This is a genomic window from Acidiferrimicrobium sp. IK (assembly GCF_025499425.1).
Classification (GTDB): domain Bacteria; phylum Actinomycetota; class Acidimicrobiia; order Acidimicrobiales; family Palsa-688; genus Acidiferrimicrobium.
Genome location: NZ_JAIMCB010000014.1, coordinates 1 through 112896 on the forward strand (window position 1 = coordinate 1; position 112896 = coordinate 112896).

Annotated in this window: 112 protein-coding genes, 2 tRNA genes and 3 pseudogenes (1 of these 117 only partly in view); 48 read left to right on the plus strand and 69 right to left on the minus strand. The window is 70.2% G+C overall.

What is annotated here, in order from left to right; all coding sequences use genetic code 11:
• Window positions 1-393: 393 nt before the first annotated feature.
• Window positions 394-897 (minus strand): hypothetical protein, encoded by a 504-nt coding sequence (locus tag K6U06_RS19450; RefSeq protein WP_262323635.1) that lies wholly within the window; start codon window positions 895-897, stop codon window positions 394-396.
• 590 nt (window positions 898-1487) lie between these two features.
• Here K6U06_RS19450 and K6U06_RS19455 point away from each other — a divergent pair.
• Together K6U06_RS19455 and K6U06_RS19460 are read left to right on the plus strand one after the other, a co-directional pair.
• Window positions 1488-2042: a hypothetical protein gene (locus K6U06_RS19455; RefSeq protein WP_262323636.1), complete on the plus strand. Its 555-nt coding sequence runs from the start codon at window positions 1488-1490 to the stop codon at window positions 2040-2042.
• A 404-nt stretch (window positions 2043-2446) separates the two neighbouring features.
• Window positions 2447-2902: a helix-turn-helix domain-containing protein gene (locus tag K6U06_RS19460; protein WP_262323637.1), complete on the plus strand. Its 456-nt coding sequence runs from the start codon at window positions 2447-2449 to the stop codon at window positions 2900-2902.
• 417 nt (window positions 2903-3319) lie between these two features.
• On the opposite strand, the gene K6U06_RS19465 is transcribed toward K6U06_RS19460, so the two are convergent.
• The gene (locus K6U06_RS19465) at window positions 3320-3445 is read right to left on the minus strand and encodes a hypothetical protein (protein WP_262323638.1); all 126 of its coding nucleotides are present in this window, start codon (window positions 3443-3445) and stop codon (window positions 3320-3322) included.
• Window positions 3446-3491: 46 nt separating this feature from the next.
• On the opposite strand from K6U06_RS19465, the pseudogene K6U06_RS24835 reads away from it, so the two are divergent.
• A pseudogene (locus K6U06_RS24835) lies at window positions 3492-3896 on the plus strand (tyrosine-type recombinase/integrase); the annotation flags it as partial.
• 240 nt (window positions 3897-4136) lie between these two features.
• Here the strand turns inward: K6U06_RS24835 and K6U06_RS19470 are convergent.
• The 5 genes from K6U06_RS19470 to K6U06_RS19490 form a co-directional block, all read right to left on the minus strand.
• Window positions 4137-4207, minus strand: a tRNA-Gly gene (locus K6U06_RS19470).
• 144 nt (window positions 4208-4351) lie between these two features.
• Entirely contained in the window at window positions 4352-5557 is a 1206-nt protein-coding gene (locus K6U06_RS19475; RefSeq protein ID WP_262323639.1) for a DUF2399 domain-containing protein, read from the minus strand.
• 20 nt (window positions 5558-5577) lie between these two features.
• Window positions 5578-6687: a TIGR02678 family protein gene (locus K6U06_RS19480; protein ID WP_262323640.1), complete on the minus strand. Its 1110-nt coding sequence runs from the start codon at window positions 6685-6687 to the stop codon at window positions 5578-5580.
• On the minus strand, window positions 6684-8285 hold the full coding sequence (locus K6U06_RS19485) for a TIGR02677 family protein (protein WP_262323641.1): 1602 nt from the start codon (window positions 8283-8285) through the stop codon (window positions 6684-6686). Before K6U06_RS19485 ends, K6U06_RS19480 begins: the two co-directional genes overlap by 4 nt.
• Window positions 8279-12370 carry a TIGR02680 family protein gene (locus K6U06_RS19490; RefSeq protein WP_262323642.1) on the minus strand — a complete coding sequence of 1364 codons (4092 nt, stop codon included), beginning with the start codon at window positions 12368-12370 and terminating at the stop codon, window positions 8279-8281. The genes K6U06_RS19485 and K6U06_RS19490 overlap by 7 nt, the downstream gene beginning before the upstream one ends.
• Before the next feature lie 85 nt (window positions 12371-12455).
• On the opposite strand from K6U06_RS19490, the gene K6U06_RS19495 reads away from it, so the two are divergent.
• Complete coding sequence (locus K6U06_RS19495; protein WP_262323643.1) at window positions 12456-12914, plus strand: pyridoxamine 5'-phosphate oxidase family protein; 459 nt, start codon at window positions 12456-12458, stop codon at window positions 12912-12914.
• 44 nt (window positions 12915-12958) lie between these two features.
• Here the strand turns inward: K6U06_RS19495 and K6U06_RS19500 are convergent, their stop codons facing one another.
• On the minus strand, window positions 12959-14047 hold the full coding sequence (locus K6U06_RS19500; RefSeq protein WP_262323644.1) for an alpha/beta hydrolase: 1089 nt from the start codon (window positions 14045-14047) through the stop codon (window positions 12959-12961).
• Window positions 14048-14198: 151 nt separating this feature from the next.
• Here K6U06_RS19500 and K6U06_RS19505 point away from each other — a divergent pair, with 151 nt between their 5' ends.
• The gene (locus K6U06_RS19505; protein ID WP_262323645.1) at window positions 14199-14699 is read left to right on the plus strand and encodes a DinB family protein; all 501 of its coding nucleotides are present in this window, start codon (window positions 14199-14201) and stop codon (window positions 14697-14699) included.
• 45 nt (window positions 14700-14744) lie between these two features.
• Here the strand turns inward: K6U06_RS19505 and K6U06_RS19510 are convergent, their stop codons facing one another.
• From K6U06_RS19510 to K6U06_RS19540, 7 genes are all read right to left on the minus strand, one after another.
• Entirely contained in the window at window positions 14745-15143 is a 399-nt protein-coding gene (locus K6U06_RS19510) for a PPOX class F420-dependent oxidoreductase (RefSeq protein WP_262323646.1), read from the minus strand.
• Entirely contained in the window at window positions 15140-16393 is a 1254-nt protein-coding gene (locus tag K6U06_RS19515) for a vWA domain-containing protein (RefSeq protein WP_262323647.1), read from the minus strand. The genes K6U06_RS19510 and K6U06_RS19515 overlap by 4 nt, the downstream gene beginning before the upstream one ends.
• Complete coding sequence (locus tag K6U06_RS19520) at window positions 16390-17262, minus strand: AAA family ATPase (RefSeq protein ID WP_410051104.1); 873 nt, start codon at window positions 17260-17262, stop codon at window positions 16390-16392. Before K6U06_RS19520 ends, K6U06_RS19515 begins: the two co-directional genes overlap by 4 nt.
• Before the next feature lie 119 nt (window positions 17263-17381).
• Window positions 17382-18287 (minus strand): XdhC family protein, encoded by a 906-nt coding sequence (locus tag K6U06_RS19525; RefSeq protein WP_262323649.1) that lies wholly within the window; start codon window positions 18285-18287, stop codon window positions 17382-17384.
• An 8-nt stretch (window positions 18288-18295) separates the two neighbouring features.
• Entirely contained in the window at window positions 18296-20719 is a 2424-nt protein-coding gene (locus K6U06_RS19530; protein ID WP_262323650.1) for an aerobic carbon-monoxide dehydrogenase large subunit, read from the minus strand.
• On the minus strand, window positions 20716-21210 hold the full coding sequence (locus K6U06_RS19535; protein WP_262323651.1) for a (2Fe-2S)-binding protein: 495 nt from the start codon (window positions 21208-21210) through the stop codon (window positions 20716-20718). The genes K6U06_RS19530 and K6U06_RS19535 overlap by 4 nt, the downstream gene beginning before the upstream one ends.
• Window positions 21210-22085, minus strand: a complete 876-nt coding sequence (locus tag K6U06_RS19540; protein WP_262323753.1) for an FAD binding domain-containing protein — start codon at window positions 22083-22085, stop codon at window positions 21210-21212. The genes K6U06_RS19535 and K6U06_RS19540 overlap by 1 nt, the downstream gene beginning before the upstream one ends.
• Before the next feature lie 129 nt (window positions 22086-22214).
• Here K6U06_RS19540 and K6U06_RS19545 point away from each other — a divergent pair, with 129 nt between their 5' ends.
• Both K6U06_RS19545 and K6U06_RS19550 read left to right on the plus strand, forming a co-directional pair.
• A complete protein-coding gene (locus tag K6U06_RS19545) occupies window positions 22215-23180 on the plus strand; it encodes a LysR family transcriptional regulator (protein ID WP_262323652.1) in 966 nt (321 codons plus the stop codon).
• A 128-nt stretch (window positions 23181-23308) separates the two neighbouring features.
• Window positions 23309-24625 carry a sensor domain-containing diguanylate cyclase gene (locus tag K6U06_RS19550; protein WP_262323653.1) on the plus strand — a complete coding sequence of 439 codons (1317 nt, stop codon included), beginning with the start codon at window positions 23309-23311 and terminating at the stop codon, window positions 24623-24625.
• 1 nt (window position 24626) lies between these two features.
• Here the strand turns inward: K6U06_RS19550 and K6U06_RS19555 are convergent, their stop codons facing one another.
• Window positions 24627-25829, minus strand: coding sequence for an MFS transporter (locus tag K6U06_RS19555; RefSeq protein WP_262323654.1), 1203 nt, complete (start codon window positions 25827-25829; stop codon window positions 24627-24629).
• A 46-nt stretch (window positions 25830-25875) separates the two neighbouring features.
• On the opposite strand from K6U06_RS19555, the gene K6U06_RS19560 reads away from it, so the two are divergent.
• On the plus strand, window positions 25876-27048 hold the full coding sequence (locus K6U06_RS19560) for an ROK family transcriptional regulator (protein ID WP_262323655.1): 1173 nt from the start codon (window positions 25876-25878) through the stop codon (window positions 27046-27048).
• Between the two features lie 69 nt (window positions 27049-27117).
• On the opposite strand, the gene K6U06_RS19565 is transcribed toward K6U06_RS19560, so the two are convergent.
• Window positions 27118-28338 (minus strand): C40 family peptidase, encoded by a 1221-nt coding sequence (locus tag K6U06_RS19565; protein ID WP_262323656.1) that lies wholly within the window; start codon window positions 28336-28338, stop codon window positions 27118-27120.
• Between the two features lie 463 nt (window positions 28339-28801).
• Between K6U06_RS19565 and K6U06_RS19570 the strand changes: the two genes are divergently transcribed.
• Both K6U06_RS19570 and K6U06_RS19575 read left to right on the plus strand, forming a co-directional pair.
• Window positions 28802-29620, plus strand: coding sequence for a hypothetical protein (locus K6U06_RS19570; RefSeq protein ID WP_262323657.1), 819 nt, complete (start codon window positions 28802-28804; stop codon window positions 29618-29620).
• 49 nt (window positions 29621-29669) lie between these two features.
• Window positions 29670-31190 carry an asparagine synthetase B family protein gene (locus tag K6U06_RS19575; RefSeq protein ID WP_262323658.1) on the plus strand — a complete coding sequence of 507 codons (1521 nt, stop codon included), beginning with the start codon at window positions 29670-29672 and terminating at the stop codon, window positions 31188-31190.
• Between the two features lie 25 nt (window positions 31191-31215).
• Here K6U06_RS19575 and K6U06_RS19580 read toward each other — a convergent pair whose 3' ends face one another.
• Window positions 31216-32211 (minus strand): helix-turn-helix transcriptional regulator, encoded by a 996-nt coding sequence (locus K6U06_RS19580; RefSeq protein WP_262323659.1) that lies wholly within the window; start codon window positions 32209-32211, stop codon window positions 31216-31218.
• A 127-nt stretch (window positions 32212-32338) separates the two neighbouring features.
• Here K6U06_RS19580 and K6U06_RS19585 point away from each other — a divergent pair, with 127 nt between their 5' ends.
• From K6U06_RS19585 to dcd, 3 genes are all read left to right on the plus strand, one after another.
• Window positions 32339-33856 (plus strand): MFS transporter, encoded by a 1518-nt coding sequence (locus K6U06_RS19585; protein ID WP_410051105.1) that lies wholly within the window; start codon window positions 32339-32341, stop codon window positions 33854-33856.
• A 406-nt stretch (window positions 33857-34262) separates the two neighbouring features.
• The gene (locus tag K6U06_RS19590; protein WP_262323661.1) at window positions 34263-35990 is read left to right on the plus strand and encodes a N,N-dimethylformamidase beta subunit family domain-containing protein; all 1728 of its coding nucleotides are present in this window, start codon (window positions 34263-34265) and stop codon (window positions 35988-35990) included.
• 220 nt (window positions 35991-36210) lie between these two features.
• The gene (gene dcd / locus K6U06_RS19595) at window positions 36211-36786 is read left to right on the plus strand and encodes a dCTP deaminase (protein WP_262323662.1); all 576 of its coding nucleotides are present in this window, start codon (window positions 36211-36213) and stop codon (window positions 36784-36786) included.
• Between the two features lie 17 nt (window positions 36787-36803).
• Here the strand turns inward: dcd and K6U06_RS19600 are convergent, their stop codons facing one another.
• Both K6U06_RS19600 and K6U06_RS19605 read right to left on the minus strand, forming a co-directional pair.
• On the minus strand, window positions 36804-37334 hold the full coding sequence (locus tag K6U06_RS19600) for an HD domain-containing protein (protein WP_262323663.1): 531 nt from the start codon (window positions 37332-37334) through the stop codon (window positions 36804-36806).
• A gap of 137 nt (window positions 37335-37471) precedes the next feature.
• Complete coding sequence (locus tag K6U06_RS19605) at window positions 37472-38269, minus strand: slipin family protein (RefSeq protein WP_262323664.1); 798 nt, start codon at window positions 38267-38269, stop codon at window positions 37472-37474.
• Window positions 38270-38760: 491 nt separating this feature from the next.
• Here K6U06_RS19605 and K6U06_RS19610 point away from each other — a divergent pair, with 491 nt between their 5' ends.
• Window positions 38761-39135 carry an ATP-binding protein gene (locus K6U06_RS19610; protein ID WP_262323665.1) on the plus strand — a complete coding sequence of 125 codons (375 nt, stop codon included), beginning with the start codon at window positions 38761-38763 and terminating at the stop codon, window positions 39133-39135.
• Between the two features lie 24 nt (window positions 39136-39159).
• On the opposite strand, the gene K6U06_RS19615 is transcribed toward K6U06_RS19610, so the two are convergent.
• The gene (locus K6U06_RS19615) at window positions 39160-40524 is read right to left on the minus strand and encodes a pyridoxal phosphate-dependent decarboxylase family protein (protein WP_410051106.1); all 1365 of its coding nucleotides are present in this window, start codon (window positions 40522-40524) and stop codon (window positions 39160-39162) included.
• 138 nt (window positions 40525-40662) lie between these two features.
• Between K6U06_RS19615 and K6U06_RS19620 the strand changes: the two genes are divergently transcribed.
• The 4 genes from K6U06_RS19620 to K6U06_RS19635 all read left to right on the plus strand — a co-directional run bounded on the left by K6U06_RS19620 (window position 40663) and on the right by K6U06_RS19635 (window position 44839).
• The gene (locus K6U06_RS19620) at window positions 40663-40854 is read left to right on the plus strand and encodes a type II toxin-antitoxin system HicB family antitoxin (protein ID WP_262323667.1); all 192 of its coding nucleotides are present in this window, start codon (window positions 40663-40665) and stop codon (window positions 40852-40854) included.
• A complete protein-coding gene (locus K6U06_RS19625; protein ID WP_262323668.1) occupies window positions 40851-42461 on the plus strand; it encodes a DNA-methyltransferase in 1611 nt (536 codons plus the stop codon). Before K6U06_RS19620 ends, K6U06_RS19625 begins: the two co-directional genes overlap by 4 nt.
• Window positions 42451-43515, plus strand: coding sequence for a hypothetical protein (locus K6U06_RS19630; protein ID WP_262323669.1), 1065 nt, complete (start codon window positions 42451-42453; stop codon window positions 43513-43515). The genes K6U06_RS19625 and K6U06_RS19630 overlap by 11 nt, the downstream gene beginning before the upstream one ends.
• Before the next feature lie 73 nt (window positions 43516-43588).
• Window positions 43589-44839 carry a DUF2786 domain-containing protein gene (locus K6U06_RS19635; RefSeq protein WP_262323670.1) on the plus strand — a complete coding sequence of 417 codons (1251 nt, stop codon included), beginning with the start codon at window positions 43589-43591 and terminating at the stop codon, window positions 44837-44839.
• A 67-nt stretch (window positions 44840-44906) separates the two neighbouring features.
• Here K6U06_RS19635 and K6U06_RS19640 read toward each other — a convergent pair whose 3' ends face one another.
• The 3 genes from K6U06_RS19640 to K6U06_RS19650 all read right to left on the minus strand — a co-directional run bounded on the left by K6U06_RS19640 (window position 44907) and on the right by K6U06_RS19650 (window position 47615).
• Window positions 44907-45269, minus strand: a complete 363-nt coding sequence (locus K6U06_RS19640; RefSeq protein ID WP_262323671.1) for an RNA-binding S4 domain-containing protein — start codon at window positions 45267-45269, stop codon at window positions 44907-44909.
• 77 nt (window positions 45270-45346) lie between these two features.
• Window positions 45347-46972, minus strand: a complete 1626-nt coding sequence (locus tag K6U06_RS19645) for an AMP-binding protein (RefSeq protein WP_262323672.1) — start codon at window positions 46970-46972, stop codon at window positions 45347-45349.
• Window positions 46973-46982: 10 nt separating this feature from the next.
• On the minus strand, window positions 46983-47615 hold the full coding sequence (locus tag K6U06_RS19650; protein ID WP_262323673.1) for an ArsR/SmtB family transcription factor: 633 nt from the start codon (window positions 47613-47615) through the stop codon (window positions 46983-46985).
• A gap of 54 nt (window positions 47616-47669) precedes the next feature.
• Between K6U06_RS19650 and K6U06_RS19655 the strand changes: the two genes are divergently transcribed.
• A complete protein-coding gene (locus tag K6U06_RS19655) occupies window positions 47670-49121 on the plus strand; it encodes an MFS transporter (protein ID WP_262323674.1) in 1452 nt (483 codons plus the stop codon).
• 40 nt (window positions 49122-49161) lie between these two features.
• On the opposite strand, the gene K6U06_RS19660 is transcribed toward K6U06_RS19655, so the two are convergent.
• Together K6U06_RS19660 and K6U06_RS19665 are read right to left on the minus strand one after the other, a co-directional pair.
• Complete coding sequence (locus K6U06_RS19660; RefSeq protein WP_262323675.1) at window positions 49162-50154, minus strand: N-acetylmuramoyl-L-alanine amidase; 993 nt, start codon at window positions 50152-50154, stop codon at window positions 49162-49164.
• Between the two features lie 163 nt (window positions 50155-50317).
• Entirely contained in the window at window positions 50318-51793 is a 1476-nt protein-coding gene (locus K6U06_RS19665) for a PQQ-binding-like beta-propeller repeat protein (RefSeq protein WP_262323676.1), read from the minus strand.
• 105 nt (window positions 51794-51898) lie between these two features.
• On the opposite strand from K6U06_RS19665, the gene K6U06_RS19670 reads away from it, so the two are divergent.
• From K6U06_RS19670 to K6U06_RS19685, 4 genes are all read left to right on the plus strand, one after another.
• Window positions 51899-54679, plus strand: coding sequence for a DUF4157 domain-containing protein (locus K6U06_RS19670; protein ID WP_262323677.1), 2781 nt, complete (start codon window positions 51899-51901; stop codon window positions 54677-54679).
• Window positions 54676-55203, plus strand: coding sequence for a YbjN domain-containing protein (locus K6U06_RS19675; RefSeq protein ID WP_262323678.1), 528 nt, complete (start codon window positions 54676-54678; stop codon window positions 55201-55203). The genes K6U06_RS19670 and K6U06_RS19675 overlap by 4 nt, the downstream gene beginning before the upstream one ends.
• Before the next feature lie 46 nt (window positions 55204-55249).
• The gene (locus tag K6U06_RS19680; protein ID WP_262323679.1) at window positions 55250-55894 is read left to right on the plus strand and encodes an NAD(P)/FAD-dependent oxidoreductase; all 645 of its coding nucleotides are present in this window, start codon (window positions 55250-55252) and stop codon (window positions 55892-55894) included.
• 92 nt (window positions 55895-55986) lie between these two features.
• Window positions 55987-57303, plus strand: a complete 1317-nt coding sequence (locus K6U06_RS19685; RefSeq protein ID WP_262323680.1) for a metallophosphoesterase family protein — start codon at window positions 55987-55989, stop codon at window positions 57301-57303.
• A 25-nt stretch (window positions 57304-57328) separates the two neighbouring features.
• Here the strand turns inward: K6U06_RS19685 and K6U06_RS19690 are convergent, their stop codons facing one another.
• The gene (locus K6U06_RS19690; RefSeq protein WP_262323681.1) at window positions 57329-57976 is read right to left on the minus strand and encodes a TetR/AcrR family transcriptional regulator; all 648 of its coding nucleotides are present in this window, start codon (window positions 57974-57976) and stop codon (window positions 57329-57331) included.
• A gap of 112 nt (window positions 57977-58088) precedes the next feature.
• Between K6U06_RS19690 and K6U06_RS19695 the strand changes: the two genes are divergently transcribed.
• A complete protein-coding gene (locus K6U06_RS19695) occupies window positions 58089-59114 on the plus strand; it encodes an aldo/keto reductase (protein ID WP_262323682.1) in 1026 nt (341 codons plus the stop codon).
• 181 nt (window positions 59115-59295) lie between these two features.
• Here the strand turns inward: K6U06_RS19695 and K6U06_RS19700 are convergent, their stop codons facing one another.
• Entirely contained in the window at window positions 59296-59964 is a 669-nt protein-coding gene (locus tag K6U06_RS19700) for a TetR/AcrR family transcriptional regulator (protein ID WP_262323683.1), read from the minus strand.
• A 138-nt stretch (window positions 59965-60102) separates the two neighbouring features.
• Here K6U06_RS19700 and K6U06_RS19705 point away from each other — a divergent pair, with 138 nt between their 5' ends.
• From K6U06_RS19705 to K6U06_RS19725, 5 genes are all read left to right on the plus strand, one after another.
• A complete protein-coding gene (locus K6U06_RS19705) occupies window positions 60103-61320 on the plus strand; it encodes an oxygenase MpaB family protein (RefSeq protein ID WP_262323684.1) in 1218 nt (405 codons plus the stop codon).
• Between the two features lie 544 nt (window positions 61321-61864).
• Window positions 61865-62005, plus strand: coding sequence for a hypothetical protein (locus K6U06_RS19710; protein WP_262323685.1), 141 nt, complete (start codon window positions 61865-61867; stop codon window positions 62003-62005).
• On the plus strand, window positions 62002-62157 hold the full coding sequence (locus K6U06_RS19715) for a hypothetical protein (RefSeq protein WP_262323686.1): 156 nt from the start codon (window positions 62002-62004) through the stop codon (window positions 62155-62157). Before K6U06_RS19710 ends, K6U06_RS19715 begins: the two co-directional genes overlap by 4 nt.
• On the plus strand, window positions 62154-63131 hold the full coding sequence (locus K6U06_RS19720) for a site-specific integrase (RefSeq protein WP_262323687.1): 978 nt from the start codon (window positions 62154-62156) through the stop codon (window positions 63129-63131). Before K6U06_RS19715 ends, K6U06_RS19720 begins: the two co-directional genes overlap by 4 nt.
• Window positions 63128-63331 (plus strand): hypothetical protein, encoded by a 204-nt coding sequence (locus tag K6U06_RS19725; RefSeq protein WP_262323688.1) that lies wholly within the window; start codon window positions 63128-63130, stop codon window positions 63329-63331. The genes K6U06_RS19720 and K6U06_RS19725 overlap by 4 nt, the downstream gene beginning before the upstream one ends.
• 649 nt (window positions 63332-63980) lie before the next feature.
• On the opposite strand, the gene K6U06_RS19730 is transcribed toward K6U06_RS19725, so the two are convergent.
• From K6U06_RS19730 to K6U06_RS19795, 14 genes are all read right to left on the minus strand, one after another.
• The gene (locus K6U06_RS19730; RefSeq protein ID WP_262323689.1) at window positions 63981-64721 is read right to left on the minus strand and encodes a hypothetical protein; all 741 of its coding nucleotides are present in this window, start codon (window positions 64719-64721) and stop codon (window positions 63981-63983) included.
• A 58-nt stretch (window positions 64722-64779) separates the two neighbouring features.
• Window positions 64780-65109, minus strand: coding sequence for a hypothetical protein (locus K6U06_RS19735; RefSeq protein ID WP_262323690.1), 330 nt, complete (start codon window positions 65107-65109; stop codon window positions 64780-64782).
• Between the two features lie 210 nt (window positions 65110-65319).
• The gene (locus tag K6U06_RS19740; protein ID WP_262323691.1) at window positions 65320-66228 is read right to left on the minus strand and encodes a hypothetical protein; all 909 of its coding nucleotides are present in this window, start codon (window positions 66226-66228) and stop codon (window positions 65320-65322) included.
• Window positions 66229-66519 (minus strand): hypothetical protein, encoded by a 291-nt coding sequence (locus K6U06_RS19745; protein WP_262323692.1) that lies wholly within the window; start codon window positions 66517-66519, stop codon window positions 66229-66231.
• Window positions 66520-66714: 195 nt separating this feature from the next.
• Window positions 66715-67188: a hypothetical protein gene (locus tag K6U06_RS19750; RefSeq protein WP_262323693.1), complete on the minus strand. Its 474-nt coding sequence runs from the start codon at window positions 67186-67188 to the stop codon at window positions 66715-66717.
• Between the two features lie 33 nt (window positions 67189-67221).
• Window positions 67222-67992: a hypothetical protein gene (locus K6U06_RS19755; RefSeq protein WP_262323694.1), complete on the minus strand. Its 771-nt coding sequence runs from the start codon at window positions 67990-67992 to the stop codon at window positions 67222-67224.
• Between the two features lie 198 nt (window positions 67993-68190).
• The gene (locus K6U06_RS19760; protein ID WP_262323695.1) at window positions 68191-68622 is read right to left on the minus strand and encodes a hypothetical protein; all 432 of its coding nucleotides are present in this window, start codon (window positions 68620-68622) and stop codon (window positions 68191-68193) included.
• Window positions 68619-68825 (minus strand): hypothetical protein, encoded by a 207-nt coding sequence (locus K6U06_RS19765; protein WP_262323696.1) that lies wholly within the window; start codon window positions 68823-68825, stop codon window positions 68619-68621. Before K6U06_RS19765 ends, K6U06_RS19760 begins: the two co-directional genes overlap by 4 nt.
• Window positions 68825-69193 carry a helix-turn-helix domain-containing protein gene (locus K6U06_RS19770; protein WP_262323697.1) on the minus strand — a complete coding sequence of 123 codons (369 nt, stop codon included), beginning with the start codon at window positions 69191-69193 and terminating at the stop codon, window positions 68825-68827. The genes K6U06_RS19765 and K6U06_RS19770 overlap by 1 nt, the downstream gene beginning before the upstream one ends.
• A gap of 128 nt (window positions 69194-69321) precedes the next feature.
• On the minus strand, window positions 69322-70701 hold the full coding sequence (locus K6U06_RS19775; protein ID WP_262323698.1) for a phage/plasmid primase, P4 family: 1380 nt from the start codon (window positions 70699-70701) through the stop codon (window positions 69322-69324).
• Complete coding sequence (locus K6U06_RS19780) at window positions 70698-71300, minus strand: hypothetical protein (RefSeq protein ID WP_262323699.1); 603 nt, start codon at window positions 71298-71300, stop codon at window positions 70698-70700. The genes K6U06_RS19775 and K6U06_RS19780 overlap by 4 nt, the downstream gene beginning before the upstream one ends.
• Window positions 71297-71563 (minus strand): hypothetical protein, encoded by a 267-nt coding sequence (locus K6U06_RS19785; RefSeq protein WP_262323700.1) that lies wholly within the window; start codon window positions 71561-71563, stop codon window positions 71297-71299. Before K6U06_RS19785 ends, K6U06_RS19780 begins: the two co-directional genes overlap by 4 nt.
• Window positions 71564-71668: 105 nt before the next feature.
• Entirely contained in the window at window positions 71669-72067 is a 399-nt protein-coding gene (locus K6U06_RS19790; RefSeq protein ID WP_262323701.1) for a hypothetical protein, read from the minus strand.
• A gap of 128 nt (window positions 72068-72195) precedes the next feature.
• Entirely contained in the window at window positions 72196-73131 is a 936-nt protein-coding gene (locus K6U06_RS19795; RefSeq protein ID WP_262323754.1) for a tyrosine-type recombinase/integrase, read from the minus strand.
• An 88-nt stretch (window positions 73132-73219) separates the two neighbouring features.
• Between K6U06_RS19795 and K6U06_RS19800 the strand changes: the two genes are divergently transcribed.
• A tRNA-Ala gene (locus tag K6U06_RS19800) sits at window positions 73220-73293 on the plus strand.
• 88 nt (window positions 73294-73381) lie between these two features.
• On the opposite strand, the gene K6U06_RS19805 is transcribed toward K6U06_RS19800, so the two are convergent.
• Window positions 73382-73972, minus strand: coding sequence for a tyrosine-type recombinase/integrase (locus K6U06_RS19805; RefSeq protein ID WP_262323702.1), 591 nt, complete (start codon window positions 73970-73972; stop codon window positions 73382-73384).
• A gap of 471 nt (window positions 73973-74443) precedes the next feature.
• On the opposite strand from K6U06_RS19805, the gene K6U06_RS19810 reads away from it, so the two are divergent.
• Window positions 74444-74713, plus strand: coding sequence for a type II toxin-antitoxin system Phd/YefM family antitoxin (locus K6U06_RS19810; RefSeq protein ID WP_262323703.1), 270 nt, complete (start codon window positions 74444-74446; stop codon window positions 74711-74713).
• Between the two features lie 31 nt (window positions 74714-74744).
• Complete coding sequence (locus K6U06_RS19815) at window positions 74745-74993, plus strand: type II toxin-antitoxin system RelE family toxin (RefSeq protein ID WP_262323704.1); 249 nt, start codon at window positions 74745-74747, stop codon at window positions 74991-74993.
• Window positions 74994-75250: 257 nt separating this feature from the next.
• On the opposite strand, the gene K6U06_RS19820 is transcribed toward K6U06_RS19815, so the two are convergent.
• Entirely contained in the window at window positions 75251-75478 is a 228-nt protein-coding gene (locus K6U06_RS19820; RefSeq protein ID WP_262323705.1) for a hypothetical protein, read from the minus strand.
• A gap of 84 nt (window positions 75479-75562) precedes the next feature.
• Here K6U06_RS19820 and K6U06_RS19825 point away from each other — a divergent pair, with 84 nt between their 5' ends.
• The gene (locus K6U06_RS19825) at window positions 75563-75907 is read left to right on the plus strand and encodes a GNAT family N-acetyltransferase (protein ID WP_410051107.1); all 345 of its coding nucleotides are present in this window, start codon (window positions 75563-75565) and stop codon (window positions 75905-75907) included.
• Between the two features lie 664 nt (window positions 75908-76571).
• On the opposite strand, the gene K6U06_RS19830 is transcribed toward K6U06_RS19825, so the two are convergent.
• Window positions 76572-77462: a LysR family transcriptional regulator gene (locus K6U06_RS19830; protein WP_262323706.1), complete on the minus strand. Its 891-nt coding sequence runs from the start codon at window positions 77460-77462 to the stop codon at window positions 76572-76574.
• Window positions 77463-77537: 75 nt separating this feature from the next.
• Between K6U06_RS19830 and K6U06_RS19835 the strand changes: the two genes are divergently transcribed.
• A complete protein-coding gene (locus K6U06_RS19835) occupies window positions 77538-78866 on the plus strand; it encodes an MFS transporter (protein ID WP_262323707.1) in 1329 nt (442 codons plus the stop codon).
• A 127-nt stretch (window positions 78867-78993) separates the two neighbouring features.
• On the opposite strand, the gene K6U06_RS19840 is transcribed toward K6U06_RS19835, so the two are convergent.
• Window positions 78994-79119, minus strand: coding sequence for a hypothetical protein (locus K6U06_RS19840; protein WP_262323708.1), 126 nt, complete (start codon window positions 79117-79119; stop codon window positions 78994-78996).
• Between the two features lie 207 nt (window positions 79120-79326).
• Here K6U06_RS19840 and K6U06_RS19845 point away from each other — a divergent pair, with 207 nt between their 5' ends.
• A complete protein-coding gene (locus K6U06_RS19845; RefSeq protein ID WP_262323709.1) occupies window positions 79327-79617 on the plus strand; it encodes a transposase in 291 nt (96 codons plus the stop codon).
• Between the two features lie 51 nt (window positions 79618-79668).
• Window positions 79669-80409: a hypothetical protein gene (locus tag K6U06_RS19850; RefSeq protein WP_262323710.1), complete on the plus strand. Its 741-nt coding sequence runs from the start codon at window positions 79669-79671 to the stop codon at window positions 80407-80409.
• A gap of 29 nt (window positions 80410-80438) precedes the next feature.
• Here K6U06_RS19850 and K6U06_RS19855 read toward each other — a convergent pair whose 3' ends face one another.
• From K6U06_RS19855 to K6U06_RS19870, 4 genes are all read right to left on the minus strand, one after another.
• Window positions 80439-81107 (minus strand): ABC transporter ATP-binding protein, encoded by a 669-nt coding sequence (locus K6U06_RS19855; protein WP_262323711.1) that lies wholly within the window; start codon window positions 81105-81107, stop codon window positions 80439-80441.
• A gap of 107 nt (window positions 81108-81214) precedes the next feature.
• Window positions 81215-83986: an ABC transporter permease subunit gene (locus K6U06_RS19860; protein ID WP_262323712.1), complete on the minus strand. Its 2772-nt coding sequence runs from the start codon at window positions 83984-83986 to the stop codon at window positions 81215-81217.
• Window positions 83987-84005: 19 nt separating this feature from the next.
• Entirely contained in the window at window positions 84006-85277 is a 1272-nt protein-coding gene (locus tag K6U06_RS19865; RefSeq protein WP_262323713.1) for an ABC transporter substrate-binding protein, read from the minus strand.
• Between the two features lie 264 nt (window positions 85278-85541).
• Window positions 85542-86267 (minus strand): Phenylacetic acid catabolic protein, encoded by a 726-nt coding sequence (locus tag K6U06_RS19870; protein ID WP_262323714.1) that lies wholly within the window; start codon window positions 86265-86267, stop codon window positions 85542-85544.
• 110 nt (window positions 86268-86377) lie between these two features.
• On the opposite strand from K6U06_RS19870, the gene K6U06_RS19875 reads away from it, so the two are divergent.
• A complete protein-coding gene (locus K6U06_RS19875; RefSeq protein ID WP_262323715.1) occupies window positions 86378-87337 on the plus strand; it encodes an alpha/beta hydrolase in 960 nt (319 codons plus the stop codon).
• Window positions 87338-87462: 125 nt separating this feature from the next.
• A complete protein-coding gene (locus tag K6U06_RS19880; RefSeq protein WP_262323716.1) occupies window positions 87463-88638 on the plus strand; it encodes an amidohydrolase family protein in 1176 nt (391 codons plus the stop codon).
• Window positions 88639-88694: 56 nt separating this feature from the next.
• Here K6U06_RS19880 and K6U06_RS19885 read toward each other — a convergent pair whose 3' ends face one another.
• The 18 genes from K6U06_RS19885 to K6U06_RS19970 form a co-directional block, all read right to left on the minus strand.
• Window positions 88695-89882: a cytochrome P450 gene (locus K6U06_RS19885; protein WP_262323717.1), complete on the minus strand. Its 1188-nt coding sequence runs from the start codon at window positions 89880-89882 to the stop codon at window positions 88695-88697.
• Window positions 89879-90328 carry a nuclear transport factor 2 family protein gene (locus tag K6U06_RS19890; RefSeq protein ID WP_262323718.1) on the minus strand — a complete coding sequence of 150 codons (450 nt, stop codon included), beginning with the start codon at window positions 90326-90328 and terminating at the stop codon, window positions 89879-89881. The genes K6U06_RS19885 and K6U06_RS19890 overlap by 4 nt, the downstream gene beginning before the upstream one ends.
• A gap of 18 nt (window positions 90329-90346) precedes the next feature.
• Window positions 90347-91153, minus strand: coding sequence for an SDR family NAD(P)-dependent oxidoreductase (locus K6U06_RS19895; protein ID WP_262323719.1), 807 nt, complete (start codon window positions 91151-91153; stop codon window positions 90347-90349).
• A 5-nt stretch (window positions 91154-91158) separates the two neighbouring features.
• Window positions 91159-92052 carry a TIGR03619 family F420-dependent LLM class oxidoreductase gene (locus K6U06_RS19900; RefSeq protein ID WP_262323720.1) on the minus strand — a complete coding sequence of 298 codons (894 nt, stop codon included), beginning with the start codon at window positions 92050-92052 and terminating at the stop codon, window positions 91159-91161.
• Between the two features lie 3 nt (window positions 92053-92055).
• Window positions 92056-92310 carry a hypothetical protein gene (locus K6U06_RS19905; RefSeq protein ID WP_262323721.1) on the minus strand — a complete coding sequence of 85 codons (255 nt, stop codon included), beginning with the start codon at window positions 92308-92310 and terminating at the stop codon, window positions 92056-92058.
• Window positions 92311-92433: 123 nt separating this feature from the next.
• Complete coding sequence (locus K6U06_RS19910; RefSeq protein ID WP_262323722.1) at window positions 92434-93459, minus strand: phosphotransferase family protein; 1026 nt, start codon at window positions 93457-93459, stop codon at window positions 92434-92436.
• Window positions 93456-94475 (minus strand): TIGR03857 family LLM class F420-dependent oxidoreductase, encoded by a 1020-nt coding sequence (locus tag K6U06_RS19915; RefSeq protein ID WP_262323723.1) that lies wholly within the window; start codon window positions 94473-94475, stop codon window positions 93456-93458. The genes K6U06_RS19910 and K6U06_RS19915 overlap by 4 nt, the downstream gene beginning before the upstream one ends.
• 20 nt (window positions 94476-94495) lie before the next feature.
• Complete coding sequence (locus K6U06_RS19920; RefSeq protein ID WP_262323724.1) at window positions 94496-95290, minus strand: enoyl-CoA hydratase/isomerase family protein; 795 nt, start codon at window positions 95288-95290, stop codon at window positions 94496-94498.
• Window positions 95290-95637, minus strand: a complete 348-nt coding sequence (locus K6U06_RS19925) for a MaoC/PaaZ C-terminal domain-containing protein (protein ID WP_262323725.1) — start codon at window positions 95635-95637, stop codon at window positions 95290-95292. Before K6U06_RS19925 ends, K6U06_RS19920 begins: the two co-directional genes overlap by 1 nt.
• Window positions 95634-96023, minus strand: coding sequence for a MaoC family dehydratase N-terminal domain-containing protein (locus K6U06_RS19930; protein WP_262323726.1), 390 nt, complete (start codon window positions 96021-96023; stop codon window positions 95634-95636). The genes K6U06_RS19925 and K6U06_RS19930 overlap by 4 nt, the downstream gene beginning before the upstream one ends.
• Before the next feature lie 40 nt (window positions 96024-96063).
• Entirely contained in the window at window positions 96064-97281 is a 1218-nt protein-coding gene (locus tag K6U06_RS19935; protein WP_262323727.1) for a CaiB/BaiF CoA transferase family protein, read from the minus strand.
• A 24-nt stretch (window positions 97282-97305) separates the two neighbouring features.
• Window positions 97306-98541, minus strand: a complete 1236-nt coding sequence (locus tag K6U06_RS19940; RefSeq protein WP_410051108.1) for an acetyl-CoA C-acetyltransferase — start codon at window positions 98539-98541, stop codon at window positions 97306-97308.
• A gap of 84 nt (window positions 98542-98625) precedes the next feature.
• A complete protein-coding gene (locus tag K6U06_RS19945; protein ID WP_262323728.1) occupies window positions 98626-99249 on the minus strand; it encodes a TetR/AcrR family transcriptional regulator in 624 nt (207 codons plus the stop codon).
• 90 nt (window positions 99250-99339) lie between these two features.
• Window positions 99340-100914: a long-chain-fatty-acid--CoA ligase gene (locus tag K6U06_RS19950; protein WP_262323729.1), complete on the minus strand. Its 1575-nt coding sequence runs from the start codon at window positions 100912-100914 to the stop codon at window positions 99340-99342.
• Window positions 100911-101150, minus strand: coding sequence for a hypothetical protein (locus tag K6U06_RS19955; RefSeq protein WP_262323730.1), 240 nt, complete (start codon window positions 101148-101150; stop codon window positions 100911-100913). Before K6U06_RS19955 ends, K6U06_RS19950 begins: the two co-directional genes overlap by 4 nt.
• Window positions 101147-102511, minus strand: a complete 1365-nt coding sequence (locus K6U06_RS19960; protein WP_262323731.1) for a phenylacetate--CoA ligase family protein — start codon at window positions 102509-102511, stop codon at window positions 101147-101149. The genes K6U06_RS19955 and K6U06_RS19960 overlap by 4 nt, the downstream gene beginning before the upstream one ends.
• A 126-nt stretch (window positions 102512-102637) precedes the next feature.
• The gene (locus K6U06_RS19965; protein ID WP_262323732.1) at window positions 102638-103810 is read right to left on the minus strand and encodes a thiolase family protein; all 1173 of its coding nucleotides are present in this window, start codon (window positions 103808-103810) and stop codon (window positions 102638-102640) included.
• Window positions 103807-104196 (minus strand): Zn-ribbon domain-containing OB-fold protein, encoded by a 390-nt coding sequence (locus tag K6U06_RS19970; protein WP_262323733.1) that lies wholly within the window; start codon window positions 104194-104196, stop codon window positions 103807-103809. The genes K6U06_RS19965 and K6U06_RS19970 overlap by 4 nt, the downstream gene beginning before the upstream one ends.
• A gap of 136 nt (window positions 104197-104332) precedes the next feature.
• On the opposite strand from K6U06_RS19970, the gene K6U06_RS19975 reads away from it, so the two are divergent.
• The 4 genes and pseudogenes from K6U06_RS19975 to K6U06_RS19985 all read left to right on the plus strand — a co-directional run bounded on the left by K6U06_RS19975 (window position 104333) and on the right by K6U06_RS19985 (window position 107010).
• Window positions 104333-104848 carry a MaoC family dehydratase gene (locus tag K6U06_RS19975; protein WP_262323734.1) on the plus strand — a complete coding sequence of 172 codons (516 nt, stop codon included), beginning with the start codon at window positions 104333-104335 and terminating at the stop codon, window positions 104846-104848.
• Window positions 104845-105078 (plus strand): annotated as a pseudogene (locus K6U06_RS24840) (GntR family transcriptional regulator); the annotation flags it as partial. The gene K6U06_RS19975 and the pseudogene K6U06_RS24840, both read left to right, overlap by 4 nt.
• A gap of 169 nt (window positions 105079-105247) precedes the next feature.
• Window positions 105248-105595, plus strand: a complete 348-nt coding sequence (locus K6U06_RS19980; protein ID WP_262323735.1) for a hypothetical protein — start codon at window positions 105248-105250, stop codon at window positions 105593-105595.
• A 188-nt stretch (window positions 105596-105783) separates the two neighbouring features.
• Entirely contained in the window at window positions 105784-107010 is a 1227-nt protein-coding gene (locus K6U06_RS19985) for an alpha-hydroxy acid oxidase (RefSeq protein ID WP_262323736.1), read from the plus strand.
• A gap of 35 nt (window positions 107011-107045) precedes the next feature.
• On the opposite strand, the gene K6U06_RS19990 is transcribed toward K6U06_RS19985, so the two are convergent.
• Window positions 107046-108035 carry a YihY/virulence factor BrkB family protein gene (locus tag K6U06_RS19990; RefSeq protein WP_262323737.1) on the minus strand — a complete coding sequence of 330 codons (990 nt, stop codon included), beginning with the start codon at window positions 108033-108035 and terminating at the stop codon, window positions 107046-107048.
• A 168-nt stretch (window positions 108036-108203) separates the two neighbouring features.
• Here K6U06_RS19990 and K6U06_RS19995 point away from each other — a divergent pair, with 168 nt between their 5' ends.
• The 6 genes and pseudogenes from K6U06_RS19995 to K6U06_RS20020 form a co-directional block, all read left to right on the plus strand.
• On the plus strand, window positions 108204-109523 hold the full coding sequence (locus K6U06_RS19995) for an AI-2E family transporter (RefSeq protein WP_262323738.1): 1320 nt from the start codon (window positions 108204-108206) through the stop codon (window positions 109521-109523).
• A 115-nt stretch (window positions 109524-109638) separates the two neighbouring features.
• Window positions 109639-109992, plus strand: coding sequence for a DUF4286 family protein (locus K6U06_RS20000; protein WP_262323739.1), 354 nt, complete (start codon window positions 109639-109641; stop codon window positions 109990-109992).
• Between the two features lie 41 nt (window positions 109993-110033).
• On the plus strand, window positions 110034-110855 hold the full coding sequence (locus tag K6U06_RS20005) for a mycofactocin-coupled SDR family oxidoreductase (RefSeq protein WP_262323740.1): 822 nt from the start codon (window positions 110034-110036) through the stop codon (window positions 110853-110855).
• Between the two features lie 376 nt (window positions 110856-111231).
• Window positions 111232-111771 (plus strand): annotated as a pseudogene (locus K6U06_RS20010) (acyl-CoA dehydrogenase family protein); the annotation flags it as partial.
• Window positions 111768-112394, plus strand: coding sequence for a TetR family transcriptional regulator (locus K6U06_RS20015; RefSeq protein WP_262323742.1), 627 nt, complete (start codon window positions 111768-111770; stop codon window positions 112392-112394). The pseudogene K6U06_RS20010 and the gene K6U06_RS20015, both read left to right, overlap by 4 nt.
• A gap of 57 nt (window positions 112395-112451) precedes the next feature.
• Window positions 112452-112896, plus strand: partial view of a thiolase C-terminal domain-containing protein gene (locus tag K6U06_RS20020; protein WP_262323743.1) — the 5' portion only. It continues 692 nt past the right edge of the window; only the first 445 of its 1137 coding nucleotides appear in the window; the start codon lies at window positions 112452-112454; its stop codon lies off the right edge, out of view.

Sequence of the window (112896 nt, forward strand, 5' to 3'; positions counted from 1 at the left end):
GCCACCGCCGCCTCCAACACGGCGAGGCGATCGGCGGCGTCCACCCCACCAGCCTGCCCGGCGTCGCGCGCTCCGTGGTGGACCCTCACTCACCGCGCGACCAACACCTCGCTAAACAAGTACGCTCGGCCTTCGTATCCGACGCGAATCTGCTCATCCAGACGCCGAGCCAACCGCGCTCCCGCAGGCCTTCCTCACCCAGCAGTGCCATGAGCGTCCGAGGGTAGCGGCGGCACTTGCTTCGAAGTCGCCCGGCAACGTACTCAAAGAGCTCCGTGTAGGCGTTGCGCGCTTCCTCCGCCTGCCCATAGTGCGGCTGGAAGCCCCTATGTACCGTGCCGTTTCGGACCTGGTAGAGCTTCTCCCAGTACCTGCCGAGCGGCGTGGACGGCACTATAGCGTCCCACTGACCCCCAAGTTTGTTCTTCCATAATGTCTTGACCAGCGGCGCAAAGGCGGGTTCGTTAGCGAGTTCCTCGTCGATTTCTCGCTTTGTGCGCCCTCGTCGACCAAGAGCATGCGATAGGTGTCAAAGAGGAGGGCCTCTGCAGCCGTTTGTAGTCCCACGATTGCACTCGGGGCGTCACCCGTCCGCTGCAGAGTGTCATCAACTCGGCCCAGCCAGAGCAATGCACGAATGAAGGGCGCGTCGTTCTGCACTCGCCTCAGACCATCCTTGAACTGCGCTTCGGTGAATGGAGCCTTGCTCAGCATCTTCTGCCTCAAATGGAAATCCGGAAACATCATCATGTCGGTGACATGATGCCACTTGCGATCGTGGAGAGTGATCGCCCCGATTACGATGCCGGGCTTAAAGTCCTGAGCGACGACCGTACGCAGACGGAAGTCCTGCGTCGCGACCATCACGGCCTGAAGGAAAAGACTGAAGAAGCTCAAACAACGGTGAAACGTATAACCTTTTGTCTGCAGGACCCTCGCCTTGGGCAATGGCCCCCTGCGTCTCTAGCGTGACCCACTGCTCATATTCGGCGAGTTTGTTCTCGGCGAAGCGCTCCGCGGGCCCCTCCGAAGCGTCGTGGTTATAATATCGCTTAAGAGTGGGGGCCGCCCCAAGAGGCCGCATTGGGATGCCAGCGGTCCTATTGGTGAAGACTCGAATATTGATTGTGGGGTGAGGGCCGAAGACCTTGGTTGCCGCTGGGTCAACGAACGCATGGGGGAAGGTGACGGTGTGCCCGAGGTGGTCCGGTATGCCGAGCAGGAAGGGAATGCGACCAGTGAATGTTGCGACATACGGGCCGCTGATGCCATCGAACGGGTCGTCGGTCTCGATCTCGGGGGGATCTAGCTCCACAGGCTGCCACGCTAGAGGCCTTCCCGATCGCCCGCGATGTCGCAGACACACACCAATCCCCACGGCCTAGTCCAAGGCCTGCCTTCGAACTGGACGATCCGCCCGACGGTTCGTCCGCTAAGCGGAGGGAATCGCTGGTCACCTGCCTGTCGGTCGGCTTGACTTCCTGGCCGTGGACGACGACTACCGAGACCGGCTCGCCGGCAAGCTAGCCCCAGAGACCGTCCGCCGTTCCCTCGTGCAGGCCGGTGCCATCCTCACCGGCTATGAGCTGGTCAGATCGTCGATCATGGACGGCGTACGCGGCTTCTTCACCCTCGGGCTACGCCCCGCCCCCGACTCTGGGTACGAGACCCATGTCCTCGCCCTCGCCCCCGGTAAACCGTTCCAGGCGTCAGTGGCCTGGCTTGTCAGTATGGACGCATTGCACCCGGAGCATGTCCAGGCCTTGGAGAAAATCCGGGCGCACCGCCATAAGATCGCACACGAGCTGGCCAACCTCCTAGTCAACCTCGACGCCGAAGTCGACACGTGCGTCCTTTCAGACCTCCGCGATGTCATGGCTGCCCTGGACCGGTTCTGGATCGGCATCGACGTGCAGACCAACCCGGACTTCGATGGCGTCGACGTCGAACTCGACGGAGCGCAGACCGGCGCCGGGATCCTGTTCGACTACCTCCTCGGTCTCGCTGACACCGAGAGCACCGACGACCCTCTCAGCGGCTAGATGCGTTCGGGCCGCCCCCAGCGGATCCCGTCGAGGGGCCAGCCATGTCGAGCGTGCGCGCCGAATCCTTGACAAGGTCCCGGTGGGGGCGCCGGCGCGCAGAACGACGCCGCTGGAGGGCCGGAAGTGGCCATCAGCGGACGACCGAACCGGCGATCTGTTGTGGTTCGGAGCTCTCGAACAGCCTGCCCGCCAGGGATAGTTGCGGAGGATGGTGTGGCTGACGGTCGGGAACGAACGGCCACCAAGGATCCTGGTGTGAGCCCCAGCGTGCTGAGCGCCGCCGGTCGTCCTGTTGGGGCTCGAGCTACGTCCCGTGGCTGGGAGAAGGCGGCGGATGTTGCATATCGCCAGTTCGTTTCCCCATATGCCCTCGTCCACCAGTTGAGACGGAGGCAAGACCCATGATGTCCACCCGCATCGTTGTCGTTCACGGCCCGGTCACCCCGGAGCTGGCGCTCACACTGGAGAGTGCCGGGCTCACGGTGGTGGCGGCCGGTGCGGACACGACCATCTACGGCAGCCCGCAGGAGCCGCCCACGACACCAGCCCCATCCGAGGCGCCCGCGGTTGCACCGGCGCTGCTCACCGTCCCCGAGGCCGCCGCCCGGTTGGGTGTCGGCCGCTCGAGCGTCTACCGGCTGATCGACAGTGGCGAGCTCGAGGTGGTACACGTCGGCCGGTCGGTCCGGGTCCCCGCAGGAGCGATCGACGACCTGGTGGAACGGCTCCGGCGCCGCCCCGGCCGTCGGGCCGGCGACCGGGGCGGTGCCGGTCGCGACGCGGTCGTAGGATCGGGCAGCGAGGAGCCGTCATCGCCGGTCGCTCCTCCGGCGCTCCAGCTCTCCGAGCACGTCTGACAGGCGGACGCAGCACATGGCTCACGTTCAGAAACGGTTGACCCCCAGCGGCGAGGCCCGCTACGACGTCCGCTGGCGGGTGGGAGGAGCGCAGCGCAAGCGCAGCTTCCTTCGTGCTCGGGACGCCGACGCGTTCCGACGTCGGATCGAGGCCGAAGAGGACGCCGGCCCGCTGCTCGACCCGCAGCGGGGCAACATCACCATCGTCGAGTACGCCCCCGCCTGGCTGGCCATGCGACGCAAGCCCGACGGCCAGCCGCTGGCGCCCAGGACCGTCGAGTTCTACCGGGACATGATGAACCGCCACATCCTGCCGAGGCTCGGGACCCGCACGCTGTCGTCGCTGCGGATCGAGGACGTGCGCCGCTGGCATGCAGCGGTCACCGACCAGGCCGGCGCCATCACCGCGGCCAAGGCCTACCGGCTGCTGCGGGTGATCCTCAACACCGCGGTGGAGGACGAGCGCATCGCTTCCAACCCGTGCAAGATCCGCGGGGCCGGCGTGGAGCGCAGCCCGGAACGGCCCTTCGTCGACGCCGACATCGTGCTGCGCCTCGCCGGGGCGATCGAGGAGCGCTACAGCGCCCTCGTGCTGCTCTCCGGGTTCGGTGGTCTCCGCCTCGGCGAGCTTCTCGGCCTCCAGCGCTGCGACATCGACATCGAACACCACCAGGTCCGGGTGGTCCGCCAAACCGTGGAACTCAAGAAAGGGGCGCGGGTCACCACCGCACCCAAGACCGACGCCGGCCGGCGGATCGTCCACCTCCCGACCATGGTCACCGCCGCCCTGGTCGAGCACCTCTCCCGCTACGTTGACGCCGACGCCACCGCCCCGGTATTCACCGGACCCCTGTCGGAAGGACTCCGCCGGGCCACCCTCTACAAGGCCTGGCACCTCGCCCGGGCCGAGGTCGGCGTCCCGGACCTCCACCTCCACGACCTGCGCCACGCCGCCGGCACCCTCGCCGCCCAGCAAGGCGCCAGCGTCCGGGAACTGATGGCCCGGCTCGGCCACGCATCCCCGGCCGCAGCGCAGCGCTATCAGCACGCCGCAGTGCGTCGAGATGCCGTGATTGCCGCCGCACTCGACGAAGTTCTATTGGCCGCAACTCGCCTAGAAGGCGGACCGGACCTCCCGCTGCTGCGCCATCTGTGCGCCATCGACGTCCGAGAAATACCCCTACCCGCACCCGGTATCAATCCAGAAACCACCCTTGACCAGGAGGTTTCCGAGAGCGAGCGACGGGAATCGAACCCGCGTTCTCAGCTTGGGAAGCTGATGTTCTGCCTCTGAACTACGCTCGCAGCAGGTCGACAGACTAGCCGAGGTGCCGCCGCTGCGCAGGTAGGTGGGCCGTGACCGTCCCGGCAGCGGTGATCCCGCCGGCGCCGGTGGACCCGTGAACCGCTCGATCGCCGGCGACCGCCCGGGCGCCGGCGCGTTGCGTTTCAGCCCTCGCGGACCGGCGAGCCAGTTTCGCCGAGGAGCTGGTCGAGCAGCCGCTCCTCGTGCACGACCTTCCGCTCCCGGTCGAAGGTCTCCTGCAAAGCCGCGTCCCACGGGGTGGGTGGAGCCCGGTGGGTGTCAGTAGGGAGGTCGGCGACGCCGGACGCCGCGTCGAGCGCGGCCAGGTAGTCGATGGCGTCCATCCGCCACGGAACCAGCCCCATCCGGTGCATCCGGGCGCAGATCCGCAGCCCCGATGCGTCGAAGTCGCCGTGATAGCGGAGGCGGGCCCCGGCAGCGAGCAGCTGCTCGAGCAAGACGACAGCGGTGGTTGAAGGGTTGCCGTTCAGCGCCACGACCGGGTGTGGCGTGCCGCGCTGCGCCGCGGCCTCGACCACGCGGGGGTTCTCCACCACGAGGACGTCGGTGCCAGCTGCGAGGGCCACCGGGTGCGACCGGAGCGCCATCTGCGTCAGGTGGAGCGGGATTCGCAGTTCGAGCGCGGTGGCCACCAAGGGCGCCAACGGCGACTCGGTGCTCAGGCGCAGCCCGAAGGTGAGGACCGGGGCCGAGACGAGGTCCAGCTCGACACCCGCCGCCTCCCACGCCCGCCGGCCGATCTGGTCGTGGCGGACCTCGAGGGCCTTGGTGACCGCAGCCTCCTCCCGGGTGCCCCAGTCCAGGGCGTGGGCGGACGCGAGGACCGTGGCGGCCAGGTCGACCCGGCTGCGGGCGTCACCCAGCTCGACAGCCGAGAGCACGGCCCGGACCCTCCTGATGAACCCGACGGCCTGCTCCGTGTCGAGGCCGGCGAGGGTGCCGGCGCGCACCACCGAATCGATCCACTCGCCAGCCCACGGCTCGGGCCACCCGGCCACTTCGTAGCGGGCGGCGCTGCGGGCCTCGGCCATCCGCCGGCGGGCCTCCCGCCTGCGGGCCGGCTCTTTCGACACCGCGCACCCCACCCCGGCGAGGACGGCCTCGAGGTCGTCGCCGGCGCCCAAGGCCCGCAGTCTGGCCTCCAGTAGCGCCAGGTCGACGGTGGCGCCGACCTCGGCGCCAGTCAGGCCCTTCAGCAGGAACCGTCCCTGGGAGGTGAGGGCCGGCACCCGAAGCCGACCCCGGTGGTCCAACCCGGTCCGCTCGAGACGATCCTTCACAGCGCGCCAGAACCCTGCCAGCGCCGGGTCGGCCAACGACCCCTCCACTGGCGCTCGGGATCCGCCGGTCACAGCAGCGTGTCCTGCGCCGCCGCCGGTGCGAAGCGGGCGGCGGCCGGCAGGAGGCGCACGCCAGGCGGGTTGTCCCGGTGCTCGGCGAGGCGCATGCCGACCAGCAGATCGACGGCCCGACGTGCCAAGCGGTCCGGGGCACCCACCAGGTCCTTGGCCCAGTGCCGGGCGTGGGTGCCGGCCAGACGCCCGATCACCGCGTCGATCTCTGCCGGATCCCACCACCCCCCGGCTCGGGCGCGCATGACCGCAATGAGCAGCAGCGCTGCGTGCCCTTCGGTGCCGCCGGCCGGGAACCGCGTGTCGGCCAGGTCGCCGCTCGGGTCGATGGCGGCGACCCCCTCGGCCCGAGCTTCGAGCAAGAGCCCGAACGTCTCCTCCAGGTAGCGGGCCTCGTCGCCGAGGCGGCGGCGCAGCTCGCTCCACTCGGCCTCGGTGAGGTCGTCGCGGTAGAGGACCGGTTCTTCTACCAACCGTGCCCGCAACCACTGCCTGGTGGCACCACGCCGGTCGGCGGCGGCCAGCAGCGACGCCGCGTCGGGAGCGGAGAGGGCTGGCAGGGCCAGCGAAGCGATCCGGTCCGGGCGCAGGCGCAAAACGGCGTCCGCTCCTTCGTCCCTGGCGTAGGCGTCGACGTGGTCGTGCAGCTCCACCGCCAGGCCGTGGTCGATCATCCAGCGCAGCGCGGTGACGAGGGCACGCCGCCCGCTCAGGTCGGAGGGCAGCTCGACGCCGGCGTCCACCGCGGAGGAGCGGATGGCGTCGACCAGGTCCCGCAGGCTGATGACCGCCGGGCCGGCGACGGTGGTGGCCAGCACCAGGACCAGCACCGCCAGCTCCAGCTGGTAGAGGGCGCGGCCGCTGGCAGTCCGCAACGGCCGGGCACTTGCCACGCCGCTCTTGTACAGACGGGCGGTGTCCGCGTCCACGTCCAGGCGGTAGCCGAGTCTTTGGGTGAAGGCCCGGTCCAGCTCCGCCTCGTGGCGGCGGATGAGGGCAAAGCTGGCCGGGTCGTGTTCTCGGCAGGTGAGTGGGGCGGCTAGCAGCACGCGGGCGGCGCTGCGGCGTTCGGTTGCCGCCTGCGGGTCGCTGTCGGGCCTGTTCATGGCACCGGCACCGGCACCGGCACGCGCCGCTCCAGAGCGACGTCGAGATCGAGGAGGGTGAGTGTCCCCTCCGGCGAGGTGAGGCGGGTCGTGGCACCGGCGCGCCGCTGCAGCGTGCAGGCCAGCGACCCCTCCTCGATCGTGGCGCCGGCCGCGCCGCGGGGCATCCGGGTGAGCGCGCTGCCCACCAGGTGCTGCAGTCGGTTGAGGGCGGCGGTGCTGATCCGGCAGCCGTCGAGGGGGCGCGCAGCGAGGAGCTCGAGGTCGAGGCGCAACCCGGCCTCGCGCTCCTTTCTCCTCCGCTGCTCCACCTCGCGGCGGGCGCCGGAGCGGTCGGGTAGCGGCGTCGGCGCGCCGCGCGCCGCGGTGTCGCCCCGTTCCCGGAGCGACACCGCCACTTCGGCCTCGGGCGCGTCCCACCATGAGGTGCTCGACGCCACCGGGTCCGCGGCGTCGGACGCCGTCACCCCGAGATGGTTGGCGGCGTAAAGACCGAACCCGGCGTTGATGAGGCGGTTGACGTCCTCCGACGAGCCCGCCTCCGACACCATCCGGGCCAGGCGTAACAGGTCAGCGCGCCGAGATGACGCGCCCGACCCGACCCGCGACAGGCGGGTGAGGTTCATGGTCAGCGTGCGCACTGCGGCCACCGCGTCGGAGCGCAGCCGGTCGATGCGGGCCGGTCGGAGGCGTTCACCCACGAACCAGCCGGCGAGGTGCTGCCAATCCTCGGCCCGGGTCCCGGGGCGCTGCGCGACGTTCACCGCACCGGTCATGCCGGCCGCCTCCACCCGCCCGGCGAGGCCCCGGTTGACGCGCTCCAAGATGGCGGGCAGCGCCGGTTGGACGGCCGCGATCGCCGCCGCGACCGGACGGGTGATCCGCTCGATCTCCTCGAGCCGCTCGGTCACGTAGTCGACGAGCACCCTGGCGAAGAACCCGAGCTCCTCGGGGCTCAAGTCGTAGCGGGTCTGCCACTGGTTGATCGCGGCGAAGAACTGCGTGATCTCAGAAGTGAAGGCCTCATGGGGGTCGAACACGGCCCCGACCAGGTCAGCCAGGCGCTGGGCGTCGGCGGTCGAGGCGTCGACGGCGTGCAGGGCCCGCAGAGCGTCGAGAAGCTGGCGCAAGCGTCCGGTCGAGACGTCTCGGACCACGTCGACGCGGCCGAGCACCCCTTCGACGACCTCGTGGACCTCCTGGCCGGCGGAGGTGATCAGGTAGCGGTTCCGGCGCCGGTAGTAGTCGGCGAGACTGCTCGGAGTGCCTGTCGCCGACGACACCGTCAGGTTGCCCCACCGTCGGAGGCTCTCGAGGCGTTCGGCGGCGGTCCCGGTGTCGATCTCCTCGCCGGCTGAAGCCAGGACCGCGGCCACCTCTTCGGGACTGAACTCCGAGAAGAACGTCCCGGCGAACACGGCCATGATCCGGCGGTAGTCGCGCCACTCGTCGGCGGTGACGTAGCGGAACAGACGCCGGCCGGCGTCGGGATCGGGTCCAGCCGGACCCCCTATGCCCTCACCCTCACCCTCACCCTCACCCTCACCCTCACCCTCGGCCCCTCCGTCGGCGCCGGGCGGCCGGTGGCCGCTCAACACGGGGTCAGTCCGGCGTTGCGCTCCCAGCGGGAGTGCTCGAGGACGATGACGCCGAGCCCCGCGTCGCGGATGACCTCGGTGATGGCCAGTTCGGGGATCGTGGCGTGGGTCCCCCACAGCCGTTCACTGGTAGCGATGAAGTCCAAGTCGAGCTCCACGAGCAGGCCGAACAGCTTGGGATGATTGTCCTCGGACACCTTGGCGAACGCGTCGTCCAGGAGCAGGAAGCGGGGCGCCTCGGGGGCCACCTCGGCGAGCGAGTCGCACGACGCGGCCACCGCCGCGAACAGCGGCAGATAGCAGACGATCTTCTTCTCCCCCTCCGACAGCGCGCTGCGCCGGGTGAGCCGCTCCACGGGGCGTCCTGGCCGGCGGAGCATGACGGTGATGTCGAACCAGTTGCGGTAGTCGAGGACGTCGCCGACCAGGTCACGGTAGGGGGCCTCGGGCCGGTCCCGGCGGGCGGCGTCTAGGCGGGCGGACAAGGCGGCGCGCAGCCGCTGGTCCTCGCCGGCGGTTCGCAGATCCGGCGGTCTCGACAGGAGGTCGATGGTGGTCGTCAGTTCGCCGTCGAGGTCGTCCTTGCGGCGCCAGCGCAGCGACACGCCGATGCCGTGCGCGGTCGTGATGGCGTCCAGGCGGGCGTTCATCCGGGCCACCAGGTCCCCGGCGGCGTGGAGCTTCTCGGCCACCTCCCGGGCGACGAGACCCTGCAGGAGGTTGCGGAGGGCGGCGTCCTGCTCGCTGGAGAGGAGGCTGGTGAGGTCACCCAGTTGGGTGGTCACCACCCGGGCGGCCTGCACGAGGGGCAGCTGGGCGGCGGGCCCGGTGACGTCGATGGTCAGGGGGAGCCGCTCGTCGGGTTGGCGATCCTCGGCGTCCCATCCGGCGCTGAGGGCGTCACGTCGCTGCCGCAGCGACTGGCGAACGCTGTCGGCGGTCACACCCGGCCGCCGCGGCGCCGGGACGGCGCCCTCGATCCGCTGCACCAGAGTGCGCAACCCCACCGGGGTCTCCTCCACCGGTTGGCGAAGGACCTCGGGCTCGTCGGTGGCCGCGTCGAGCACACCGGGGACGGCCAGCGCCGCCCGAACACCTGGCAGGGCGGCGGCGCAGGCGTGGCTGGCCGAATCTGCCGCCCGGCGGCGCTCGTCGGCCCGGGCGACCGCCGCGGCGTGGCGCGCCGCGGCATCGGTGACAGCCTGACGGGCCGCCTCCAAGTCCGTCGCGACCGCCAAGGCGTCGGCCCGGCAGGATTGCAACGCTTGCAGGACCTCGGCGTAGGCCGTCCCGATGCTGTCCTCCAGCGTTGCCAGGCGGGCCGCCATCGGGTCGAGCTGACCCCGGCTCGCGGCGAGGTGAGCGGCCGCCTCCCGTTGCGCTGCCGACGCCGCCCGGACCCGCTCGCCGGCCCGGGCGGCGTCGGCCTCCGCTCGGACCCACACGGTCAGGCGGGCGTCGACGTCACCGCAGAGCCCCTCCACCCCCTGCAGGTCGGCGGCTACCTGCCGGAGGCCCTCCTCAGCCGGAGGGAGGCCCAGGTTGGCTGCCACCCGGCGGGCCTTGTCGACGGCCTCGGCGTGCAGGCTGTCGGCCAGCTGCAGGGCCTGGTTGCGCGCCTCGAGCATCCCTCTCGCAGCCTGGGCTGCGGCCTCGGCGATCTCCACGGCGACGACGGCCCGCGCGACGTCGTCGCCGGCGGGGATGCGGGCCCGCAAGGCGATGGCGTCCTCGAGGGCGCGACGGCTTACGGTCAGCGCGGCGTCGGTCGCCTCGAGCGCCTGGCGGGCGGCGGCGACCACCGAGCGCGCCTCGGCCCGCTGCCGCTCGAGCGCCGCCCGTCTGGCGCTGCTGCCGATGTGCTCGGCGCGTTCCTTGCGGTGACGCCCCTGCAGGCGACCCACCCTGAACCGCCCGTCGACGGTGACGACGGTGTCCGCGCCCCCGCCGACCGGGTCAGCGCCGTCGCCTCCGTCGCTGCCTTCACCGGCGTTGAGCCTGCCGTCGAGAAGGTTGCCGTCGCCCGAGATGCTCTCGAGGAGGCGGCGTACCGCTTCGCCGTCGGGGCTGCCGTCCAGCTCGGCGTCGACCGCCAGCCACTGCGAAAGGGGGTGGGCGACGGCCGGACCGGCCGTGACCAGGAGGCTCCCGTCCGCGCTCTGGAGGTGACCGCCAGCAGCCAACTCGGCGCCGAGCAGCCCGGCGGCCTCCATGGCCGCCTCCAGCCCGGCGCGTCGCTCGGCGTCGACGCCGTCCCGGAAGTCAATGGCCTCGGCCAGGACGGTGCCACGATCGGCACGCTGCCAGTCCTGCCCGGGCGGCGTCGGGAGCGTCGCGGCCTCCAGGGCAGCGAGGCGGGACTCGGCCTGCGACACCTCGTCGGCCGCGGCGGAGCGAGCGGCGTCGAGACCGGCGATGCCTCGCCGGTGATGGTCGATGGTCCCGGCGATGGCGTCGCCGAGAGCAGCGAGGACCGGGCCACGACCGCCGGCCAACTCATGCGGCAAGCCGGGGATGCCGCCCGGGCCGCCCGGAGGGGCCGCGTCGCCTGGGTCCAGGCCGACCTCATGGCGGTGCCGGTCGTGGTCGGCGGCCCATGCGATCAGGGCGTATCGCCACTCTCCGGTGGCGGCAGCCAGCCGGACGCGGGCCTCGGTGTGAGCGTCGCGCCTGGCGGCGTCGTCGCTGCGGGCGGCCTCCAGGTCGGACGCGGCGCGCTGCACCTGCCGCTCGACGCCGTCCACCCGGCCGAGTTCGGTGCGCACCTCGTCGAGATCACCCCTGCGGTGGTTGACCGCGGCGCGCAGGTGCGCAAGCCCGTTGCGGACCACCGCGCTGGCACGGGCGGGCGCGTCGTCGGGGCCGGGCACGTCGGCGGGGCCGGCGGCGGCCGGGATGTCTGGAACGTCGGCGGACAGGCCGGCGTGGACCACCGCCGCCGACAGCTCGCCCATCCGGCCGAGCAGCTCGCGGTGGTCCTCGGTGGCCCGGCGCCGGCCGCGGTCCAGCTCGGCAGCGGCCGCGTCCGACACGGCGCGGCGATCCTGGTGCTGGGCGGCGGCGCGCTCCACCGCCGCCTGGAGCGTGGCCACGTGTGCCCGCAGGTCCTCCAGCGCTCGGCCTTCGGCGTACGCGGGCGACGCCTCCAGCGCCTCGATCTCCGTTCGAACGCGGCGCTCCCCTGCGACCAGCTCCTCCACCCGCTGGCGTCCGGCGGTCTCCTCCCCCGCCGCGGCCGCGGCCTCGGCGTCAGCCCGGGTCGACTCCCGCTTGGCCCGCGCTTCCGCGGCCGCCAGCTCGGCAGCTTCTGCGGCGCGCCTGCGCAGATCACCCCGGATGTACTCGGTGTACATCTCGAGCAACGAGTCGAGGGCGGCTGCGGTGCGGGTCAGCTCGGCGACGTTGCGCCGGTGCTCCTCGAGCTCGTCGAGCGGTTGCGCGGCATCCTGGAGGGCCTGCTCCGACAGTGGGGGTAGGGCGTCGTGGAGGTGGCCGGGCAGCTCGACGTCGATCCGGTCGCCGACCCGGGGGCTGCGCACGATGTGCAGGAGCCGGATGTGCTGCTCCAGGTCGGCGCCGCCGTAAAGCCGGTTTCGCAGCTCGCTGCGGTAGAGGCTGCGTTGGTCGTGGCGGTATACCGGGTCGGCCCCGAGCTCGGCGCGCAGGCTCTCCATGCTCAGCGGGGTGCGGCCCTCGACCAGGTGCAGGTCAACGCCGGGGCGGCGCGAGGTGACAAACCACCACGTCGTGACCGTGTCACTGGCGCGGTTGGCTTTGATCCCGCAGCCGAAGCTCAGGTGCTCGCCGTCCTTGTCGACCTCCAGCCACAAGTAGCCGATGGGCTGCGCGTCCTCACGGCCGGCCAGCATCCAGGACTTGAGGACCGCGGTCTGCTCGCCGGCGGCGTCGATGCGCCTGGTGTCGCCGTCGAGGAGGAACGGCAGCAGCATGTTCATCGCCGTCGACTTCCCCGACCCGTTGACTCCCCGGAGGAGGAGACGCCCGCCGGCGAAGTGCAGGATCTCGTCGTCGTACTGGTAGACGTTGAGGATCCCGCCCCGGTTGAGCATCCAGCGCCCTGCCATGTCCCGAGCCTAGAGACCGGCGCCGGGCACCAGCACGCTCTGCCGTCCCCTTGCGCGCCGGTGCCGGACCGGTAACCGTGGAACGATGGCCTCCTGGCTCGAGATCGAAGACGATGTCCCCGAGTTCGCGGCCCGGATCCGGGCCCGCTTCGACGCCGGCACCAACAAGACCATCGCCACCCTCCGGCGGGACGGTTCGCCCCGCATCAGCGCCACCGAGTTGGAGTTCCGCGACGGCGAGGCCACGCTCGGCATGAGTGGCGGGTCGGTGAAGCTGCTCGACGTGCGGCGCGACCCGCGGGTCGCCATCCACTGCCCGACCCTCGAGCCTCCCGGCGAGCCCGGCACCTGGGAGGGCGACGCCAAGCTGGCTGGTCGTCTGGTCGAGACGAGCCCGCCGAGCGAGAACCCCTATCCGGGGGCCGGCTACTTCCGTCTCGACATCACCGAGGCCACCTTGACCTACGTCGGCGCGCCCGCCGACCATCTGGTCATCGAGTCGTGGGACGAGGAGGCCGGGTGGCGCACGCGAACCCGGCGGTAGAGGCCGCCGGCCATCCCGCCGGATGGGCGTGAACGCCCGGCGGTTCAGAGGCTGTCGGCGAAGCCCTTGACGTCCCGGACGCTGGCGGCGTGGGTCTCGGGGAGGGCCTTGGCGAAGATCAGGTCCCCGGCGTGGCAGGTGCCGTTGACGGTCCGGGCGGTGACCGCCACCCCGGCCGCGGCCAGCCGGCGGTAATAGGCCAGGCCCTCGTCGCGCAGCGGGTCGAGCTCGTTGACCGAGATCACGTGCGGCGGCATGCCCCGAAGGTCGTCCAAGCTCGCGGCGTAGGGCCAGCACTCCGGGTCGTTGGCATGGACCCCGTCGGGGTCGTAGGCCCGGGCCATGAGGGCCATGATCCCGCAGCCGATGAAGTAGCCGTCGTTCTCCCGCAGCGACGGCAGCTCGGCGGGCGGGGCCGCCCACATCCCCGAAATGTACGGGCACTGGGCGTACACGCCGTCGATGGCGTCGAGCCATCCCTCCCGTCGAGCCCGGTGGGTGACCGCCAGGGTCAGGTTCCCGCCGCCGGACTCCCCCGCCACCAGCAGCTTGCCGATGCCCAGCTCGTCGCGGTGGGCGTGGACCCAGCGAACGCCGGCGGCGCAGTCGTCGAGGCCGGCGGGGAACGGGTGGGGACCGAGCTTGCCACCGGCGTTGCGGAACTCCACCCCGACCACCACCATCCCGGTCGCCGCCAGCTCGTCGCGCAGGCGGGTGTAGGTGGCGTCGGCCGCGGTCAGGATGGTCATGCCGCCGCCGTGGAGGTGCACCACGCCGGGAATCCGGCGGCCGCCGGCGGCGGGGCGGTGGATGAAGAGGGTGATCTCCTGGCCGCCGGTGCCGGCGATGACCCGCGTCTCGCTGGTAACGCCCTCAGCCGGCGGCAGACCTTCGAGGAGCGCGGCGAACGCCGCGTCGTTGCCGTCCTCGGCCATGAACGTCAGCTGCAGGATCTGCTCCAAGGGCGCGTCGGGACCGAAGGGCAGCGGCGGCGCCAGCCGGTCGATGCCGAGCGGCCTCATCGCCGCCACCATCCTGGGGTCGGCCCGGGGGTCGGTGCCGAGCGACATGGCTGGGTCACCGAGGCGGCCGGGCGGCACGATCCGGCCGGCGGGCGCGGGCTGCTCCGACATGGTTCCTCCTCAACCGGCCACAGGCGCGACCATGGTTGTAGGGCTACCGCCCTGGTGTGTGTTCGTCAAGCATCCTCGGCACCTCGCGCCGGGCGCGTCTGCCGGTGACGCCAGCGGCCGTAAAGGCCCGTGGTCCCTGCCACACTGCAGCATGCGCTCCGACCCGAACCCGCAGGGCGGGGAGCTCGAGCTCCTCACCGCCTACCTCGAATATCAGCGGGCCACGGTCCTCGCCAAGGCCGCTGTCGGGGACCTCACCGGCCAGCAGCCGCCTTCCACCCTCACGCTGGCCGGGCTGCTGCACCACCTGGCGCTGGTGGAGGAGAGCTGGATGGAGGTGCGCTTCGCCGGCGTGGCGGAACGCCAGCCGTGGGCCGGGGTCGACTTCGACGCCGACCCGGAATGGGAGTTTCACACCGCCGCCGGCATGGACCCCGAGGAGCTGCGGGAGCGTTACCGCCAGGCGTGCCGGCACAGCGACGAGGTCATCGCCCGGGCGGCGGGTCCCGAGCAGCTGTCGGTGCAGCCGCTGCGCGACGGGCGGCGGTTCTCGTTGCGGTGGGTGCTCCTGCACCTCATCGAGGAGACCGCCCGCCACGCCGGCCACGCCGATCTGCTGCGGGAGGCCACCGACGGGTCGACCGGCGAGTAGCCGCCGGGGTTATCGGCCTCGTCCGGGTTTTGCTGCCGGGGTGGCTCAGCCGGCGCTCATGTCGACGGCGTTGACCCGCACCGGGTCGAGGGTGACCACGACCCGGGACGTCCCCGGCCGGTCGTAGGCGCGGACGTCGGCCGAGTACTTCTCGCCGACCTTGCTGGCGAACGCGTAGTCGGTGTCCGCTTCGATGCGGGCGTCGCCGCGTACCTCGAGGTAACGGAACGGGTTGGCCAGGTCGAGGATGAAGACCGTCATCGCCGGGTTGGCGTGGAGGTTCTTGGTCTTCTGGCGGTCCTCGTTGAGCGAGATCCGGATGGTGTCGCCCTCGGCGAGGAACCACACGGCGGACAGTTGAGGCCGCCCGTCGGTGCCGACGGTGGCCAGGGTGGCGACCATCGACTGCAGGAGGTCCTGGTGGGATTCGGGTATCGAGGTCATGGCCGGACCCTACCCTCGACGGTCTCCGAAGAAGCGATGGCGTCGAGCACCTCGTCGAACGCGACGAGGGAGTGCCCGCTCACGAACACGTCGACGTGGGGCAGGGCCGCGACCATGCCACCGGTGAGCGGCGCGTAGCCAGGTGCGGCCTTGCGGGGGTTGACCCAGATCACCCGGTGGGCCAGGCGGCGCAGCCTTGTCATCTCCTCCTGCAGGACCCTCGGGTCGCCGGTGTCCCACCCGTCGGAGAGCACCACGATCACCGCCCCCCGGGCCATGCCCCGCCGGCCGTAGTTGTCGTTGAACGCCTTGACCGCATCGCCGATTCGGGTCCCCCCGGACCAGTCCGGGGCGGCCCGCCCGGCCCGCTCGAGGGCGGTCGCCGGCAGGGCGCCGCGCAGGCTCCTGGTCAGCCGGGTCAGGCGAGTGGCGAACACGAACGCCTCGGCCCGGGCGCCGTCCACCCCGCCCATCAGCAGCTGGAGGTAGGCCCGGGCGTAGGGCTCCATGGACCCGGAGATGTCGCAGAGCAGCACCAGGCGGCGGGGGCGGTTCCGGCGCCGCCGGCGGACCGCCACCAGCGGTTCGCCGCCGGTGCGCCGGGAGCGACGCAGCGTGGCTCGCAGGTCGAGCCGGCGCCCGTTGGCGGAGCGGTAGTAGCGGCGGCTGGACCGGGGCGCGGCGACCCATCCCATCCGCCCGGCCAGGGCCCGCAAGCGGGCCAGCTCGTCGGGGGTCAGGGACGCAAAGTCCTTGCTGCGCAAGCGTTCCTCGCCGCTCAGCACCGCAGTGACGGTCTCTTGTTCCTCCAACGGGTCTTCGCGGCCGGGGGCGCCGTCCAAGTCGCCGAGCAGCGACGGGCGCGGCGCGGGGGCGTCGACGCTGCGGGCCCGGCTGCCCGGCTCGCGGGGGCGGGTCTCCCCGGGCGTGCCGGTCGGGGCGGGCGGGGCATCTCCCCGGTAGTCGGCAGGGTCGACCAGTCCGCCGAAGACCTGGGCGAACACCCGGTCGAAGACCGCCAGGTGGGCCTGCTCGCCCACCAGCGTGACCCGCGCCGTCCAGTACAGCTCGGAGGTGGTGGCCGGTTCGGCGAGGGTCATGGCGGCCGCCAGCCGGCCGGAGCGCTCCGGTGTGACCGGCACGCCGGCTGCGTGCAGGAGCCATCCCAGGCGGGCCGCGACCTCTGCCAGGTCCGGGCCCAGGTCCTGGCCCTGACTCTGGTTCGGGGCGGGGGTGGGGGCGGGGGTCACCGGGGCCCGGCCAGCCAGGTCATCCCCTTCTCCTCGATCGCCTCGATGTCCTCCCGGTATTTGAGAACCGACCCGAGGGTCGCCGCCGCCGCGGTCTCGTCGAGGGCCCGGGCACCGAGCAGGTCGAGGGCCAGTACCCAGTTGATCGCCTCGGCCACGCCGGGCGGCTTTTGCACGTCGAGGGTCCGAAGCCGGCGCACCGCGGCGGCCACCTGGTGGGCCAGCGGCTCGGCCGCGCCCGGCACCCGCCGGCGGATGATCGCGGTGGTCCGCTCCAGGTCCGGGTAGTCGATCCAGTGGTACAGGCAGCGGCGCTTGAGGGCGTCGTGGAGGTCCCGGGTCCGGTTGGAGGTCAGCACCACTATCGGGGGGTGCGCGGCGCGGAGGGTCCCCAGCTCGGGGATGGTGACGCTTCCCTCCGCCAGCAGCTCGAAGAGGAACGCTTCGAACTCGTCGTCGGCCCGGTCGATCTCGTCGATGAGCAGCACCGCCGGGCGGGGTCCGGGGTGGTCCACGGCGCGCAGGAGCGGCCGGCCGATCAGGTAGTCCCTCGTGAACAGGTCGGTCTCGGCCAGGCGGGAGCCGGCCGCCTCGGCGGCCCGGATGGCCAGCAGCTGGCGGGGGAAGTTCCACTCGTAGAGCGCCTCGGCGGCGTCGATCCCCTCGTAGCACTGGAGCCGGATGAGCGGGGTGTCGACGACGCCGGCCAGCGCCTTGGCCGCCTCGGTCTTGCCGACGCCGGCCTCCCCCTCCAGCAGCAGCGGCTGGGGCAGCCGGGCCGCGCAGAACAAGGCGGTGGCCAGCCCGTCGTCGGCCAGGTAGCCGGCGTCGTCCAGGGCGGCGCGCAGGGCGATCGGGGAGCCGACCAACGCGGATAAGGAGTCGGGCCCGGCGCCCGGCGCGCCCGCCTGGACGGAGGGCGGGTCGGAGCCAACCGGCGGGTCGGAGCCAACCGGCAGGTCGGGGCGGACCGACGGGTCGGTTGCGCTCACCGCCCGGCGGGGGCCGGCCAGGCGTCGGGGTCGGCCAGGAACGCCTTCTGGCAGCCCGTCCCGCAGAACCACACCGTCCGCATAGCGCCCTCCGCGGTTGGCACCTCGCTGTGGAGGCTGGAACCGGCGGCCACCACGGTCATCCCGCACACCGGGTCGATCTCGGTGGCGACCGCCGGCATCGGCGGCCCCGGCCGGGGCTGGCGGGGCCGGGAGGCGACGATCTCGGCCAGGATCGACAGGGCCACCTCCTCCGCGGTCCCGGCGCCGATGTTGAGCCCTGCGGGGGTGCGGACCGCGGCCCGCATCTCGTCGGGGACCGGGAGGCCGGCGACGACCGCCGGGCCCCGGGTCCGGCTGGCGACCAGGCCGACGTAGGGCACTTTGGCCTCGAGGGCGGCGACCAGCGCCTCCTCCTCGTCCCGGCCGTGGGAGGCCACGACCAGCGCGGCGGCGTCGGGCTCGATCCGACCGTCGTAGCGGCCGACGGCGTAGCCGAGCGGCCGGCCGAGGGCGAACAGGGCCCGAGCGGTCGGGGCGTCTCCCACCACGTGGACCAGCGGCGGCGGGACCAGCGGCTCGAGGAACACCTCGATGGTGCCGCCCGACAGGCACGGGTTGTGCACCACCCGCTTGCCGGGCTGGTCCGGCTCGGGCTGGGGGGTGATCCGCAGCAGGACCGTCTCGCCGGAGGGCAGCACGTCGAGGGACTGCTGGCGGACGGTGGCCTCCGCGCAGCTCCCCCCGACGAAACCCTCCATGGCCCCGTCGGCGAGGACGATGGCCTCGTCGCCGGGCTTGGCCGACGTCGGCGCCTCGGCCCACACCACCCGGGCGTGCACGAACGGCACCCGGGAGGCCCGCAGCTGAGCGGAGCGGCCGGAGAGGTCCTGACGGATCATGACCGCTCCTACTCGATGGCCAGGTCGGGCCGCAGGTTGCGGCCCTGCAACGCCCGCCAGGTCATCGCCGGGGTGAACGGCATGTCGGCCTGGCGGACCTGGATGGCGTCGAGGACCGCGTTGACCACCGCCGGCGGGGAGCCGACGGTGGCCGACTCGCCGACCCCCTTGACGCCGATCGGGTGGTGCGGCGACGGGGTGACGGTCTCGCCCAACTCCCAGCTGGGGCACTCCATCGACGTGGGGAGCAGGTAGTCCATGAACGACCCGCCCAGGTTGTTGCCGTCGGAGTCGAAGGCGATGACCTCCATGAGGGCCATGCCCACCCCGTCGGCCAAGCCGCCGTGGACCTGCCCCTCGACGATCATCGGGTTTATCCGAGGACCGCAGTCGTCGACGGCGATGAACCGCCGGACCTTGACCACGCCGGTCTGCGGGTCGACGTCGACCACGCATATGTATGCGCCGAACGGATACGTCAGGTTGGGCGGGTTGTAGACGACCGACGCGTCGAGGTGACCCTCCACGCCTTCGGGCAGCTCGAGGGAGCTGTGGGCGGCCATGGCGATCTCGGCGATGGTCTTGCCCTGAGACGGGTCGCCCTTGACGAACCACCGGCCGTGCTCCCATTCGAGGTCGTCGACGGAGCATTCGAGGGCCGCGGCGGCGATGATCCGGGCCTTGTCCTTTATCCGCTGCGCGGCCACCGCGGCGGCCGCGCCCGACACCGGCGTCGAGCGCGACCCGTAGGTGCCGAGCCCGAAGGGGGTGTTGTCGGTGTCGCCGTGGATGACCTCGATGTCCTCGGGCGGCAGTCCGATCACGTGCGAGACGATCTGGGCGAAGGTCGTCTCGTGCCCCTGCCCCTGGGTCTGCACGCTCAGGCGCAGCTGGGCCTTCCCGGTGGGATGGATCCGCAGCTCGCAACCGTCGGCCATCCCGAGGCCCAGGATGTCCATGTGCTTGCGGGGCCCCGCGCCGACTCCTTCGGTGAAGAAAGAGAGCCCGATGCCCATGAGCGGCGCGGCCGGGTCGGCGTCCGGCCCGGCTGCGGCTGCTCGCCGTTCGGCCTGCTCGCGCCTCAACTCGTCGTACCCGGCGATGCGCATGGCCTCCTTCAAGGCCCGCGGGTAGTCACCGGAGTCGTACTCCCACCCCGTCGGGGAGGTGTAGGGGAACTGCTCCGGTCGCAGCAGGTTCTTCATCCGCAGCTCGGCGGGGTCCATCTTCAGCTCGTCGGCCAGGCAGGTGACCATCCGCTCGACCAGGTAGACGGCTTCGGTGATCCGGAACGAGCAGGCGTAGGCCACGCCGCCGAGCGCCTTGTTGGTGTACACGGCGGTGACCTTGCAGTGCGCCGCGGGGTAGTCGTAGGAGCCGGTGAAGATATGGAAGAAGCCGGCCGGGAACTTGGTGGGCTGCGCCACCCCGTTGAAGGCGCCGTGGTCGGCGAGCACGTCGACGCGCAAGGCAAGGATCTTGCCTTCTCTGGTCGCGGCGATCTCGCCGTGCATGTGGTAGTCCCGGGCGAAGGACGTCGACATGAGGTTCTCGCTGCGGTCCTCGACCCACTTCACCGGTGCGCCGGTGACGATCGAGCCGACGATGGACAGCACGTAGCCGGGGTAGATGCCGACCTTGTTGCCGAACCCGCCGCCGATGTCGGGGGAGATCACCTGGATCTTCTGTTCCGGCAGCCCGGCCACCAGGGCGTAGATGGTCCGGTGGGCGTGCGGGGCCTGGGTCGTGGTCCAGATCGTCAGCTTCCCGGTCACTTTGTCCATGTGGGCGACCGACCCGCAGGTTTCCATCGGCGCGGGATGAACCCGGGGGTAGATCATGTCCTCGGCCACCACCACCTCGGCGTTGGCGAAGACCTCGTCGCAGGCCGCCTGGTCGCCGGCCTCCCAGTCGTAGATCTTGTTGTCGGTGCGTCCCTCCAGGTCGTCGCGGATGATCGGGGCGTCAGGGTCGAGCGCGTGGCGGGCGTCGACGACCGCAGGGAGCGGTTCGTACTCGACTTCGATCAGTTCGAGGGCGTCGCGGGCTGCGTACTCGTCCTCGGCCACGACGTAGGCGACCTCCTGGCCCTGGAAGCGGACCTTGTCGGTGGCCAGCACCGACACGACGTCACCGGAGAGGGTCGGCATCCACGCCAGGTTGAGGGTCTCGAGGGTCTTGCCGGTGATGACCGCCTTGACCTTCGGGTGGGCCTCCGCGGCGCTGGTGTCAATCGACACGATCCGGGCGTGGGCGTAGCTGCTGCGGAGGATGGCGCTGTGGAGCATGCCGTGGAGGTTGACGTCGTCGACGTAGTGGCCCTGGCCGCGGACGAAGCGGGCGTCCTCCTTGCGCAGCATTCGCCCGAAGCCGAGCGGGTTGCCCGCCGCGCTCGTCGAAACGTCGGGGATCGGTGCCTCGGTCGCGGTCATACACCCGCCCCTTCCTGGTCGGCGGCGCGGGCCGCGGCTTCATGGGTGGCCGCCCAGCGCACGGCCCGGATGATGTTCTCGTAGCCGGTGCAGCGGCACAGGTTGCCGGATATGGCCTCCCTGATGGTCGCCTCGTCGGGGTCGGGGTCCCGGTCGAGCAGGGCCCGGGCGGTCATCATCATCCCCGGGGTGCAAAACCCGCATTGCAGGCCGTGCTCCTCGACGAACCCTTGCTGGACCGGATCCAAGTCGGTGCCCTCCAGGCCCTCGACGGTGCGCACTTCGTGCCCGTCGGCCATGCCCGCCAGCGTCGTGCAGCTCTTCACCGGCACGCCGTCGAGCCACACGGTGCACGCCCCGCAGTTTGAGGTGTCGCACCCCCAGTGGGTGCCGGTCAAGCCGAGCTCGTTTCGCAGGTAGTGGACCAGTAGCAGCCGGGCCTCGATGTCGGCGCCGGTCTCCGCGCCGTTGACGGTGACATTGACGTGCATCAGCTGGCTTCTCCTCTGGCACGGGCGATCGATTGGGTCAGCGCCCGTCCGGCGAGCACCTCAACGAGGTGGCGTTTGTAGTCCTCCGGGCCGCGCTGATCCGCCGAGGGATGGCATGACCGGGCGCAGGTGGCGGCCGCCGCAGCTACCGCCTCGGGTGTGGCCGGGCTGCCCCGCAGCTGGTCCTCGGCGGCCACGCACGCGAAGTGCTCGGCGCCGACCGCGGTGATCCCGATGCCGACGTCGCTGATGGTGTCCCCGTCGATCTGGACGAACGCGCCGACCGCGGCGATCGACCAGTCACCGGCGCGCCGCTCGACCTTCTGGTAGGCGCTGCCGGTCCGGGGCCGGATCGGGACCCTCACCTCGAGGAGGATCTCCGCGGGACCGACGGCGGTCTCGTACGGGCCGCGGTGGAAGTCCCGCAGGTCGACCGACCGGGTGCCCGACGCGGCGCGGATCACCGCCCGGCCGCGGAGGGCGGAGAACACCGCGGAGAGGTCCTCGGACGGGTCGGCCTGGCACAACGAGCCGCCGACGGTGCCCCGGTTGCGCACCAACGGGTCGGCGATCACCCGCTCCGCCTCGGCGAAGATCCGGTAGTGCTCCGCCAGGAGCGGCGAGTCGAGCACCGCGGCGTGGCGGGTCATTGCCCCGAGCGCGATCTCGTCGCCGTCGACGCGGATGTAGTCCAAGTCGCTCAGGCCGTTGATGTCGATCAGCGTCTCGGGCCGGGCCAGGCGCAGCTTCATCATCGGCAGCAGGCTGTGCCCGCCGGCCACGAGCCGGGCGTCGGCGCCGTGGCGGGTCAGGAGGGCGATGGCCTCATCGACGCTGGTCGCCCGTTCGTACTCGAACGGCGCCGGTACCTGCATGGCGCGCACCCCCTGGTCTCCCCCGCCGCGGCTGCGGCACCGGCCATCCTGCGCCCGCCTCCGGCCGCCGTCAACGGTGCCCTAAGCAATCACTTATCCTGCCGCTGCCCGTCGTGCTACACCCGTACCGTGACCCTGACGCAGCTAGAGGCGTTCGTCCTGGTCGCCCGGCTGGGATCGGTGAAGGCCGCGGCTCAGGCCCTCGGGGTCAGCGAGCCTGCGGTGTCGGGAGCGCTCGCCGCACTCCGCCAGCAGCTCGGCGACCCGCTCATCACCAAGACCCCGTCGGGGATGTCGCTGAGCGCCGGCGGCGAACGCTTCGTCGGGATCGCCTCGCAGATCGTCGGGTTGGCCGCCGAGGGCGAGTCGGTCATCCGCCAGGCGCAGGGGGCGCCGGCCAGGCTGCGGGTGGCGGCCACCTCCACGGTCGCGGAGTTCGTGGTCCCGCCGCTGCTGGCCGCCTTCGCGGCCCGCACCACCAACATCGAGACCACCCTCGGCGTGTCCGAGTCGGCGGAGATGGCCGCCCTGCTCCACGAGCGGCTGGCCGACGTGTGCTTCGGGCCCCGACTGAGCGGCGAAGCAGCCGCCGGCCTGACCTCCGAGGCGATGATGCGCTACGGGCTGATCGTGGTGGCCTCCCCCGCCCACCACCTGGCCCACGAGGCGGGGATCCGATGGCAGGCCCTGGCCCGGGAGGACTGGCTGGTCGCGCCGGCGGGGATGGATCCCTCCAGCGAGGTCGGGATGCTCATGGCCCACCTGCACGTGCCGGCCGAGCGGGTGCGGGTGTTCCCCAACCAGGCCGCGGCGTGGGCCGCCGCCGAGCAGGGTGCCGGGGTGGCGCCGGCCATCACCCATCTGGTCAGCCGGGACCTGGACCGGGGCGTCTTGTGCCGCCTCGACGTGGCCTCGACGCCGGTGCAGCTCCTCTGGTACGTCAGCACCCTGACCGTCGAGCGCCGCCCGCCGGCGGTCGCCGCGCTGATGCGGTTCCTGGCCACCCCCGAGGCCATGCAGAGCATGCACCGAAGCGACGGTGCGGTCCCTGCCAGCCGGTTCCGCCCGCCGGTGTACGTGACGCTTTGGAGTTAGCGGGTACCCGCACGTGCGGCCCCGCCTCTCCCCGGCGGGCGGGCCGCTAGCACCCTCCCCCGGTTGGCGTCGCGACGCCTCTACATCATGAGCTTTAGGTTTCTGCGCGCTTTGCCGATACTTCGTCTATGACGAGCGGTCTGGCATCCCGAGCCGATCGTGGCCGCGCCCTGCGGCGGGTGACCAGGAAGGGTCAGGCTCAGGCCCGCCACCCGAGCGCCCGGCCGGTCCCCCAGCGGCTGACCTCCGACCTGACGATCGTGCAGCACGACCGCATGTCGGCCTACATCGTCGCCGTCGTCGTCGCGGCGGTCTCGTTCCTAGCCCTGGACACCGGCTTCAGCCTCGGCCAGCCGCTGTTCGGGCGAAGCCCCTACGAGTTCGCCCTGCTCGCCGGCTGCTTGGTCCTGGCTCAGCTGCAGATGAGCTTCCGCCGGGTGGCAGGCCAGCGTGACATCCAGGTCAGCCCGGACGGGACGTTCATGCTGGCGCTTCTCTTGTGCGCCACCCCCCTGGCGGCGGTGGTGGCGTCGGCGGTGATTTTCGGGGGTGGCGACGTCGTGCGCGGCTACGCCCGGCACAAGGCGGTGGTCAACACCGGGCAGCTGGTCGTGTCCCTGTCGCTAGCCAGCGTGGTGCTGCACCTCGCCGGACTCGGTCTGGGCGGCGGCCGGCCCCTCTCCTTTTGGTGGCTGGCGGCTTTCGCGGTCGCCGCGAGCGTGTCGGCGGCGAGCAACTTCCTCCTGACCGCCGTCGCTGTGTCGATCACCGCGCACACCTCGGCTTTGCGGGTGTTCAAGGAAATCGCCGGCGGGCAGCTCCACCACGAGACCCTCCTCGCCAGCCTGGCCCCGATCATCGTCGCGGCCGGCGACCGCAGCCTCTGGCTGATCGGCCTCATGCCCGTCGCCACCTGGGCGGTCGGGCGCAGCTCGTCGCTGGCCCACGCCCAGGGGCACGACGCCACCCACGACCAGCTGACCAAGCTCCCCAACCGCCGGTACTGCGACAACCAGCTCACCTCGGCCGTCGAGGCCCACGAGCGGGTGGCGGTGCTGGTCCTCGACCTGGATGGGTTCAAGGCGATCAACGACCGCTACGGCCACCAGGCCGGCGACCAGGTGCTCATCGAGGTGGCCGCACGGCTGCGCTCGGCGTGCCGGGCCAGCGACACCGTGGCCAGAACCGGCGGAGACGAGTTCACCCTTCTCGCCACCCCCAACGCGACCGTCGAGATGGCCGAGCATCTGGCCCGCCGTTGCCTGGAAGCCCTCGGCGGACTGGCCGTCGGCAACCTGCGGGTCGGTGCCAGCATCGGCATCGCGGTCACCCCCGACCACGCCCGGAGCACCACCGCCTTGCTGCGCTGCGCCGACAAGGCGATGTACGAGGCCAAGCGCGACCGGCGAGGGATCGTCGTCTACCGCAGCCCGACCCGGGTGTGAGTCACCCGGCCGGCGCCGGCCACCGCAGCGCCACCACCGCCCCGGCGGCCAAGGCGAGCAGTGCGCCGAGCCCCGGCAGCACGGCGAGGTGGCCGCCGGCCACCAGCGCCGCGCCGACCAAGGCGCCGCCGCCGATCCCGATCTGGAACGCCACCACGTACAGCGCCGACGCGGCGTCGGCGGCGTGTGGCGCGACGCGCAGCACGGCGGTCTGAAGCGCCACCGGGAACGCGGTGAACGCCGCCCCCCACACCCCGACCGCGACGACGGTGACCACCACCGACCCGCGGGCCACCAGCGCCAGCGCCCCCATCGCCACCACCAGGCCACCCACGCACAGCGCCGCCGCCTGGCGGGGGGACCGGTCGACTCGGGGGCCGACGACGCCGATGCCGGCCACGCCCGCCGCGCCGTACACGAACAGCACCGCCGACACGGCGAACCCGGCCAGGCCGGCGTCTCGCCGGATCAGGCTGGTGATGTAGGTGTAGGCCCCGAAGTGCCCGATCACCGCCAGCGCGGTGATCGCGCACAGCGCCGCCAGGCCGCGGTCTTGAAGCAGGCCTTTCACCGCCCGCAGGCCCTGCCTTGCGCCCACCGCAGGCAGGGAGGGCATGGTCACCCACAACGCGCCGGCCGACACCGCGGCCACTGCTCCCATCGCGGCCATGGCGACGCGCCAACCCGCCGCCTGGCCTATCGCGCTGGCGATCGGTATGCCGGCCACCAGAGCCAGGGAGTTGCCGACGAACACCATCGCGGTCGCCCTCCCCGCCCGGCCCGGCGGCGCCAACCTGGCCGCCACCGGCGCCAGCATCGACCAGAACACCCCGTGCGCAAGGGCGCACACCACCCTGGCGGCGAGCACGCCGGCGTAGTTGGGGGCGACCGCCATAACCAGCTGCGAGACCGCCAGCAAGGAGACGGCGCCGACCACGACGTGGCGACGGTCCCGGCGGTCCATCCACGCAGTGACGGGGACCGCGGCCAGGCCGGCGACCCCGGCGTACACCGTGACCAATAGGCCGATCGCGCTGACGCTGGAATGCAGGCCGCCGCTCATCTGCCCGAGCAGGCCGACCGGCAACCCTTCCGCGGTCACGTAGACGAACGCCGCGCTGGCGAGGGCCGCGACGGCCAAGCCGTGCCGGCGGGAGCGGCCCGACCCCCCGCCAGACGCACGCTCGGCCATGCGGAGGTTCACCCCCACAGCATATACTCGGAGTACGAGGAAAAGGGAGGGAGGTGGCGTGGAGCGAGCAGCGACCCGGAGCCCGGCGCTGTCGGCGCTGCTCGCTGCGGTGCACGCCAGCCCGGGAATCACCCGGGCCGACGCCGCGGCCGAGCTGGGCATGGCCAGCGGATACGCGACCGAGACGGTGGCCCGGCTGGTCGGGCTCCGCCTTTTGGAGGAGCGGGCCGCGGCGCCGACCGGGCGGCGGGGCCGGCCGACCACCGCCCTCCACCCCCACCCCGACGGCCCGCTGGTGGCGGCCGCCGCGATCAGTCACGACAGCTGGCGGGTCGCTGTCGTCGAGCTGGGCGGCGGCGTCGTCCGCTCCGGCGCCGGGGCTCACAGCGGCGACCAGGAGGAGGTGGTGCGGGCCGTCGCCGCGAGCTTCGACCGGGCGTGGCGGCGCTACGGGACCCGCATCCGGGCCTTCGCCGCTGCGGTGCCCGGCACGGTTAACCGCAACCGATTGGTCCACGCCCCCAACCTGGACTGGCGGGACCTCGACCTGGTCGCGCTGCGACCGGGGCGGGCGTCAAGCGTCGCGCTGCTCGGCGGCAACGACGCAACCTTCGCCGGCCTCGCCGAGCAGCGGTGCGGTGCCGCCGTGGGCACGTCGACCGCGGTTCACCTGTACTTGGACTGCGGCGTCGGAGGTGTGCTCGTCGACAGCGGCCGGGCGGTGCTGGGCACCGCCGGCGCCGCCGGCGAGTTCGGGCACCTCCCGTTCGGGTCGTCTTCGCGCCGGTGCGGGTGCGGCGCGCTCGGGTGCTGGAACACCGTGCTGGACGGGGCGGCCATCGCCCGCATGGTCGGTCAGCCGGCGCCGAGGAACGCGGTGGCGTTCGCCGCCGAGGTCCTGGAAGCGGCAGCGGCTGGCAAGCCGGTGGAGCTTCGCGCCGCTCGAGCCCTCGGCCGGTCGCTCGGGCGGGGCGCCGCCGGCCTGGTCAACGCCCTCGACCCGGAGCTGGTCACCGTCGGCGGGCTGGGGCCGGCGCTCCTCGCCGTGGCCGGCCGCCAGGTCGAGGCCGCCTACCGCCGGGGGCTGATGGCGTTCCGGGCCACCGGCGCCCCTCCGATCGTCCCGGCTCGTTTCGGGGCGGACGGGCCGCTGACCGGTGCTGCCGAGGAGGGCTTCGCTCGGGTCCTCACCGGGCCCGGCATCGACGAGTGGGCCGCCCTCGGGGGTTGACCCGAACCCGCCGCCGGGGGTCAGCTGGGGCCGGGCAGCGCCGGTATCGGCCAGGGCCGGGCGGCGGTGTCAGCCGGGGCGGCCGACGCCCATGACCGGGCCGAACCAGGAGAACTGCTCTACCCGCACCGCGGCGCCGACGTGGGGCGAGTCGACCATCAATCCGCCTCCCAGGTAGATCCCGACGTGGCTGATGTCGGGGTAGAAGAAGAGGAGATCACCCGGCTGCGCTGCGGCCAGGGGCACCTTGGGTAGCACCGCCAGCTGCTGCGCCGTGGTCCGCGGCAGGGCCACGCCGGCGTTGCCGTAGGCGTAGCTGGTGAGGCCGGAGCAGTCGAAGGCTCCCGGCCCGGCGGCACCGACCGCGTACGGCTTGCCGACCTGCGACAAGGCGATGGCCACCGCCTTGGCGGCCGCAGCCTTCTGGACCGCTCCTGCCGCGTACGTCGATGGGACCGGAAGCCGGTCGGCCAGTGCCCCCGCCGACCCGGGGGTGAACTGCCAGATGGCCCCGTCGGCCAGTGCGACCCGGTACCCGCCGGTCGCGGCCGAGACCGAGACCGCAGGCGCGCTGGCCCGCCCCGCCAGCGACCCGAGGAACGGGGCGTCGCCGAAATCGAAGACCCCTCCGTCGGACGCCACCAGCCAGTAGCCACGCCCCGTCGGCGACGGCGTCATCCCCACGATCGGCTGACTGAGGCGCACGCTGCCGGTCGACCCGAAGAAGCTGGCGTCACCGAAATCGAAGATCCCCCCGTCTGACGCCACCAGCCAATAGCCACGCCCCGTCGGTGTCGGTGCCATCCCCACGATCGGCTGGTTCAGGCGCACGTTCCCGGTCGACCCGAAAAACCCGGCGTCACCGAAATCGAAGATCCCCCCGTCTGACGCCACCAGCCAGTAGCCACGCCCCGTCGGTGTCGGTGCCATCCCCACGATCGGACGGTTCAGGCGAACGTTGCCGAGCGAGCCGAGGTAAGGGGCGCTCCTCGGGAAGATCCCGCCGTCGCTGGCCACCTCCCAGGCGCCTTGGCCGGGCGCCGACGCCCATCCCACCACCGGCGCGTTGAGCGCCGGCAGCGACGGGTAGGCGCCGGCGGTGGTGAAAAGGGCGCCGTCCGGTTCGACGACCCCGGCGGGCGCTGGCGCGCTCGGCGCTTGGGCGCCGGCCGCGACTGCGGTCGCCGGTGCGGCAGTGGAGGCTCCGGCCGCGGCAGCCGTCCCGGACCCGGTGAGGATCCCGGCGCTGACCACCACGCCGGCGCCGGCTAATCGACCGGCGCCGGCCAATCGCCGGGCAAGTGTCGATCGCAGGGCCTTCGGGGTTCGGGCGCCAGCGCGCCGACGAGCCCGTCGACGCAGCGAGCGCGGGGCGGGAGGGGCGGGCACAGCGCGGGTGAGCAGGGCAGCGGCGTAAGCGTCGTTCACGGGGTCTCCGTCTTCCGGTGCGTCAGGCGCACCGTTTTTCGGCGCAGCCTCCGCAGTAGTACGGCCAACCCGCCGGGTTGGCCCGACGACCAGTGAAGCTGCTGTTTGCGATCGCGGCAAGGGGGGTATAAGCGGCGCCCGGCGGCCGGCCGGGCCGCGCAGGCCTCTGACCTGCGGGTTGGTTCAGTTCCGGTTCAGCGAAGAACATTTCGCGCTCGGGTGCTGTGTCCCGCTTTGTCCGGTCGCGCTGCGTGCCGGGTCGACCGCTGAGTTACGTCGGAGGGTCGGCGGTGACGGGGAGACCGGCGGTACAGTTCGAGCGGAGATGGTCGACGTTGACGCCTTCTATCGCCAGCAGCTGACCGACGCCGACCGGCGCCTGCTGGGGGACGCGGCCGGGCCCCGAAGCGCGCTCGGCGCCGCCCTGGCCTCCGAGGCGGCTGAAACCGCGGTCTTCGGAGCCGACGGCAGCGGCCTGCGGGTAGGGGTCTCCCCGTTCCTGACCTTCGCGGTCGCGGTCCATCGCACCGCGGCGACGCTGGCCCAGGCCACGTTCGTGGAGGAGCGGTGGGCGCCTCGGGTCCGGATCCCAGTGTTCGACGTCAGCGGTCTGCGAGCCCTGCTCGACGACCCGCTGCGCCGATACACCCTCGTCGAGCTGCTGGCCTCCTACACCCGGGTGGTGAGCGGCGTCGCCTGGGTCCGCTCCGGTCGGGGTTGGCAGCGGCGCCGTTACAGCGAGCTGGACGCGGTGCGCCTGGCTGGGATGCTCGAGGTAGTGACCCCCGCGGAGCGTCCGGGCGTGTACCGCCGGTTGGGTGACCTGGCGCTGTTCACCACGGGCGTGTTCCCCGACTCGCCGCCGGCGATCGGCGGCGCGGGGAAGGGCCGGCTGCTGCGGCTGTCGGGCCTGGGCGGAGCCGCCGGCGACCTGACGGGCAGCGCGTTGCTGGAACTGCTCGGCGCCAGGTGGTACCAGCTGGCGGCCGACGCCGCCCGGAGGGCCGGCACTCCGCTGACCTTCAGCCTCGAGGTGGTGGCCGACCTGGCGGAGCACTTCGCCGACGCCCGCAGGATCTTGAACGTCGTGACCGACCGGTACCTGTTCCCGCTGCGCCAGCAGTGGTTCGGGAGTTCGCAGTAGGTTCCCTTCGCCCGGCGCGCCACCCGGTCGCAGGAGGGGGAGATAGCCGATGTGTGGCCTGGCCGCCGCGTTACCGAGCAATGACGGGTTCGTGCAGTACGCGCTGGCCCAGCAGCAGGCCCGGGGGCCCGACCAGCGGTCGGCGCTGAGCCTGGGCTTTTGCAGCCTGGGCGTCAACCGGCTGGCCATCAGCGGCCTGGTCGGCGGCGACCAGCCGCTCGTGTCGGCGGACGGCTCGGTGGTGGTGGTGTTCAACGGGGCGATCTACAACGCGGCGGCGCTGGCCCAGAAGTTCGGCATCGAGGTGAAGAGCAGCAACGACGGGGAGATCCTCCCGTTCCTATACCAGCGTTTCGGCCTGGACTTCGCCAACCACCTGGAGGGGATGTTCGCCATCTGCATCGCCGACCTGGCCGCCCAGGAGCTGGTCTTGGCGGTGGACCAGGTCGGCATCAAACCGCTGTACTCCTGCGCGGTCGGCTCCGGCCGGTACGCGGCCAGCACCATCTCGGCGTTCCCGCCGGAGCTGCGTTCCAAGGTGGCCCGGATGCCGCCGGGAACGGTATGGAGCTCCTCGGGGCGGATGCAGCGGATCGTGCACCTCTCCTATCGCGACGCCCCCCTCGGGGAGCTGCTGGCTTCGTCGGTCGCCGAGCAGATCCCGGTCGAGGTGCCGTGGGGGTGCATGTTGAGCGGAGGGGTCGACAGCTCGCTCATCGCGGCGCTGGCCTCTCAGTCAGCGCCGGGAGTGGCGACCTTCACGTGCGGCACCGAGGACGGCACCGACCTGCTCGCGGCCAGGGAGGTGGCATCGCTGCTGGGCACCACCCACCACGAGGTGATCGTCAACGACCACGAGCTGGCCTCCCTGGTCGACGTGGCGGTGGAGTGCACCGCCTCCCCGGAGGTGTGGATCGTGATGACCGCGGTGAGCACCTACCTGACCGCCCGGAGGGCCCGTGAGGAGGGGATCAAGGTCCTCTTGTCGGGCGAAGGAGCCGACGAGCTCTTCGCCGGCTACGCGGATCTCGAGGAGGTGCCGGCCGCGTTCCTCAACGGGACGCTTATGCAGCACCAGGCCAACCTCGGTGTCGCCGACTGCCTGAGGCTGGACCGCTCCACCATGGCCGCGTCGATCGAGGCCAGGGTGCCGTTCCTCTCCACGTCGGTCATGCGCCACGCCCGCGCCCTGCCACCCGACGACAAGATCAGAACCCGCGGCTCGGCGGTCACCAGGAAGTACGCGCTCCGCCAGGTCGCCCGCACGCTGCTCCCAGAGCACATCGCCGGGCGGGTCAAGTCCGAGTTCGCGCTCGGGTCAGGGGTCAGCGACGCCCTGCGCCGGCTCGCGGGGGCGATGTTCTCGGTGCAGGAGGTGGCGACGCTGCGGGCCGCGTTCCCCTCCTGGCCGATCGAGGACGCCCTCTCGGCGTGGTTCTTCTCGCGTTGGCTGGCGATCTTCGGGGTTTCGATCGGCACCGAGTGGGGGTCGCTGCTACGCCGGGGCCTGGTCCGCCAGCCCGTGTCGCCCTACGGGCCCTACGTGGCCGACGCGGCCGCCTACGGGTGAGCCGCCCCGGCCCCGACCGGAGGGCTCAGGAGCGCAGCTCGACGAGACGGCGTAGCCGCTGCTCGGTCTCGGCGTCCGCCGGCGTGTAGGTCACCAGGCGGGTTCCCACCCGGGGACCGGCCCAAAGGTTGGTGAAGTCGAGGCGCAGCAGGCCGACGTCGGGGTTGAGGAGCAACTTGACCCGGTTTTCGACCTGGTGGACGTCGCGCTGCGCCCACATCTGCGCGAACTCCGGCGACTCGTCGCTCAGCCGGCGGACCAGCGCCTTCCACGCCGGCTCGGCGACGTGGTCCGCCATCGATCCGCGCAACTGACCGACGCAGCGGGCGACCGCGTCGTCCCAGTCGACGATGGCGCGCCGCCATTCCGGATAGGTCAGGCTGAGCAGGAGGGTGTTGCGGTCCTCATAGGGCACCCGATCCAAATCGCCACACAACACGGCGTAGGGCCGGTTGTAGGCGAGGATGTCGAAGCGCCCGTTGAGCACGCACGCCGGCAGCGGGACCAGCTGCCTCAGCATGATCTCGATCGCCGGAGTCACCCCGGTGCACTCCCTGTCGGGCCCGGACTCCGTCGATCCGGCCAGCGCGAAGAGGTGGCGGCGCTCGTGAGGGTCGAACTGCAGCGTCCGGCAGATCGCGCTCAGTACCTCGCCGGACACCCGGATGTCGCGGCCCTGCTCCAGCCACGTGTACCAGGTGACCCCTACGCCGGCCAGGGCGGCCACCTCTTCGCGCCGCAGGCCGGGGGTGCGCCGCCGGCCGCTCCTGGACAGGCCAACCTGGTCGGGGGCGATCCGCTCCCGCCTGCTGCGGAGGAACGCGCCCAGCTCCCGGCGGCGCAGGGCGTCGGGATCGACCAGCGGACCGTCGCCGGGCGCTGCCGGCTCAGCGGCATCGCCGGACGCTGCCGGCTCAGGGGCATCGCCGGAGGCGCCCGGAGCGGGAGCATCTCCGGGCGCGCCCGATCCCGGGGCGTCGAAGCGCGTGTCGTCGAGGACGGAGTTGGCGCCGATGGCCACGAGTACAGCCTCCTGCGAAGGGTCTAGTACCAGGATGCCATGGTTAGAGCCTGGCTACCAGGTGTTGCCAATACCTGGATAACCAGGCTCCTGGTACCGGTCTAGGTCGAGGTTCAAAGTGATGAACATGTCGCTGCGCACCCCCACCACCACCCCGCTCGCAGCCGGGCACGCCGACCCCGACGCACCCCCGGCCCTTTCTCCACTCGGACTTGTCACCTTGCTCGTCGGCACCTTCCTGCCGATGACCGACTTCTTCATCGTCAACGTCGCCCTGCCCACCATCGACCACGACCTGCACGCCTCGCCCGGGATGCTCCAGCTGGTGGTCGCCGGCTACGGCGTGGCCTACGCGGTGCTGCTGGTCGTCGGCGGCCGCCTGGGTGACGCCATCGGCCGGCGCCGGCTGTTCATCGCCGGCATGGCCGGCTTCACCCTCACGTCGCTGGCCTGCGGGCTGGCACCGTCGATCGGGCTCCTCGTAGCCGGGCGGGCCCTGCAGGGCGCGGCGTCCGCGATGATGCTGCCCCAGGTGCTATCCAGCATCCAGGCCACCACCTCCGGCAAGGGGCGGGCCCGGGCCCTCGGCTTCTACGGGGCCACCGGCGGCCTGGCCGCGGTGGCCGGCCAGCTCCTCGGCGGCGTCTTGGTGTCCGCCGACATCGCCGGCACCGGATGGCGACCGATCTTCCTCGTCAACGTCCCCGTAGGCGTGGTCGGCATGGTGCTGGCCGGCAGGGTTATCCCCGAGACCCGCAGCTCGGCGCCGGCACCCGTCGACCGGTCCGGCACCGCCTTCCTCGGCGCCACGCTGCTGGCGCTGCTCGTCCCCCTGACCGAGGGCCGGTCGCTCGGCTGGCCGGCGTGGACCGTCGCCCTGCTGGTCGTGGCGCCGTTCCTCGCCGCCGGCTTCGTGCGAGCCGAGCGGCGCCTCGAGAGGCGCGGCGGCGCGCCCCTGGTGCCGATGTCGGTGCTGGCGGTTCCGAGCATGCGCAGGGGGCTGCTGCTCGGGTTGCCGTTCTTCGCCGGTTTCGGAGGGTTCATGTTCGTCTACGCCCTCACCCTCCAAGTCGGCGCTCACTTCAGCGCCCTGCGCACCGGGATGACGCTGGTGCCGATGGCCCTCGGGTTCCTCGCCGCCTCGCTGGCCATGCCGTGGCTGGTCGCCCGCTTCGGGCGCACCCAGCTGACCATCGGCGCCGCCATCCAGTTCTGCGGTCTCGGCGGCCTGGCCTGGGCCCTGACCGCCGGCTGGCCGCACCCGGCCATGTGGAGCCTTTGCATCCCGTCCCTGGCGTGCGGGGTGGGGCAGGGCATGATCATGCCCCCCTTGTTCCGGATCGTGCTGTCGGAGGTCCCGCCCGCGCTGGCCGGCGTCGGCAGCGGCGTCCTCACGACCATGCAGCAGACCGCGCTCGGTCTCGGCGTGGCCACCATCGGCAGCCTGTACCTGAGCGCCTCGGCGCATGGCGGCCGCTCGTCGCTGCACGCCTCGGTCCTGGTGCTGGTCATCCTCACGGCCGTCGCGGTCGTCGTCGGGGCTGCGTCGCAGGCGTTGCCGCGAGAGGTGCCGGCATCCTCCGGCGCGGGAGCGGCCTCCGCGGACGAGCCCCTCGAGCTGGCCGCTCTGGAGGCCGGGGTGTAGGTCGGGTGTAGGTCGCCGGCCGGCGAACTTCGCCGGTGGGCGGCGCCTCGGCGAGGGGGCCGGCCGGGGGCCGGCGGGGGACGTGGCGGACCCGATGGAACCCGCGACACACCTCGCGTGCGGGGCGGGGGTGTGTCGCGGCGAACCCGTCCGATATCGGCCTTTCCCGCGACATACCCCCCTCTTTTGGGCGGGGTCTGTCGCGGCTTTCTCTGCCGGCGCCGCGGCAGCGGGCGACAGCCGACCGCGGCAGCAGGCGACAGCCGACCGCTGCACCCCGGCGCCGGCACCGAGTGCGCCCCACCATCGCCGGGAGAAAGGTATCGTCCACGCCGATATTGCGATGCCTCCTCGAGAGGCCGGACACGGCGGGCGCGACAGCCGCAAGGCGGACAAGGACAAGGCAATGGGTAGCCAAGAGCCGGTGCTCACACGCCAGGGCCGGCGCAAGGAGCGAGCCCGCCGCCGTCACCGTCGCGTCGTCGCCGCGTTGGTCGCGGTCGCTGCGATCACGGTGGGCGCCGCGGTCGGCTTCGGGGCCCTTTCGTCCTCGGACCACCGGCGGGCGAACGGGCCGTCCCACGCGGCAGGCGCCAAGACCGGCAACAGCGCCTCGCAGGCCACCGACGCCCCGCAGTTGACCGCGACGTCACTCGGACCGTTCGGCGTCGAATCGGCGGCGATCGCGGCGGAGAACCAGCGTCCGGGGACGACGGCCTGGCAGATCTCCGCCGACGCCGCGGCGCACGGCACCATCGACGGCTTCACCGACCGCAACTACGTAGCCGACGGGGAGTCATTCGGGCTGTACGTGTCGACAACCGCTGCCAAGTTCCATGTCGTCGCCTACCGGATGGGTTGGTACGGCGGTGCGGGTGGACGGCAGGTATGGGCGTCGGGTGAACTGCCGGGCGTCGCCCAGCCCAAATGCCCCGTCATCAAGTCGACCAACACCGTTGAATGCGACAACTGGTCCAAGGCGCTCACCGTGGACGTCGACCAGGCGTGGCCGCCAGGCGACTACCTCCTGAAGCTGGTCGGCTCCGACAACGAGCAGGCCTACGTGCCAATGACGGTCTGGCAGCCGGCCAGCCACGCCGCCTACCTGGTGGTCAACCGGAGCACGACCGAGCAGGGGTGGGACACCTACGGCGGCTACGACTTCTACCAAGGCCTCGGGCCCTGCCTGCTCGACACCAGCTCCTACCCGCCGTGCAACCGGGCCCGGGTGGTCTCCCTCGACCGTCCCTACGTCGCGGGGCACGGCTCGTCGGACTTCCTCGACAACGAGTACCCGCTCATTCGATGGATGGAGAAGCACGGCCTCGACGCCACCTACGCCACCAACATCACCCTGGACGAGCACCCTGCTTTCGCCGCACAGCACCGGGCATGGCTGTCGCTCGACCACGACGAGACCTGGACCTACCACGAGCTGCAGGCAGCCAAGTCCGCCGCGGCGGCGGGGACCAACGTGGTGTTCTTCAGCGGGGCGGCCATCGTCCGCCACGCCCGGCTGCAGGCGTCCCCTCTCGGCCCAGACCGGGAGATCGTCGACTACCGCAACAACAGCGAGGACCCCGCGGCGTCGAAGGGCGACCCCAACCAGGTGACTGGCAACTCGTGGGACGAGGGACAGACCGCGTTCACCGGGGAGATGTACTCGGGGCTGGTGCCTCCCGACAAGCCTCCGGTCCCGATGGTGATCACCGATGCCTCCTCCTGGCTGTTCCAAGGGACGGGACTGGCGAACGGCGCGAACATCCCAGCGGCGGTCGGGTCGGACATCGACCACATCAACCCTTCGGTCGCCGTGCCCGCCGACCTCCAGGTGCTCGCCCACTCCCCCATCCCTCCGGGGGAGGGCTACACCAGCTCCAGGACCTGGAACGGATACAACTACTCCGACTTCACGTACTACACCGAACCGGGGAGCAAGGCCGGGATCATCGACACCGGCGACACGACATTCATTACCGAGCTGCTGCCTTGCCCCCCCGGGACCGCCTCGTGCCCGGCCCCGGTCCTGACCACCATGGTCGCCAACATCATGAGGCTGGTCGGGCAGGGCCCGGCCGGCGCGGTGCAACCGTCGGCGCCCAACTGGAAGTCGATCGTCCCCTACGGGTCCTGACCGCCGAGTGAGGGACCCCCGTTGGCTCAACCCCTGCTCGCGACCCCCGACCTGGCCGGCGGGTAGGTGCCTCACCACCGGCGCCATCGTCCGCGTCGACGGCGGCCTGCCGATCGGCCAGTAGCACCGCCGGCTGCTCGAGGGGTCGGGAGGGACGTTCGCGGATTTACAGGGGCGCCCTGCTGCAGCGGGGGCGGGGCGCCCACTACGGTGCCGGGACGTGATTCTGTCCGACCGCACGATCCGCGAGCAGCTGGCCGCCGGACGCATCGTGATCGACCCTCTCGACCCGGCCGACATCCAGCCGTCGTCGGTCGACCTCCGCTTGGACCGCTACTTCCGGGTGTTCCGCAACCACACGATGCGGGTCATCGACGTCAAGCAGGACCAGGAGGAGCTCACCGAGCTGGTCGAGATCGGCAACGAGGACGCGTTCGTCCTGCACCCAGGCGAGTTCGTCCTCGGGTCGACCGCGGAGCGGGTGTCCCTCCCCGACGACCTGGTCGCCCGGCTCGAGGGTAAGAGCAGCCTGGGCCGGCTGGGGTTGTTGATCCACTCCACCGCCGGGTTCGTCGACGCCGGTTGGGACGGGTACCTCACCTTGGAGCTGTCCAACGTCGCCAACCTCCCGATCACTTTGTACCCGGGCATGAAGATCGGCCAGATCAGCTTCCTGGCGATGACCACCCCTGCTGACGTCCCCTACGGCTCGGCCGCGGTGGGCTCCAAGTACCAGGGGCAGCGGGGACCGACCCCGAGCCGCTACTTCATCAACTTCAAGCCCAAGCCCGAGTAGGACGGCCGCCGGCGCCTCTAGGGGGCGATGATCCCGTCGTCGACGGCCAGGGCGACGAGGGCTCTCGCTGCGGCGTGCAGCGCCGGGCTGCCCGGCTCGATCCGGGGGATGACGAGCTCCTCCACGCGCCGGGCGGTGACCCCGTTGGTCCGCCACGCCTCGCCGCCCGACGCCGCGTTGAGCAAAAGGGGCTGGATCCGGTCGAGAGCGAGCGCGAAGCGGGCGTCGGCGCTCTCGCCGGCCTCGAACTCTTCCCACAGACCCCGCAACCAGCCGCCTTGGTCGGCGGGCAGCACCCCGAAAACCCGTTCGGCCGCAGCGTCCTCCAGCGCCCTCGCTGACTCCCGGGCCGCAGCGTCGTAGAGGTAGGCGTCCCCGGCGTCGATCTCGACTAGGTCATGCACGAGCAGCATCGTGGCCACCCGCAGCACATCGACGGGCTCGGCTGCGTGCTCTGCGAGCAGCAGCGCCATGAGCGCGACGTGCCACTGGTGCTCGGCGTCGGTCTCGCGACGGCTGCCGTCGGTGATCAGGTTGCGCCGCAGCACCCTGCTTGACCCGGTCGATCTCGACGACGAAGTCGAGCTGGGCGGCCAGGCGGGCCTCCAGGTCGGCGCCGGCCAGCGGGTCACGCCGGGACGGGACGGTCGCCGGCTGGTGGATCCCCGGCTGTTCGGTGGCCGGGTCAGTCACGCGGGCGGAACATGCTCAGCAGCTCGACGGGGATCGGGAAGATCAACGTCGAGTTCTTCTCCGCCGCCACCTCGGTGAGGGTCTGAAGGGTGCGCAGCTGGAGGGCGCCGGGGCTGGCGGTCAGCTTGTCGGCGGCTTCGGCCAGCTCGCTCGACGCCTGCAGCTCGCCGGTGGCGGCGATCACCTTGGCCCGCCGCTCCCGCTCGGCCTCCGCCTGGCGGGCCATGGCCCGCAGCAGCTCCGGCGGCAGGTTGATGTCGCGGACCTCGACCTGGCGGACCTCGACCCCCCACTCCGTAGTGCTCTTGGCGATCGTGGCCCGCAGCTCGTCGTTGACGTCCTCGCGGTGGGCCAGGAGGCTGTCGAGCTCGTAGCGGCCGATGATCGAACGCAGACTGGTCATGGCCACCCGCTGGCTGGCGAAGCGGAAGTTGTCTACCCCGATGACGGCGCGGGTGGGCTCCACCACCTGGAAGTAGACGACGGCGTCCACCGCGATGGTCACGTTGTCCTGGGTGATGACGGCCTGCGAGGGGATGTCGACCACCTCCACCCGGAGGTTGACCTTGGTCACCCGGTCGACGAAGGGGATCCGCACCACCAGGCCCGGCCCGCGGGGTTCGTGCATGACCCGCCCGAAGCGGAACAGCACCGCCCGCTGGTACTCGGTCACCACTATGAGCACCGACCGCAGCGTCAGGAGGGCGATCAGCACCACTGCGATGACCACCACCGCGACGATCGCGCCCGCCCCCGACCCCGCGGCCAGCATGTGTGCAGAGGCGCCCATACCTGGAGTATCCCGCGTCCCCGACCCCTGCGCACGGCCCTCTTCACCGAGAAGGCCCGGCAGCGGGGCTAGCAGGCCTGTCAAACCAAGTTGTGACCCTTTCGCCGGATGCCTCCGGTCGGTACCGTTGTGCCGCACCACGGACCACTCATCGCGCAGAAGGCCGTGACACAGCATGAAAATCGGAGATGAGACTGGCTTTCTTCTCATCTCTGTCCCGCTACGTGGCAGTGTCGACCTAACGGCGATATGGTTGGCCGCCTGGAGTGGGAACCCGCCACCTACTCCAGGTAGAGCGGGTCCGAGATCCGCCGCTCGGTCCGCTCCGCCGATGGCGCCCTCCGGGGCGCCATCGGTGTTTCCGGTCGCGAGGTGCTGCAGCCGACGGCAGTCGACGGCCGGCCGGCATCCGCACGGCCGCCAGGAGGACCCGCTCCCGGACCACGGCGGGGAGTAAGCGCGGCGGGGAGTGAGCGCGGCGGTCAAAGGGTATGAGCGCTCCCGAGATGCACGAACGGCGCGAATTCGACGGTGACTCGCGCAGCGTCGCCGCGGCCCGCCGGTTCGTGACCGACGTGCTCACCCGCTGGCACACCCCGCTCGGCGACACCGCGCTGATGGTGTCCGAGCTGGCGACCAACGCGGTGCTCCACGCCGGCAGCCCGTTCGTGATCGACGTCCACTGCAGCGACGCTGGAGTGCTGAGGGTGGAGGTGTCCGACACCGATCCCACCCCTCCGGTCCCGGAGCTGGGTCTGGCCAACGAGTCGGTCCGGGGCCGAGGCCTGCTGCTGGTCACCGCGTTGGCCAGGCAGTGGGGGTACCACATGACCAGCCACGGCAAGACCGTCTGGTTCGAGGTCTGAGCCTCCCTCGGGCCTGAGACCCGGTCATGCCATGGTGGCGAGGATCTCGGCGACGATCTCGTCGCTCGTGTCGGGGTGGAGGAACGCGAACCGAGCGATGGTCTCACCCTCCCACTTGCTCGGCGTCACGAACCCGATCTGGCCCGCCAGCAGCTCCGAGGACCACCGGTCGTAGTCCTCTGCGCTCCAGCCGAGCCGACGGAACATCACCACCGACAGCTCCGGGGGTCGGACCAGTTCGAGGTGAGGGGTGGCCTCGATGGTCGCGGCCGCCCGCCACGCCGTCTCGAGCACCTGCGTGATCGCGTCACGGTAGGCATCGGTCCCGTGCAGCGCCATCGAGAACCACAACGCCAGGCCACGGGCCCGGCGGGTCAGATGAAAGGCGTAGTCGCTCGGGTTCCACTCCTCGGGCGTCTGCCCGCTGTCTGCGCCGGTGTGGATGACGTCGAGGTAGGCGGCGTCTTGGGTGTGGACCGCCTTGGCCAGCCACGGCCGCTTGTAGATCAGCGCGGCGCAGTCAAACGGGGCGAAGAGCCACTTGTGGGGATCCATGATCAACGAGTCGGCGTGCTCGATGCCTTTGTAGCGGTCCCGGACCAGCGGCGAGAACATGCCCGCACCGCCGTAGGCCCCGTCGACGTGCATCCACATGTCGAGGTCGGCGGCGACCGCTGCCACACCGGCCAAGTCGTCGATGATGCCGGCGTTGGTCGTGCCGGCGGTGGCGGCCACGCCGATGACGCTGGCGGGGTCAGGGTCGGCCTCCAGCGCGGCCCGCAGGGCGTCGCCGGTGAGGCGGTGGTCGACGGTCGGCACGATGAGCGCGCCGACGTCGATGATCCTCAAGGCGTTGCCGAGCGACGAGTGGGCCTGGTCGGACAGCGCAAAGCGAAGGCGAGGTGGCGCCGCGGCGCCCATCTTGGCCCTGGCGGTGTCGCGGGCGACGACCAGCGCCGACAGGTTGCCGGCCGAGCCGCCGGAGACGAAGCACCCGCCGGACCCGGCCGGCATCCCGGCCAGGTCGGAGAGGACCCGCAGGGCCTGGTTCTCCGCGGCGACGGCGCCGGCCGCCTCCAGCCACGACGCGCCCTGCAGTGACGACGCCGAGACGATCATGTCGAACAAGAGCGACGCCTTGGTCGGAGCCGCGGGGATGAACGCCAAGAACCGGGGGCTGTCGCACGACAGCACCGCGGGGGCCATGTGGGTTTCGAACAGTTGCAGGAGTTGCTCGGCGGTGTGCGGACCGGCGGCCACCGCCCCGGCCAGCGCCGCGTCCAACACGCCCTTTTCCCCAGGGAAGTCGAGCGGGACGGGATCGAGGGCCAACCGTTCCCTGCAGTAATCGAAGACCAGTTCCGTCAGCGCGGGGTCGTGGACGAACATCGGATTGCGCACTCCCGGGTGTCTATCAGGAGCAAAAGGGGGCGCGAACCGGCGGCTGACGCCGTTAGCGCGCGTTGCCGCGCGTTGGTGCGCGCACCATCCGCCACCTCGTCGCAGGGGGTCGGTAGCGTCACCGGGGTGGGACGGCCCAGAGTGTGCGACGAAGACCGCAAGGTCACCGCGGTCCGGTTGCCCGCCTCCCTCCACGAGCGGCTGCACGCCACCGCCGGCGAGCGGGGCGTGTCAGCCAACGAGCTGGTGACCCGGGCGCTCGAGGACTACCTCGAGCGCCTCCCACCCATCGAGGTCGTGCTCGGAGCCCGACCGTGAGCGCGCCGGAACCCCTCGCCCGGCCCGGGCGGCGACGCACCGCGACGTCAGCGTTTGGCGTCGGGCGGCGCGAGAGCCATGATGCCAGCGGCTTCTACCGGCGATTCGCCGCGCCCACGATCAGCGACGACGCCACGGTCTGCCATCCCGACGACCGCCCGGCGGTCGACCGGATCTTCCTCGGGGACATCCGCGACCAGCCCGGGACCGTGGCGCCCGACTCCGTCGCCCTGGTCGTCACCTCACCGCCGTACTACTCGGGCAAGGACTACGAGACGGCCATCGGCGAAGGTCACGTGCCGGCGAGCTACACCGACTACCTGGCGATGCTCTCGGGGGTGTTCGCGGAGTGCGCAACCGCGCTGGAGCCGGGCGGGCGGATGGCGATCAACGTCGCCAACCTGGGCCGCAAGCCCTACCGGAGCCTGTCGGCCGACGTCATCTCGATCCTCGAAGACGACCTGGGCCTCCTCCTGCGAGGAGAGGTCATCTGGCAGAAGGCCAAAGGCGCCGGCGGCAACTGTGCGTGGGGCACCTACCAGCGCCCCGGGGACCCGGTGCTGCGAGACCTGACCGAGCGGGTGATCATCGCCTCCAAGGGCCGCTTCGACCGGGCGGTCAGTCCCGCCGAGCGAGCGGCCCGAGGGCTGCCGTCCGAAGGCACGATCTTTCGTGACGAGTTCCTCGAGGCGACCGTGGACCTGTGGGAGATCCCGCCTCAGAGCGCGACGCGAGTCGGCCACCCGGCGCCGTTCCCGGTGGAGCTGCCCCAGAGGCTCATCGACCTCTACACCTACCGCGACGATCTCGTCGTCGACCCGTTCATGGGGTCGGGCACGACAGCCGTGGCCGCCCTGCGCACCGGGCGCCACTTCGTGGGCTACGACACCGACGCGGCCTACGTGGCCGCCGCCTTGGGCCGGGTGGAGGCCGAGCGGCGCTCGCTGTCCACGCCCGGGCCGCTCGGCCGGCCGTCCCTGCCGCCCGGACCGACTCCTCGAGCCCCGGTGGAGGGCGAGTCCCTCACCCAGCGAGGCGTCCGGGAGGGCCGCCGAGCCCGGGAGCTGGCCCGGTGGGCCCTCGAGGATGCCGGCTTTTCCATCAACGGCGACAACGTGCGGCTCAAGGCCGGGGTGGTGGTCCATTTCACCGCGACCGACGCAGCCGGCGGCGAGTGGCTGATCGACGTGCCCGGCGGGTTCACCGCGACCGGCGGCGGCCTGACTCGCGCCGAGACGCTGTTTCGCACCCTCGGCAAGGCTGCGGTGGTCCAGCACACCCGACCCGGGTCCCGCTACCTGCTGCTGTCCGCGGAGGTGCCGGCTCCGGGCAGCACCGGCGGCCAGGCCCTCCGGGCGGTGACCGGCACCGATCCGGCGACCAAGCCGGTCTATGACGTCATCGCCTTGACCGCGCCGGGCGACTTGGAGCGCCTGCGAAGCCTGGGCCGCGCCGACCCACCGGCTGCCCCCGGCGCGAACCCGCCCCCCGGGGCCACCGCCACAACCCCCGCCGGCGCCAGAACCCCTGCCGCGGCCAAGCGGGTACCGGCCGGCGGCGCCGTTGCCCCCGCCCGGTCCGGGCGCCGGCGCGCCGATGGCGGGTGACCGGACTCTCGTCACCGAGCTGGCGACGGCCCTTGGGACGCTGCCCTACCCGGACCTGCCTACGGTCCTGGCCGCCCGACCCGGCGAGCTGACGATCGACGACGGCGTCTGGGACCGTCTCCAGCAGCTCCACCAGGCCGGCGCCCACGCCGAGGATTTCGCCACCGCGTGGTCCAACGGGCGGGCCTTCGCCGCGGCCGGTGACGGGCTGGCCGGAAGGCCACCTCGGCTGGTGGAGTGGACCGGAGGGCGGCGACCCCCCGGCGACGAGGTCGCGCCGATCGACCTGCGCATCGACCACGTCTACCTGATCAGCTGCAAGTACCTCTCCGACGTGATCGCCAACCCGTCACCGGGGCGGCTCTTCGACGGTCTGCTGGCCACAGCCGGCGAATGGGACCGGGGGGACTGGTACCAGGCCGTCGCTCCGGAGGAGTACCAGGCGCTGTACGCGGCCTGCCGGGACGCCGCCGGTCTGCCCGGCCTGCCGGACGCAGCCGGCGGGCTGACCGGCGAGGACCGTCTGCGCCTGAGCCGGGCGCTGGCCGATCGTCTGTACCCGCCCGGGGCGCGGGAGGCCTACCGGCAGCTGTGCGTGGCGGTCAGCGAGCGCTCCGCCGAGCGGTGGGCCCGGCGGCTGGCCGCGTCCGACCCCGAACGTGCCTTGTGGCGCCTGCTGCGCATCGGCAACGCCCCCTACTTCCTCCTCGGCGCCAAGCAGCGCGCCGGGCGGGGCCGGGGCCCCGGTCCCCGCAACGAGAGCCTCCGCCTGCGGGTCGCCACGCCTTGGGACTGGCGCCAGGCCCACCGGCTGGAGGAGTTACAGGTCCGGGCCGCTGGCGCCGGCCAGCCCCGCGTCGACTGGACGGCGCGCTGCACGGATCTGCGCAATGGGGCGGCGCGCCAGGTCGACGGCCACGTCGAGATCCGCTGGAGTCACGGCCGGTTCCGCCAGCCGCCCGAGGCCAAGGTGTACCTGGACACGCCGGCATCCCGCCTGCCTGGCTACCACTCCCTCGATGCGCCGGCGCCGCCCGGCCAGCTGCCATTGTGAAGGCGACCAGATGCCACCGCGATACGGTCACACCCCCCTGCAAGGATGATCACAAGATGACAGAGGAAGCATCATGACCGAGCTGGATGCGCTGGTAGCGCTGGTGGTGGGCGGCGGCCGGTCGGTCGGCGCCGGCGACGGGTTGGCCTTCGACGCCGCTGTCGACCAGCTGGTCATCCACGCCGACCGCAGCGGCCGGCGGGCGGTAGGGGCCGCGGTCGCCAAGGTCTTCGCCACCGTGATCGCGGCTATGTGGGAGGGCGGATGGCAGCCCGGAGAGACAGCCCGGGCGGTGCGCAGGGAGCTCTCCACCCGCCACGGGGAGCTGATCGCCACGGCCATCGCCGCGGAGCCGGCAGCGGCACGCACCGCGGAAGCGCCCGGTCTATGGGTGGCGCAGCTGGACGAGCTCGACGCCCACCGGTGGTGGGGCGATGACGTCGACTGGCTCGGACCGTGGTCGGCGCGCCTCGGCGTCGAGTGGATCGCCGGCCTGCAGGTGGCCATCGAAGCCCTCGGGGTCCTGTTGCGCCTGCCGGCGATGGAGCAGCTGCTCCCTCCCCCATCTGCGTGGGGCAAAGCGGCGTGGCTGCCGGCCAGCGATGCGGGCCACGACGATCCCGTCCTCGCCAAGGTGCGGGCCCTGCTCGCCAAGGCGGAGTCGACGTCTTTCGAAGCGGAAGCCGAGGCCCTGACCGCCAAGGCTCAGGAGCTGATGAGCCGGCACTCCATCGACGACCTCCTAGCCCGGGAGAGGCCGGGCGGTCGGCGGGACCGGCCCGGCGCTCGGCGCATCCCCGTCGACGACCCCTACGCCGACGCCAAGTCCACCCTGCTCTCCACGGTCGCGTCGGCCAACGGGGTGCGCTGTGTGTGGCACCCCGACCTGGCGCTCATGACCGTCGTCGGTTTCGACGCCGATCTCGACGGCATCGACGCATTGTTCACCTCGCTGCTGGTCCAGGCCACCCGGCGGATGGTCGCGGAGCGCCCGGAACCTGACCGGTGGGGACGGTCACAGACCAGGTCGTTCCGCCAGTCGTTCCTGCTGTCCTTCGCGGCCCGCATCGGCGAGCGGCTGGCCGAGGCCGCCGACTACAGCCGCCAGGCCGCCGAGGCGGAGCTGTCGGTGTCGTTGCTGCCGGCGCTGGCCCGCCGCCAAGACGAGGTCGACGAGGCGGTCAGCGACATGTTCCCCCGCCTCAAGCGGCACCGCAGCCGGTCGGCCACCAACCGGGAGGGGTGGGCCGCGGGACGCCAGGCCGCGGACACAGCCCACCTCGACGGCGGCCGAGCCCACCTCGAGCGGGCTTCGGGAGCCTGACCGACAGGGCCGGCCCACGACGGGCCAGTGCGGGGCCGGCGCCAGGCACCACCTGGTGGCGGAAGGGTCAGCGCTGGCGGATCCGGTCCATCTGGCGTCGGTCCCGTTTGGTGGGGCGCCCGCTGTGGGGGTCGCGGTCGAACACCGCGACCGTCGCCTCCCTGGGCGGAGGCGGCGGGCTGTGGTCGATCACGCACTCCGCCGCGGCGGGGGCGCCCACCCGGTTGCCGATGACTCGGGCCACTTCTAGGACCCGGTCCCGGCCGTCGAGGCGGATCGTCACGGTGTCGCCGACCCTGACCGTCGCCGCCGGTTTGGTCACCGCCCGGTTGACCGACACGTGACCGGCCCGGCACGCCTCGGTGGCCAGGGTCCGGGTCTTGAACACCCGCACCGACCACAGCCACCGGTCAACCCTGATCTCATCCACGCCGGGTCACTGGCTCCACGTGACGATCCTGACACGACCGCAGCACCGAAACGGACCCGCGCTGGGCGCCATCTACCTCAGGCGAACTGCTCGCGCAGCACGGTCTTCAGCACCTTCCCGCTGGCGTTGCGGGGCAACGCCTCGACCACCCGCACCACTCCGGGCTTCTTGTAGGAGGCCAGGCGCTCTTTCACCCACTCGATGATCTCCGCCTCGGAAGGCGGATCGGCGGGGTCGATCGGCGCCACGACAGCGAGCGGCGTCTCGACCCAGGTCGGGTGCGGCACGCCGATGACCGCGACCTCCCGGACCTTCGGGTGGCCGTCGATGGCGTTCTCCACCTCCGAGGAGTAGATGTTCTCTCCGCCGGAGATGATCATGTCCTTCTTGCGGTCGACCACGTACACGAAGCCCTCGTCGTCGACGCGCACCAAGTCACCAGAGTGGAACCACCCGCCGCGCATGGCGTCGGCTGTGGCGGTCGGGTTGTTCCAGTAGCCGGCCATGAGGGTCGGCCCCCGGTAGACGATCTCGCCCACCTCTCCGGGTGCGACGTCGCGCATCTCGTCGTCGACGATGCGCACGTCGACGGTGGAGATCGGCTTGCCGACCGACCCGACCTTGCGCATGGCGTCGGCGCCGTCGAGGGCGCAGGTCACCGGGGACATCTCGGTCTGACCGAACACCGCGATGTTGGGCACGCCGGGGAACGACTCGTTCATCGCCTGCAGCGTCGAGGGCAGCGCCGGCGACGCGCCCCAAGACATCGACCGCAGCTTGAGGTTGCGCAGCTTGACGTCGGGCTGCTCGCAGATGGCCTGCCACTGGGTGGGGACGAGGAACGTGCTGGTCACCCCCTCCGCTTCGAGCAGGTCGAGGGTGGCGGCGGGGTCGAAGGCGCCGCCGCCGGCCAACAAGACGGTCTGGCCGAGCAGCATCGCTGGGACCAAGGTCGCCACCCCGGCGATGTGGAACAGCGGCGATCCGAGCATCCCGACGCCGTCGCTGTTCATCATGTTCTGGGTGCGCACCCCGGTGAGGGTCTGCATCAGCAAGTTGAGGTAGGTGAGGACCGCGCCCTTGGGCCGGCCGGTCGTGCCCGAGGTGTACATCAGCAGCGCCGGCTCGGTCGGAGCCCACGCCGCGACGATCTCGGCGGTGAGCGGGGGCGTCGGGGCTGCGGCCGCCACCGCATCGGACCACGACGCGGCGGTCGGACCGCCAGCGCTGGTATCACCGTCGACGACCAGCACCCGTGCGCCGGACGCCCCGTCCCCGGCGACGGCCGCGGCCGCTGTCGGCGCCCGCTCGCCGTCGACCACCACCACCTTGGTGCCGCTGTCGGCGAGGAGGAACGCCACCTCCGGGCCGACCAGGCGGAAGTTGATCGGGACCGCGATCGCGCCCATACGGTTGATGCCCCCGAGGGCGTCGATCCACTCCAACCGGTTGGCCATGAGCAGCGCGACCCGGTCCCCGGGGCCGACGCCGGCCGCGGCCAGCGCGGACGCGGCGCGGTCGATGCGCCGATCCAGCTCGGCGAAGGTGACGGTCCGGCCGCCGGTCCGGATGGCGGCGTGGTCGGCGCGCAGGTGGGCGTGGCGACGCAACATGGTGACCCAGGTAGCGGCGTTGGCCTCGGCCAGCTCCAGGGCGTCACGGTCGGCGTCGGGGCCCCCGCCGGTGTCGGTGTGGCTGCTCATCCGGCGCAAGTTATCGCCGCCGGCGGCGGTGCAGCAGGAGCAGCATCGCGACCGGCTCACCGTCGGGGTCGTCGGCGGCCGACGCGCCGTAGTCGTCGATGACCGCCTGCAGCCTGGCGGTGAGCTCCTCGATCTGCTCCGGGCGCAGCCGCATCGCCAGCCGCGAGGCCTCGATCACCGCGCCGGGACCGGCCTCGTCGACTTCTGCGGCGACCGCTTGGAGCATGGCCCGCTCGACTTGGTCGCGCTGCTCGGAGTCGTCGATGTCGAGCAACCACGACTTCCCCGTCGAGCGGTAGGGCTTCCCGGTGGTACCCCGCGCCGCGGGTCGCCCCTCCTGCTCGGCGAGGAACCCGTTGGCGACGAGGGTCCGCACGTGGTGGAGCGTGGTGCCGGCGTTCATGCCCAGCCGCTGGGCCAGCTCCTTGTTGGTGAGAGCCTCGTCGAGGCACAGCCGGATGATCCTCAGCCGGACGGGGTGCGCCACGGCGCGGGCCTCGGCCAGGGTGGCCTTCTGGCGGGCCCGGGTGTCGGAGGCGGCCGCGGCGGCCTTGGCGACCCTCCCGGCGCCGGCCTTGGTGACCGGCCCGCCAGCCGCGACGTCACGAGCCTTGCGGACTGGCGGGGCCTTCCTGGTGGGCACATCCAGAGAATAACCGGTTGAAATTTCCCAACCGGTTTGGAACACTCAACCACTGTGCCTCGCCGCGTGCCGTCACGGTCGACCCTCTGGCGGCACCGGGACTTCATGATGTTGTGGGGCGGCCAGTCGGTCAGCGAGCTGGGCAGCAAGGTCAGCCTCCTGGCGCTGCCCCTTGTCGCCATCGACAGCCTTCACGCCGGCACCTTCGGCGTGGCGCTGCTGTCCACGTTCCAGACGCTGCCGTTCCTGCTCGTCGGGTTGCCGGCCGGCGCCTGGGCCGATCGCATGCGCCGGCGGCCAGTGATGATCGCGGCCGATGTCGGCCGGGCGCTGGCCCTCGGCTCGGTGCCCGTCGCGTGGGCCTTGTCGGCGTTGAGCCTCGGCCAGCTGTATGCGGTGAGCCTCGCCACCGGCGTTCTGACGGTGTTCTTCGACGTCGACTACCAGTCGTATGTGCCGACGCTGCTGCCGGCGGAGCAGCTGATCGACGCCAACGGCAAGCTGCAGGCCACCGAGTCGGGTGGGGCCATCGCCGGTCCGGCGGTCGGCGGCGCTCTCGTCGGCGTGTTCGGCGCGGCCACTGCGGTCGCCGCGGACGCGGCCAGCTTCGGGGCGTCGGTGCTGTCGCTGCTGGCCATCCGGGCGCAAGAGCAGCGCCCGCGGCGGCGGGTCGGCGGCGACGGGCGGCCGGCCCGGCTGCGCGCCGAGATCGCCGAGGGGTTGCGCTTCGTGTGGCGCGAACCGCGGATCAGGTCGGTGGCGTTCTCGACGGGGACGTCCAACCTTTTCTCCACGGTGTCGGGCGCGGTGCTGGTGCTGTTCATGCGCCGGGAACTGCACCTGAGCGCCGGTCACATCGGCGTCCTGGTCGGGGCGGGCAGTGCCGGCGGCCTGCTCGGCGCGCTGGTGGCAGCCCGGCTCGGGGCTCGGCTCGGTATCGGCCGGGCGATCGTGCTCAGCATCTCGGTTGCCGGGCTGGGCGACCTGCTGCTCCCGCTGGCGACGAGGGGCAACGCCGACGTGGTGATCGTCCTCGGCGAGCTGCTGGTCGGTGCCGGCGCCATCGCCTACAACATCAACCAGGTCAGCGTCCGCCAGGCCCTCTGCCCGCCGCAGCTGCTCGGGCGGATGAACGCGTCGGTGCGGTTCATGGTGTGGGGCACCATGCCCCTCGGGGGCCTGATCGGCGGTGGGTTGGCCAGCACCGTCGGGTTGCGCCCGACCCTGTGGGTGGCTGGCGTCGGGAGCTTCTTGGCGTTCACCTGGGTGACGTTCTCTCCGGTGCGCCACATCGTCACGTTGCCGTCACGCGAGGACTCGGACGTGTTGGTGCCCGGGCCGGACGTCGCTGTCTCGGCTTCCGCTGGGCTCGAGCGGGTGGCCGGCGGTCCAGGGGAGGCTGGCCAAGATGCGGCGGGCCGAGCTGCCGGCGATCGGGGGGCTGCCGGCGATCGGGGGGCTGCCGGCGATCGGGGGGCTGCCGGCGAGGCGCGCCCGGAGTCCTGACGGCGCCCGCCACCAGCCACTAGCCACGGCGCCCGGCTGTTCACCCCCCGGTCAGGAACGCCACCAGCCCGGCGGTGATCGCCGCCGCGGCCTGCTGCTGCCACGCCGGCGAGACGACCAGCGCCGCGTCGGCGGCGTTGCGCATGTTGGCGCACTCGATGAACACCTTCGGCACGGTGGAGAGGTTGGTGCCGCCGAGGTCGCCGCGGGCCTGGATGCCGTCGACCCCGTCGTAGGAGCTGACCGGTTCGCCGGTCCCCGCCAAAAACGAGTTCCGCAGGTCGTCGCCGAGCGTTCGGGACGCGCCGATGATGGCGTCGTTGGGGCCGTCCGCCACCGGCTCGAGGATCGCGAACCCCCTCCCGCCGGCCGGGCCCCCATCGGCGTGGATCGACACCGCGGCGTCGGCGTGCGCGGTGTTGGCGATCGCCGCCCGCTGGGTTACGCACGGGCCGACGCCGGTGTTGGAGGTCCGGGTGAGGACGACGGTGGCGCCCTGGGCGCGGAGGTCGGCGGCGACGCCTTGGGCGACCAGCCAGTTGAACGTGGCCTCGGTGTAACCGCCGTCGGTTTCGGTGCCGGTCGTGTCGCACGCCTCGCTGGACCGGCCGTTGAAGATCGGGGCGTTGATCACCGACGGCGCTGCGAAGTTGCCGCCGTTGTGGCCTGGGTCGACGGCTACCACCTTCCCCTGCAGCGCGCCGCCGGCGGTCGGGCCGAAGGTGCCCGGTCCCCCGTCCGGCGCGGGGGCGACAGCCGGGGATGGCGGGGCGTAGGGCGGCGTGGTCGTCGTGGGGGCGGCCGGCGGGGCGGGGACCGTCGGCGCCGAGGTGGGCGGCGGCAGCGAGGCGGCCGGGGATGTCGACGGGGCCGGCGATGGCGGCGTGGTGGCCTTCTCGGTGGGGGCCGTCGCGTCGCGGGCCGGTGCGGTGGCGCCGCACGCCCCGGCCGCCACGACCAGCCCGGCGACGACCGCCGCCGCGGCGAGCAGCGACGGCGGGCGGCCGCCCCCGCTGGTCATTGCGGTCGACACGCCGCCAGGACATGAGGGCGCTGCGATCTGGCCATGCTGGCAGCCCGACCGCGCCTGTGGCCAGCCGCCAGCGCCCGGGGATCTGGGCCGGCGGCGGGAACGGCACCGGCGCAGCGGGTCTCGCGCAGCCGGGCGGGAAGTGGAGAAAAGGGCCCGTCCCGCTTCATCCGCCGGCGGGCAGGTGAACGCCTGACGGCCCGGCCAGGGCGGTGACCCCGTCGACGGTCGGCACCAGCAGCAGCCCGTAAGCGCTGGTCGGGGACACGAACGGCGCCACCGGGCCGACATCCACCGACTGCACCTGCGTTCCCGCCGACGCCGCGTACTCGTGGAGGGAGCCCGACGGGTAGCGCAACGCCCAAACGTCGGCGCCGGTGACGATCGGGGCGCCGTTGGCGCCGGGCAGCCGCCCAGCCACGACGCGGCGGGTCAGGTCGACGACCTGTATGCCGCCGGCCCGGCAGGGGACGAACAGCCGGTTGGTGCTCCGGTCGTAGGCCGGGCCGCCGTCGGGGTCGCTGCCGCAGATCCCCGGGATGGCAGCCACCTGGGTCATGTCGCTTTGGCGCAGCACGTAGCCGATGTCGGTCTTGCCGGCCGCGAACAGCTGACCGCCCGGCAGCAGCACCGGGTTCGCGGTGGAGAGATCCTCGTCGCCGCCCGCCGCCATGTCCTTGAACGCCGCCAGCGGCTGCAGCGTGGGGCTGAGCTTGATCACGCTCTCGGTGTAGAGCTCCGGGTCGGGTCCGCCTTCGGGCGGGTCCGGCGTTGCGTTGCCGGTGGCGATGTAAACGTTCCCTGACCCGTCGACCGCCGGCGCTCCGCCCGACTGCCAGACCGCGCCGCCCCGGCCGTTCGCCGCCACCTCGAAGGACCGCATGTCGGGGGCCCCGATCTCGTTGACCGCCACCACCCACCCGTGGTAGTCGCCGCAGTCGCCGTAGTTGCCGCCGTAGGCGATGTAGACCCGGCCGTTGGCCAGCGCCAGCCCGGCCCGCTGCAGGAGGGGGGCCTGGCTCTCGCCGGCGGGTACGGGCGGGTCGACGGTGTCGGACACCTCGACCGCGCCGGTCGTCACGTCCAAGCCGACCAGCCGGCGCGACACCCGGTCGCCGGGACCGGTCACCTCCCCGACCGCGTAGATGGTTCCCGTCGCCGGATCGATGACCGGCGTGCTGGTCACGCCGAGCGGGCTGATGTCTCCGCACCCGATCACCGGCGAGGCGTCGCGGAGCGGCGTCCCGAGCGACGTCGACCAGACGACCGCGCCCGTCGCGGGGTCGAGGGCCACGACCCGGTCGGTCTCGGTGGCCGCGAAGACCCGCCCTGCGAAGGCGAGCGCCTGGCCGTACACCTTGCCGCCGAGCTCGGCGCGCCACAGGGGGCGGGCCGGGTCGAGGGGGGCGCTCGCCGCGGCCGCTGCCGTTCGCGACTGGTCGGCGTGGTAGGAGGTCCAGTCCCCGCCGGCGCCCGGCGTCGAGCCGGCGGGGGCGGCGGTCGGCGCCGCTGCCTTCGGCGCGGTGGTCGGCGCGGTGACGGGCGGAGGGGTGGCGGCGGAGGACCCGCACGCCGCGGCGAGAGCCGCCGCGGTAAGAGCCGCCGCGGCGGCGAGCGCCGGCCGCCGGGAAGATCGAGTCATCCCGGCGATCTTCGCATCGAGGCGGGGATACGGGACAAACACCGCAGCCGGTCTCCGCCCGCCCAGGGAGGCGTATAGTCCCGGGCAACATCCGAGGAGGGGCCGGTGGGCAAGGTACGCCAAGTGCAAGTGGCCCCCGAACGGATCGATCAGCGCGACCCCGAAAGCGACGTGGCCGGTCTGCCGGCCGCCGGCGCCGGCGCCGGCATCGAGTCGTTGCAGCACACGGCCGGCAACCGGGCGGTCACCGATCTTTTGCGGGTGGGGCAGGCCCGCCTGCGGGTCGGCGCGGCGGACGACCCCTACGAACACGAAGCCGACGCCGTCGCCCGCCGGGTGGTCCAGGCGCTGCGGTCCGCGGCACCGGCCACCGTCGGGCCCGAGACCGACGATCCCGGGGCGCCCGGCGCGGGGCAGGCGCCGCTACGGCGTCTGATGCGCCGCGCCCCGATCGGCGCCGACGGCGGCGACCTGGATCCGGGCACCGAAGCGGCGTTGTCCTCCGCCCGGGGCGGGGGGCAGCCCCTGCCGGCCGCGGTGCGCGCCTCGATGGAGGGCGCGTTCGGCGGAGCCGACTTCGGGAACGTCCGCCTTCACAGCGGGCCGGGAGCGGCGGCGCTCAACCGGGCCGTCTCCGCGGAGGCGTTCACCGTCGGATCCGACATCTTCTTCTCCGGCGCGGTGCCCGACGCCGCCAACCCGGCCGGCCAGGAGCTGCTCGCCCACGAGCTGACCCACACCGTGCAGCAGGGCGCCTCTCCCACGGTGCAGCGGTGGTCGCCGTTCAAGAAGAAGGACAAGCCGGCCGTCCCCTCGATCACCCCCGAGCAGGCCCAGGAGCTGATCAACAAGATCCAGGCGTCGCCAGAGATGACCCAGGCCGACCGGCTGCGCGACCAGGGCAAGGAAGACCAGGCTCTCGACGCCGTCGAGACGTACTGGGACAAGGGCAAGGTCACCCTCGGGGACGGCACCGAGATCGTCCTCAAGGACTTCAAGCCGCTGCTGTTCACGCCAGCGGAGCGGCGCATGGTCAAGGTCAAGAAGTGGCGGTTGGCCTCCGCGGTGCGGGGCCTGTTCGACGAGAGCGTGCGAAAGGGCCAGACCGCCATCCCCGTCGTCGCCGGAGCCCCGTCGCAGGCGGCCAAGGAAGCGCTCGCCCCCCACCAGAAGGCCAAGGGCCCGACCGACGGGGGCGGCGTCGCCGCCGGGTTCGGCGGCGTCGGCACGACCAGCTCGCTCGCCGGGCTGGGCTCGAAGGTAGGCCAGCACTTCGCTGACCCGTCCAACCCCAACGCCAAGAACATGTCGCTGGCCGCCAAGGAGCTCGACACCAGCTACATGCAGAAGGGGGACCCGCTCAACACCGCGCCGAGCATGCAGTCGAAGTCGGACTGGGCCAACGGCACCCTGAGCGTGATCACCGACAGCTTCAGCTTCCTTTCGCAGGTGGTGGTGATCATCAAGCAGATCACCGACGACAAGAGCTCCAAGGCCGACGTCGCGGAGAGCACCGCGGGTGCTCTCGCCACTCTGACCAACACCGCCAGCGACATCCTGCAGGTGATCGAGAAGGCGCAGGGGTCGGAGCTGACGACCAACATGTTCCACTGGGTGCCGGGACTGAGCATCTTCTCCAACGCGTTCATGGCCATGAAGTCGGCGATCTCGCTGGTCCCCAAGGCCGTCGGGCTCCACGGGATCCGGACCCACGGCAACAAGGTCACCGAGAAGGAACGCGAGGACCTCAAGCTGGCGGTCGAGCGGCTCTGGGTTCGCTCCTCCCAGCAGGTGGAGGCCGACTCGTTCGCCACCGCCAAGTCCCTGACCAACGCCGGGCTGGCGATCGCCGAGGTGGCCAGCGGCGGCGGGTTCGGCATCCCCCGCCTGGCTTCGGCCGTCGTGACGGGCGCCGGTGTGGTCCACACCCTGGGCCACACCATCGCCGACAGCCTGCGGGCCGCGGCGACCAAGACCGCCCGGATCCGCTACTTCGGGGCGCACGAGGCCGGCTCGGCCGAGAAGCTGATCCGCACCGACCCGCAGGCGGCCGCCGAGGCGATCATGACCCGGGCCATGGAAGGCGACCCTCAGGCCATCGGCGTGCTGAGAGGCTTCGACATCAAGCTTCCGCTGATCACCGCCACTCAACAGCCCGGCACGTCGCGCACCGTCGTCAAGCCGGCGGTCCCGGTGCGGGCCAAGGGCCGGGGCGGGGCCAACGATCCTGGCAACGCGGGGCGCGCCGCCCAAGTCGAGGACACCCTCGACTACGACCACGCGGCCACCACCGACTTCGACCAGGCCATGGTCAAGCTGATGAGCTTCCTGGCGGAGAGCACCAACCCGAAGACCATCGGCGACAAGATCAAAGACACCTTCAAGAAGCTGAAGGACACGCCGGGCGACATCCGGGCCCGATACCGGGACGCCAAGCGGATCGCCCAGGCCCGCAACGAGGCCAACTACAAAAACAAGGGCAAGGACCGCGGCACCACGTGGGCGGTCACCACCGCGCTGTTCGGCTCCGACAGCGACGTCGCCAAGCTGGCGGAGAACACCGAGCGGGATCTGCGGGCCACCCACATGGACCAGCCCACCAAGACCAAGCTTTTGGAGCTGCTCACGCCCGAGGCGATCAGGGACGCCGACAAGCAGCGCTCCAAGCTCGACGCCACCCGCGCCTACATGGACATCTCCGCTCCCCTCGACAAGGCCGCCAAGGCGCAGGCCGAGAAGCTCTCGGTCGGCAAGCTGAGCGAGGTCGTCCACCAGGGCAAGAAGGCATCCGGGCTGAACGACCGCCAGTGGGAGGCGTACCTGGCGGTGTTCACCACCAGGCTCAACGAGAAGGCGGCGACGGCGGTCGCGCCGCCGTCGTCGTGACCGCGCCGAGCCGACCGGAGGCCCTCGACCCCGGCCGGGTGCTCTACGACACCCTCGTCGGGTTCCTCCGCGACGACGGGTGGCCGGTGAGCGTCGAGGACGACGCCGAGCGGGCGGTGGCGGTGACCGTGGAGGGCGGCTCCGGGCGGTGGGTGTGCGTCGCTCAGTTCGCCGAGGACCGTCCGGTGCTGCTGTTCTCCTCGGTGATCCCCGCGTTCGTGCCCGCCGCGCTGCGGGCGCCTGTCGGCGAGTACCTGAACCGGGCCAACCAGGGGATGCTGTCGGGCGGCTTCCAGTTCGACCTCGACGAGGGCGAGGTTCGCTTCGTCACCGCCTTGGACCTCGGCGACGTCGACCCGGCGCCGTTGGCCGAGAGCGGGGCGCTGCGAGGCCTCATCCGCCAGCTGGTCTACGTCAACGTGGCCACCGTCGACCGGTACCTCTCCGGGTTGATGGCGGTGATCCACGCCGGGGCCGACCCGGCCGCCGCGGTCGCGGCGGCCGAGGCCGACCAGGGCACGTGACGCCCCGAGCCGGCGGTCCCCGGGTCGGTTACGCCACTAGCGGTACGTGACACCGGCGGAGTACGTGGTCGCCCTGGCTGACCACGTGCGCGGCGCGGGCGGGAAGATCACCGATCGCACGGAGGTCGAGGCGGTCGAGCGGCACGGCACCGGGCTGAAGGTGCACTGCGCGGGCCGTACCCTCGGAGCCGACGCGGTGGTCCTGGCCAGCGGCGCTCTTCTCTCCGACCTGGCCCGCCCGCACGGGGTGCGGCTCCCGGTGCACGCCGGGCGCGGCTACAGCTTCACCGTCGACTGCGACGAGCCGCTACAACGCCCGCTCTACCTGCCGAGCGCCCGGGTGGCGATCACGCCCACCGCGGCCGGCGCCCGGGTCACTGGGATCATGGAGTTCGCAGGCGCCGACGATCCGCCGGTCGCGGCCCGGTTCGCGACGATCGAGCGCGGCGCGCGGCCCATGCTGCGGGGCATCGACTGGGCCAGCCGGGCCAACGACTGGGTGGGGTCTCGGCCGCTCACCGCCGACGGGATCCCGCTCGTGGGCGCGTCCCGGACCAAGGATGTCTACGTCGCGGGAGGGCACGGGATGTGGGGGGTGACGCTCGGACCGCTCACCGGTCAGCTCCTCGCCGAGCAGATCGTCACCGGGGTGATGCCTCCCGAGCTGCGGGCCCTCGACCCAACGAGGTGAATCGGCGGCCGTCGCCATGATGTCGGGAAGGGTTCACCGGCCCCTCACCGCCCGGCCAGCCCGCCGCCATGCGCAGGTTTTATGGTCCGCGCATGGCGAAGCGACTGACCAAGAAGCGGGTGATGACCGGCGTGGCGGTGACCTCGGTGTCGCTGGCCACCCTGGTGCCGGCGATGAGCGCCAGCGCCCACTACGGCCGCGACACCGCCGACAATGCGTGGCCCTACGCCGCCGCGCCCGGTTCGCCGGTGCTGGCCGCGGTGGGCGACATCTCCTGCCAGCCCGACGCCAACAGCGCCGGGCAGCCCGGCGAGGCGGCCAAGCCGGGCGACACCTGCACCCAGGCCAACCAGGCCGACGCGATGCTGCGCAACCAGGCGCAGGCGGCCACCGCCGACCAGGTGGAGTCGATGAAACCCGACTTGGTGGCCATCCTCGGCGACGAGCAATACCAGGTCGGCACCCTCGCCGACTTCGAGGGCTCCTACGACCAGACCTACGGCGCCTTCAAGTTCCTGCAGCGACCGTCGCCGGGCAACCACGAGTTCTACAGCACCCACGGCCAGAACGGCGAGGACGGCATCGGGTACTTCGACTACTTCAACGGCTACCAGCTCGACCCCGCCACCGGGCAGCCGAAGACCGAACTGGTGCCGCTGTCCACCTCCAGCGCTCCCCGCTACGAGCCGGTGCCCCGCCCCTCCGGCCAGGCCGGCCAGTCGGGCCAGGGCTGGTACTCCTACGACCTGGGCAGCTGGCACATCATCTCGCTCAACGCCGAGTGCTCGATCGGGGACAACGCAGCCACGACCAGCTGCGCCCACCCGCCGGCGTGGTACCAGCAAGAGACGCAGTGGCTGGCGCAGGACCTCTCCACCGACCACGCGTCGTGCACCCTTGCCTACTGGCATCAGCCGACCTTCAGCGCCTCGAACGCCCCGGCGTCGGCGACCGTCCCCGGACCCGGTAGCGGCGAGGGGACCGCGGCCGACGCCTGGTGGCAGCTGCTGTCGGCCCACGGCGCGGACCTGGTGCTCAACGGCCACGAGCACCTCTACGCGCGCTTCGCGCCGATGAACGCCGCCGGCCACGCCGACAAGCACGGCATCCGCGAGTTCATCGTCGGCACCGGCGGCGAGGGCCTCGACCCGCTGCACACGACGGCGTCGGGGCAGGTGGCGGTGCCCAACTTGCAGTCCGCCCAGGGCTCCGGCGACGCCTTCCAGAACGGGACCACGACGAGCGGCTATCCGGGGGCGTTCGGGGCGATGAAGCTGACCCTCGGCCGCGACGGCTACAGCTGGGACTACGCGTCGGCCCCGGCCCCGACGGTCAACGGCGCCCCGGCGTGGGCCAGCTTCTCCGACACCGGCTCGGCCTCCTGCCACGGACCGGCCCATGGCGGCTGATACCGGCAGTGGGCGCCGGCGAGGATCAGCCGGGCCGGATCGGTCCCCCGCGTTGCCGCGACGCGCGCCTGTCGGGCGGCCCGCTGACCGTCCGGGGCGGAGGCGGGCTCAGGGCCTGTAGCTCAGGCTTGTAGCGCAGGCCGTCGAGCAGGAGGGCGACCATCCGCTGGGCCCGGGTCTGGTCCTGCGAGCCGGGCGGGGGGATCGAGAGGTTGGCGACCGCGCCGAGCAGGTCGAGGGCGTCCACGTCGCCTCTCACCGCTCCGGCTGCGTGGGCGGCCTCGAGGAGCGATCGAAGCGCCGGCTCGAGGTGCTCGCTGAAGTAGGCCGGAAGGGCGGCGAACGCGGGGTCACCGGAGTGCAGCGCAGCCGCCAACCCCTGCTTGGTGGCGACGAACTCGGTGTAGCGCCGGAGCCACAGCTCGAGGGCGCCGTCGGGGTCGTGGGCGGCGGCCAGTAGCGGGGCCGCGGCCGCGCACTCGTCGATCTCCCGCCGGAACACCGCGGCAATCAGGTCGGCGCGGGTCGGGAAGTGCCGGTAGAGGGTGGCGGTGCCGACCCCGGCGCGCGCCGCCACCGCCCGGACGTTGACGTCGACCCCATGCTCCGCGAACACCTCCTTGGCCGCGCCCAGGAGGGCGTCGATGTTGCGCTGCGCATCGCTGCGGGGCACGGGCCCATCCTTGCTAAGTGGGACACTGTCCCGTATAGTCGGCTGTAACGGGACAACGTCCCATTTCCCCACATCTTAGAACCACCGACCTCGCGTCGAGAGGAGACCCGACATGCAGTACCGCACCCTCGGACGGACCGGTATCAAGGTCAGCCCCTACGCCCTCGGCGCCATGATGTTCGGTGCGGTCGGCAACCCGGACCACGATGACTCCGTCCGCATCATCCACCGTGCGCTCGACGCCGGAATCAACTTCATCGACACCGCCGACATGTACTCCTACGGCGAGTCGGAGGAGATCGTGGGCAAGGCGATAGCAGGCCGGCGCGACAGTCTCGTGGTCGCCACCAAGCTCAACCTGCCGATGGGCGACGACCCCAACCAGCAGGGCAACTCCCGCCGATGGATCATGACCGAGGTGGAAAACTCGTTGCGCCGGTTGCAGACCGACTACATCGACCTCTATCAGATCCACCGGCCCGATCCGAGCACCGACATCGAAGAGACCCTCTCGGCCCTGTCAGACCTGATCCACAGTGGCAAGGTGCGGGCGATCGGCTCGTCCGCCATGCCCGCCTCCGACATGGTCGAGGCCCAGTGGGTCTCGGAGCGGCGCGGCCTCGAGCGGTTCCGCGCCGAGCAGCCGGCCTACTCCATCCTCAGCCGGGGCATCGAGACCGAGGTGCTCCCCGTCGCCCAGCGCTACGGCATGGGCGTGCTGGTCTGGAGCCCCCTGGCCATGGGACTGCTCACCGGCCGGGTCCGCCGCGACCAGGCCACCGACCTGCGCCGCAGCAGCATGTTCACCCACATGCGCGACCCGCGCCGCCTCGACGCCGTCGAGGAGCTCATCCCCCTCGCCGAGCAAGCCGGCATCAAGCTCACCCACATGGCGATGGCCTTCGCCATCAGCCACCCCGGCGTCACCTCCGCCATCATCGGGCCGCGCACCATGGACCACCTCGAGGACCTGCTAGCCGGCGCGGAGACCGTCCTGACCGACGACGTCCTCGATCGGATCGACGCCATCGTCCCGCCGGGCACCGACCTCGGGCGCCTCGACATGGCCTACAACCCTCCCGCCATCCTCGACCCCCGCCAGCGCCGGCGCCCCGTCGAGGAGCGCCGCGCCGCGTAAGCGCCGCCGACCCGCCGGCGGTCACGCCAGGCAGGTGAGGGGCTTGCCGCCGTTGTAGGCGACCATGTCGGCGAGGGCCGGCGCGACGTCGATCGTGCCCCCCGGCTCGACGCCGTCGAGCTGCACGACGCGACGGTGCCGGGGAGGGAAGTCGGTGCCAATCAGGCCGTGAAGGCGCCGCTCATCGCTCCGAGCCGAGCAGGGGCACCAGGGCGATCCTGGCCACCTCCTTCATCACCTCGTCGTCGTCCACGTCGAGCAAGCGGCTCGGGGTGACGAGGTACGAGGTGGTTAGCCGCACCATCACCTCGGCAACGAGCTCGGTGTCCACTGCAGGGGGGATGGTTCCGGCTTCCGTCTCCTTGCGCAGCTGGGCGGCGATGAACCGCCGGACCACCTCGGTTGTGAGGCCCCCGTCGCCGACCACCGAGGCCAGGAAGACGCCGGAGTCCTGGTCCATCAGGCCCCGGATCAACGGGTTGGTCCGGAAGACTCGCAGCGAGGTGGCGAACCCGACGGCGACTCGCTCGCCGACGGTCTCGCAGCGGGCGATCTCCTGACGGAACCGCCGGAGGTAGCGGCGGAACTCCAGCCGGACGACATGTTGGATCAGTACGTCCTTGGTGGCGAAGCGACGGTAGACGGTGATGCGCGACACCCCGGCGGCGCGCGCAACGTCTTCCATCGTCATCCGCTGGGGACCGAGCCGGCACAGCAGGTCGTGGGCGGACTCGAGGAGGCGGGCGCGGATCGCGTCCCTGTCGTCGAGATCCTCGCCGGCGGCGTCGAAGGCCGACGCCAGCAGGGAGGAGGAAGAAGATGGATCGGGCGGGAAGCCTCCGAGCGCCACGACAGAGGATACCGGTATGCCCCTTGTGTCGGAGTCGGGGGGCTGGATACGATGAGATACAGAGATACGGACAGTGTATCTCTGCATCTAGCCAGATGGAGTCCAGCGGAGGACCGCGAGTGGCAGGGGGGAATCGGCATGACCGGTATCAGTAGGCGTCAGCTGCTCGTCGGAGGCGGGGCCTTGGGGGCTCTGGGAGCGCTGGGACTGGCGGGGCCGGCCTTCGCCTGGAGCTGGTCTCCGAGCGAATCGGTGGCCGGCCACGGCGCTGGCGCCGATCCGGCCTGGGTCTGGGACGATGCCGCCGACCCCGTGCTGGCGGCGGTGCTCAAGCGGGGGGACGTAGCGAAGGTCAATGCTCTCCTCGCCGGCTGGGTCCACAACCAGGACCCGGTCCCGCACGGTCTGCCCTCCGATGTCGCCGGTCTCATCGACTCGGCCCGCCAGATGCCGCCGTGGGCCGACGCCAACAAGCTGGCCCTGGCCGCCCAGTTCAACAAGAAGCGGGGCCTCTACCTCGGCGTGGTGTACGGGCTCGGATCGGGGATGCTGAGCACGCTCATCCCCCACGAAGCACGGGCGGTGTACTACTCGAAGGGCGGGGCCAACATGAAGGACCGGGTGTCCAAGACGGCGAAGCTCGGCTACGACATCGGATCCCTCGACGCCTACCTCCCCCAGGGGCAGATGGTGGTAACGGCGGTCAAGACCCGGTTGGTGCACGCCGCCGTACGGAGTCTTCTTCCCACCTCGAGCTACTGGAAGACGACAGCCGACGAGACCCGGCCGATCAGCCAACGGGACATGCTGGTCACCCTTCACAGCCTGGCCACGTTTGCCATGAAGACGCTGACCGGGTGGAAAGTGCCCATCCCGACCGACGAGGCGGACGCCTTCCTGCACTCCTGGCAGGTGTCGGCGCACATGCTCGGGATTCGCGACGAGTACATCCCGGCCACATGGGACGGGATGTACTCCCAGTACGAGCAGGTGCTGGGCCCGGTGCTGGCCCCCACCGCTGAAGGCCTCGACCTGGCCAACGTGCTCTTCGACCTGGGCAGCCAGGTCGACGGAGGTATTGCCAGCCGGCCCTTCATGGAGTCAATGACCCGCTACGTACTCGAAGACAAGTACGCCCAGTGGCTGCAGATTCCATACCACCCCGGCCTCGATCAGTTCATCGCGGTCGGCTGGCCGGCCTCGATCGCCTTCCGCGAGGCGACCCTGCCCCTGCCGGTGGCCCCCGATGGCTACTGGACCTTCGACGAGTTCCTTCGCCGGGCTGCTCTCTTCTACCTGTCCAACGGCCAGCAGATCGACATCACCATCCCCGACGTCAACCGCACCACATTCTGATTCCCTGCCGCGCCGCCGGTGCCGCGGCGCCGAGGAGCAAAACGATCGAGCGGTACGCCTGAGGCCGGAGGTTGCGGATAACCGGTCGTCTGATCGTGGTGTTCCTGCGGCCCTGCTCTCGCGGTGACCGCGGCGCCCGACACATCGGGGCGACCAACGAGTCGTTAACGCCGACGCCACCCGCGTAGACTGTCCAGCATGGCTGTCGGTCGTCGTAGCGAATCCGGGAACGTGCCGGTTTCCTTCCAATTGTCCTTGGCGAGGACGGTCATGAGCGTCGCCGTTCCCGTTCCGACAGTCGAGCGTCCGCCGGCGCAGGAACGGGTCGCTGAGCTGCAAGGATAGGCCGACTACACAACTCGGGGACGTAGCTCAGTTGGCTAGAGCACCTGCTTTGCAACTAGCCCGGTCCTAGCGATGTGCTCGCCTGCGTCTTTGCAGGCCGCAGACCTCCGAAACTCCGGCAGTTATCTGCTGTAGAGATCGGCCCCGGCGGTGCTTCACACACCCCGGGGCCCGGACGGAACCCCTAGGAGGTCCCGACATGCCCAAGGATACGACCGTCGCTCACCGCGAGGCCGACCGCAGGACGATCGCCGAGCTGACCGCTCAGGTCGATGCGCTTCTGGCCCAGCTCGAGGAGTGCCGCGCCACGCTTCAGCAGCTTGGCGAGGAGCAGTTGTGAGCGCCGACCGGATGACATCTGAGGAGGAGCGCCGGCTGGCCCGGCTCGAGAAGCAGGTTGACCTCCTCGAGGCGGCGTTCGAGAGCCTCGCCGCCGAGGCGGCCGCACGTGGCGTCACGGTGGCTGGACTGCTCAGAGGGGAGGCCGAGTGACCACCACTCAGCTTCCGGTAGTCCTCCATTCTCGGGGGTCAGCGGTGATGACTTTCGAGGAGCTGGTCGCTGGAGCGAGGCGCCTCGCCGCTGCGTCGAAGGCGCCGGCAACGATCCGGGCGTACCGGGCCGACTGGCGGGATTTCACCGGCTGGTGCGACCGCCACGGCCTGCAGGCGCTTCCGGCCGACCCTGACACCGTGGCGTTGTACCTGACCGACCTGGCGGCCTGGGCGAAGGCTTCCACGATCGGTCGGCGCCTCTCTGCGATCAGCCAGGCACACCAGACCGCCGAGCTCGACTCGCCGACCACTTCGGTGCGGGTGCGGGTGACCATGGCCGGGATCCGCCGGACGATCGGCACGGCGCAGGTCGGCAAGGACCCGGTGCTCATGGCCGACCTTCGCAAGATGGTCGCCAAGTTGGGACCGAGTCTCAACGGGACGCGCGACCGGGCGTTGCTGCTTGTCGGCTTCGCCGGCGCCTTCCGGCGATCCGAGCTGGTGGCGCTCAACGTCGAGGACGTCACCGACGGCCAAGACGGGCTCACGATCCTGCTGCGCCGGTCCAAGACCGACCAGGAGGGCGCCGGCCGCAAGGTCGGCATCCCATACGGCTCCGACCCGGCCACGTGCCCTGTGCGGGCGTACCGCGCGTGGCTCGACGCGGCCGGGATCAGCGAGGGTCCGATCTTCCGGCCGGTAGACCGCCACGGCCATGTCCGAGCGGTCCGCCTCGGCGACCGGGCGGTAGCCGAAGTCGTAAAGAAGGCGTGCCTGGCGGCCGGGCTCGAAGGCGCCCGCTACGCCGGTCACAGCCTCCGCTCTGGCCTCGCGACATCGGCGGCGCAGGCCGGGGCGTCCGAGCGGTCAATCATGGCGCAGACCGGCCACAAGAGCCTGCCGATGGTCCGCCGCTACATCCGAGACGGCTCCCTGTTCCGGGAGAACGCCGCTGCGATGGTCGGGCTGTGAACGATCCTCGCGTCCCGCTGCCAGAAGGGGTGCGCCGCCTCGAGCAATACAAGTGGGATCACGTCTCGCCGGCCGCCCGCCTGCACGCGCGGCGCCGGTATCGCCAGCTGCGGACCGACCCGATCCTGCGCATGGACCGCCTCGACGCTCGTATCCGTGTCGGCTACCTCGTCGAAGGCGCCTCCATCGGGGCGATCTGACCACCCGACAGTCTGCATAACCAAGGGGGCCCCGCCCGTCGGGCGGGGCCCCCTGCCGTGCCCTACTACTGGCCTTTGTGGCGGTCCCAAAGCCAACGCAACGTCAGGAACTCAGCGAGCTTCTTGAGCATGATCCCCCCTCAGGTAGATGCCCACAGGTCTACCACCCCGTTCACCATCGACGTCCTCGACGCCCGCCCCCGCGTCGGCTACCCGACGAAGGCGCCTCCGATGAGGCGATCTGAGCCGCCGAGAGCCCGCGCTTCTCGGCGCAAGCATGAAAGGCTCTCAGCGCGGCCGTGCTGGCCTCGGGGGTTGCCGTAGCGGGCGCTGCGGTCGGGGGCCTACGGCCGGTTGTCGGCCGGGAGCGTGAGTATCTCCTGACCGCAAGTGCCTCTTGTTACCGAGCGGTAACCGAGGTCAAGAGTTGGTCCCCGCGAGACCCCCCCTGTGATGCGCGGGGTTTCTGTCGGTCTGGCTCGGCGCCCGAGAACTGAGAGCTATCGGCCCCTGGTCGGCTCCGAAGGGGTGCCCGCCGCCTCCGAGGACGATGAGTTTGTGGTGGTTTGCCGCGTCTGCTCCAAGGCTTGTCGGATCACCGACCGAGCCTGGTCAGACCGCTCTACTCGTACGCCCATCACGGCTCCTCTCAGTTGCCAGGGTACACGGCTGTCATCAGGACCGGAACAAAGTTGACTGCACGCCACTCGTAGGGTTGGCCATCGCTCTCCTCGACAACGGCGATGCCAAACTCCACTCGGTAGGCAGCGATCGGGTGCGGCTCGAGCGGCACGAGGACCGTGTGAGTCAGGCTCTCCTCCGCCTCAAGGAACTTGCCGCTCAGCACGGGAACCGCGGCGAGGGGTGGCACGGGGTCGAAGATGTCGTCAGTGAGCGAAGCATCGAACATCTCTTCATCCACCGCATGAACCATGACGAACGGAGGTTCCGGTATTTCCGATAGCTCCAACCTCGATGTCGAGCGGTTACAGACGACCAGGGATAGCCGAAGAAGGTGTTTCTCTGCGTAGGTGAAGCACGTGCCTTCGATGGTCACGTCGCAGCGGGAGATTGCGAGCTTCTTTGCGTCCGACCGCGCCCGGACGTACACGACATAGGCGACCACGGCGGCAACGCCTGTAACGATTGCTGTTGCAACGGTTCCAGCGGCCGTCAGAGCATCCGCCCACGAGATACCCGTAGCTGGGGCCTGGTCGAAGTGGCCTGCCCCGATGAGGCCTGCGGTCACCCCGAGGACAACTAGGACGACCGCTGCGAGCAGCTTGACCCAAGGATCGGGAGACCATCCGCTCCGCTGCCCCAAGAGCAGAGCCGCCAGCAACAGCGCCCACGCCATGAAGATCAGGACAGGGAAGAGCGCCGGGCTCATGAGCCCAGCACGGTAGCCGCTCCCGGCCGCTATCCCGGCGTCGGCTGAGAAGTGTGCACTACCGAGCGTCAGCACCCCGAGGGGCGGGCGCGCTCACTAGGAGCAGGTTCTCGTGGCGGACGACGAAGCCGAGGGTCATCGACGTGACGATCGACCACCCGAGCCGCTGCCAGAATGACCAGCGGTCCGGGGTGATCGCGACGACAACCCTTCCGTGGCCATTCAGCTCTCCGATTGCTCGACGTAGCACCTTCGCTTGGCTCTCGCCGCGAAACAGTGCGGGCCACCCTCCGCGCCAGACGACGCTCTCGACGGAGTTGTAGGACACTGGCGCTCCGCTCACTGCCCCTGGAGGCACCGGGGCGGCCAGCACCTCGGGCGACGCCACCGGTACGGCGACGTTCAGCGGCGACCAGCACATAGGACAGGCCACGGCGCCAGGCACTTGCTCGGTGCCGCAGTTCGGACAGGCGTGCGCCGGTTCGGCGGTCGTGCTCAACGCTCCCCCTGTGACGTCTTGAGCCGCGCCCCGCGTGCGCGGGGTCGATGGGGAGAGTAGCAAGGGGAGTCGGCGCCGGGAATGGTGACGTATCGGCGCTCAGAGGGGCGTGACGAGCAGCGACCGGTTCCAGAACTCGCCGGCGTTCGTGCCGCTGGAGTGCCGATATTGCAGCTCGAAGGTGTGCGACCCGGGGGTCAGGCCGGCGAGCACGACGGTGACAGCGCACGTGGCGAGGGTCTGGCCTCCGACGCTGAAACAGTCGAGCAGCGCGGTTGTGTCGCTGCCGCCACCGCCGGTCCACGCGGAGCCGTCGATGAAGAGCCCGACGTAGACACCGTCGCCAGCCGAGTTCGATTCGAGCTGGGCGGACGCGTCGAGCTTCACCTTCCCGGAGGCCCCGACCACGGCCGTGACAGACGGGCCACCGTCGCTCACATAGGACGTGCTGGTGACCGAAATGACGTTGGCTGCGAAGCTCTCGACGGCGGGCAGCACCTCCTCGGTGTTCCCGGAGCTGTCTGTCACCTGGAGGCCGTAGTCACCGGAGGCGAGATGCCCGGCCCGGACCCGTTCGGCGGTCGTCGCGTCATACGAATGCAGGCCGGTGCCGTCCAGGCGGGTGATCTCCTGGCCGGAGCTGTTCCACACGTGCAAGCCCATCGAGTCGATAGTGACCAGCTGGTTGCCGGACCCGTCATAGAAGTGCTGGCCGGCGGCGTCGATCTTGGTGCGCAGGTTGCCGTTCCCGTCGAAGAACGACTGGGAGACGGTGCCGTCCTCCTGCACCCCGAACATGGCGAGCTGGCCGCCGGTCGCCGGGTTCACCAGCTGAATCCCGTACTGGGCCGGGTTCGACGCCGGCGCCAAACCGATGTTCACGACCGCCCGGCCGATCTCGTCGGTCAACGTTGTTTGTTGGTTGGTTGCGATCCCATCGACGTCGGTGCGCAGCTGGGTGATCATCGACACCAGATACTGTTCGGGCGGGACAGGGACAGGCGGCATTTAGGGCTCCTCGGGTGTGGTCATGTCGCGGATCGAATCGGCGGTCAGGGCCGCGAGCTGGTCGAGGGCTACCTCGAGGGGCGTCGTCCTCGCCTTGGCCCAGTTGCGCACGTAGGCGGCGGCGGTCGACGCGAGGACGAGCGCCACCTCCCGGAGGTAGCGCTCGTCGTCGGCTTCGCGGGTCAGGTCGAGGACCCGCTCCAAGTCCCCTCGCGCGTGCGCGGCGACCATCGCGGTGCCAGTCGCTAGCACCCGGGCGGCTCGGTCCGCCTCGGCGGGGTGTTCCATCATGAGCGGGTTCCTTCGGTGGGGTGAAAGGGGGTTGCACCGCCGCGGCGATCCCCGACGGATACCGCGGCGGTGCAGACTGCGGCGCAGGCCGGGTGCGAGCGGCGAGAAGTGGCGCCTCCCCGTGGCCTTCGGCAAATGGCAACAGGGGCCCGTGGCGCAGCCCCCTGGTCTGTCCGTGAACGCCGCAAGCTGGGGCTAGCGCGCCGCCTGGCGGAGGAGCCGGTCGATCGCCACCCGATCGGTACCAGACAGCCTTCCGTACGCGGCCACTCCCGCAGCAACCTGACGTTTCCGGTCGGCCGGCCGGCGACTCTTACGGACCCGGGTGCTGGAGTGGAGACGGCCAAGCGCAGCGAAAATATCGCTCCGGGTGACCGCAGACGGCCGGCGCCCCAGCGCCTTGCTTACGCCAGTCGCTAGCGGCTCGATCGCGTCGGGATCGCAGTAGCCGAGCAGCTGCCCGTTCGCGTCGAACAGGGCGATCTTGCCTTCTTCGGCGGCCTTCTTCGCCTTCGCCACTCGGGTGGCTGTTTCGGCGAGCGGGCGAGAAACGCCGTCAGGGCCGGCGATCCGACGGGCCTTCGGATCGAGCCACGCGCCGGAGTAGAACTCTGTCAGCGCCCGGTGAGCACGCTCGTACCCCTGGCTGTCATGGTCGTTGGTGGGCATCGGTATGCAACCTTTCTCGGCGGTCAGCCGGAGCTATCGGGTGATGACCCGCTGCCCGATGGCGGCGGGGACTTGGGGGCGGTCAGTGGGCGGCCGCCAGGTGAGGCCGAGCCGGCGCCGTTCGGCGTCAGCTGCCCGGAACATGCGGTCGGCGTCCTCCGCCTCGGCGGTGAGCTGGCCGAGCCGCTCAAGGAGGCCGCTGGCGGCCCCGAGGAAGTCGAGGGCTTGTCGGCCAGGGGCCGTCACCTCTCGCTGCCAGTTCGCGATCTCAGCGGCGAGGCGCTGGCCGGCGTCGAGCAGCTCCCCGAAACGGCGTTCAGCCTCGACGTCTGAGGCGAGCGCGGTGGGACCGTCGATGCGGGCCACGTCCAGCCCTAGAGACCGCCACGCCCGCTTCTCCTCGGCGTAGGCGGGCGGAGTCATGATCGCGGCGTTCTGCGCGGCGATCAGCTCACCGCCGGCAACCTCGAGGGCTGCGGCGCCGGCATCGGCGGGCAGCACCGCTGCCGGCAGGAGTGACTCGACCCGTTCGAGTGCGGCCAGCTCGGCGGCGTTGGCGACAGCGGCGTCGAGGTCGCCGGCTGCCACCGCCTCGGTGAGCGCGGCGCGGGCAGCGGCGGCCCGGTCGGCGTGCTCTGCGCGGACCGCAGCGGCAGCGGTCCGCGCGGCGAGCGCCTGGCGGAGATCGTCGGTCGGCCAGTGCGAAGGCAACGCGTCGAGCCTCGCCTCGACCGTCGGCGGGGCCGGCGGCTCGGTGGTCTGCTCGGCCGGGGACTCGACGTCGGCGGGCACGTCGGCGGTCACCTCAGGCGCCTTCGCCTTCGGGTGGCGGCTGGGTCGCAGCATCTTCCTTCTCTTTCGGTTCGGGGCGGCGATGTTCGGTCGGGAGTGCCCACGGGTCAGGAGCGCCGCTGCCCCTGACAGCGGCGAAGAGGGCGGTCCAGGATTTGACGCGGTAGCCAGAAGTCGCCATCACCTACGCACGATCTTGAAAGACGCAGGTCAGGCCGCTTTTCGCGGAGGCCACAGAAGTCCGAGACGACGGGCTTGCCGGTAGTTGTGCGCCGCGGTCGGTAGCGCGCCCTTGTGCTCTCGCGCGAATTGGTGACAGCGGGCGCAAAGGTCCTCCAGGGTGCGGCAGGCCACCTTCGAGTTCTTCACCCGGATGGGCGCCAGGCCGCAATGTGCGCACAATGGCTCCGGCGGCTTCGTGTAGAGCTCGGCGGCCCGCTCGAGGTCGTCGAGGAGCGCCAGCAGCGCGTCGTCTTGGGCGGTGGCCTGGTACGGCGCGGCGAAGGCGTAGAGCAGGACCGCTTCGAGCGCCACCTCGCGGCCGGAGCGCCCCTGGTCGGGTCGTGGCCACACCGCCGGGTCCGGGTCAGGATCCACCCCCCTGACCCACGCCTCGGCAGCGGCGTCCTCGGCGGCAGTCACCAGCCCTGACCGCCGAGAATCGGGTCTTCTCGGTCATCGAGCACGGTCTCGTCCTCGACTCGGATCAGCACCGCTTCGCACGCTTGGATGGCTCCGGCGAGCCGGTCCAGGGCCCGGCGGCCCGCATAGTTGCCCTGCACAGCGAAACCGGCCAGCGCAGCAGCTCTCAACGCCAGCGGCCGCAACGGCAACGGCGTTGGCATCAGCGGCACCGTTGGGCGGTGCGGCCATACGGCCGGCCTTGGCGCCACGGATTAGAGCGACCGTGATCTGGTGACGAAAGGGCCACGAACGCCGCGGTCGACTCGGCATCCAGGCCGATCGCGCTGGCCATCGCCTCGGCCGTGGCCACCGACACGACCGCCCGGCCGCGCTCCGCTGCCGACCAGTGGTGGCGGCTGATCTGCGCCGCGGCCGCAGCGTCCGCGATCGACAGTCCCGCGGCGGTCCGGGCGTCTCGAATCCGCCGCTGCAGGTCCGCTCCGGCTGGCCGGATGTCACCTTGACTCCGCGGGTCGTCTTTCATGAGGTCCGCGGCCGCGTCGTCCCGTCCAACGGGTAAAGCGGGCACCGTCAGGTCTGGCTGGGTGGCTGCGCAGGGGGTTGCCGGGGGTTTTCCGTATAGGTCCTTCACGGGCGTGCGTACGGGGATAAGCGGAGAATCCCCGCAACCCCCTGCGCGTGCCGGCGGCGGCAGGCTCACCTCTGGTCCTCGACCAGCCCGATCCCGCACCACCACGTTCGGCGCTGACGGTCAGTTGTGGAGTCCAGGCCCCGTTCCCGCAGGCGGGTGGTGAGTGCCTTCTGGGACATGGGGTGCAGCCCGCAGGTTTCGGCCCATGCCCGGTAGCTGGCGTACAACGCCGCTGACTGGACGGTGGCGCCAGGCGTCTCGACGCAGCACTCGGCGATGAACTGGCCGACCACGTCCGAGTCGATCCGGTACTCCTCGGTGGCAGCGGTTACCGCGGAGGGCGTCGTGAGACCGCTCGACTGCCATGCGAGACACCCCTGCACTGCCCACGACAGGACACCGGGCAGTTCCTCCGCTAGACGTTCCAGGAGGTGGGGATCGCGGTCCTCCTCGGGAACAGTGACGTCGAACGGGACCAGCCGCAACCGACGCCAAATAGCCAGGTCGGTGCCGCGGACCGTGGGTCGGTGGTTGGCGCCCATCACCACCTTGTGGCTGGGCGCGAACTCGAAGAAGTCCCCCCGCATGAACCTGGCCTTGAGGACGTCGCCGCCGGTGAGCACCTTCACCATCTCCTCGTCGAACTGGGCACCGGCCTGAACCTCTTGGGCGATGACGAGGCGACGGCCGAGGAGGTCGGCCACGCTCGTCGGATGCTCCGGGTGCTTGCTGACCACAAGGAGCCGCGGTGGAGCCGGGGCTGCGTACTCGCCGAGAAGCCGGAGCAGCAGCGAGGTCAAGGTCGATTTGCCGTTGGCCCCGCTGCCAAGGAGGAACACGAGCACCTGCTCCCCCACGGTCCCGGTGAGGGTGTACCCGACGAACCGAGCGAGGAACTTCCTCACCTCGGGGTCGGGAAGTACCTGCTCGAGGAACGCGGCAAACCGCGGCGAGATGGCGTCCGGGTGGTAGTCGACGCCGTCGCCGGCCATCTTCGTGATGAGGTCCTGGCGGTCGTGGGGTTGGAGCAGCCCCGAGCGCAGGCTGATCGTGCCGTTACCCACGTTCAGCAACCACGGGTCGGCATCCAGTTCGGCTACCCGAACCGGGATCCCCGGCTCGGTCGCGGCCAAGGTCAACATCGCGCCGATGCCACGTGCGGACTGGCTCTGCACACCCCATCGGAACCGCTTGTCGTCGCCTAGGCGGTGCGCATCGTCGAGGATCGCGTCGGCAACCGCCTTAGCGCGACGATCGCGCTCGCCGGTGTGGTCCCGGGCCCAGCGCCGGCCATCCCATGCCAGCCACGCCCCCCATTCGGGAACGTACCGGAGGTCGTGGCCGTGCTCGGCAACCAGCCGTCGCGCGTTGCCGAGTTCCGACATCTCGAATGTGCACGCCGGGTCCCCGGCCCGTACCGGAGTGAGGTGCCTGGCGACGCTCATGCTGCGACCTCCCCTGTCTGCGGGTGCTGGGTGCTAGCTGGCGTCCCGAACCGAGTGTTCCCTCGATGCGCAGCTCGCAGGTCGTCGATCGCCACGACGAGGGACTGCACGGTGGCGGCCAGGTCGTCGATCGAGCCGGTGGTGACCATCTTGGTCAGGTCGTAGGCGGCGTGGGCCATACGACGGCGGATGGCGCCGTCAATCACGGCTCGGGCGTGCCGCCCGGCGGCGTCGATCATGCCCGGCCGGGCATCGACGATCTCGAGCAGCCAGGTCAACGGAACTTCGGCGGCGACAGCCAGCGCCTCGAGTCGCCGTACCTGGCGATCGCCTACGGGTGCCCGCTCCTCGGCTCGGATTACGTCCTCATCCAGTGCGTGAGCCACGATCCTGCCCGCCTGGGGCAGGTAGAAGATGGAGGGGTCCGGAATGCGCTGCTGCTCGACCTTCCCCCCGACGATGGTGGCGGCTGCGTTGGCAGCGACGATCAGTTCGGCGGCCGTGGGCCGGAGATGGTCCGTGGTAGCATTTCCGTGAATCGAGCCGTTGTGAACGCCGTCCGGATTCCCCTCCGGGCGGCGTTTTTCGTGGTAGGTCACGCGGCTGTGTCCCCCGTCGTCCGGCGCTGGGCGCGCACCACGCTGGACTTGAGCGCCAGCCTGGTCATGTCGGCCGATCGGGCCGCCTTCGCACGACGGGTGCGTTCGGTCTCGCTCAGCTGGCGGTCAGGGTCGACCTGGTCGAGGTAACGATCCCACCGGGCCTGGCGCGCTGCGGCGGTCGTTTCTCGCGGGTCGCGCTGGGAGTGGAGCGTGTGCGCTGCGAGCCGAGCCCGCAGCGTTCGTTGTTCGGGCGTAAGCAAGGAAACCCTCCAGGGGTCACTTGCCGTCTGCCCTACAACGGTGTCAATCGCGAGCCGGACTGCTCTGGGCGCACTCTGTTAGTCCGACAGTATATAGCACAATGCTCAGCGCCCGGAGTCTTTCCATTCCGCATAGTCGGCGGCACTGTTGAAGTCGACGCCCCGGTCGCTGGGGCCGGGATCCCAAAGCGGTCCCAGCCTGTGCGACAGGAGTGTCACCTGTCGGGTGCGAGTCCGCAGCGCCGAGCGCAACGCCTGCCGCACCTCCCGGCCATCGATCGTTTGCACGCCGTGCGAGCCATGGAGGCACTCCGATGTGAAGTCGAACCGCTCGAGTTCCGCAATGCTCACCCCGACAGTGTCAAAGGTCTTGGTCCGCTGGGCAGCGCTGCGGGCTTCCCACTTGCTGAACGTCTCGCTTGGCTCACCCGGCCAGCCAGCGGACTCTTCGACGGACTTGGGGTACGAATGGAGCAGCTTCGTCACCCAGAAGGAGTTGAGCACCGTCCGGGATCCTTCTCGGTGGATGCGGACCTGCGACAGGATGGTGGGGTTTCGGGCGCTCCTGCCGCTTCTGGCGCAGTTCCCGCAGATGACCACGACGATCGGCCTGGTCAGCTTGGCGTGGGGACTCACAGCCGGTCCCCGACCCCTGAGCGCCGGTACGCCTCTCGAGCCCGATCGGCGGCGACGTGCGCGCCGTACCGATTCAGCATGGCCCTCGACCGCCAGCCGGCGAGGACCATCAGGTCCCCCTCGTTGCCGCCCTGCGACAGGTAAGCGCTGGCGAAGCTGTGCCGGAGCTGGTGGGCGTGGATATGGCCGATGCCAGCCTCCGTGGCTCGCCGCTCGAGCAGCTGACGAAGCCCGGCGTAAGTCATCCTCCCCTGCCGGCCCAGCCACAGCCACGGCATGTCTGCGGCCTGGTGACGGGCCCGGACCCGGAGGTAGCGGTCGATAGCGACGCCGGTCTTGGATCCGAACGGCGTCGAGCGGGGCCGGCGTCCCTTGCCCAGGACCACGGCGACACTGAGGTCGAGGTCGAGGTCGTCGACGCGCAGGTTGACGCACTCGGACGCTCTCATCCCGGAGTCGACCAGCAGGCGGATGATGGCGGTGTCGCGGCGGGCGGCGAAGTCGGTGCCAGCGCACGCAGCGAGGAGCTTCTTCAAGTCGGGGTCGGGGATGACCGGCACCGTGGTCTCGGGGATCGTTGGTGGGCGCATCTTGGCCATCGGAGACTCGGTGATCTCGCCTTCTTCGACCAGGAAGGCGAAGAACCGGGCGAGGGCCCGGTACCGGTTGGAAGCGGTCGCTGGCTTGAACCTGGCCAGCAGGTCGGTGATGAATCCCTCGACGTGGGCCCGTTCGACGCGGTCGGCGGCCGTGGGCAGCTGCTCGGCCTCCAGCCACCGCAGGAACAGCGTGGTGGCCTCCATGTAGGTCTCCACCGTCTTGGGGGAACGGTTGGCGGCCTGGAGGGATCGGCGCCACGGGCCTACGAGCTCGGCAAGGGCCGGGCCATCTACGCTTCTGGGCTTAGGTGAGGGCTTGACAGGTCTGACGATAGGTGTAACTTATGTGCTGCACGAGCGTTGTGCAAGGGGTCGAGGAGGATCCCGGTCAGCAAAAGCCCAGGTAGATGGGCACAAACTAGGGGACGTAGCTCAGTTGGCTAGAGCACCTGCTTTGCAAGCAGGGGGTCGTGGGTTCGAGTCCCATCGTCTCCACGCAAACCTGCTGGTCAAGAGGGGTGCGGGTGCCCGTTCCAGCCGCTCGTGGGCTTGGCCGTCAGCTCGATCGCGCGTCCGGTGGGGTTCATGTCGGTCCGCTCGGGACGGGCCAGGCGTTGCAAGCCATCAGCGATGGCTCGGTCCCGGTGGTCGGCGGCGTGTTGGTAGATGAGGCGGCCCTGGGACTGCCGTGGCCGAGACGGGCCATGAGCTCCTGGGTGGTAGCCCCGGCTTGGGCAGCGAGAGTGGCGCCGGCGTGGCGCAAGTCGTGGACGTGGACGTGGACGGTGTCGGAGAGCCCGGCGTTGCGGCGTGCCACAGTCCAGATCGATGACCACTTCGAGCCGCTGGGACTGCCGCCCCTGGCACCGGTGAAGAGCAGAGCGTCGGAGCCGGCATCGACGTAGCGGTCGAGGTGCGCTTGCACTTCGGCGGCGACGAACGGCGGGAGGGTTACCCGGCGGATGCCGGCTGCGCTCTTGGGGGCTGTGCGCACGAGGGCGCCCCCCACCTCGACGAGCTGGCTGCCGACCACCACCTCACCGTGGAGGAGATCGATGTCGCGGCGGAGTCCCACGCATAAGTACGAGATCTGGATCAAGGCCTTGACTGGCGAGTTGGCCACGGTGCAGGCCGCGTCGAAGTCCGGCGCGGACCGCACCACGGTGATTGACATTACGGAAGGTGGCGAAAGACCGTGCTATTTGCAGCGCTGCAAGCGGCGGCGACCCGTCGGCGTCGCAGCGCAGCGCAGGAGACCGAACTGAACCCGCTGCAAGCCGACACCGCCGGCTGCAGGCCACGATCGTGGAGTTGTCGATCCAGAACCTCGTGCTGCGGGGAAAAGCGCCCTGGGGCTCGTAGGCCCGATCGGGCGAAGAGTCCCCGCCGAGGTCAAACACAAGCCGTTGGCGATCATCACCGAGGCCCACCACCGGCGGGTGGGGGCCGGGCCGTCTCCGTGGCCCACGGAGACGATGCAGCACGTCCTCCCAGGTGTCCGTGACCATGTGGAAGTCCCCACTGGTGGCCCCGGATCACTACGCCTACTAACTGTGAGGCGCAGCGAGCGGTAGCGATATGGAGCTCCTACAACGGCTGCGTGACACACGACGGCCTCGCCTACACGGTGACTATGATTGTGGTCATGTCCGAGACCCTGCCGCTCGCCGAGATCAAGGCCCATCTTTCCGAGATCGTCGACCGGGTCGAGCGCGAGCACGACCGGGTCGTCCTCACGCGCAATGGCCGCCCGGCTGCGGTGATCCTCAGCCCGCAGGACCTGGAGGCGCTCGAAGACACCCTTGACCTGTTGAGCGACCCCGGAGCCATGGCGGAGATCGAGGCATCCCGGGGCGATCGCGCCGCCGGCCGGGTGTTCGACGCGGCGCAGCTGCGCGCGAAGTACCTCCGGTAGCAAGGTGACATCACCGGGGCATCGACTCGTGGTGACGGCGACTGCGGAGCGGTCACTCGCTCGCCTCCCCGACAGCCCGGCAGCAGCCATCGTCGAGTTCATGGTCGGTGCACTCGTTGACAACCCTCGGCGGGTTGGACATCCCCTCCAGCGGGAGCTCGCCGGCCTGTGGGCGGCTCGACGGGGACCGTACCGAGTCGTCTACGAGATCGACGACGACGGCGGCACGGTGACCGTCCTGCGGATCGATCATCGAGCCGACGTCTACCGGCGTCGCTGACCGCGGGCGAACCTCGGTTGCAGTAGCCACCGCAGTAGCCACCGGGGCCAGAATGTCGGGGTGCGTGAGCGGTCGGAAATGGCTGCTGGCGACGCATGTGGACGCTCAGGAACTCTCCGCCCTGGTATTTGCAAGCAGGGGGTCGTGGGTTCGAGTCCCATCGTCTCCACGCAAAAGTGCTGGTCAAGTGGGGTGCGGGTGCCCGTTCCAGCCGCTCGTGGGCTTGGCCGTCAGCTCGATCGCGCGTCCGGTGGGGTTCATGTCGGTCCGCTCGGAGCGGGCCAGGCGTTGCAAGCCATCAGCGATGGCTCGGTCCCGGTGCTCGGCGGCGTGTTGGTAGATGAGGCGGCCCTGGGACTGCCGTGGCCGAGACGGGCCATCAGCTCCTGGGTGGTAGCCCCGGCTTGGGCAGCGAGAGTGGCGCCGGCGTGGCGCAAGTCGGGGAGGTGGACGGTGTCGGGGAGCCCGGCGTTGCGGCGTGCCACAGTCCAGATCGATGACCACTTCGAGCGGCTGGGACTGCCGCCCCTGGCACCGGTGAAGAGCAGACCGTCGGCGGCGGGCAGCTCATAATCGAAGTGGACGGCGAGGGCGTCGGCTCGATGTCATACATCCGGATCCCCTACGGACCGAACCGCAGGAGTCTGGCATGGCGGATCGGTATCACCGTTCTCCCCAAGCACCGGCGACGGGGCATAGGCGCCAAGGCCCACCGCCTTCTCGCAGAGCAGCTGCTCACCCAGAGTGACGTTCATCGGGTGGAGGCTGACACGGACCCAGAGAACCCCCCCGAACGCCGCGCCCTGGTGAACGCCGGGTTTGTTCAGGAGGGGGGCCTGAAAGGCGCGCAATGGCGCAACGGCGCCTGGCATGACCGAGTGCTCTTCGCTCTCACCCGGGACGCCCTCGGCTGACTCATTTAGCTGGTTGCCTCCCCAGTCGCCGTCGCGCCCGACAAGCTGCGGCTACACCCAGCAGGGCGGAGAGTGCAGCGACGAGAGCGGCACCGGTGGGGAGAATGGATCTTTCGAAGATTGCGACAATAAGCAAGCCGAAGAAGAGGGTAAATATGGAAAGTTGTGCAACAGCCCTCTTGCGCACGTTCCCAGATGTCGCCGTAGCGCTCAGGCGGCTTGGGTGTCAATGCGTTCGAGGAGCCCGTCGAAGGGCCGGGTCGGCGCCGTATCCGTTGCCGAGTATCCGCTGGTCCGAGCCACTGCGTCACCCTCAAATGAGGAGCGCCGAGCGAGTCGGGCCCAGCGTGAGCCGCTCCGCCAGCGCCAACTTAGCCCGTTCCAAGGCCGCTGAGTGTTTTGGGCGCCAAGGCCGGAAGCGACGACTCATGCTCTCACCACCGCCACCGTGGTATTCAGACTGTGAGCAGCTGCTCGTAGTGCTCAACAACGGGGAAGGGATCATAAGCAAGGCTGGCGACAGCTCGCTGGGGCAAGGGGCAACTTCACCCGGTGTTGACCGAATGGGCCTGTGGGGGTCGGTTCTCAAATCGGCACTGGTGTGGGCGATGGTGTCGGCTGTCAACGGCGCGGTGGAACGCACGGGACAAGCGGCCTGCGCGCCTCACACCCCGACCGCGGTGCGTTGCGCTGCTGCCGCGAACGCTCGTGCTGCCGGGCCTGAACGGCGCGTAGCGGGCATCGCTAGCGACACAGCGAAGCGCGGCGCGTGGTGGCGAATCGCTACGAGGGCGATGTCCGGGTCGAGGGTGACGAAGATCGGTGAGGTGATCGCGACAGCGATCCCGTGGCGCACGAAGTCGCCGACGGTTGCCACATCGTTGATCTCGTAGGCGATCGTGCGCTGTACGCCGGCCGCTGCGAAGGCGCGGTCGGTCGCCAGACGGATCCCCCAAGCCGCGGGTAGCTCGGCGAAGGGCTCGCCGGTCAACGCGGCGAGTTCAATGTCGCGGCGGCCTGCGAGGCGATGTGCCGCCGCGCAGGCCAGGTGCAGCTCGCCTTCGATCAGGGTCGTGAGGTCGAGCCCGGGCAGATGCCGATCGGGCAGGCCGACGAACGCGAGGTCTAGCTCGCCGCTGCGTACCGCCGCGGCCATGTCGGCGCTGGGGCTCTGGCGCACGGCCACCGTCACTCCGGGATGCTCGGCGCGAAACGCCGAGATCGCCGCAGCGACGCTGAGGGCGGAGGGTTGAGTGGTCTGCATGATCCCCACGCGCAACGTGCCGCGCAACCCGCCGCGGACCTCATCGACGGCGTGCTCGACGGCCGCCCCGGCCCGCAGCGCCGCTCGTGCCTCATCGAGCAGGGTACGGCCGGCGTCACTGAGCGCGACGCTATGAGTTGTGCGCCGAAAGAGCTGGATACCCCACTCGCGCTCGAGATTGCGGATCGTTGCTGAGACCGCCGATTGAGCGACGTGCAGTCGCTCAGCTGCGCGCGAGAAGCTCGCCTCTTCGGCGACGGCGACGAACGTGCTCAGCTGCCGGAGGTCCACCGGGACATGCTAATCACGATCGACGATAACTGATAGCGCTGATTTGCGTTGCCGATGATTACCGCACGGCTCATCATGGCGGCCATGGCCTCCCTCCATTCCCCATCGACCGCCTGGTCCCGCCACCGCATGGGCTTCTGGTCGGTCGCGTTCGCGTTCCTGGTGGTGATGGCGTTCTCGACCGCCCCCAGCCCGCTCTACGGCCTCTATCAGGCCCGCGATGGCTTCTCGTCGTTGGTCATCACCTTGATCTACGCCGTCTACGCCGCTGGCGTGACCGTGAGTTTGCTGTTCGCGGGGCACCTGTCGGACTGGTACGGGCGCCGGCGCGTGCTGCTACCCGCGCTGGCTACCTCGATTCTGAGCGCAGTCGTGTTCCTGGCCACGAAGGACCTCGTGGGCCTGCTGACCGCCCGTGTCGTCAATGGCCTCTCCGTCGGCGTCTTGGCCTCCACTGCAACGGCGTATCTCGCCGAGCTCGACGCGGCTGCGAGACCGGGCGCCGGCCCGCGCCGCGCCCAACTGACCGCGACGGTGGTCAACCTTGGTGGCCTCGGCCTAGGTCCGGTCGTCGCCGGCGTGCTGGCGCAGTGGGGCAGCGATCCGCTCACCGTTCCCTATGTGGTGTTCCTTGCAGCAATGGTGCTCGCCGTTGCTGTTGTGGTGCTCGCACCGGAGACCCGGGAGCGGGCGGTGCCCACGCCGCCCTACCGCGTCCAGCGCGTGTCGGTGCCTGATGAGGCTCGGGGCGCGTTCGCTGCGGCGGCCACCGGCGCGTTCTTGGCCTTCGGCGCTTTGGGACTGTTCACCGGGTTGGCCTCCACCTTCCTCGCCGGCACTCTTCACCACACGTCGCTCGCGCTGGCGGGCGCAACGGTTGGGCTAGTGCTCTTGAGCAGCGTGCTCGTCCAGGTCGCCACGCTGGCGTGGCCGATACCCCGGATCCTGGCTGGGGGGATGGCGCTCATGCTCGTGGGCCTCGCTATGACGGTGCTCGCTGTCTGGTTGGCGACGCCGAGTCTCGCTCTATTCCTCGTCGGCGGTGCGGTCATGGGGGGCGGGGGCGGCGCGGTGTTCAAGGGCACCGTCGGGACAGTGGTCACGATCTCACCGCCTGCGAGCCGCGCCGAGGCGCTGGCCGGGCTCTTCCTGGCCGGCTACGTCGGCCTCTCAATTCCGGTCGTCGGGGCCGGCGTCGCCCTGCAGTTCGCCAGCGCCCGCACGACGCTGCTGGGCTTCGCCGTTCTGGTCGGGGGGATGATCATCGCAACCGCGCCGCGCTTGCTCCCCCGCGAGCCGATACCGGCACCGGTTGGCGTGAGCGGCGACTCACCGCTAATCGATGACAGCCAGAGGGGCCGGCCCATGAAGTGCGCCTTGGGCAGGAAGCATGGCGATATCTGATGCCTTCATCTCCTGACACTCAAGGACGCACTTCTCGCACGGCGAACAAGTGGACGCGGTGATCGCCGAGGATGGTGTCCCGTGTCGTGGCGTAGCTCGACGGTACCGGCGTGGTGCTCGGCGTGGGTCACATGGTGCTCAGGCGGTGACGGGCAGGGGCGCCTCCGGGGACGATGGCGGGCTTAGTCTGCCCGGTGGCGAGCTGGGTCATGGACTCTTCGGAGAGGTGGCGCCGTTCGGCGATCTGAGCCACCCTGGGATCCTTGGAGGCTCCATACCTTGGAAGCGGGGATGGAGTTATGCCTACCGAGATGTCTCCGAGGAGTCCGACGACCCGGCGTTACAGCAAGTCGGAGAAGGATCAGGAGGTCCGTCTCGTCCGTAAGCCGCGTGAGGACCTGGGCACCTCTCAGGTGAGCCTCCCCTGGAGTCGTAGAGGCATGCTCTATGAGGAGGGCCCATGCCAGAGAGACGAAGGAAGTTCGATGCGGAGTTCAGGGCCGGTGCGGTCCGGATCGTCCGGGAGACCAAGAAGCCGATCGCGCAGGTCGCCCGGGACCTCGGTGTAAACGAGGGCACCTTGGGGAACTGGGTGGCCAGGGACCGGGTGGAGCGCGGCGAGTCGGAGGGCTTGACCGGCGATGAACGCGCCGAGTTGGCCCGGCTGCGATCGGAAGTCGCCGAGCTGCGGATGGAGCGTGATGTCCTCAAGCGATCCGTGGTCCTTTGGGTGAAGGAAGCGACGAAGTGACCGTGACGGACCATCGAGGGGCGCAAGTTCCCCCGCAAGGCGCCCGTGCACATGCACAAGAGCGACACGTTCCGCATGGCTCTCGGCGCGCCGATCATCGTCGGGCGGCGCAGCTACGAGCACGGGGAGTTCCGGGTGCAAAAGGCGGACACCTTCTACGGGCCGGAGCTGTGGAACGACGAGATCGGCACCAACCAACTCCTACTCGTTGCGGACCGGCGGGGTGTCAAGCCGTACCTGGCCGACGCTGGCGGGCAGATCCACGTCGACCAGGCACTGGCCAACGACGTCAACCTGGAGGGCATAACGTTGCTCGGCCGGGACGACAAAGTCGACCACCAGGTGGGCACCAACTTCGCCGCGGTCATCCACGCCGGTCACTTCGACGCCGGATTCGACGACACTGATGCCTGGCCGGAGCTCGCCGACGGTAGTCGGGTGGCGGTGATCGCCATCGGCGACACGGACCACGGGCCGGCGATCGTCTGCTGGGATCGGCCGCCCGGCGCGCCCGGGCTGCCCGCCATCGAGCTCCGTGCCGACCTGCTCCGTCTCGTCGTGACCGGCTCCTGCACCATCGGGCCGCGGGCGCTCGGCCCGCTCGGCTTCGTGCTTCAGCAGGCAGGAAGCGTCCACGACCCATCGACGCCCGGGCCCGACGGCTCGCGGGAGCTGTGGATCCTTGCAGGACGGAACCCGTGGTCGCGCGAGGCCGTCACGGGCCTGTCGTCAGCGGTGCTGAGCGGCGTGGAAGACGGCCTCTCCCGGGCGTGCGCCGCCGCGGCGGCGTGAGCCGAGCCCGGACCTGGTCGGCCGGCTGATCAGGCCGGGGCCGGGAGGTCGGCACCGAGGTACTGCGCGGCCAGCGCCGCCTCATCGAGTTGCGACGGCGATCCGACGTGGACCACCTCACCCTTCCTCATGACGACCACGGAATCTGCCAGGCCGAGCGCCCGGTTGACGTACTGCTCCACCACCACCAGCGCCACGCCGGTCGCCGCCAGCTGTCGGATGGCAGCGAAGACCTCGTCGACCATGATCGGCGAGAGCCCCATCGACACCTCGTCGAGCATCACGACAACAGCGCCTGAGAGGTACGCGCGGGCCAGGGCGAGCATCTGCTGCTGGCCTCCTGACATGCTGCCGGCGGCCTGCTTCAGCCGCTCGGCGAGCACGGGGAACAGGTCAACCGCGGTGTCATAGGACGCCCCCCGCTTGGCCCACGGCGGGAGGTAGAGCCGGAGGTTCTCCGCGACCGTGAGGCTGCGGAAGATCCCCCGCCCCTCAGGGATGAGGCACAGACCCGACCGGAGGCGATCATGGGGCTCGCGCTTGGAGACGTCCACCCCGCCGAGCACCACAGATCCGCTGCTCGAGCGGATGAGGCCCGAGGCCGCCCGCAGTACAGTCGTCTTGCCGGCGCCGTTGGGGCCGAGCAGCGCCACCACCTCGCCGCTCGGCACGTCGATGCTCACATTGCGAAGGACCATGGTCGACCCATAGCCGGCAACCAGATCGACCAGTCGGAGTGCGCACTCGGGCGTCGCCTCCGGCCTGTCGCCGTGCGTGGCACCGTCTGGCTCAGGGCTTGCCTGACTCATATCAGCACCTCTGCCCGCCCTCCAGACTGAGAGTACGAGTCGCCCCCGTCGATCGTCTCGCCGAGGTAGGCGGCCCGGACCACCGGCGACGCCAGCACCTCGTCGCGCGTCCCTGCGAACAGCGGACGGCCGAAGTCGAGGACGTAGATGTAGTCGCACACGTCGGACACGAGGGACATGTCGTGCTCGACGAGGAGAATGCCGAGGCCCCGCTCCGACACCAGGAGGCGGAGGATCTGGCCGAACTCCCGGGTCTCGGCGCGGTCGAGCCCCGACGACGGCTCATCGAGCAGCAGCACCCGGAAAGGGCCGGCAATGCAACGGGCCAGCTCGACCAGCCGTCGCTGCCCGGTTGAGAGGAGCCCTACGGGCGTGTCGGCCAGCTGGACCAGGCCGCAGATCTCCATGGCCTCTGCAGCCGCCTCTCCGATCTCACGCATCTGGCGCCGGCTCCCGACGATGTGGCGGAGAGGGTTGTAGCCGGCGAAGCCGCCCTCCCGCCCGAGTGCGACGTTCTCGGCCACGGAGAGATCGTCGGCCAGCTCGGTCTGCTGGAAGGTTCGGCCGAGGCCGAGGCGCGCCCGCGCCGCGGGCCCCCTCCTTCCCATCGGCTGGCCGGCCATCTCGAGGAAGCCCGCGCTCGGCTGGTTGAGACCAGAGCAAGCGTTGAAGGTGGTCGTCTTTCCGGCACCGTTCGGCCCTATCAGCCCGGTGATGCGCCCGACCGGGGCCTCCAGGTCGACGCCGTCCACCGCAACGAGGCCTCCGAAACGGACCTCGAGACCGTTCACCCGAAGCCCGCTGCCGGCCACAACCGGCTCCGGAGCGGGGACGTCACCGGCCCGAGAGATTGGCGTCGATGAGGTGACCGCCGGCGCGACAGTCACGATGCCCCGGGTTGGACGTGGCACCCAGGCGGCCAGTCGGTCGATTGCGCCGGTCACCGACCGCGGCAGAGCACGGGCCGACGCCGGGGTCAGCGCGTAGAGCAGCGCGACCACCCCGAACGCGACGTCTAGGTAGTTGGTCACGTTGGCGCCGTGGACGTAGGTCGGGATCAGGCTGATTCCCGCTGCCGCCAGGACCGCGTACCAGGGCTCGCCGCCCGCGGTGATGACGATGACCAAGAAATAGGTGAGCGACAGCAGCGGCGGGTAGTTGTCGGCTGAGACCACCCCCACCACCCCGCCGCCGAGGGCGCCGGCGATGGCGGCGATGAACGCGGCCAGACAGAAGACCAGTACCTGGGTTATGTTCACCGACGCTCCGCTGGCGGTGAGCCCGGTCGAGTTGGTCGCCAGCGCCCGGAGCAGGCGTCCCAACCTGCTGCGGTTGAGAGCGACCAGCGCGACCGCGATCAGCACGCCGATCACCAGTACGAAGTAGTAGTACGCCTTGTCGCTGCTGAGATTGAGCCACGATACCTTCGGGCGGGGGATGTTCAACCCAATGCCGGTCGAGCCGAACATGTAACTCTGCGTGTAGAACATGTACTGCAGGAGAATCCCGAAACCGAACGACGCCAGGGCGAGGTACAGGCCCGAGAGGCGGATCGCCGGGATCGCCAGTAGGGCGCCGACGGGGACCGCGATCAGCCCGCTCAGCAACAGGGCGAGCACCCAGGGGACGTGGTGGCCGACGACGAGATGCGAGATCGACGCCACCCCGATCGCCACGAAGCTGACCTGGCAGAGTGAGACCTGCCCCGACGTCCTGACGAGCAGGCCGAGGGACATGAACAGCACAATGTCGACGAGGAAGGTGGTCCACCCGTCGAGTTGGAAGCCGGCGAAGGACGGCACGGCCACCAGGAACACGACGAGGAGGAGTCCGAGCCCCAGCTGGGACGATCCCGCCATTCGCCAGGAGGACCGCTGCTCGTAGATCCGCACCGGGGGCTGGGCCAAGCGCCCCCGCCGGGCAGTGACCAGCACCACGAGCAGGACGATGAACGGCAACGACGACGACAATCCGCTGGCCAGCCCGGAGTGGAAGTACTTGGTGCAGAGCGATGACCCGATGCCGATGGCCAGCCCGCCCCCGAACGTGAGCGGGAGGCTGGTGAACGACCCGATGGCCGCAGCCCCGAACGCCTCCACTACCAGGAACGTCAGTGTCACAGGGTCGAGCTGGCCGATGAGCGGAGCCAAGAGGATCCCCGACACGGACGCGAAGGTGACACCGATCATCCATGCCAGCCGGCGGGACGCGGTCGGGTCAGTGCCAGCCAGGTCGAGCAGCCCGGGGTTCTCGACCACCGCCCGCATGGCCAGGCCTCGCCGGGCGAAGCGGAAGTAGGCGTAAAGCCCTACCGTGGCGCCGAGCGCGACGACGAAGATGACGATCTGGGTGACCGTGATGACCGTGGAGCCGAGATGGACTGTCCCCGTCCCGAGGAACGGGGGCACGGTCCGGCTGACCACCGTCCCGTAGATGATGGTCACCGCCGCCTCGACCAGTATAAGCAGCCCCACCGTCCCGACCACCTGGACGGCCAGGGATGACTGGGTCATCGATCGTCCGAGGCGCTCGAGCGCCAACCCGAGAAGCGGGCCGCTCAGCGCCAACGCGATTGCCACCGCCAGCGGCGTGGCCACGTGGTGCTGCTCGTGGAGGGTGTAGAAGATGTAGGCCGCGACGGTCGCCACGGAGCCATGGGCGAAGTTGAAGATCCCCGATGTCTTGTAGGTCAGCACCAGGCCGACACCGGCCAGACCGTAGACCGCGCCGGTCACGACCCCCGCAATGATGAACGGCCAGAGGTTCACCTGCCCCCCCTGCCTCTGCTCACCCTGCCGCAGCGGCCTTGGCGACCCCTGCTATCAGTGCATCGGGAGCACAACTGGTCTGCAGCCCGTTCGGCGCCACGAACGCCCCGTGGGAGATCCCTATGGTGAAGTAGCAGTTTTGGAAGTTGACCTGCCCGGGGCTGAAGCTCAGCGGTGGAGCGAGCCCACCGAGGGTGTCACCCTTCAGCGTGTACAGGCCGGTCTTGATCGATGCCGGGGTGACCGGACCGGACCCCGACGCCTTGACGGCCTCGGCCAACAACTGCATTGCAACCCAGGGGACAGTCACCCCCGGACCCCACTGGGAGAGCAGGTTGGCCGGCGCATACTTGGCCAGTGCCGCATGGAAGGCCTCGGTGGCCGGCGTGCCAGTGGCGATGAAGGGGAAGTCGACGGCGACGGCCTCTAGGCCATCGACGCCGGGCTGAGTCAACAGTGATGGCTCCACCGACGAGGCGGCCTCGACGATCTTGGCTGTCACGCCCTGCTGCCGGCAGGCTGCGGAGATCCGCTCGATCACCGTCGTGGGTTCGATCATCACATAGGACTGCGCACCGGAGGACTTGAGAGCCTGGCAGACGGCCGTGAAGTCCGGCGAGGTAGCCGCCACGCTCTGCGTGTACGGAATGCTCATCCCGAGGGTGGGGGCAATGCTCTTGAAGAACGGGATGATCTGGGCGCACGCCGCGTTCTCCGTGCAGTAGACGACTGCCTGCTTCGGGCCGATGCTCTTGCCTATGCCCATCACCCCGTATGCGGCTGCGTAGTTGTTGGTCGACGAGGCGAACCAGTCGGGGTTGGTGAGGAACGGCACGTCGACCGCCAGACCACCCACGACAGGGACACCGGCGGAGGCGACGGCGGAGGCCCAGTCCCCGTCCACGGTGCTCTCGTCGTCGACGATGGCGGCAACATGATCCTGCTGGATCAGCTCGTGGGCGTCAGCCAGCCCCGTCGTGCCGCTGCCAGCGTCGTCTTTGACGATGAGTTTGACTGGGTGACCCTCCAGACCTCCGTTGGCGTTGGTGTAGTCGACCCACGCCTGAAGGGTCTCCTTGATCCCGCCGAGCGAGGACGCCAGCGGGCCGCTCAGGGTTTCGATCGCCCCCACGGTGATCGGCGTGCCGGTCCCTGCGCTGCCGCCCGGAGCGGCGGTGCCCGACGAGCCGGTCGTCGGCGTGCTCGTTGTCTTGCTGCTGGAGCCGCATGCTGCGACAGCGAGCCCGGCGGCAACGAACGCGCCCGTAGCCCTGAGGTACCTGCTTCTCACTGACTGCTCCTTCTATGGATATGTGCGCGCCCATTACGCACCACTGAATGCGGGCCTTGGCGATCGCGGGTTCCTTGTGACCAAACGTGACCAGCGTCGAGCCGACCGCTGGCACCACGCTCGCTTCCCCCTACATGCACTGCCGGCGACGGTTCCCTCCCCCCGCTGACGGTACGGACTTTACGCCCGGGCCTTAAATATTGTCAACCGTCCAGTCGATAGAACCCGTCGAGTCGACCGAGCCCGGGCAACCGCCGGCCGGCGCTACAAGAATCTGCGGTTGACCTCGTCGTCGGGCACGGTGAGGCCGATCTCCTCGAGCACCGGGCGGGTGTCGGCGACGTACTGCCGACGCAGCTGCTCGTTGTTGAGCTTGCGCAGTCCCCACCGGACGTACGCGTCGGAGAACTCCGAGGTGGAGCTTCCGAACATGTCGAGCGCGGCAGGCCACCAGATCTTCAACTTCTCGTTCGCCTCGGTCAAGCCTTCCCTGGTCGAGCACACCCGCCGGAGGTTGGTCATCCCGAAGGTGGCATGGAACACCTCGTCGCGGTGCAGGCGGTCGGCGACACTGAGCAGGGGCTCGTAGGGGACGTCCTCCCACGTCTCCCCGATGTAGCACCCGACCCTGTCGCCGAGGGCGTTGAAGAAGGCCAGATCGCAGAAGGTGTCGATCGGCAGGTGGAAGAGGTACTGCTTGATCGGCTCGTCCACCCGATCGACGCCCAGCCCGGCGAGGATCCTCGACGTGATCACGCCGTGCTCCACCTCCTGCTGCATGAGCTTGGCGTAGACCGTCTTGAGCCTCTCCTCTGGGCAGAGCGTCATCCCCCGCAGCCAGAGGTGCGCCAGGAGTTCGGTGTAATGCGGATTGGTCGAGTTCTCCAGGTGATGCATGAGCATCCGTCGCAAAAGGTCGACGAACTCCTCGGGGATGTCCTCGTCGCCCTCGCGATAGATCCGGTTACCTGCTGACGCAGTGGCGGTCATGGTCGGAAGGTACCAGCGTTCCTGATTATTGTCAACTCGCTGGTCGACGAAAAGAAGTGTGGACCCCGGGGCTGTTGACACCGCCTTCGACAGCGCTTCTAATCGCCAGCATGACGACCGGGCACAACATCACGATCGACGTGGGAGACGGCGAGCATCTCGCGGCGACCGTCCACCTGCCTGCGGGCGACTCGGACAGCCCGGGGCGAGTGGTGGCCTTCGGCTTTCCCGGCGGAGGCCTGGCCCGCGGATACTTCGGGGTCCAGTTCGACGAGGACGACAGCTACAACCAGGCCGCCTTCCACACGGCCAGGGGGTGGATCTTCGTGGCCTGCGACCACCTCGGCGTCGGGGACAGCAGCCAGCCGGACCCGGCCTCGCTGACCTATGCCCGCCTGGCTCGAGCCAATGACGTTGCAGCCCGTCGCGTCGTGGCCGATCTCAGGGAGGGCACCCTCCTCGAGGGGATCGGACCGGTTGATGTCGCCTTCACCGTCGGGCTGGGCCACTCGATGGGAGGAGGAATCACGATCGTCACCCAGGGCAACCACGACACCTTCGACGCCGTCGGAGTTCTGGGCTTCAGCGCCCTGCAAACCGTGATACCGACGCCCGAAGGGCGCCTCGCCGTCGATCTCCAGGAACGCGACGACCCGAGCGGGGGGCTCGAGACCAGCATCGAATCGGCCGGGGGGGTCGGCATGTTCCGATGGGCCTTCTACCGGGAGGACGTGCCAGCGGCGCTGGTCGACGCCGACATGGGCAGCGGGTACCCGCGCAGCGCCCAGCCCCCGCCGTGGGGTAGCGCCACCACCCCGCCGGTCGTCTTCTCCATGCTCAGCCCCGGCGTGGTGGCAGGCGAGGCGGCGGCCATTACCGCTCCGGTGCTGGTCGCCTCCGGTGACCGGGATGTCATCCCCGACCTACGGTCGGAGCCGACTGCCTACCGGGCGTGCCGCGACATGACCCTGACCGAGATCCCGGGAATGGCGCACATGCACAACTTCGCCGGGACGAGGGTCCAGCTGTGGGACCGCCTGCACCGCTGGGTTGGTGCCATGGTCGACTGATGCGCCAGGCGGCACCATCTTTTTGCCTACCGTTCGGTTGACAATATTACGAGGTGGTCGTAGTCTCCAAGGACTCAGGGCGCGCGCCGTCCCGGCTCCGTCCGTACGCTGATTAGGGGGTTCCAATGGACTTGGTAGATGAGCTTGGCGTGAAGATCATCGACTGCGACACCCATGTGGTGGAGCACTACGACCTGTGGACGTCGCGAGTGCCCTCGAAGTACGGCGACAAGATCCCGCACGTGGAGCGAGACGACAACGGCGTCGAGTGGTGGGTGTCTAGCGGGACGGTGCTCAGCCCGGCTGCCGGACTCGCGATCGCCGGGTGGAAAGAGCCGCCTCCGCAGTTCCCCGCCCAGCTGGACATGGTGGATCCGCGTATCTGGCAGCCGGAAGGTCGCCTGGAGATCATGGACGCGTACGGCATTCACACCGAGGTCCTGTATCCCAACGTCGGGGGCTTCGGCGCCGGTCGTTACACCAACTTCGGGGACATGGACTTGGCGCTGCTTCTGCTGCAGGCGTACAACGACTGGCTCGCCGACTTTCGCCGCGTGGCGCCGAGCCGTTACGTCCCGGTCATGGCCGTCCCGTTCTGGGACATCGACCTATCCATCAAGGAAATGGAGCGATGTGTCGGCATCGGCCACGAGGGCATGATCTTCTCGCAGGCGCCTGAGGACTTCGGCTCGCCGACACTGAGCGACCCACACTGGGACAAGCTGTGGGCTGCTGCGCAGGAGATGCAGCTGTCGGTCAACTTCCACATCGGCAGCGGTGATGCCACGATGCTGCAGATGCTGCACCCGTCCTGCGGGCCCCACAGCAACTACGCGGCGTTCCCGATGACGTTCTTCCTCGGCAACGCAAAGACCGTTGCGACGATCATCAACGGTGGGATCTGCCATCGCTTCCCGGACCTCAAGTTCGTGTCAGTGGAGAGTGGCGTCGGCTGGGTGCCGTTCGCCTTGCAGGCCCTGGACTGGATGTGGAAGGAGTGCGGCGTGGCGCGGGAGCATCCCGAGTACGGCATGCTGCCGAGCGAGTACTTCCGCCGCCAGATCTACGCCTGCTTCTGGTTCGAGACCGGTGACACCCTCGATGCCGCCATCGACTACATCGGCCCCGACAACATCCTCTACGAGACCGACTTCCCGCACCCGACGAGCATGTCGCCTGGGCCAGCCAGCTCCGCCCTCGTGCCGAGGGAGTTCATCAACCAGAACCTCGGCCACCTGCCCCACGACACCCTGCGCAAGATCCTGCACGACAACGCAGCCAAGCTCTACCACCTCGATTGATCCCCCAAAGGTCGCCTCCTCCCGGGCCCGGCCCGGGAGGAGGCGACCTTTTCGCGTCACCAAGCGACTGGCAGTTCCGCTGGCCCCATGACGAAGTTGGAGCGCTCCCAGACCACGGGACCGTCCTGGCGGATCGCCGGCAGCCCCTCGAAGAGCGCCCGGATCATCGCCGCCGCCTCGGCGCGCGCCACATGGGCTCCGAGGCAGAAATGCTGGCCCTGCCCGCTGAACGACAAGTGGCTGTTTGGCGAGCGGGTGATGTCGAAGCGGAAGGGATCGGCGAACTGCTCGGGGTCCCGGTTGCCGATCGCGTAGTAGACGCAAACCTTTTGACCGGCCCGTATGGGCCGCCCCTGGAACGTCACGTCGACCTTGGCGCTGCGGCGGTTGTACATCGTCGGCGTCACCCAGCGGAGCATCTCCTCGACGGCGGAGGTGAGACGTCGGTCGAACGCCTCCTCCAGCAACGCCCTCTGGTCTGGGTGCTCGAAGAGGGCCTCCATCCCGCCGGCGATAAGGTGGCGGGTGGTGTCACCGCCGCCGACGATGAGCAGCACCAGGTTCATGCAGAAGTCCTCGACGCCGATAGGTGCGCCATCGATGGTGCACTCCGCCAGTTGGGAGCACACATCACCGGTGGGATGCGCCCTGCGGTCCTCCCATACCCCGACGGAGTACTCGGCCAGCGAGTTGGCTGCCGCCTGGCGTTCTTCCGGCTTATAGGTCCCGCCGCCGGCCAAGCCGATTTCGATGTACTCGTACAGGCGCACCGCGTCGTCACGCGGTATCCCAAGGATGTCGGCGGTCACGTACGAGGCCATCTTGCCGGCGACGTCTCGCACGAGGTCGCAGGCCCCCCGGTCGCGGACCTCGTCGACGATCGCCTCCGCGGCCTGGCGGAACCCCGGCATCCGGGATCTGATCGCACCCGGCAGGAAGGCGGGTATCACCGCTCTCCGCAGCTGCGTGTGGATCGGCGGGTCGAGGTTCACCATCGACTTGCGCTCGGTCTCCATGTAGTCCTCGATCATGGAGACGGGCCAGTGCGAGAAGAGATCGTCACGGCTGTTGACGAAGCGGATGTCGGCGGCGCGGCTCACGACCCAGAAGCCGGGCCCGTCGGGCTCGTGGTGCCAGTGGACGGGGTCATTGGCCAGCAGCCACTCGTACACGTCGATGGGGTGGCCGCCCGCGAAGGTGTCGACCGAGTACAGGTCGACCTGGGCTGCATCTGTGATGGTCATGCCGTCGTCCCCCTGGGCAGCTCGACTTCATCGAGAATGGATGCGGAGAACTCTGCTATCCGCAGCCGATCACCTTCCCGGCGCATGATCGCTTTGTAGTCCCCCACTCCGAGGACGCGGGTATCCGGCTTGGCCAGGAGGTAGTTGAAGTAGCTGCGGACCTCCACGCCACCATCGCCTCTTTCCTCAACCTGCTCGTTGGACACGACGTGGCGGGCCCAGTTGCGTTCCTGGAACAGGGAGGCCAGGATTTGAGCGACCGTTTCGCGCCCGGCGAAGGACTGCGTGGCGCCGTCGCCCTCGGTGCTGTCGCCTCCGACGATCAAGACGACGTCCTCGCTGAAGACGTCACGCAAAGCGTCTATATCGTGGTCGTCGATGGCCCTGCAATACCGGTGCAACGTCGATCGGGCCTGCCAGCCCATGTCGCTTCCTGCGTCCCGCATCGGTGTGCTCTCCTTCGCTCAGCGGTCGATGACCATCCACAGGTTGGCGACCATGCTTCCGGAGTCGCAGACGACTGCCTGGCCCGTGATGAGCGATGCGTCGTCGGACACCAGAAAGCGGTGGACGTTGGCCACTTCTTCAGGCTGCGCGGCGCGGTTCATGAGCTCCTGGGGGCTCATCGCGTCGCCGCGTGTCGCAGCAGCCTCCATCTGGGCGGTCAGCGCCGGGAGGATGTCGGTGTCTCCGAGGAGGTTGGTGTTGATCCCTCCCGGGCACACGCAGTTGACCCGGATGCCGTCGGCGACCAGCTCGTAGGCCAAGGTACGCACGACGCTGACGATCCCGCCCTTCGACGCGCTGTAGGCCGCCTGCCCGGCCACTCCCGTGAGGGCGGCGATGGACGCGGTGGCCGACATCGCCCCCCCGCCGGCACGCCGCAATGCCGGGATCGCCGCCGCGAACGTCCGCATCGTCCCGACGAGGTTGACGTCGATGATCGACACCCATTGGTCGTCGGTGAGATCCTCGAGGCGATGTGCCACCGCTGAGCCCCCGACCGTGCCGGCATTGGCGACCACCGTGTCGAGACGGCCGTACGACCTCTCCGCCACCGCCACTGCCTGTTGCAGCTGCTCGAGGCTTCGGACATCGACGGTGCGGAAGACCGCCTCGCCGCCTGCCGTGACAATCCCTTCTGCCACCGCCCCGCCCGACGCGTCGAGATCGCACAGAACGACCCGGGCCCCTCGCCGCGCCAAGAGTTCCGCGGTCTTCTGCCCGACCCCAGAGCTGGCACCTGTGACCAGCGCGACCTTTCCGTCCATGTCCGTCATACGGTCAACCCCCTTCCTGCTTCGGCGTAGCCGCCAATCAGTTCTGCGGCCTCATCGAGCGAACGCAGACGATGGTCGAAGCCGCACACGAACATCGTCGCGCCGGCCTCGATGAACTCCTCGGAGGCCTCGAAGGTGGCCCTGACGTCAACACCGCCGCCCTCGCCGAGCACCGCGGGCAGGGGAATCCTGACCACCAGGCCCGCGGGATCCCGCCCCGCCTTGTCGAACTCGGCGGAGATCGTTGACACCCCACGGCGGACGTCGTCGGGTCTCACGCCGACCGGGGACCAACCGTCGCCGAATCGGGCGATGCGCGCTGCGTTGGGCTGGCTGGCCTTCACGCCGTAGTACAGAGGAATGCGCTGCTGAACTGGAGTGGGCAACGCCGTCAACGTCTCGGTCCCGCCGCTGGTCGGCAGCGAGAAGGGCTGCGGGCCCCACGCGAGGCGACAGACGTCGATCACCTCGTCGAAGCGCCGCTGCCGTTGGTCCCATTCCAGACCGACCCCGCGGTACTCCGCCGCCTGCCATCCTGTGCCAAGGCCCAGCTCGACTCGGCCCCCTGAGATGACGTCGAGCGTGGCCACCTCCTTGGCCAACACGAGGCCCGGCCGCAGCGGGGCCAGGAGTATCGCTGTCGACAGGCGGATCCGCTCGGTCACCCCCGCCACGGCCGAAAGAGTGATGAGGGGGTCCATCCAGGCGGTATCGGGCCCGTGTCTCCATGGGCCGTAGGGATAGCGGTCAGTGTCGGCCGACATCGCCAGGTGCTCGCCGAAGCAAATGGAGTGGAGTCCGGCCGCGTCCGCCAGGCGTGCGATGTCGAGGAAGGCCGCCGGGTCACCGCCGGGTGCGAGGTTGGGGCGGGCGAAGAAGCATACGTCCACGGCTCAACTGGCTTCGTCGGCGGCCACGACCTCAGTCACCTTGTCGACCACCCGCTCGATGATGCGCAGCGCCAAGGTGGGATCGGCCAAGATCAGCCCGTTCACGTCACCCTCGAGGGCAAGGCTCCCGGCGAACTGCGGATCGGTCCGGGCGGCAAGCACCAGCTCCACCTCCATGGCGATCAGGTCGACGGTCGGGGGATCGCCGTCCACGGCACCGTTGCGCCACGTCACCGCGACGAGACTCCCGTTGCGCACTCCACGAACTTGGAACCACGTCGTGTGCGGCCCAACTGACGTCGTGCCCACCCCGATCACCCTCGCTTCCACCGACTGCTCACTGCGGCACCCCCTGGTATTCTGTCAACTTATCAGTCGACTTTAATCGAGCGCCAGGAGGATCTCGGTTTCCGCTTCCAGCTCGGCGAGGAGCCGCTCGAGCAGGCTGCGCTCGGCCGCGTCACTGACCGCGACGCTGGCCCGATGCATGAGGCATGCCATCTTGACCGAGCCGAGCACCTCCCAAAACCGGAGCGCCACCGACTCCACCGGGCGCCCCGCCGCCCGGGCGTAGAGGGCCGGCCACTCGTGCAGCTCGGCCAGGCCGCCGACCCTGCCGGTGCCGACCCGCCAGCAGACCAGCGCGGCCCAGGCGACGTCTTCCAAGGGGTCGCCGAGGTGGGCCATCTCCCAATCCAGCACCGACAGCAAGTTGGGCATGCCCGACTGGTCGCAGTCATGGAGGATGTTGCCGGTGCGGTAGTCCCCGTGGACCAGCGTTGGCTGGGGCGGCGGGGGAGGCACATGTCCCTCCAACCAGCCGATCGCTTCGCTGAACGCCGTCGCCGTGCCCAGTGGGGTGCCCTGCAGCTCCGCGGTCCACTGCTCAGTGGCTGTCAACCCGTATGAAGGCGGCCTCGACCCGAAGATGCGATCGTCCACCGGGGCGGCATGGATGCGGGCCAGAATGCCTGCCAGCTGCGAGGCGAGACGGCCGCGATGCTGCGTGTAGCGCGGATCTCGGTGGAGGGGCCCGATGGCGGCACTTCCCGGGAGCCTGTCCATGATGAGAAAGGGGCGCCCGAGTGGCCCACCGGCATCCGCCGCGGCCGCGACGCCCGGCACGGGCAGTCCCGCGCCGTGCAGAGCCGCCAGCAACTCGGCTTCGTGGACGCGGCCGAGCGAATGGGGGCCCGCTCCTACAACGCCGGCCTCGCTGTCGACGCAGAGAATCAGCGGCCTGCGGCCGCCGGCCGTCAGGAGGTCGAACGACCACATCTCACGGGAGTAGCCGCCTTTGAGCCGCCTGAGGTCCACTGCCTCACCAGAACCGGTCTCCGGTTGCACCAGCGACGCGAGGACCGCGAGGAGCTCCCGGGGCGCCAGGCTCGTCGAGGCAGGGGTCACGGCAGCCGGGTGAAGGCACGGACGACGCCGGCGGACTCAGCCGGAGACGCCCCATGGAGGAGCACCTCGTCGGCGCCCGCGCCCAGGTAGGCCGCGACCCGCTGCGCGCAATGGCTGCTGGAGCCGATCGCGGCACCTTGCGCGAACCACTCCTCGGGCATCGCCTCAGCGGCATCCACCAGGCGGTCGCGCGGCATCGCGGTGTCGGCGATGCCGGCACCGGCCATCGTGGGGTGCGACCGGATCCCAGCGAGGACGGACTGGTCCCAGCCGTTGCGCTCGACCAACTGCTCGCCGAGGCTGCGGACCTGGAAGTAGCTGACCGCCCGGGCTCGCACCGCGAGGTCGGTGCGCGCCTCGGAAAGGTCGGGAGCGGTCACCAAGGTGCTCACGATCCGGATCGCCTGCGGGTCGCGGCCGGCTTCGGAGGCCGCCTCCCGCACGATCGCAGCGGAGCGGGCCACCGCTTCGACCGTCAGGAACGGGTGGAGTATCACGCCATCGAACACCCGACCGGCCAGCGCCATCCCCTTCGGGCCAATCGTCCCGAGGTACATCGGTGGCGGTGAAGCCTCGGGAACATCGGCGAAGCGCAGCTTGCGGAACGACCCGGCCGGTCCTTCCTCCGAGATCCGCTCCCCGGCCCACAGGCGCCGAAGGATGCTGGCGGTGTGCTCCAGGCTAGCGAGGGTCGCCTTGCCGACGCCGAGGGAAGGGGCGAGGGCCGCAAGCCCGCGGCCCATTCCGAGCAGGAACCGTCCCTCACTCATCGACTGGAGGGTCGCGGCCATGGCGGCGATGGTCAGGGGGTGGCGGGTCCCTTGGTGGATGAGCGCGGTACCCACCCGGATACCGGTGGTTGCCCCCACCACCGCACCGCACACCGCGCCAGCCTCCTTGAGGTCGAGGCGTTCGCTGACATAGACGGCACCGAAGCCGGCAAGTTCGGCATCTCGCGCCTCTTGGATGGCATCACCAGGTCGGGCGGTCCGTCCTGGCACCACGTATGTGCTCAAGGCTTCGACGCACCCAACGGTCACGTGGCGGTCCACTGGGGGGGCCGTTTCTCGACGAACGCGGCGGCTCCTTCCTGGTGGTCGTTCGTGAGCTTGAGCACGCTCTGGCCGAGCCGCTCCAGCCTGCGCCCCGTCTCGGCATCGACGTCGGTGCAAGTGTTGAGGATCAGCTTGGCCATGCCGACGGCAAGAGGGGCCAGGCCGCCGATCCGCTCGGCCAGTTTGACGGCCTCCTCCACCGCGTCGCCCTCGGGGCACACCGAGGTGGCCAGCCCTAGTTCCAGGGCACGGTTCGCGTCGAGCGCTCCTCCCAGCATGACCAGCTCCTTGGCTCGTCCCAGTCCGACATGGCGGACCAGCCGGGAACACCCCCCGCTCCCCGGGATCAGCCCGACTTTGGCCTCGGGCATCACGAACCGCCCCCTGGTCGACATCACCCGGAAGTCGCAGGAGAGGGCCAGCTCGAAGCCACCGCCGGCGGCCACACCGTTGATGGCGGCGATCACCGGGACCTCCATCGACTCGACGGTGTCGAACACGGAGTGGATGCCGCGAGCAGCCGCTCTGAAGCCGCGGGTGCCGATCGCCGTGAGGTCTGCCATGCCCGTCACGTCCTCACCGGCGGAGAACGCGCGGCCTGCGCCGACGACGATCAGGCACCGCAGTGCCGGTTCTGCGGCAGCGTCGTCGAAGGCACGGCGCATCTCGGCTCGCATCCCGGCGTTCCAGGAGTTCAGGTTGTCGGGCCGGTTCAGGGTGAGGATGCGGATGCCGCCGGGGCGCTCCTCTTCGAGAAGGTACTCGTAAGCTGTCATCACTCCGACTTCAAGTCGAGGGTGACCGAGGCCACCACGGTGTCATTGGCGTTGCGCACCTCGAGGCCGTCCCCCGCGGGCACCAGGGTGAGCTCGTCGCCGGGAAAGACCGGTGCCCGCAGCCTGGCGTCGAAGGATCTCAGTGCGCCGGGCCCGACCTGGGCCACGATCTGGTCGACGACGAGCGCCAGGGTGAGCGGCCCGTGGGCGATCACCGACGGGAGGCCGGCCTGGGTGGCGAAGGCGTCGTCGAGGTGGATCGGGTTGAAGTCCCCCACCGCGCCGGCGTAGCGGGCGATCTGCACTCTGGTTACGGGGGCCGTGGTCGCGGCGTGAAGGACGCTCACTTGGCGCTCCTTTCGATGAAGGTGGTCTGCTGGGTTTGCACCGTCTGCCCTTGGGCGTCATGGAACTTCGCGACCAGCACGGCGAACTGGTTGCTGCCCTTCTCGTACACGTCGGCGATCGTCAGGCTGGCGTGGATCGACTCGCCGGGCACGAACGGCCTCTCCCAGGTGTAGCTGTGGCCGGAAAGCATGGCCCGGGTGAGGTCCATGCCCAGCGCCTCCACGAGGCGCTCGTCCCCGCCGATGGTCGCCCCGAACCACGGGACGAGCGAGGCGGTGTCCGACGAGGTGAGTGTGCCGATGGCGGCCTGAAGCTCGGCTAGTTTCAGCGGCTCCACCCGGAGGTCGGCCTCGTAGACGGTTCGACCTTTGGACTCGAGGTTCACAGCATGGTCCTTTCGCGCGGAGGTATGGGATGGCGGCCGTTCAAGTGACGACGCCGGCTACCTTGAGCCTGAGCGCCTCGTCGTCGCTGCGGCCGAGGGCGCTCAGGATCTCGTCGGTGTGCTCCCCCAGGGCCGGCGCCGGTCGCAAGTCCGGGTGCACCTCGTCGATGAGGGCCGGGACGGGCACCATGGGGAGCCTGGCACCGCTCGCGTAGTCCACGAACCTGAGGTACCCGTTGGCCAGGCACTGCTCGTCGGTCAGCGTGTCGCCCGGCACGGCCACCCGCGACCACTGGCCTTCCTGACTGTCAAGGGCCGCGGCCAGCCGCTCGAAGGTCATTGTGGCGAAGATGGCGTCGAGCGCCTCCACGCAGGCCTCGCTGTTCTCCGCTCGCAGTTTCAGGTCGGCGAAGCGCCCGTCCTCGGCGAGCTCCGGGTGCCCAAGGGCTTGGCACAGACCAGCCCAGTACCGATCGGCTTGGAGCATGCCGAGCACGAAGAACTTGCCGTCCGCGCTGCGGTAGAGGTTGGTGAGAGGGTTGGGCGGCCGGCGCCGGTCCAGCTGGACGATGTTGTCCGAGCCGATCGAGTACGAGCCGGCGATCGAAGCCTGCATGGCCCACATCCCGGAGCCGAGGAGTGATACGTCCACCACCCCGCCCTGCCCAGTCTTCTCGCGGCGGTAGAGGCCGCCCAAGATCCCGCCAGCAAGGAACATGCCGCTCTGGCAGTCGCCGAAGGCCGGCCCCGGCAGCAGGATCGGGAACTCGTAGCCGGGAGGGATCGACGCCGTGCTGGTCCCCGGCCGGCTCCAGTAGGAGATGCCGTCGAAGCCGCCCTTGTCCGCGTCGGGTCCGACCGGGCCGTGGCCCGTCCCCCGGCCGTAGATGATCCGCGGGTTGCGGGCCATGACCTGGTCGACGTCGATGCCGAGGCGGGCCCGGGCCGGCTGCATGAAGCTGGTGATGAACACGTCCGACTCGTCGATGAGGGACATGAGCAGGTCGTAGCCGTCGGGCGCCGAGATGTCGATGCCGATATCCCGCTTGCCCCGGTTGAACACCTCCCAGAGGGTGGTCACGCCCCCATCGCCCGGCTTGAAGCCGTAGGAGGACAGCCCCCGCACCGGGTCGCCGGTCTCAGGATGCTCCACCTTGATCACGTCGGCACCCCAGTCGGCCAGGGCGGCCCCGGCCGAGGGCACGAAGGCGTACATCGCGACTTCGATTACTCGGACACCTGAGAGCAGCTTGTCCATGTTTCCTCCTACTCGGCCTGGGGTTCAGACACGTTCGATGATGGTCGCTGTGCCCATGCCCCCGCCGGTGCACATCACGACGAGCGCGGTCGAGAGGTCCCGGCGCTCGAGCTCGTCGAGGGCGGTCTGGATGAGCATGGCGCCGGTGGCGCCAATGGGGTGACCGAGAGCGATGGCCCCGCCGTTGACGTTCACCTTGTCCGGGTCGAGCCCAAGGTCGCGCATGGTCTGCAGCGGGACGGCGGCGAACGCTTCGTTGATCTCCCAGATGTCGATGTCGGCGACGGACATCCCGGCCCGCTCCAGGCACTTCTTGGCGGCCGGACCGGGTGCGGTCAGCATGATGACCGGCTCGCTGCCTACCGCTGCCGTGCAAACCACCCGAGCTCGAGGACGAAAGCCGTGCGCCCGGGCGAATTCCGGGGACGCGATGGCAATGGCAGCCGCACCATCGACGATCCCGGACGAATTACCGGCGTGGTGCACGTGATCGACGGCATCGACATCGGGATAGACCTGGCGGCACATCGCGTCGAACGAACGGTCGTATCCGTAGTCGGTCAGCACCGCGGAGCCGAGCTTCTCGAACGACGGGGGCAGTTTCGCCAACGATTCGAGGCTGGTACCGGGGCGGGGGTGCTCGTCGTGGTCGAGCGCCACCGAGCCATCCCTGTTGTGGATGGGAATGATGCTTCCTGCGAAGCGACCCTCCGCGATGGCTGTGGCCGCACGCTCCTGGCTCCGCACCGCGAACGTATCGACGTCCTCCCGTGTGAGACCGTCGATGGTAGCGATCAGGTCGGCGGCGATCCCCTGCGGCACCATGGGGTAACGCTCCTGGACGGCGGGGTTGCCTGCTGAGAAGTCGAGGGGGCCCTCCTCGGGGGGCCAGCGCGACATCATGTCGACGCCCCCACCGACAACGAGCCGCTGATCACCCGAGCGAACGCCCATCGCTGCGAAGGTGACGGCCTGCTGGCCGGACCCACACCAGCGGTGGAGTGTGACGCCCGGCGCCTCGGTGGACCACCCCGCGGCCAGCACGGCAAGGCGGCCGATGTCGCATGAGTGGTCACCGACCGGGTTGCCATTGCCGATGATGACGTCATCGACGTCGCTCGAGTCGAAGCCGACCCGGTCACCGAGGGCAGTGAGGACCTGCCCGAGCAACTCTTGCGGGTGGATGTGGTGGAGGGCGCCATTCGGCCTGCCCTTGCCTCGCGGCGAACGAACGCCGTCCAATATCCATGCTTCTGACATCACACCCCCGGCCGTGGCCACAACGAACACCAAGTGGGAGGAGGCTACATCGCACCTACGATTTCTGTCAACCGGCTGGTCGAATTAAACGTGGCGGATCACCAGCTCGACGCAGCTGTCCGCGAACGTGTCGATGGCGTCGCGGCGCGGATCGAACCACTTATAGGACCAGCTCGTCATGCCCACGATCATGTTTGCCATGACGCGAGCGTCCCCAGGTGGCAGCACGTCGGCCTCCATGGCCGCCTCGACCGCCAACACGAACCGCCGTATGTACCGGCGCTCCTTGCGGCTGATGTCCGCCAGGTCGGCGTCTTCCAGCCCCGACCGCTGGCCGAAGAACACCGCGAAGAGGGGCGGGTCGCTGGCCACGAGCGTCGCCTGATAGCGGATCAAAGCCGCCAGCCTCTCCTCTGGGTCGTCGATCTCCGCGAGGCGGTCGACCTCACTCAGAGCCACGGTGATGGCCCGCTCGAACACGAGGCGCAGCAGGTCGCTCTTGCGCTTGACGTAATAGTAGAGACTGGCCTTGCGCATCCCCAGCGCGGCAGCCACGTCGTCGAGCGACCCGGCTTCGTAACCCTTGGCGTGGAACACCTTCGCCGCCACCGTGACGATATCCGTGAGCCGTTCCCGGTACTCCGCACTGGGCTCGACATTCCGGGGCCGGCCTCGCTTCCGGGGAGGCTCGACCTGGTTCGCACTCACGATTAAGCTCCTCCTGCTCCGAACCGGGGGACGGCGACACGTCGCAACGTAGTGCGAACGCAGATCGGGCGGCTCCAGCCGACCACCGGGTCAGCCGACAGCGCGGCCCTGGTCGCTCCAGTAGCGGGCCCGAAGCTCGCGCTTTAGAACCTTGCCGGAGGCATTCCGCGGGAGGGCGTCGTGGAAGTCAACGGTTGTCGGGCACTTGTAATGGGCCAGGCGCTTCCGGCAGAAGGCGATGAGTGCTCCAGAGGTGAGACCTGATCCCGGCCTGGCCACGACGGCGGCCTTCACGGTCTCTCCCCAGCGCTGGTCCGGGACGCCGATGACCGCTACCTCGACGACGTCGGGATGGGACATGATGACGTTCTCGACCTCGGCCGGGTAGACATTCTCGCCGCCGGAGATGACCATGTCTTTGATCCGGTCGTGGATGAACAGGTACGACTCGCCGTCCATGAAGCCAGCGTCGCCCGTGCGCAGCCAGCCGTCCGGGTGGAGGGCGGCCGCGGTCTCCGCCGGCTTCCGCCAGTAGCCCACGGTGTTCTGCGGCGAAGAGATCCAGATCTCCCCGACCTCGCCCGGCGGGACCTCCCTACCGCTGGCCACATCGACGATCCGCAACGACGCCCCGGCGACCGGCCGCCCGGCCGACCTCAGCCGCTCAGGGTGGTCCCCGGCCAAGGCCCGATGGTGATCAGCATCGGTCAGCAGGGTGATGGTGCCGGTCGTCTCGGTAAGTCCGTAGACCTGGACGAACTCACAGTCCATGGAACGCATGGCTCGCACCAGCACGTCCTCGGAGATCGGCGAGGCCCCGTAGGAGACGACCTGGAGCGACGAAAGGTCAACGGACTCCCCCTCGACGATGGCGAGCATCATCGACAGGACGGCCGGCACAACGAAGACGTTGGTCACCCGGCGCTCCGCGATCACCCGCACCATCTCAGGAGGGTCGGGATGACGGACCAGCACCGTGTGGCATCCACAGTGCAGGCCGATCAGGGCATAGCCGCTCCCGCCGATGTGGAACAACGGCGTCGGCACCAGATTGACGCTGGCCGGCTCCAGGCTGAGCAGCTCCACTCCGGGGGCGGCCAGCGCCAGGAGATTGGCCTCGGTGAGCATGACCCCCTTGGGGACCCCGGTCGTCCCCGACGTGTACAGCTGGAGCACGACGTCGTGTGGTGACGACGGGTGCCTCGGATCGGTGTCCGGTCGGCCGGTGAGCCAGTCCGCATAGTTGCTGGCGGACGATCCTCCGATGACGACCTTTCGCAGCATCGCGACATGGCCCTCGAGCCGGGCCGCGAACTCCTCCCTGACCACCAGCAGCGAAGCAGAGGAATCTTCTAACACCGACGCGATCTCCTGATCGCTCAGCCGCCAGTTGATCGGCGTCAGAACTGCTCCCAGCTTGGCGCACCCGAAGAGCAGCTCGAAGAACTCCGGCGCGTTCCTGTCCAGGTAGGCAACCCGGTCGCCGACCCGCAAACCCTCAGCAGCCAGCGCGTTGGCCACCCGGCTGGATCTGACGTCAAGGTCCTCGAAGGTGAGCGTCGTCTGCTCACAGGTCACTGCCGGGCGCCCGCCCCCGGCCCTCGCATGGGCGCGCACAATGGCGGCGACCGAATCGATCGACGGCGCCGAATCAGGACCGGTCACGTCTCCTCATCCTCCTCGGGGCACAGTTCGTCGGTGTAGCCCAGGTAGGACAAGGCGAGGAACAGGTGCATCTCCGACAACTCGAGGGCACGCTCCACAGCGGGGCTCACCGCAATGCGGCGTTCCTGACGGATCCGGGACCGCAGATCGACACAACGCTCGAGCTGCCGAGCCGGCCCAGGTCCGAGCGGGCCGGACACGGTCGACGCGTCGGCGTCCATGCGGGTGCCCCTCATGTGCGACCGAGCGTCGGGGACGGCGGAGCGTCGGCCCGGTGGTCGAAGATCCGTTTGGTCTTGAGCTCGTAACGAACGAGGGCATCGACACCGACGACATCGGTCTCGATATTGACTCCGAGGTTCGCCCGAAGGTGTGAGCGCAGCCGGCGGGCGGCGTCGGCCCGGTCGACGTGGGGGCCGCAAGCCTCGACCCTGACCAGCATCCGATCCATACCATCGACGCAACTGATGTGCAGCTCGTAGTGGTTGGAGAGATCGGAGACGTCACCGAGCAGGTTCTCGATGGCAGTCGGGTACACGTTCACCCCCCGGATGGTCACCATGAAGTCCGACCGGCCGAGCACGACGCCCGGCAGGTGCTTCCACGACCAACCACACCCGTGGTCAGGATGGGCGTCGATCCTGACCAGATCGTGGGTCCGGTACTTGATGAACGGCTGGGCAAAGTGGGTATAGCTCGTCACCACGTGCTCCCCCACTTCGTCCGGACCAGCGACGGGCTCCCCCGATTCCAGCCCGACTGCGTAGGAGTGGCACACATCCTCGATCACGTGCACGCCCCCGCCCCACTCGGCGCACGATTGGCCGACAAACAGTGCTTCACCGATCCCGTAGGCGTCGTAGACCTGCTCGGCCCCCCACTCTGCCATCAGCCGGTTTCGAGTAACCGGCACCGACAGGCCGGCCTCACCACCACCGGCCAGCACTCGGACCCCGGCGCTGCGGAGGTCCACGCCCTCGCGCCGAGCCACCTCGGCGAGGTGGAGGAGGTAGGTCGGCGTCCCGGTGACAATCGTGGGCCGGAGTTCGACGATCTGGCGGACCCGTTCCGCGGCAGACAGACCCCCTCCGGACTCGATGGTCAATCCCAGGTTTCGTGCGCCCCAGTAGTAGCTCCACAGACCGATCCATGCGCCGAAGTCAAAGCAGAAGTACATGGAGTCCCCGGGGCGAACGCCGAGGTCCCACAAGCCGTAGCAGTACTGCGAGCCCGCCTTGTGGGTCTCGTACTGGGTGAACACCTCGTTGAGGAACCGGCCGGTCGTACCCGTGGTGTGGAAGTACTGCTGCCATCGGTCCCGCTCGAGGGCCGTGCCTCCAAAGCCGCTCGGCTGTACCGCCTGGTCCTTCATGTAGTCGGGCTTGTCGGTGAAGGGCAGCTTGTAGAAGAAGTCGTCCCATGTCCGCAGGTCTGACGGCTTCACCGACGCCTCGTCATAGATGCGACGGTGGAGCGCCGAGTGTTCATACGCCCACCCGACGAGGTGGCGTATCCGCTCCAGGTGGAGGTCATCGACGACCTGCCGCGAAGCCGTCTGCGTCGGCTCGTTCCAGTACCGGCTGCTCGCCGTCGCCATCCCGTCCCCCTCACGCAGGATTTACCCGACCGACGAGTCGATCATATACGAGTGCCGAAGTGGTCGCAACGGGGGCGCAACCACGACGATCACGCGGCTCGCGCCCTTATGGCCTCGCCGGCCGAGTCAGTCGGCCACCAGCACCGTTGAGCGGTTGGTGCCGGCCATCCCGTTGGTGATGACGGCCGTCCGCGCCCCGGCCACCTGACGCGCGCCGGCAGTTCCCCGGAGCTGGTCGACCGCCTCCAGGACGTGACCGAAACCTTGAGTGGCCCGCCCTTCACTGAGGTTGCCGCCATGGGTGCAGACGAGCACCCTGCCGAACAAGCGCAACCGCTGCTCCGCTTCCGACCACGATTCCCTCACCAACTGGTGACCTTCACCCTCGGACGTGTAGAGCGCTTCCAGCCAGAGCATGGCCAGGACGGAGAACCCGTCATAGGGATAGGCCAGGTCCATGTCGTGGGCGCGGAGGTCCGTCCGGGAGAAGAGCTCCCGCACGGCCTGTCGCGCCGCCAGGCCGTCCGCCTCGGGCCAGAGCAGCCCGTCGTTGCGGTAGGGCAGCGAACTTGCCATCGCCTCGATCGTCACCGGCCGGTGCTGGAGATCGCGAGCCCGTTCCTCGGTCGTGACGACAACCGCCATGGCGCCGTCCACGGGCGCGTCCATGTCGAGCAGGCCCATGGGGGCGTCGATGCTCGGTGCGGCAAGGTAGTCATCCATCGTGATCGGCTTGCGAAAGACAGCTCTCGGATTCGTCACCGCATGCGTCCGGTTGTTGACGGCGATCCGCCCGAAGTCCTCCTTCGTGCTCCCGAACGTGTCCATGTGTTGGCGCATGACCCGAGCCGCCCACAGCATCGAGCCCGCGTGCTCGAAAAGAGCGTGGGAGAGGTTCGGGTCGAACTCGTGGGCCGGGGGCTGGCGCAAAGGATCATTCCGCCCCGCCACCGACGTGTCGGACCAGCGGTACTTGCCGTGGTAGCAGACCACGTAGTCACACGCCCCGACCATGACCGCGTGTGCCGCCGACGAGAGAGCGACGACGGAGGGGGGCTGGGTGGTGTCCCACCAGCGCACATGTCGCAAGCCGAGCGCATCCACGACATACCCGGGCCAAAGAGTCGGGGAGTCGGTCCCGTACACACCAACGACGCCGTCGATGTCGTCACCGGTCAGCCCCGAGTCGCCGATCGCTGCCTTGCAGGCCCGGGCGATCAGCGTGCCCGGTCCGACGCCGCTGTCACGGGAGAAGTCCGACCATCCCAGCCCGACGACGGCTGCCTTTGGGGTGGTCACAGTTGCGCTCCGGCAGCTCGAAACACGGGCCAGACCGCGTCCCCGAACTGGCGCCAGTCGACGTCGACGGCCATCCCGATCCCTACGTCGTCGGCCGGCACGTCTACGAGGCGAGCGAGGAGTCGCACACCCTCGGCGTCGTCGAGGGCTATCACGGCGGTGACCACCGGCTCAGTCTGTCCCGGGGGGAGTCGAGGGGCGGAGAAAGAGACGAGATGGCCGGAGCCCGCCACATCGGTGTGACGGATCGACTCGCTCCAACAGACGGGGCATATGGCCTTCGGTGGGTGGACCCACGTTCCGCACTCGCTGCAGCGGCATATCCGCAGCACCCGCTCCCGGCACCCTTCCGCGAACGCGGCAGTGTCATGGTTGATCTCCCCCATCCGGCCTCCGATCACATTTATTCGACTAGCAAGTCGACTCTACTCATCTCCTTGCTGGCGGGCAACCAACAGGCCACCTTCAGGGTGGGGGTCGACCCTGAAGTAACCCTTTCTGATCTCCCGTAGGATCCTTGCCATGAGCACCCTGAAGCCAGGCTGGGTGGGACGCTTCTTCGAGGATTTCGCTGTCGGCGACGTCTACGACCACCCGTTGGGGCGCACCGTGACATCGACTGACAACTCGTGGTTCACGCTGTTGACCCAAAACACCGCCCGGCTCCATTTCGACCACCACTACGCAGAGCAGACGGAGTTCGGGCGTCCCCTGGTCAACTCGACCTTCACCCTCGCCCTCGTCACGGGCCAGAGTGTCATCGACGTCTCGCAGAATGTCATGGCCAACCTCGGCTGGGACGAGGTACGCCTGCCGCATCCCGTCTTCGAAGGCGACACCCTGTACTCCCGCTCCGAGGTGCTGGAGCTGCGCGAGAGCCGCTCCCGGCCCGGCGTCGGCGTGGTCCAGGTACGCACGACCGGCTTCAACCAAGACGGCGTCGCCGTGATCCACTTCCGGCGGACCCTGCTCGTGTACAAGCGCGGGCACGGACCCCGCCCACCGCAGCTGCCAGCGCTGGATGCTGCCCGGACATGACGGCGGACACCCGAGACCCCGGGGCAGCCGGCGTCTACCGGCATCGCCAGCAGCTCAGCACGGAGGTGGCCAACCACGTCCGCCAGCAGATCTTGAGCGGGCACCTGCGCCCGGGGGCCTTCATCCGCCAGGAGAAGATCGCCGAGGATCTCGGCCTCAGCGCCACACCGGTGCGCGAGGGCCTGCTGGCGCTGCGCGGTGAGGGCTTTGTGCTGCTGAGGCCCCGCCGGGGCTTCGTGGTCGCCCCCCTCGACGCCAGCGATATCCGCGACCTGTTCACCGCCCAGGCACTGATCGCCGGCGAGATGGCGGCTTGCGCCGCCCGGCGCCTGGACGGCACCAGGATCGAGGAGCTGGAGACTCTCCACCCCCGGGCTGGGTGCCGGGGTCGGCGCCGGCGTGGCCCTCGCCGCCGGCTGGCACGTCCTGCCTGGGGCGTTCACGTCGTCGCCGGCGGTCCGCCATCAAGCGTCGCATCTGTGGTGGTTCCTGGTGGCCATGCAACCCGCGGCCGGGGTGCTGTTCGCTCTCGACGGGGTGCTCCTCGGCGCCGGCGACGTGGCGTTCATGCGCACCCTCACCCTGGCGGCCGCTCTCGGCGTGTTCGTGCCGCTCACCGTCGCCGCCTACCTGGACGGCTGGGGCATCGCCGGCGTCTGGGGAGGGCTTAGCGGGTTCGTACTGGCCCGGCTGGTGGGAGTGCTGGCCAGGGTGGCCGGTACCCGCTGGGCGCTGCCGGGAACCTGACGCCGTTTCGGCGAGCCCGCGCCAGCGAAGCGCTCCTCCGCATCGATAGGCGCGACGCAACGCCGCTTCCCGCCCTCCCGATCGAGCCCACCGCTACACCCATCCCCGCAGTGGACGGGGGGACGGGGGGACGGGGGGACGGGGGGACGGAGAGGGCCGGAGCTCGGCCGGCGGTGTAGAACGAGGAGGTGACGACCCGGCGATACCCCCGGTGGAGCGAGCTGGCGCCGCTGCTTCGGCCCCGGCGCCCGGCGCTGCGGCCTGTGGAGCACCGCCTCGCGCCCGCGGTGTCGATCGCCGACCTGCGCCTGGCGGCGCGTCGGCGGGCGCCGCGGGCGGTGTTCGACTACACCGACGGGGCCGCCGGGGACGAGCGGACCCTGTCGCGCATGCGCGACGCCTTCGCCCGGGTGGAGTTCCACCCGACGGTGCTGCGCGACGTCGCCCGTATCGACACCTCCACTGACATCCTGGGGCGGCCGGCGGCGCTGCCCCTCGTGTTCGGACCGACCGGTTTCACCCGCATGATGCACACCGAGGGCGAGCCGGCGGTGGGGCGGGTGGCCGCCCGGGCCGGTATCCCCTACGCCCTGTCGACCATGGGCACCACCTCGATAGAGCGGCTGGCCGCCGAGGCTCCCGGTGGACGCCTGTGGTTCCAGCTGTACCTGTGGCGCGACCGAGGAGCCGGCCGGGACTTCGTCGCCCGAGCCGCCGCGGCCGGCTACGAGGCGCTGGTGCTCACCGTCGACACGCCGGTCGCCGGCCCCCGCCTGCGCGACGCCCGCAACGGGCTGACGATCCCCCCGTCGTTGACGCTGCGCACCTTTCTCGACGGCGCCACCCGGCCGGGCTGGTGGTGGGACCTGCTAACCACCGAACCGCTCGAGTTCGCGTCGCTCCGGCGGTTCGAGGGGACGGTGGCGGACCTGATCGGGCGGATGTTCGACCCGGCGGCGACCATCGCCGACGTGGAGTGGCTGCGTGACGCGTGGGGCGGTCCCCTGGTGGTGAAGGGCATCCAAAACGCCGCCGACGCCAGGGCCGTGGTCGACGCCGGCGTCGACGCGGTGGTCGTATCCAACCACGGCGGCCGGCAGCTGGACCGGGCCCCGGTACCCCTGGAGGTGCTGCCCGAGGTGCTCGACGCGGTCGGCGACCGGGCCGACGTGTACCTCGACGGGGGGATCATGAGCGGCGGGGACGTCGTGGCCGCGGTGGCCATGGGCGCCCGCGCCGCGCTGGTGGGCCGGGCCTACCTGTACGGGCTGATGGCCGGCGGCGAGCGGGGCGTGGCCCGCGCCGCCGACATCCTCGCCGGCGAGGTGCGCTCCACGATGGCTCTCCTCGGGGTCACGTCGGTAGCCGAGTTAGGTCCCCGCCACGTCTCGCTGCGGCCGCCGGGCGCCGGCTAGGCGCCGCCGGGGCGGGCTGGCGGTCCTGGCCCGAGTCACTCCTCCAGCGGGTCGAGGTCGGCGTCGGGAGTAAAACCGGCGTCCACGTACACCTCTGGACGGCGCTCCTCCATGCCGGCCAGGCGCACGAAGGTCCGGCGGTCTCCCTGGCTGAGCGGCGGCTGGGTGATCGTGCGGGGCCAGAGCCGGTAGCGGCGCACGACGTTGATCTCGGCCGCCAGGAGGGTGAGCTGGGCGGCCAGGAAGAGGAAAGAGATCAGGGCGATCACCAGGGCGAAGCTTCCGTACACGGGCGTGGCGTGTGCCAGTTCACGCCGGACGTACCATCCGCCGAGCACCTGGAGCACCTCCCAGAACACGGTGGCCAGGCCGGCGCCGACCGCCACGTCGCGCCATCCCAGCCGCTCCGACGTGAGGACGATGAACGCGGCAGTGAACACCCCGAAGTTCACCGCCACCGCCGCGACCACCGCCCCCGCCGCCGCCAGCGGGCCGGGAACCACGACGGGGACCACGCTCGTCAGCAGCGTGGCGACGACGGTGCCCAGTCCGAGCACGCCCAACACGACGAAACCCCGCGCCCGGCGCAGCCAGAAGTTCGGCCAGTCCCGGTATGGGACATTCCACACGGTCAACATCGCGTTCAGTGCCGCCTGACCGACTCCCTGCACCCCGTAGAGGGTGCCCACGATCCCGACGACAAGCGCCAAAGCGTTTCCGGTGAGCGGGTGGGTGGCGCTTCGCAACTGCGCGCCGATGACCGGGAAGTTCGCCAACGTCGAACTTAGGACCTTGTGCTGCGCATTCGGATGGCCGTCCAGCACGAAGCCGAGGATCGTGGTGAGCAACAACAGCAGCGGGAAGAGCGCGAACAGCGCGCAGTACGCCACGACGACGGCCTTGCCGCCGGCCTGGTCGTTCCCGTACTTCTGCATCACGGCGAAGGGGAACGCCACCACCGGGTGCCGTTGCTGAAAGCGGTCGAGGCGGCGCACTGCCGCCTCCAGCCGGTTCACCGCGGCCACGGCTCCGGCGCCTGAACCAAGACCCGAGCCATGCCTCTCCCACCTCCGACGTGGCGCATACCCGGCCGGCCCGGTCTTCAATCGAGGCCCGGCGCGGTTCCCGAGGCTCAAGATGGGAATGGTGATGCTGGCGGGCGCCGCCCCGCTCAGCGATCGAAGGACCTTCCGATGAGCACTACCAACGGCGACCGAGCCGTCAATCCGCTCGATGACCTGGCGAGCGAGGAGCCACCCGGGATCGACGCGGTCGCGGCTGCGGCCGCGGTCGAGGCCGCCGTCGACGAGGACAACAGCTACGGGCGCCTCGGCCGCCCGCTTAACCGACGGTCGCCGGCGTGGATGGCGATGACCGCAACCTTCGGCGTGGCCCTGGCTGCGGTGGTGCTCTGGGCGGTGTACGCGGCACGCCAGGTCCTGGTGCTGTTGCTGTTGTCGCTGTTCATCGCCGCCGGCTTGGATCCGCTGGTGAACTGGTTCCGGCGTCGGGGTGTCCCGAGAGGGCTCGCCGTGCTCCTGGTGGTCGTCGCGTCCCTCGCCGCACTCGGCGGGATCTTGGACCTGGTCATCCCGGTGGTCGTCAAACAGGTCACCCAGCTGGTCAACGCCCTCCCCGGCTACGGTCACCAGCTCAACGACCGCAGTTCGTTCCTAGGCCGCCTGAACAGCCGCTACCACATCGTCACCACCATCCAGAGCCATCTGGCCGGAGGGAAGGGGACCAGCTCCATCGCCACCGGGGTTCTCGGTGTGGGCAAAGCGGTGTTCAGCGCGCTGACCTCGACGCTTGTCGTGGTCGTGGTGAGCATCTACCTGCTGGCCGATTTCCCGCGTTTCAAGCGGACGATCTTCGCTCTCTCCCCCCGCAGCCGGCGGGCGCGGGTGGTGCTCATCGGCGAGGAGATCTTCGCCAAGGTGGGCGGATACGTGCTCGGGAACGTCTTCATCTCCGTCATCACCGGCATCGGGACCTGGGCGTGGTGTCTGGCCCTGGGCATCCCCTATCCCATCCTCCTCGCCGTGCTGGTCGCCGTCTTCGACTTGGTGCCCCTCGTCGGCTCGACCATCGCCGGCATCATCGTCGCCGCCGTCGGGTTGACCGTCTCGGTCCCGGTGGCGGTGTTCACCGCCGGTTTCTACATCGCCTACCGGCTGTTCGAGGACTACGTCCTCAGTCCTCGCATAATGCGCCGGACGGTGGCGGTGCCGGGGCTGGTCACGGTGGTCGCCACCCTCATCGGCGGGGCGCTGCTCGGGGTGGTGGGTGCGCTCATCGCCATCCCGGTCGCCGCCGGGATGAACCTGCTCTTCGAACAGGTGGCTGCTCCCGCCTCGAGCGCAGCTGACCGCCGACTTGAGGTTGCCGCTGGCAGCCGGTCGGGGATGGCGACGGACTGCGAACTCCAAAGCCGCGGGCCTGGCCAGGAGGGAGCTGCCGTCAGGGTCACTCGCGTCAGTCATGCCGACTTCCCCTCATCGGCGGGGCCCTGACTATAGACAGTCTGCTGTCACCACCGACGAGGTTCGGCTTTACTTTCGGCAGTCAACTGCCATACTTGCCTGACGTGGCGCCCAAGGGGGTGGCAGCGTTGCGAAGGGGAGACACATGGCCGACGCCAACCTGTTCTTGGTCCTCTCTAACCCGGTCGATGGCCGCGAGAGCGAGTTCGAGAAGTGGTACGAGGAGGTCCACCTCGGGGAGGTGCTAGCCGTGCCCGGCGTGGTCTCGGCGCAGCGCTTCAAGATGGCCCAAGGTCCCAATGACGAGCTCATGCCTCCCCCACCCCACAGGTACCTGGCCGTTTACGAACTGGACAGGACGCCAGCAGAGGTCCTCGGTTCGTTCCTCGAGCGTGTCGGATCAGGTCAGATGGTCCTGAGCGAGAGCCTCGATCTGGCGGGCGTCGTAATGCACGCCTGGACCCCGGCGGGCCCCAAGCACGTCGAGACTGCCGGCTGATCGCTTCAAGTCCGACCCACCAGAAAGAACAGGTACGCATCATGGGAACCCTCGACGGCAAGGTCGCATTCATTACTGGCATCGGCCGCGGACAGGGGCGCGCCCACGCCCAGCGCCTGTCGGCCGACGGTGCCAGCATCATCGGCATCGATATCTGCGCCAACGTCGACTCGATGGACTATCCGAACGCATCGGACGCCGACCTCAAAGAGACCGTGCGCCTCGTCGAGCAGCAGGGCGGACGGATCATCGCCCAGCAGGCCGACGTGCGCGATCCCGACGCGCTCGGCGCAGCCCTCGACCGCGGCGTCGGCGAATTCGGCCGACTCGACATCGTGGTCGCCAACGCCGGCATCATCCGCCTCAGCCCCAACGGTGACATTGATCCCTCCCAGATCTGGACCGACATCATCGACACCAACCTGACCGGCGTCTGGCACACCACCCGCCTGGCCATCCCGCACATCGTCGCTGGCGGGCGAGGCGGCTCGGTGGTCATCACCAGTTCGACGGCGGGCATCAAGGGGACAGGCACCGACCGAGCCGGCGGGCAGGCCTATACAGCTGCGAAACGGGGCCTGGTCGGTCTTATGCAGGTGTTGGCGAACCAGTGGGCCTCCGAGCGGATCAGGGTAAACACCATCCACCCGACGGGCGTGGCCTCGGGCATGACCATGAACGACGCCATGATCAGCCTCGTCGCCGAGGGCGACGTCGCGCTCGCAGCGATGCAAAACGCCCTGCCGATCGAGATCCTCCAGCCCTCCGACATCGCCAACGCAGTGGCATGGCTGGTTTCCGACGAGGCGTCGTTCGTGACCGGCGTCGCGCTGCCCCTCGACGCCGGCTTCACCGTCCGCTGAACCAGCCGAACCAAAGGGACAAGATATGGCCATCGCCATCCCCGACGACCCCCGCGCCCTCGCAGAGAGCGTCCAGGGCGTCCGCCGCAGCAGGAACTCGGTCAGCGAAGCCCGCTGCATCCTGGCATGCGACACCTCGGAACTCCCCGCGTTCTGGGAGGAGGCCTGCGACCTCGGATGGCTCGGGCTCGCGATAGCGGAGCGCTTCGGCGGCCAAGGCGCCTCGCCCTCCGGAAACCGTCGCGAAGAGACGTTTCGACGCCTCGCTTCCATCCTGTCGAGCCGAGTGCTCGGGGGTTCCGCTGGCGGCCCTCCTCCCCTGCGGCGCAGCAACTGCCCGGAGTCTCGGGTGGCGGGTGGCGTCGGCAGAAGCTGTCGGGGGGCTGACGCAGTCGAGCGGCTGGTCCTGGAAGAGGAGCTCGGGGAGCTGCCCCGCCAGAGCCTGGGCCTGGGCGGGGGTCCTGCCTACGATCCTCCATCTCGGCGGCGACGAGCCACGAGACCGGCTGATGTGGCCCAGTCTCGAAGGACGCCCCCGCTGGTGCCAACTCTTCAGCGAGCCAGGCGCAAGATCCGGCGCCGCTGCGGTGACAACCAAAGCCAGTCGCACCGGCGGCGGGTAGGCGTCAACGGCCAGAAGGCCTGGACCAGCGACGCCCGTAACTGCCAAATCGGGCTGGCGACGGTCCGCACCGACACCGAGCTACCCAAGCACGCTGGGATCACCGCCATGGCCGTCGAGATGGACGCTCCCGGCTTCGAGGTCATCAGCGGGCCCGCTACCGTCCTCGGCGACGAGACCGAGTGGAGCCGTGACTCCCTCTTCACCCGCTGCCTCATCATCGCCGGAGGGACCTCCGAGATCGCCCGCAACCAGATCGCACAGCGCATGCTGGGCCTCCCCCGAGAGCCGTGACCGACACACAGATCGACACGGCTGCCACCGTGCAAGAGACCTCGCGCCGCACATCCAAAAAGTCTGAGACCCGCCATGCGCTGGTCGACGCCGCACTCGAACTCTTCGGCCAGCGCGGCTACGACAACACGACCACGGTCGACATCGCCGAGGCCGCCGGGGTGTCGCCCCGGACGTTCTTCCGGTACTTCGCCACCAAAGAGAGCGTGTTGTTCTTCGGCCGTGTCGACTTCGTCGAGACCCTGACGGCTCTGCTGCGCGCCCAGCCCCAAGGGATGTCCGACCTGGAGGCCATGGAGACTTCGTTCCTCGCCGCAGCCCCGGGCATCGAGCGGGTCCGCCAGCCAACCGCCCGCTACCGTCAGATCATCGCTTCTTCCCCGCTCCTCCGCGGGCGGGAGCAGGAGGAACTCGACAAGAACATTGCGGGGGTGGCGGCGGCGATCGCGCACCGCCACGGCCGTACAACCCCCACTGATGCTCAACGACTGCTGGCCCGCATCGGGCTGGATGTCCTTGAGCACGCCATGGCGCGGTGGCTGGCCACCTCGCGCAGGCGTCTCGGGACAGATATCAAAGCGGCCGTGGGACAGCTGCGGAGCCTCGCCGACGTTGACATCTGACAGTCTCCTGTCATAATTGACGCCGGTGCCGCACTGCTGCCGCGCCGGGGAGGGACAATGAGCACCGCGATCGTCGGGATCGGCCGCACCGTGTACTCGAAGAGTTCAGGACGCACCACGCTGGCCATGGCCATCGACGCCTGCCGCCAGGCGATCGCCGACGCCGGTCTCAGCATCGGGGATGTCGATGGGATCTGCACCTACATGGCCATGGACTCAGCGCAGCCCATCGACGTCGCGTGGGGACTCGGCCGGGACGAGATGAGCTGGGCCAACGGCATGTACGGCGGGGGCAACCTGGTCGCCGACCAGATTGCCACTGCGTCCGCCGTCATCGAGGCCGGCCTGTGCAAAACGGTGCTCGTCTACCGCTCTCTCAACGGGCGTTCTGGCTACCGGTTCGGCACTGTCGAGGGCCCCATGCAAGTGGAAGGCCGCAACCAGTACGACGTTGCCTCCGGCTACCTGGTCCCGCCCCAGTGGTTCGCGATGTGGGCCAGGC

Coding starts and splice junctions, on each gene's coding strand:
- K6U06_RS19605 (WP_262323664.1), bottom strand. CDS start 38,269: ATGGGCGCCTCTGCACACATGCTGGCCGCGGGGTCGGGGGCGGGCGCG.
- K6U06_RS19870 (WP_262323714.1), bottom strand. CDS start 86,267: ATGACCGCCACTGCGTCAGCAGGTAACCGGATCTATCGCGAGGGCGAC.
- K6U06_RS19495 (WP_262323643.1), top strand. CDS start 12,456: ATGGCCTCCTGGCTCGAGATCGAAGACGATGTCCCCGAGTTCGCGGCC.
- K6U06_RS19710 (WP_262323685.1), top strand. CDS start 61,865: ATGCCCAAGGATACGACCGTCGCTCACCGCGAGGCCGACCGCAGGACG.
- K6U06_RS19615 (WP_410051106.1), bottom strand. CDS start 40,524: ATGTTCGTCCACGACCCCGCGCTGACGGAACTGGTCTTCGATTACTGC.
- K6U06_RS19880 (WP_262323716.1), top strand. CDS start 87,463: ATGGACTTGGTAGATGAGCTTGGCGTGAAGATCATCGACTGCGACACC.
- K6U06_RS19960 (WP_262323731.1), bottom strand. CDS start 102,511: ATGGCGACGGCGAGCAGCCGGTACTGGAACGAGCCGACGCAGACGGCT.
- K6U06_RS19850 (WP_262323710.1), top strand. CDS start 79,669: ATGCACAAGAGCGACACGTTCCGCATGGCTCTCGGCGCGCCGATCATC.
- K6U06_RS19570 (WP_262323657.1), top strand. CDS start 28,802: ATGGTCGACGTTGACGCCTTCTATCGCCAGCAGCTGACCGACGCCGAC.
- K6U06_RS19540 (WP_262323753.1), bottom strand. CDS start 22,085: ATGCAGGTACCGGCGCCGTTCGAGTACGAACGGGCGACCAGCGTCGAT.
- K6U06_RS19955 (WP_262323730.1), bottom strand. CDS start 101,150: ATGAGGGGCACCCGCATGGACGCCGACGCGTCGACCGTGTCCGGCCCG.
- K6U06_RS19525 (WP_262323649.1), bottom strand. CDS start 18,287: ATGATCCGTCAGGACCTCTCCGGCCGCTCCGCTCAGCTGCGGGCCTCC.
- K6U06_RS19835 (WP_262323707.1), top strand. CDS start 77,538: ATGGCGGCCATGGCCTCCCTCCATTCCCCATCGACCGCCTGGTCCCGC.
- K6U06_RS19505 (WP_262323645.1), top strand. CDS start 14,199: ATGCGCTCCGACCCGAACCCGCAGGGCGGGGAGCTCGAGCTCCTCACC.
- K6U06_RS19995 (WP_262323738.1), top strand. CDS start 108,204: ATGAGCACTACCAACGGCGACCGAGCCGTCAATCCGCTCGATGACCTG.
- K6U06_RS19550 (WP_262323653.1), top strand. CDS start 23,309: ATGACGAGCGGTCTGGCATCCCGAGCCGATCGTGGCCGCGCCCTGCGG.
- K6U06_RS19610 (WP_262323665.1), top strand. CDS start 38,761: ATGAGCGCTCCCGAGATGCACGAACGGCGCGAATTCGACGGTGACTCG.
- K6U06_RS19775 (WP_262323698.1), bottom strand. CDS start 70,701: ATGAGCGTCGCCAGGCACCTCACTCCGGTACGGGCCGGGGACCCGGCG.
- K6U06_RS19510 (WP_262323646.1), bottom strand. CDS start 15,143: ATGACCTCGATACCCGAATCCCACCAGGACCTCCTGCAGTCGATGGTC.
- K6U06_RS19635 (WP_262323670.1), top strand. CDS start 43,589: ATGACCGAGCTGGATGCGCTGGTAGCGCTGGTGGTGGGCGGCGGCCGG.
- K6U06_RS19730 (WP_262323689.1), bottom strand. CDS start 64,721: ATGAGCCCGGCGCTCTTCCCTGTCCTGATCTTCATGGCGTGGGCGCTG.
- K6U06_RS19935 (WP_262323727.1), bottom strand. CDS start 97,281: ATGGACAAGCTGCTCTCAGGTGTCCGAGTAATCGAAGTCGCGATGTAC.
- K6U06_RS19765 (WP_262323696.1), bottom strand. CDS start 68,825: ATGCCAACGCCGTTGCCGTTGCGGCCGCTGGCGTTGAGAGCTGCTGCG.
- K6U06_RS20000 (WP_262323739.1), top strand. CDS start 109,639: ATGGCCGACGCCAACCTGTTCTTGGTCCTCTCTAACCCGGTCGATGGC.
- K6U06_RS19645 (WP_262323672.1), bottom strand. CDS start 46,972: ATGAGCAGCCACACCGACACCGGCGGGGGCCCCGACGCCGACCGTGAC.
- K6U06_RS19875 (WP_262323715.1), top strand. CDS start 86,378: ATGACGACCGGGCACAACATCACGATCGACGTGGGAGACGGCGAGCAT.
- K6U06_RS19705 (WP_262323684.1), top strand. CDS start 60,103: ATGACCGGTATCAGTAGGCGTCAGCTGCTCGTCGGAGGCGGGGCCTTG.
- K6U06_RS19975 (WP_262323734.1), top strand. CDS start 104,333: ATGAGCACCCTGAAGCCAGGCTGGGTGGGACGCTTCTTCGAGGATTTC.
- K6U06_RS19745 (WP_262323692.1), bottom strand. CDS start 66,519: ATGATGGAACACCCCGCCGAGGCGGACCGAGCCGCCCGGGTGCTAGCG.
- K6U06_RS19490 (WP_262323642.1), bottom strand. CDS start 12,370: ATGGCAGGGCGCTGGATGCTCAACCGGGGCGGGATCCTCAACGTCTAC.
- K6U06_RS19460 (WP_262323637.1), top strand. CDS start 2,447: ATGATGTCCACCCGCATCGTTGTCGTTCACGGCCCGGTCACCCCGGAG.
- K6U06_RS19695 (WP_262323682.1), top strand. CDS start 58,089: ATGCAGTACCGCACCCTCGGACGGACCGGTATCAAGGTCAGCCCCTAC.
- K6U06_RS19895 (WP_262323719.1), bottom strand. CDS start 91,153: ATGGACGGAAAGGTCGCGCTGGTCACAGGTGCCAGCTCTGGGGTCGGG.
- K6U06_RS19740 (WP_262323691.1), bottom strand. CDS start 66,228: ATGCCGCCTGTCCCTGTCCCGCCCGAACAGTATCTGGTGTCGATGATC.
- K6U06_RS19630 (WP_262323669.1), top strand. CDS start 42,451: ATGGCGGGTGACCGGACTCTCGTCACCGAGCTGGCGACGGCCCTTGGG.
- K6U06_RS19530 (WP_262323650.1), bottom strand. CDS start 20,719: ATGACCGCGACCGAGGCACCGATCCCCGACGTTTCGACGAGCGCGGCG.
- K6U06_RS19805 (WP_262323702.1), bottom strand. CDS start 73,972: ATGTCAATCACCGTGGTGCGGTCCGCGCCGGACTTCGACGCGGCCTGC.
- K6U06_RS19940 (WP_410051108.1), bottom strand. CDS start 98,541: ATGTCAGAAGCATGGATATTGGACGGCGTTCGTTCGCCGCGAGGCAAG.
- K6U06_RS19890 (WP_262323718.1), bottom strand. CDS start 90,328: ATGCGGGACGCAGGAAGCGACATGGGCTGGCAGGCCCGATCGACGTTG.
- K6U06_RS19465 (WP_262323638.1), bottom strand. CDS start 3,445: ATGTCGGCGTCGACGAAGGGCCGTTCCGGGCTGCGCTCCACGCCGGCC.
- K6U06_RS19535 (WP_262323651.1), bottom strand. CDS start 21,210: ATGCACGTCAATGTCACCGTCAACGGCGCGGAGACCGGCGCCGACATC.
- K6U06_RS19885 (WP_262323717.1), bottom strand. CDS start 89,882: ATGACCATCACAGATGCAGCCCAGGTCGACCTGTACTCGGTCGACACC.
- K6U06_RS19750 (WP_262323693.1), bottom strand. CDS start 67,188: ATGCCCACCAACGACCATGACAGCCAGGGGTACGAGCGTGCTCACCGG.
- K6U06_RS19590 (WP_262323661.1), top strand. CDS start 34,263: ATGGGTAGCCAAGAGCCGGTGCTCACACGCCAGGGCCGGCGCAAGGAG.
- K6U06_RS19970 (WP_262323733.1), bottom strand. CDS start 104,196: ATGGGGGAGATCAACCATGACACTGCCGCGTTCGCGGAAGGGTGCCGG.
- K6U06_RS19810 (WP_262323703.1), top strand. CDS start 74,444: ATGTCCGAGACCCTGCCGCTCGCCGAGATCAAGGCCCATCTTTCCGAG.
- K6U06_RS19685 (WP_262323680.1), top strand. CDS start 55,987: ATGGCGAAGCGACTGACCAAGAAGCGGGTGATGACCGGCGTGGCGGTG.
- K6U06_RS19480 (WP_262323640.1), bottom strand. CDS start 6,687: ATGAACAGGCCCGACAGCGACCCGCAGGCGGCAACCGAACGCCGCAGC.
- K6U06_RS19575 (WP_262323658.1), top strand. CDS start 29,670: ATGTGTGGCCTGGCCGCCGCGTTACCGAGCAATGACGGGTTCGTGCAG.
- K6U06_RS19855 (WP_262323711.1), bottom strand. CDS start 81,107: ATGGTCCTTCGCAATGTGAGCATCGACGTGCCGAGCGGCGAGGTGGTG.
- K6U06_RS19920 (WP_262323724.1), bottom strand. CDS start 95,290: ATGACAGCTTACGAGTACCTTCTCGAAGAGGAGCGCCCCGGCGGCATC.
- K6U06_RS20005 (WP_262323740.1), top strand. CDS start 110,034: ATGGGAACCCTCGACGGCAAGGTCGCATTCATTACTGGCATCGGCCGC.
- K6U06_RS19500 (WP_262323644.1), bottom strand. CDS start 14,047: ATGTCGGAGCAGCCCGCGCCCGCCGGCCGGATCGTGCCGCCCGGCCGC.
- K6U06_RS19845 (WP_262323709.1), top strand. CDS start 79,327: ATGCCAGAGAGACGAAGGAAGTTCGATGCGGAGTTCAGGGCCGGTGCG.
- K6U06_RS19665 (WP_262323676.1), bottom strand. CDS start 51,793: ATGACTCGATCTTCCCGGCGGCCGGCGCTCGCCGCCGCGGCGGCTCTT.
- K6U06_RS19585 (WP_410051105.1), top strand. CDS start 32,339: ATGTCGCTGCGCACCCCCACCACCACCCCGCTCGCAGCCGGGCACGCC.